Origin of the sequence: Pseudomonas sp. H9, from assembly GCF_004353925.1 — a bacterium.
Lineage (GTDB): Bacteria > Pseudomonadota > Gammaproteobacteria > Pseudomonadales > Pseudomonadaceae > Aquipseudomonas.
Genome location: NZ_SMOK01000007.1, coordinates 115,343 through 230,685, shown reverse-complemented (window position 1 = coordinate 230,685; position 115,343 = coordinate 115,343). Strand labels below are relative to the sequence as shown.

Sequence of the window (115,343 nt, the reverse complement as noted above, 5' to 3'; positions counted from 1 at the left end):
TAGTCAGTCAAGGCGAAAAGCCAGTTCGGCCCCCATCAGCATGCCAATTGAATCCATCGTGCCAGATCAAACACCAAAAACACTCGATGCCTGGGTCAAACTTCTCGATAGCGTGCGACTGCCTGTCCCCCAGACCAGTTACGAACGGGTGAATGCTGCCATTGCCGACAGCCGCCGTTCGCTGCGCGATATCGCCGAGATCATGCAAAGCAGTCCTAGCCTGGTGCTGAGCGTGATGCGTGAGGCCAACCACCACACCAACTCCAGCATCGGCGAACCGGCCGAAAGCCTTGAAATAGCCTTGAATCGTTTAGGCCTGGCACGCACGGCGGCACTGCTGGAGCGCCTGCCTGCACTTCCCGAACGCGAGATTTCGCCAGCCTTGCGCCAATTGCAGTTGGTGAGTCAGCACGCCAGCCAGCAAGCCAACGGCTTGTTTGCCAGCCGTCTGGCGCGGCTCTGGCAGGAAATACACTGGGGCAGCCTGCTGTTCCTGTCACCGCTCTGGCCGCTGGCCCTGACCTTCCCCAAACACATGGAAGAGTGGGAGTTGCGGGTCGTACACAAGGGCGAGTCGGCGCCAAAAGTTGAAATGGAATTGTTCGGGGTGCGTGTGCTGAGCTTGTGCAAAGCCCTGGCTGAGCACTGGCGCCTGCCAGACTGGGTCACCCGCGGCTATCACCTGTTGCAGGATGAACGCCGCTTTCTCGCCCAGGCACTGCATATTGCCCGCGAGCAAAACAGCCTGCGCCAACAACAGCGCCTGGACGAACAGCCGAACCTGCGCCGCTGGTTCAATCAACCGGCCAACACCGTACTGCTGGCCAACGGCCTGGCGCTGGCGGCCCAAGTGGGCTGGACCAGCCCTCATGTGCGGCGCTGGCAATTACTCATCAGTCTGTACCTGCAGGTGGGCATAGACGATGTGCAACAGCTGACACACCAACAAGCAGCAAGCAGCGCCCGTCAGCATGCCTGCCATGATCTGTTTCACCCGGCTGAAGCTTTGCTCTGGCCCTGGTATCAAAGGCGTAGGCACCCAGGACAGATTGCCCCACCACCGCCCTCGCCCCAGGCCCTGAGCACCTGGCGCAAGCTTTGTGCCGAGCTGCTGATTGAGCCCAGCCCCTTCACCAATGCCATCCACCTGGCCACCCTGGCTCGTGACGCCTTGGTCGCCTGCGGCATGCAGCGGCTGTTACTGCTGATGACCGATAAATCCCTGACACAGTTGCGGGTTCAGCAACTGGCCGGAGTGCCGACTGAAGCCGCTAGCCTGGTACTGTCTATCGAGCAAAGCAAACTGCTCCAGCGCTTGATGAGCGCCTCGGCGCAACTGCGCCTGACGCCAGAAAACCAAGCACAGTTCTCTGCACTGCTGCCACCCCCGCTCCGCGCCCTGTTTCGCAGCGAGCATGTGTTGCTGCGGTCGCTGTCGAGCAATGGTCGGGTGGTGATGCTGCTGGTTGCCGATCAAGGTGCAAAACCGCTGACCGACATCAGCGTGCAAGCCTTCGGCAAAACCGCGCAATGTATCGAACGAGCCTTGACCGCCTTCAGCAACCGCAGCGCCTGACCCATGCGCTACAATCGCCCCCTCTGCTCTACTCTGGAGACTCTGGATGACTGACTTTTCTGGCTTGCCCCTGGTAATCGAGCCGGCTGATCTGCAAGCCCGGCTGGATGTACCCGAGTTGATCCTGGTAGACCTGACCAGTGCCAATCGCTATGGCAGCGGTCATGTTCCAGGGGCTCGCTTCGTTGATCCCAAGCGTACGCAACTGGGCCAGCCCCCGGCGCCGGGCCTGCTGCCGGCCAAAGCCGATCTGGAAAAGCTGTTTGCCGAGCTTGGCCACAACGCCAATGCGGTCTATGTGGTCTATGACGACGAAGGCGGTGGCTGGGCCGGGCGCTTTATCTGGCTGCTGGATGTGATTGGCCATAAACGCTACCACTACCTCAACGGCGGTGCTCAGGCCTGGCCTGCAAGCACCCTCAGCACTGAGGTGCCCGCGCCAGCCAACGCTACCGTGCACCTGACCTTGCACGAAGAGCCCACGGCCACCCGCGAATACCTGCAAAGCCGCCTCGGCGCTGCCGACCTGGCAATCTGGGATGCTCGCAGCCCGGCCGAGTACCGCGGCGAGAAAGTCCTGGCCGCCAAAGGCGGGCACATTCCCGGCGCAGTCAACTTTGAGTGGACTGCCGGCATGGACATGAACAACGCCCTGCGCATTCGCAAAGACATGCCCGAGATCCTCGAAAATCTGGGTATCAGCAAAGACAAGGAAGTGGTTACCCACTGCCAGACACACCACCGTTCCGGCTTTACCTACCTGGTAGCCAAGCATCTGGGCTACCCTCGGGTCAAAGCCTATGCCGGATCCTGGGGCGAATGGGGCAACCACCCCGATACCCCTGTTGAAGTTTAAGGAAACCTAATGAAATCCCGCTTGTTCATCATCAGTCAGTACCTGCTGCCTCATCACCTGCTGTCGCGCCTGGCCGGTTGCGTCGCCGAGTGCCGCGTGCGTTGGTTCAAGAATGCCTTCACCAGCTGGTTCGCCAAGCGTTTCCAGGTCGATATGTCTCAGGCCCTGGTTGAAGACCTGACCGCCTACGAGCACTTCAACGCCTTCTTCACCCGCGCCCTGAAGCCAGGTGCTCGTCCGCTCGACGAGACCCCGGGCGCCATCGTCTGCCCTGCAGACGGTGCTGTCAGCCAACTGGGAGCCATTGAACACGGCCGCATCTTCCAGGCCAAAGGCCACAGCTTCAGTGCCCTTGAACTGCTGGGTGGCGACCCTGCCAATGCGGCGCCGTTCATGGGTGGCGAATTTGCCACTATTTACCTGTCGCCCAAGGACTACCACCGTGTGCACATGCCACTGGCTGGTACCTTGCGTGAAATGATCTATGTGCCGGGCCGGTTGTTCTCGGTCAACAAGACCACCGCTGAAAACGTACCGGAACTGTTTGCCCGCAACGAGCGCGTGGTGTGCTTGTTCGATACCGAGCGCGGGCCAATGGCCGTAGTGCTGGTCGGTGCGATGATCGTGGCTTCGATTGAAACCGTCTGGGCCGGCCTGGTGACGCCACCGAAGCGCGAATTGAAGACATTCCGCTACGACGAAGCCAGCCGTGCGCCGATCCACCTGGAAAAAGGTGCAGAGCTTGGCCGCTTCAAGCTGGGCTCGACAGCGGTCGTACTGTTTGGCCCCGAGCAAGTCAAATGGGCTGAAGAACTCGGTGCTGGCTCGGTGGTGAGCATGGGCCAGCGCTTGGCATTGCCAGCCCAGGCTTGATGCTGCTGTAGAGCGGGCTTGCTGTGGGAGCGGGCTTGCCCCGCGATTGCGATCTGTCTGGCAACATCGCATCGCGGGGCAAGCCCGCTCCCACCATAAGCTCGCTTAGCTGCGGCCGTCGCGGTCTCGGAAGCCCAGCAAGTACAGCACACCGTCCAGGCCCAAGGTCGAAATCGCCTGCTTAGCCGATTGCTTGACCAACGGCTTGGCCCGGAACGCTACACCCAAACCAGCAATCGCCAGCATCGGCAGGTCGTTTGCACCGTCACCGACCGCAATGGTCTGCTCCATCTGCAAACCTTCCTTGCGCGCCAGTTCACCGAGCAGATCCGCTTTGCGCTGCGCATCAACGATCGGCTCTACGGCTACACCGGTAACCTTGCCGTCAACCACTTCCAGCTCGTTGGCAAACACGTAGTCGATGCCCAATTTGGCCTGCAATTGTTTGGCGAAATAGGTGAAGCCGCCCGACAGGATCGCGGTTTTGTAGCCCAGGCGCTTGAGCTCGGCAAACAGCGTTTCGGCACCTTCGGTCAGGCGCAGCGAAGCACCAATCTCGTCGAGGACTTTGACGTCCAGGCCTTTGAGCAATGCCAGGCGCTCTTTAAAGCTGGCGCGAAAATCCAGCTCGCCACGCATGGCCCGCTCGGTAATTTCCGATACTTGCTCGCCCACACCGGCAGCCTTGGCCAACTCGTCGATCACTTCAGCTTCGATCAGTGTCGAATCCATGTCGAACACCGCCAGGCGACGGTTACGGCGGAACAACGAGTCTTGCTGGAAGGCAATATCGACGTTCAGCTCTTGCGCCACGCTGAGGAACTCGGCACGCAATGCTTGCGGATCAGCCGGCTCGCCACGCACCGAGAACTCGATGCAGCCCTTGCCCTGCTCGACCGGGGTATCCAGCGCCACGCGTCCGGACAGGCGATCGATGTGATCAATGTTCAACCCGTACTTGGCGGTGATGGAACTGACCCGCTGCAGTTGTTCGGCGGTCACTTTACGGGTGAGCAAGGTCACGATGTGACGAGCCTTGCCCTGCCCTTCAACCCAGTTTTGATAGTCCGCTTCGGAAACCGGCGTGAACCGGACCTGTTGGTCGAGTTCGTAGCCCGCAAACAGAATATTCTTCAGAACCGATGAAGCCTTCTCGGTATCCGGAATTTCCACCAGGATGCCAAAGGACAGCGTGTCATGAATCACTGCCTGACCGATGTCGAGGATGTTCACACCACCCTGGGCCAGAACGCCAGTGATGGCCGCAGTAAGACCCGGACGGTCTTCACCAGTGATGTTAATCAGAACGATTTCGCGCAAAACGGGCTCCGACTCGTGGAAAAAAACCACATTCTACCGATTTTCAGTGACCATCGGGCGCAGCCGATACTTTGCCGGTCCTTGAGCGCTCGCTATACTGCGCAGCAACTTCTCCGACATAAAGAGCCGCGCTCTGTGAACCGGCCCACGCCCGTTAAAACCGATAACTTCTTCCTGCTGATTTTTCGTGCTCTGCGCCATCGCCGTGTGCCGCTTGCGCTGCGTATCGCCTGCCACAACGTGCTACTGGTGGCGCTGGCGCTGGTGATCTATGCCTGCGTGATGGGTTTGCAGTTCAAGCAGGCCATGCACGAACAAGCCGATGCCCTGGGGCAGAGCCTGACCACGCAAACCGCTACCTCGGCGACCGAGCTGCTGGTGTCCAACGACATTCTCAGCCTTAACGTACTGCTGGGGAATCTGGTGAAGAACCCCTTGGTGGCCCACGCTGCCATCTACAGCGTCGACAACCGCATTCTGGCCGAAGCCGGCCAGCGTCCGAAGAACGGCCTGCTGGGTGAGGCCGAAGGCCTGTACCAGACCAACATCACCTTTCAGGATGTCACTGCGGGCAAACTGCGCATCAGCCTGGACATGACCGAGTTCCAGCAGCCGCTGACCATCAGCCTGCAGAGCATGGGCATCCTTGCCGGTATCCTGCTGGCCCTGGCCTTGGCCATGAGCCTGCGTCTGGGGCGTTTCATCTCCACGCCACTGCTGCAATTGCGCGTCTGGCTACGCGACATCAACGAGTACACCCCGGCAACCGACCGTCAGGACGAGATCGGCGACCTCGCTCGTCAGTTGCACAACCGCTTTGCCCCGCCACCGCGTGAGGTCGAGCCAGAACCCGAAGAGCTGGATGAAGACGAGCCTGAGTTCGAAGTGCGCAACCTGCGCGACCCGAGCTTCGACGAAGCGCCTGCTGTGGCCAAAGCCAGTAAACCGGTTGCTGCCGATGACGACAGTGATGACGCGTTTGCCGACCTGATCGACGACGAAAACGACAATGCCCCGCGTCCTGTGGCTGCGCCTGTAAAGCGCGAGCCTCAAGCCAGCGCCGTGCTTGCAGTACAACTGGGCTCTCAGGAGCAACTGCGACGCCTGCCCCGCGCCCGTCTGACCGAGCTACTGGAGCGCTACCGCGATTGCCTCGACCAGGCAGCCTCGCTGTATGAAAGCGAAGTACATACCCTCAACGATGGCAGCACCTTGCTGCTGTTCCACAGCCAGGACAGCGGCGAGGACTACCTCACCAATGCCATTTGCTGTGGTGAACTGTTGCGTGCGCTAGGCCATGCCCTGCAGATCGAAGTGGCTGACAGTGGCATTACCTTGCAATTGCAGCTCGGCCTGGCACTGGGTGAAGACTTACAAGGCCTGAGCCAGATTGATCTGCTGTTGACCGAGAAGGCCCAGGACGCCCTGGCTCTGTCGCAACACAGCCGCAACCTGTTACTGGTTGAACGCAAAATCAGCGACGACGCCCTGATCCGCCAGCGCGCACGCATCCGCCCGATTGCCAGCCCCGAAGGCGCCTGCTGTGTCGAACGCCTGATGGAGCCCTACCCGTCGATGCTGGAACGCCAACTGGCACGTATGCACGAGCGCCGGATCAAGACCTGACCCCACCTCCTATGGGAGCGGGCTTGCCCCGCGACGCGGTATCACAGACAAACCGCAATCGCGGGGCAAGCCCGCTCCCACTGGGACAGTCGCCAAAAAAAGGTTCTTCACGAATTGTCGGGGAGTAATTGGCTTTGGCTTTGAGCGCTGTGGGCTTATCCGTTCGGTGTGGTGGCTCTTCAGGCCCCTTCCGCCTTTACGGCGTCTGACTTTTTTCTTGGAAAAAGTCAGCAAAACCGCTCGCTCCTGCATCCGGCCCTACGCTGCGCTTCGGGTCCCTTCGCTCCGGCGCCCTCCAGGCCCGCGCGGCCTACGACTTGCTACGCAAGTCTACATCTCGCGCCTTCGGCACAGCCGAAGGGTGCTTACGCACCTGGCCCTCCAGGCACCTCCACTCAGCCTCCTGAAGTCGCAAAATTACGGGCAGCGCCTGCGCTGGCGTTATCTTCGATAGCTGCGAGTTTTTAGCTCTTAGCTCTTAGCTCTTAGCTCTTAGCTTTAAGCTTTAAGCTTTTAGCTTTTAGCTTTTAGCTTTTAGCTCTTGTGTACACGATGGTTCAGACGCTGCGGTCTGCGACTTCAGGAGGCCGAGTGGAGGAATTGCGTAGTGAGGTGACGGGCAGGAGCCCGTCAAGCGCTTCGGGCCATGGATGGCCCGTTAGCGCGGTCCTCACGGGAGCAATACCGGAAGGAGGGAACCCGGAGCGCAGCGTAGGGCCGGATGCAGGAGCGAACGGTTTTGCTGACTTTTTCCAAGAAAAAAGTCAGACGCCGTAAAGGCGGAAGGGGCCAGTGGTGCCACCACGCCAAACGGATAAGCTCACAGCGCTCAAATCCAAATCCAAATCCAATACTCCCCGATAATCCGCCAAAAAAAAGCCCGCATTTGCGGGCTTTTTTGTTAGAAGCGGAACACTTCCAAATCAGTACGAATCGGTGTTGCCAATGGAATCTTTGGCTTCTCCGGCTCTTTGCGTACTTGCACCGGCGCTGCCTTCTTCGGCGTTTCTTCAACCAGCGGTGGCTGATTGGCCAGCGGCTTGAGGGCAATGCTCAACTGCTCAGCAAGCTTTTGCAGCAACTGACCCTGGGCCTGAACCTGAGCCGCCGCACTGCCTGCATGCTGCTGCTCCAGGTGAACAATACGGTTGTCCCGGACCTGACCGCGACGATCCAGCAAGCGCCATTGCGCATCGAGGATTGCCGGTTGGTTGTTGCCAGAGTCCAGACGGGTGATCGACAACAGCACCTGCACATCCGGAGTGAACCCGCTATTGCCCGGTGCCAGCACCACGCGCTGGCTGTCCAGACGCCAGGCCAATTGACGGACCAGCAATTGATCGATATCGGCCGAGAGACTTCCCGCCCAGCGGCCATCGGTCGATGCAGTCAGGCTGCCATCAGACTGGCGCTGCAACAGCGTCTCACGCTGCAAGTAATCAGCAACCGATACCGGGCCGAGCACAACAGCCATGCCCGCGCTTTGCTTGGGTTGGCCAGGCTCACCGCTGTCGAGCTGATACAGGGAAACCGGCTGATGCATGCTGCAGCCGGCCAGACCCAGCACGCCACACAGCAAAACCAACGGAAGACGCAGAAATTTCATCATCCCATCCAGGCGGTCGCCACAAGGCACACCGCAATGATACTCATGTAGATTCAGTCGGATACACAGCCACGCTGGTATCGCAAGGGGCCTATCATCCGCGAAATAACGGTGCGACTCCAGTGTTTAAACCCCGAACAGACACGAAAATACCTATTCGGGGTTTCTAGCTCGGGTTATCCGAGGTTTTCGACCAACAACGCGTCTACCCGCTGGAAGCCACGTGGGAGTTTGTTGCCTCGACGGCCACGCTCACCCTTGTAATGCTCCAGGTCGTCGGCCTTCAGTGATAGCGTACGCTTACCGGCCTGCAACACAAGCGTCGCGCCATCGGCAATCACCGCCAGGTCGGTGACGTACTCCTCACGACTGGCAACCCGATCGCCGGGAATACCGATGATCTTGTTGCCCTTGCCTTTGCCCAGCTGCGGCAGGTCGCTGACTTTGAAGATCAGCAAGCGGCCTTCGGTTGTAACCGCCGCCAACCAGTTCTGCTCACGGTCGGCCACAGGGCGTGGCGCCATGACTTTAGCGCCGTTGGGCAAGCTGAGCAGCGCCTTACCGGCCTTGTTCTTGGCTTGCAGGTCTTCACCCTTGACCACAAAACCGTAGCCCGCATCAGAAGCGATGACGTACAGCGCATCGTCTTCAGGCAACAACACGCACTCAAAGCCCGCGCCCGGTGGCGGCGTCAGGCGCCCGGTCAGGGGTTCGCCCTGGCCGCGGGCCGAAGGCAAGGTGTGCGCGGCAACCGAGTAGCTACGTCCGGTGGAGTCGATAAACACGGCAAACTGGTTGGAACGCCCGGCCGCGGCCGTTTTGAAACCATCACCCGCCTTGTACGACAGCCCGGTAGCGTCGATATCATGGCCCTTGGCGCAGCGCACCCAGCCTTTTTCCGAGAGCACGACCGTCACCGGCTCGGTCGGCATCAATTCGTTTTCCGACAGTGCCTTGGCTTCAGCGCGCTCGATGATTGGCGAACGACGGTCATCACCGTACGTCTCGGCATCTTTGATTAGCTCGGCACGCACCAACTTACGCAGCTTGGCTTCACTACCCAGCAAGGCGATCAGCTTGGCTTGTTCCTTGGCCAGCTCGTCCTGCTCATTGCGGATTTTCATCTCTTCCAGCCGCGCCAACTGGCGCAGTCGGGTTTCGAGGATGTAGTCGGCCTGGGTTTCGGTCAGATCGAAACGGGCAATCAGCGCAGCTTTGGGCTGGTCTTCGGTGCGGATGATGTGAATGACTTCATCCAGGTTGAGGAACGCTACCAGCAAGCCTTCGAGCAAGTGCAGGCGACGCTCTACCTTGTCGAGTCGGAATTTCAGGCGGCGGCGCACGGTTTGTACGCGGAATTCAAGCCATTCGACTAGCAGTGCGCGCAGGTTCTTCAACTGCGGGCGGCCATCCAGGCCAATGATGTTGACGTTGACCCGGTAACTGGACTCAAGGTCGGTGGTGGCGAACAGATGCTGCATCAGTTCGTCGAGATCGACCCGGTTAGAGCGCGCGATGATCACGATCCGGCATGGGTTTTCATGGTCCGACTCATCGCGCAGGTCAGCCACCATCGGCAGCTTCTTGGCCTGCATCTGGGCAGCGATCTGCTCCAGCACTTTGGCGCCGGACACCTGATGCGGTAGCGCGGTGACGACAATATCGCCATCCTCGATGCGGTACACCGCACGCATGCGCACCGAACCACGACCGCTTTCGTAGATTTTCAGCAGCTCGGAACGTGGCGTGATGATCTCGGCTTCGGTCGGATAATCCGGGCCCTGGATATGCTCACACAGTTGCTCAACGGTCGCCTTGGGCTCATCGAGCAGACGCACACAGGCGCTGGCCACTTCACGCAGGTTGTGCGGTGGCACATCAGTAGCCATACCCACGGCAATACCCGTGGTGCCGTTGAGCAGAATGTTCGGCAAACGCGCCGGCAGTACCGCAGGCTCTTCCAGGGTACCGTCGAAGTTCGGCACCCAGTCGGCCGTGCCCTGGCCCAGCTCGCTGAGCAGCACCTCGGAATAACGCGATAGACGTGCTTCGGTATAACGCATGGCCGCGAACGACTTCGGATCGTCCGGCGCACCCCAGTTGCCCTGGCCGTCGACCAAGGTGTAGCGATAGCTGAAGGGCTGGGCCATCAGCACCATGGCTTCGTAGCACGCCGAGTCGCCATGAGGGTGGAACTTACCGAGCACGTCACCGACGGTACGCGCCGACTTCTTGTGCTTGGAGTCGGCATCCAGGCCCAGTTCGCTCATGGCATACACGATACGGCGCTGCACCGGCTTCAGCCCGTCGCCGATATGTGGCAGGGCACGGTCCATGATCACGTACATGGAGTAGTTGAGGTAGGCCTGTTCGGTGAAGTCAGCCAGTGACCGGCGCTCTACGCCATCAAGGCTGAGATCAAGGGAGTCGCTCATGCGGGCCTCATCATTTCAGGTTCTGGCGCAGCAGCAAGGTGCCACTGCGCTGGGTAAATTCGAGTTGTTTCAAGGCACTCATGCCCAATAGCACCTGCTCACCATCGAGCCCTGGGACCACCAGAGCGCGAACCTCGCGCAGCAGGATGTCGCCCAGTTGCAGGGTATCCAACCGCGTGCGGTAGCCCTGGGTGCGACCATTGGCGGTGCTCAGCATCACTGGAGCACCGCGTTCCAAACCAAGACTCGCGGCCAACTGCTCGGGAATGGCCACATCGGTTGCGCCTGTATCGAGGAGAAAATGTACCGTTTGACCGTTGATCTGGCCATCGGCGACAAAGTGGCCCTGACCATTACCGGCCAGTTGCACCTCGATAAAGCCTTCACCGTGTTGCGAGCGGACTTGTGCATTAGGGTTGGCCTGTCGCTGCTCCCAGTCACCGAAAAACCGCGTGGCCAGGAACAGCCCGGCCGCCCAGGCCAGAACCAGCAGAACCCTGCCAGCACGCTTGCCTGGAGGCTGACTCACGACTTGCTGCTCCAGCCACCGGCCGGCGCGGCAAAGCGCCAGACAATCGGTCGCGATTCGCCATCTTTGCGGGTTGCACCGTTATTGTCCAAACCGATCCAGGCACCTTCGGCATCAATCACCAAGGCTTCGGCCAAACCGAATGGCTGGGCGTACTGGCGCGACTCGGCCAGGCCATCTTCAGCGTAAGACCAGCAACGCTCAACCTTGCCCTTGCTCACGTCGCGGCGGCAGATACGGTGGGCGTTACGCTCCAGGGTGAACAGCTTGTTGTTGAACAGTGCAAGGTCGGCAAAATCGCGCGGTAATGCGCGCGGCTCGGGCATTTGCGGCGGTTGCATTTCAACCCCGGCTTCGCTGAGCAGCACACAGCCATCCCCGCAATTCCAGACCGTCTGCTGGCGATTGATCAGCAGCAGGCCGCGCCGTTCGCGCTCGGCCGCCAACCAGATACGATCTCCAGCCGGGCTAACTGCCAGCCCTTCAAACAGCGCGTTGAAATGCAAAAGCATGCCACTGGCCCGAGCCTGGCGAACCATGCTCGGGTCGATTTTCAGCCAGTTGGGCTCACCCTCTACCGGCACTTGCAGCACGGCGGCATGGGCTTCACTGACCAGATAACGGTTACCGGCATCATCACAACTGATGCCTTCGAAATCCAGATCTCCACCACGCACCTGGCCTGCTGCCCAGTTACGTGAACGAATGCCCCAGGGCAAGCCGCTGTCCGGAACGGGCGGTGCCGCCAGGTGCACAGACTGCGCTTCCCATACCGGCGCTTTGGTATCGAGCCGATAAATCAGGTCGTCATCGCGATCGGAGATGGTCCACAACTCACCCTTGCACACGGCCAGGCCCGACAGGTTGCCACCGCGCATACCCTCGACCGGGTACTCAGCAACAAACTTCAGCTCCGGCCAGGGTGCGGCCTGCGATGTCAGGGCAAAAACGCCAAGCACTGCAGCCAGTAGTGAACGGATCAAGCCAGAACCTCAGCCAGGTTACCCTTGGACTCCAGCCAGTTCTTGCGGTCTGAGGCGCGTTTTTTGGCCAGCAGCATGTCCATGATTTCGCGGGTGCCGTCGAGGTCGTCAAGGGTCAACTGGACCAGGCGGCGGGTGTTCGGATCCATGGTGGTTTCACGCAACTGCGGCGGGTTCATTTCACCCAGGCCTTTAAAGCGTGTGACCTGTGGTTTACCGCGTTTCTTCTCGGCAACCAGGCGGTCGAGAATGCCATCCCGCTCGGCTTCATCCAGGGCGTAGTAGATCTCTTTGCCCAGGTCGATACGGTACAGCGGCGGCATGGCGACATAGACATGCCCGGCTTCGACCAACGGGCGGAAATGCTGAACAAACAGTGCGCAGAGCAAGGTAGCAATGTGCAGTCCGTCGGAGTCGGCGTCGGCGAGAATGCAGATTTTGCCGTAACGCAGCTGGCTCATATCGGCCGCGCCCGGATCGACGCCGATGGCCACGGCAATGTTATGCACTTCCTGGCTGGCCAGGACTTCTCCACCGTCGACTTCCCAGGTGTTAAGAATCTTGCCGCGTAGCGGCAGGATGGCCTGGAACTCCTTGTCACGCGCCTGCTTGGCCGAGCCACCGGCCGAGTCACCCTCAACCAGGAACAGTTCGGCACGCATCGGGTCTTGCCCGGCGCAGTCGGCCAGCTTGCCCGGCAATGCTGGGCCTTGGGTCACGCGCTTGCGCTCGACCTTTTTGCTGGCCTTCAAACGACGGCCGGCGTTGCTGATGGCCAGTTCCGCCAACTGCATACCCAGTTCAGGGTGGGCGTTGAGCCACAGACTGAACGCATCTTTGACCACGCCAGAAACAAAGGCCGCTGCCTCGCGGGACGACAGGCGTTCCTTGGTTTGCCCGGAGAATTGCGGCTCTTGCATTTTCATCGAAAGCACAAAGGTGATGCGCTCCCAGACGTCTTCCGGTGCCAGCTTGACCCCGCGTGGCAACAGGTTGCGAAACTCACAGAACTCGCGCATGGCATCGAGCAGGCCCTGGCGCAGACCGTTGACGTGGGTACCGCCTTGGGCCGTCGGAATCAGGTTGACGTAGCTTTCCTGAACGCTGTCACCGCCTTCCGGCAACCACAGCAGCGCCCAGTCGACGGCTTCTTTGTTACCAGCCAGGCTGCCGCAGAACGGTTCGTCTGGCAGGCGCTGGAATTCGCTGACCGAGTCCACCAGGTAGGAGCGCAGGCCGTCTTCGTAGTGCCATTCGACCTTCTCGCCGCTGGCTTTGTCTTCAAAGCTGACCAAAAGCCCCGGGCACAGTACTGCCTTGGCCTTGAGGACGTGCTTGAGGCGGCTGATGGAGAATTTCGGAGAGTCGAAGTACTTGGGATCCGGGGAAAAGTACACGCTGGTCCCGGTGTTGCGTTTGCCCACCGTACCAACCACTTCCAGCTCGCTGGCCTTGTAGCCGTCGGCAAAAGTCATTTGGTACTCGGTGCCATCGCGCTTGACCTTGACCCGCACTTGGCTGGACAAGGCGTTGACCACGGAGATACCGACCCCGTGCAGACCACCGGAGAACTGGTAGTTCTTGTTGGAGAACTTACCACCGGCGTGCAGTTTGGTAAGGATCAGCTCTACCCCGGAAACCCCCTCTTCAGGGTGGATATCCACAGGCATACCGCGACCGTCATCGGACACTTCCAGCGAGTGGTCAGCGTGCAGGATGACCTGTACCGATTTTGCGTGCCCGGCCAGGGCTTCGTCGACGCTGTTGTCGATAACTTCCTGGGCCAGGTGGTTGGGCCGACTGGTGTCGGTGTACATGCCCGGGCGTTTGCGCACCGGATCAAGGCCCGAGAGGACTTCGATGGCGTCTGCGTTATAGGCACTAGCGCTGGGAATGGCCATGGGTTCTCGTCGTCAGTCGTAGGTGAATATAAGTCATCAAAATACAGAAAAATCGAGCGTTTGATACTGCTGCGGGGCAATACCGGCAAAGCTCAGCAACGCTGGCAGGCGTTCGGCGAAACCCTGGAAGCTATGGTCGCCGCCGGCCTGGAGGCGCAATGCGCAGGCCCGGTAGAACTGCTCGGCTTCACGGTAGTCGAGGGTCTCGTCGGCAGTTTGCAGCCAGACCTGATAGCGCTCGCCATCTGTGGGCGGTGCAACTTCAAGCTCAGCCAGTGCCTCTACATGATCCAGGGTCAGCTCCCAGGACTCACCGGTGTAGTGGTTCTTCTGGATGCCCAGGTAACCGTCAAACCGGCGGTGCGGGTTGACCGCCGGGTTAACCAGCAATGCCTTGAGCCCATGGCGCTCAGCCAGATGGGTGGCATAGTAGCCGCCGAGGGAGCTGCCGACCAGTAATGGCGATTCAAGCTCGGCCAGCGCGGCTTCAAGCTGCGCCATGGCTTCACGCGGATGGTGGTGCAGTGCAGGCACCCGCAGGCGATCACCCAGGCCGATTGCCTGCATCACAGCGGTCAACTGGCAGGCTTTCTTTGATGTGGGCGCGCTGTTGAACCCGTGAATATAGAGAATCGAACCCGACATGCCGTCCTCACTGCACCTGTATGGCCTGGCAATGCCAGGCAGGAAAGCGCGCATTTTAGCCTGTTCGGCGGCAGTTGGAGCAGTTTCACCCATTCAGCAACATTTAATAGCCGTCGCCCGCGTAGTCGATGGTGAAAGCAAAGTCGGTCACCCGTGAAACGCCGGTCTCGATCGAGCCATCCACGTGCAGGCGCAGCCAGCGGTAACCGGGGGCCTGCTCACCCACTTTGAAGTCCTCGCTACCCGGCTCAAACTGAATGCAAGTGGAAGGCGAGGCCAGCAAACGTACGTCGCCGTGCCATTGATCCCATTCTTGATGAATGTGCCCCCACAGCAGTGCTCGCACCTGTGGATAACCTTTCAACAAGGCAAACAATGCTTCGGCATTACGCAGGCCAATTGGCGCCATCCAGGCACAATCGATGGGCACTGGCTGGTGGTGAAAACAAATCAGGTGATGGCGCTCGGGCGCATCCCGCAGCGATTGCTCAAGCAACGCCAATTGGCCGTCGTCGAGCACACCCGGCACCGCCCCCGGTACTGCCGAGTTGAGCGTGAGGATGCGCCAGTTGCCGATATCCAGCAGAGGCTCAAGCAGATCACTACCCTGGGCGACGCGCTCCATGGGCACAGGTTCGTCGTGGTTGCCCGCCAGCCAACGGGCTGGCGCCCCAAGTGCAGCTGTCAGGTCACGAAAACTGGCGTAGGAGGCTTCGGTGCCATCTTGAGACAAGTCGCCGGTGGCCAGCAGCAGGTCAATGCGCGGCTGTTCTTCACGCACCTTTTCGATTACCCGCTGCAGGCTGTCTCGGGTATTCATGCCCAGCAGCGTGCCGTGCGCATCGGCAAACAAATGGCTGTCAGTCAGTTGCACCACATGCACAGGGGCTGCACTGAGGGGAATAGAGGATTGCGGCAAGGGCCGGCTCCTTGAACGGATTCAGCACGATTATGGCGGCTAGCGCCTCTTGAGCAAATACTCGAAATCGACCAGCGTCACATTTCAGCGAACGACGGCCAGCTCATGGCCACAGGCCAGGCAGTGGCTCAGCCACTCACCAAGGAACAGGTTCAGTTGAGCCTTTTCGTCAGGTTGGTGCATCGCTGCATTCGGGTACGGGTAGATGCTGCGAAAGCGCCGGGCATGCTCAGCGCTGACCACTTCGGCCATACGCGCATCGTGGTAAACCTGCACCTCCAACTGCGGTACCGGCAACCACGGCAGGCTATGTTCCTGACGCACGCGCAAGGTGGTGGTGTAGGGGCACGCAAGCACAACGTCCAACACCAGCACACCAAGCATCTGGTCACCCTGGGTCATACCAATTCGGCGCGAACTCATGGTTGTGCGCATGTCAGGCAACAAGCGCATCAGACGCGCATAGTTGGCCTCGCAGGCAGCCTGCAACCCGACCAGATCGACCCGGTAGCGTTCGCGCAAAAGATTCACGACCATAGCCCCCTGACTTCATCTCGATTCAAGGCCAGCCACTGCAAGGCAATAATGCTTGCCGCATTGGCGATCTGCCCATCGCGCACGGCCTGCAAGGCATCTTCGAACGCCCAGACCTTCACGCGAATATCTTCACCCTCTTCTTCCAGCCCATGCAGGCCGCCCGCCCCAAGGCTGCTGCACTGGCCTAGATACAGGTGGACAAATTCATCGCTGCCGCCGGGTGACGGGAAGTACCGGGTCATCGGCCACAGCGCGCTGAACACAAGCCCAGCTTCCTCCTGCGCTTCACGGTGTGCAACTTCTTCCGGCTGTTCATCTTTGTCGATCAGACCAGCGACCAGTTCAATCAGCCAGGGGTTGCTTACCTTGCCCATCGCACCGACCCGGAACTGCTCGATCAGTACCACTTCATCACGCTGGGCGTCGTAAGGCAGTACACACACAGCGTCGTGGCGCACGAACAGCTCACGGCTGATTTCGCGGCCCATGCCACCGGCGAACAACTCGTGACGCAAGCGTACACGGTCAAGCTGGTAAAACCCCTTGAAGCAGTTCACCCGCTCGACGATCTCGACATCCTTGGGCACAGTGTTCGGTGTATCTGACATGGGAATCCTCATTACTTCTGTCACAGCATCGCGCAATCCTAACCTGCGTTCCGCTGTGTTTCACCCCTTTAAGTTTGTAGGCCGGGCTGCGAGGATAGGCAGCCTGCTGATATTCAGCTTAGTGGCGAACTGAAGGCCTTGCCGACGGTCCAAGCCCGATTACCTTTGCCTGAAAGGATCATCATGACGCTTGCGAAACTGACTACTGTGGCCGTGCTGGCCTTGGCCCTGGGGGCCTGTCAAAGCCTGTTCCAGCCCAACATGCGCACGCCACTGGAGGTCAAGCGCGACCGCTGGGAGCACATCAAGCCCGGTTGCACCACGGCCGATTGCCCATTGGTCAACATCGACACCATTCACTTCCCGGCCAACCCGAAACTGGATGCGATTGTCGAAAAACGCCTGCTGCAAATGACCCAGGACAACCAGCACAACGCCCTGCCCAGCTCGCTCAAAGCCTATGAAGAGCAGTTCATGGCCAGCGCCGAACCGCGCCACAGCAGCTACTTGCAGGCCAAGGTACGCGAGCAGCATGACGGACTGGTGATCATCGAGTTGTCCAGTTATCTGGACACCGGCGGCGCCCACGGTATGCCGGGGCGTGGCTTTATCAACTTCTCTCGCCAGCAGGACAAAGTCCTGACCCTGCAGGACATGCTGGTACCCGGCCAGGAAGAGACCTTCTGGAAGACCGCCGAAGAAGCCCACCGGGCCTGGCTGATCAGCACCGGTATGGACAAAGACGCCGAGTTCGTCAAAACCTGGCCCTTCAAGCAGACCCCGCACATTGCCCTGACCTACGGCGCGGTAGTGCTCAAGTACGAAGTGTATGCCATCGCCCCGTATTCCATGGGCCACATCGAACTGAAGATCCCCTACCCGCGCCTGAACGGTGTGATCAAGCCGCAGTTGTTTCCGGGCCGCGGATAACCGACGGCGCTGCCGCCCAGTACACACACCCTGCCAGCAGCAATGCGGGCAGGGTCGAGCCAACATCGGCGGCGTAGTGTGCCAGCACATGGTAGGTCGCGACGCCGCAAGCCCAGGCTACCAGCGCCCGCCAGTGCAGGCTGTGAATCGGGCTGGCATCATTGCGACGGCGACGGACGATGAAGTGATCCACCAGCACCACGCCGAACAGTGGCGCGAACACCGAACCGATCAGCAGCAAGAAGTTCTGGTACTGCGCCAGCGGCGCGAAGCACGCGATCAAGGTGCACAGCACACCAAGCGCCAGCGCCAGATGCTCGACCTTCAAGCGAATCAACAGGCCAGTGGAAACTGCGGCTGAATGGATGTCGGCAAACGCCTTCTCCGACTCATCGAGCAGGATCAGCAGCAACGGAATCCCAATGCCTGCGCCAGCCAGTGCCAACAGCAAGGTATTGACCTCGCCCGCCGGGGCAAAGGCCAGAGTGTAGGCCACGCCCAGGCTCATCATCCAGACGTTACCCAGCAGATAGCCCAGCGCCGTGCCGATAAATACGCGGCTGCCATGACGGGCGAATCGTGAGTAATCTGCAATCAGAGGCAACCACGACAACGGCATGGCAATCGCGATGTCGATACCCACTGCCAAGGACATCGAACCGTCACCGGCCCGCGCCCACAACGCAGCCAGGTCGGCCTTGGCGAACAGGTTCCAGGTCAGCCACAGGCAGGCACCGAGCAACAGCCAGATACCCCATTTGCGCAAGATTTTACGCACAAAGGTCAGCGGCCCGCTGACGGCCAGCAGAGTCGCCAGGGCGCCGAAAATCAGGGTCCACAACAACGGATTGGTCAGCGCGCTGCCTTCACCGAAGGCGCGGGCGCCCAGCAGGCTGGCGGCATCACGCATGACGATAATTTCGAACGAGCCCCAGCCAATCAGCTGCAGCAAGTTAAGTAAAGCGGGCAGTCGAGCGCCATCGCGACCCAGGCTGCGACGCAGGGCTGCCATCGACGAAAGGCCGGTATCACTACCAATAACGCCTACTGCTGCCAGCAATAGCACACCGACGGTGGTACCGAGGATGATCGCCAGCACCGCATTAGCCAGCCCCAGTCCCGGACCGAGCAAGGCGCCGGTCTGCAGGACCATCAGGCCGATGCCGAGGGAGAACCATAAGGAGCAGAGGTCACGGCCGCTGAGGACGCGCTGCTGGTTAGTAACCGGGTGATCGGGGGAGAACTGGCTGGGTGTGCTCACAAAGGGGGTCTCGACAGGGAGAGAGTTGTTGTTTTGGTTATGTATCGCGGGGCAAGCCCGCTCCCACAAGGGCTGTAGGAGCGGGCTTGCCCCGCGATCTGGTTACACCTTCTTGTACAACTGGCTGCCTTCCTGGCGGAACCGCTCGGCCTGCTCACGCATGCCGTCCTCGACCGCGACGTCCACCGCATCAATGCGCTGGTTGGCGGCGTACTCACGCACTTCCTGGGTAATTTTCATCGAGCAGAACTTCGGCCCACACATGGAGCAGAAGTGGGCGACCTTGGCCGAGTCCTTGGGCAGGGTCTCATCATGGAACGAACGCGCGGTGTCCGGATCCAGGCCGAGGTTGAACTGGTCTTCCCAGCGGAACTCGAAACGCGCTTTGGACAAGGCGTTGTCACGAATTTGTGCACCCGGATGCCCCTTGGCAAGGTCGGCCGCATGGGCGGCGATCTTGTAAGTGATGATCCCAGTCTTGACGTCGTCCTTGTTCGGCAGCCCCAGGTGCTCCTTAGGTGTTACGTAGCAGAGCATGGCGCAGCCGAACCAACCGATCATCGCCGCACCGATACCGGAGGTGATGTGGTCGTAGCCCGGAGCAATGTCGGTGGTCAGTGGGCCCAGGGTGTAGAACGGCGCCTCATCGCAGCACTCCAGCTGCTTGTCCATGTTCTCCTTGATCAACTGCATCGGCACGTGGCCGGGGCCTTCGATCATGCACTGGACATCGTGCTTCCAGGCGATTTTGGTCAGCTCGCCGAGGGTTTCCAGCTCACCGAACTGTGCGGCGTCGTTGGCATCGGCAATCGAGCCAGGACGCAGGCCATCGCCGAGCGAGAAGCTGACGTCGTAGGCCTTCATGATTTCGCAGATTTCGTCGAAATGGGTGTAGAGGAAGTTCTCTTTGTGATGCGCCAGGCACCACTTGGCCATGATCGAACCACCACGGCTGACAATACCGGTTACACGCTTGGCAGTCAGCGGGACATAGCGCAGCAGTACACCGGCGTGGATGGTGAAGTAGTCCACGCCTTGCTCGGCCTGCTCGATCAGGGTGTCGCGGAACAGCTCCCAAGTCAGGTCTTCGGCAATGCCATTGACCTTTTCCAGCGCCTGGTAGATCGGTACGGTACCGATCGGCACTGGCGAGTTGCGAATGATCCACTCACGGGTTTCGTGAATGTGTTTACCGGTGGACAGGTCCATGACCGTGTCCGAACCCCAGCGAATACCCCAGGTCAGCTTGGCCACTTCTTCTTCGATGGAAGAGCCCAGGGCACTGTTACCGATGTTGCCGTTGATCTTCACCAGGAAGTTTCGGCCAATGATCATCGGTTCCAGCTCAACATGGTTGATGTTGGCGGGAATGATGGCGCGGCCGCGAGCGATTTCTTCACGCACGAACTCTGGCGTGATTTCCTTGGGAATGCTGGCACCAAAGCTGTGCCCGGCATGCTGCTGATCGAGCAGCCCTGCGGCGCGGGCTTCCTGCAGTTTCATATTCTCGCGGATGGCAACGTATTCCATCTCGGCGGTGATGATGCCTTGGCGCGCGTAGTGCATCTGGCTGACGTTGGCACCGGCCTTGGCCCGGCGCGGATTGCGCACATGGGCGAAGCGCAGCTTGGTCAGCTCGGCATCTGCCAGGCGCTGCTGACCGAAGTCAGACGATAGACCGGCCAGGCGCTCGGTGTCGCCACGGGCATCGATCCAGGCCGAGCGCACATCGCCCAGGCCTTTACGCACGTCAATGGTGACATTGGGATCGGTGTAGGGGCCGGAGGTGTCATAGACCAGCACCGGGGCGTTGGCTTCACCGCCGAAGTCGGTCGGGGTGTCGTCCAGGCTGATTTCACGCATCGGCACACGGATGTCCGAGCGCGAGCCTTCGACATAGATTTTGCGAGAACGGGCGAACGGCTGTACCGACTGTTGATCGACCTGGGCCGACTCACTCAGATTGGTAATATATTTTTCTTGTTTACTCATCACAGGCTCTCCAAACGGCTTCCTAGCGGTGGAATGTCGGGGAGAACCTGAAAGGCACGGACGCACCAAGAGCGGTGCTGTGCCAGATGTGCGGGTGATGCCTGCAGCGCTTACGGCTGGCTCGACATTCCCGGACCTGACACAAGAGACTCGCCGGGAAAGCGAGAAATCTTGTTCCCTACGCAGGCGTTAACCTGATCAGGTTCAACGGGATCCGGATTATCCGATCTCAGCCTCAACGCAAGGCACCCCGACAAGAACGCGTCCAGTCTAGACTGGACTTGCCTGCAAAGCCAACACTACAAACACAGGCACGATAAATGGCGCAAATGGCAGATTGTTGCAAAGTGTCTGCGCATCTACACTCACCGCTTCAGAAAGACTCATTTGTTCAAGGATCGCCCTATGCTGCGCAAACTTTCACTGGCCCTCGCCGTGTCTTGTGCTACCAACGGAATGGCCTGGGCAGCAGACGTGCCCTTGTCAGCGAAAAACGACCTGGTCAGCGTGTATCAGGAAGCTGTGGACAATAACGCTGACCTGGCAGCGGCCCGCGCCAACTACGGCGCCCAGAAAGAAGTGGTGCCCCAGGCGCGTGCGGGCTTGCTGCCTAATCTGTCGGCCGGCGCCGAAATGCAGAACACCCGGACCAAGATCGACAGCCCGTCGGTCACCTCCAACCGCAGTGGCAATTCCTGGTCCGCGACCTTGGCTCAGCCGGTGTTCCGTGCCGATCGCTGGTTCCAGCTGCAAGCTGCCGAAGCGGTCAACGAGCAATCGGCACTGGAGCTGTCGGCCACTGAACAGAATCTGATTCTGCAAACCGCCGAAAACTATTTCGCGGTGTTGCGTGCCCAGGACAACCTGGCTTCGACCAAGGCTGAAGAGGCGGCGTTCAAGCGGCAACTGGACCAGTCCAACGAGCGCTTCGACGTCGGCCTTTCTGACAAGACCGACGTGCTGCAATCCCAGGCCAGTTACGACACCGCCCGCGCCAACCGGATCGTGGCACAACGCCAAGTCGATGACGCATTCGAAGCGTTGATCACCCTGACCAACAACTACTACAACTCGATCCAGGGCATCCGCCATACCCTGCCCGTGCAGGTACCGGTGCCTAACGATGCCAAGATCTGGGTCGAAACTGCGGGCAAACAGAACCTCAACCTGCAGGCGACCAACTATGCCGTCACGGCTGCCGAAGAGACCCTGCGTCAGCGCAAGGCCGGGCACGCGCCGACTCTGGATGCCGTTGCGCAGTACCAGAAAGGTGACAACGACAACCTCGGGTTCACCAACCCTAACCTCACCGGCCAGAACTACAGCGGTGACGTTGAGCAGACCTCCATTGGCCTGCAACTGAACATCCCGATCTACAGTGGTGGCCTGATCAGCTCGCAAGTACGCGAGGCTTACCAGCGCCTCAGCCAGAGCGAACAGCAACGTGAAAGCCTGCGTCGCCAGGTGGTGGAAAACACCCGCAACCTGCACCGTGCGGTCAACACCGACGTCGAACAGGTACAGGCACGCAAGCAGTCGATCATCTCCAACCAGAGTGCATTGGAAGCCACCGAAATCGGTTATCAGGTCGGTACCCGTAACATCGTCGATGTGCTCGACGCCCAGCGTCAGCTGTACACCTCGGTGCGTGACTACAACAACACGCGCTACGACTACATCCTCGATAACCTGCGCCTCAAGCAAGCGGCGGGCACTTTGAGCCCACAGGATCTGACAGATCTGAGCCGTTACCTGAAGCCCGACTACAACCCAGACAAAGACTTCCTGCCGCCGGATCTGGCAGCCTTGGCAAAGGCCAATTTTGACGCCCGCCCCCCGGAAAACTGATCCTGGCCACCGCCTGATACAGGGGCATCGCACGATGCCCCGCTACACCCTATCCCCCGCGCTTACAACTGACATTTCTATCAGTTTCGCCCTCTCTGGCTAGCCCGTAGGCTGAACCCGGCAATCCTCACTTCACTTGCACGGGACGCTATCAGCATGAGCACACTCAACCCAGCCTGGATCACCAAAACTGAATTCAGCGAGATCAATGGCACGCTTTGCCCCGCCGAAGGCAACAAAATCCTGGTATTCAGTGAACCCAACCCCAACTCCAACACCTTCACCCTCGCCCGCTTGAACAGTGATGGAACGCTAGACCCAACCTTTAACGGCACGGGCTACATCGAGCACTCGTTTGCCTACAACGGGAACCCGATGTTTTTTCCGATCAGCGCCCACCAGCAAAGTGATGGAAAGATTTTCATGGTCGGGGCTACGGGTACGATCTTCGACCTCTATCCCGTCGCGGCACGGTTCCTGAGCAACGGCGCAGCAGACGAAAGCTTCGGCGATAAAGGCTTTGTTGAGTTCAAGAGCCTGCGCTGGACAAACGCAACAGACACGCTGAGCAGCGCCGAACTCCGCTCCATTCCCAGACAGGGCAGCAGCGTCAAAGCCCTCAGCGCATCAAGTCTTGCCCTCGGCGGTTACCTGATTGTTTCTACGGAAAAAGGTTACCTGCTTCGCATCAAGGATGATGGCTCGATCTACACCGGGTTCGGCGATAAAGGCTACCTGCGCCCCAAGCTGGCGAACGGTGACGACATTGTTACGCCAACTGCCATCGTGCTCGGCGAACGCATTTTTGTGGCGGGTTCTGCGGGAACCAGCGGCGCCGTCGCGTGCTTTACCCTGACAGGCGCACCAGACACAAGCTTCGGCAACGAGGGTGCACGAATCATCTCGCTCGCCGATGATAGGAAAGTCGGCCTATATGCGCTGTCCAGCACTGACACAACCTTGCTGAACCTTGCTGGAGAAACCTCCATCGGCACTGACGTTGCTGCTCTGCTCACCCGGGTGACCGTCGAAGGCAATATGGACAAGCGTTTCAACAACGGAACGCCCTTGGTGCTTCGCCCTGATGGCAGGCTAGCAGATTGCAGGCAAGTCGCTTCACCGCAAAGTGACAAAAATGAAACCTTTTACATCGTTGGTCAGACCAATCGTCAAGACTTGAGTGATGCGCGCTTTTACGCTGCGGCCTTCCGACCCGATGGTACCCTCGATAACCGCTTTACACCCGACGGCTGGGGACTGGGGCCTGAGCACTCACTGGCCGTGAGTATGTACGTGGACACGCAGGGCAACATGTTGATCTGTGGTAGCGTCCTCGATGCCGGCAATAAGCGCCAGGGCATTGTGGCCTGTTACAAGCTAAACGCATCCTGACCTGAAGGCCAACGTCGACGCCCGGCATGAAAACTGAGACCAGCACGTCCTGATACAGGGGCATCGCACGATGCCCCGTTACACCCTACCCCCCGCACTTACAACTGACATTTCTACCAGTTTCGCCCTCTCTGACTGGCCCGTAGGCTGAACCCGGCAATCCTCACTTCACTTGCACGGGACGCTATCAGTATGGGCACACTCAACAATGCACTCAGCCCGATCTGGCTGACCAAAACCGCCTTCAGCACCAGCATCGGCACACTTTGCCCAACCAAAGACAACAAGATTCTGGTGTTCGGCGAATCAGACCATGAAAGAGGCGATTTCAATATCGGTCGTTTGACCAGCAGTGGAGCAATCGACCTCACATTCAACGGCAAGGGCTTCATCGAACATGAGTTTCCAAAAGCTGAGGGTTCGCTGTTTTTAAATCCGAAAGCCTTTGTGCAAGACGACGGAAAGATTTTTCTGGTCGGCACTCTGGTAGAGGCCGAGATGTACCCTGCCGCTGCCCGATTTGACAGCACAGGTGCTGCTGACACCGACTTCGGTGAAAAAGGTTTTGCGGTGTTCAAGGATCAGTCAGGAACAAACCAGGAAGCGTTGGCCGCAGCCAAGTCCAAGTCAAAACGCGCGAAAAGTACCGGCGCGAACAACCTCAACGCATTTCGCCTGCCTGACGAGGGCTACCTGATCGCCTCTGCGGAAACCGGGTACCTGCTCAAGCTGGATGAAAGCGGCGCACTCAACAGCGACTTCGGGGACGGCGGCTATCTACTCCCGCGACTTAATGACAAACGGGTCATTGAACTGCAAAGTGCCATGGTGCTCGGCGAGCACATTCTCGTCGTGGGTTATGTAGGTGCGTCTGGCTATGTAGCGCGCTTTCACCTTTCCGGAGCGCTGGACACCGATTTCGGCAAAGAGGGTTCGAAACCGATCTCACGCACCGATGCCAATTTTGTCCGGCTCACCGGACTCTCCAGCCGGCCGAATATTTCACTGAGCATCGCTGGATTCGCCCACACGACGGAGAATAAAAATGGCGCCCTGCTGACCCGACTGAACACAGCAGGCGCGATAGACGAAGGCTTCAACAAAGGCAAGCCGGTGCTGTTGAATCCCGCAGGCAGGCAAGCTGACGCCAGGCATGTCACGACACGCCGTGATGATCATGTTTACATCGTCGGCCAGACGACCTTTCAGGACGGCAGCGATCCACGCTTTTACGCAGCGGCCTACCGGGCCGATGGCACACTGGATAACGACTTCACATCCGGCGGCTGGGGGCTGGGACCGGAGCGCTCAACGGGCATGGGCATGTACCTGGACGCGCAAAACAACCTGTTGATCTGCGGTACCGCCCGCGATGCCAGCAACAACTACGAGGGCATCGTAGCCTGTTACAAGCCGAACGCTTCCTGACGTGAACAATGGATCAAAGCAACCGCCCAAGGCCGGCCAGTAAGCGCTGCAAAGCGCCCTGGTTGGCTTGCATGATCGCCAGCCCCGCAGCGCCCATGCGTTGCGCGTCACGCGGCAATTCGATCAGTCGCCGCACGGCAGCGGCCAACCCTTGGGCATCATCCACTTCCTGCAACGCCCCAGCTTCGCGCAACATCGCGGCAATTTCCAAAAAGTTGAACAAGTGCGGGCCACTCAATACCGGCAACGACAGCGCCGCCGGCTCCAGCACGTTGTGCCCACCATTGGGCACCAGGCTGCCGCCGACAAAGGCGATGTCGGCCAGTGCGTAGAGAAACAGCAGCTCGCCCATGGTGTCGCCGAGTAGCACCGCCGTCTCTGGCTTCACCAGCTCGGCACTGGAGCGGCGAATGGTCGGGAACTGCGCCGAACACAAGGCAGCCACCGCGTTGAAACGCTCAGGATGACGCGGTACCAGAATCAGCAAGGCATCGGCATGATGCGCAAGCAACTGGCGATGCGCGTCGAGAATTACTTCGTCCTCGCCTTCGTGGGTGCTGGCGGCAATCCATACCGGACGCTGGCTGGCCTGCCACTGCTCACGCAGCGCTCGGGCACGCGGCAGCAACTGTTCGTCGATGCGCAAGTCGAACTTGATCGAGCCGGTTACCTCAACACACTCCGGTCGCGCGCCCAACTGGCGAAAACGCGTGGCCTCGGCCTCGGTCTGTACCGCTATCAGGCTCATCTGCGCCAGCATGGGTCGGGTCAGCCCGGCGAAGCGCGCATAACCACGGGCCGAACGTTCAGACAACCGCGCATTGGCCAAGGCCACTGGAATGCCGCGCTTGGCACATTGGTGAATATGATTAGGCCACAGCTCGGTTTCCATGATCACCGCCAGCTTTGGCTGGATGTGATCGAGAAAGCGCCCTGCTGCCCACGGCAAGTCGTAGGGCAGGTAGCAATGCTGAATGCGCGGCTCATCGGCAAACATCGCCCGCACCCGCTCCGAACCGGTCGGGGTCATGCAGGTGATGGTGATCGGCAGTTGTGGATAAGCCTGCAACAAGGCACGAATCATCGGCGCCGCCGCAATGCTTTCACCCACCGACACGGCATGCACCCAGATCCCGCCTTTGCGCATCGCGGGCAGGTTCATGGCAAAGCGTTCGCCGATCCGCTGACCGTACGCAGGTGCCTTGCGCGAGCGCAGAAACAGGCGCAGCGCAACCAGTGGCAGGCCCAGGTGAAACAGCAAGGTATAGAGAGTTCTGTTCATGGCGCCGAAGTGTACTAGCCAATGGCGCGCAAGTGCACTGCGAAGCGTTCGGCCAGGCACTGCGCCGCAGGCCCGAGGGGTTCATCACGCCGCCAGACCAGCTCCACCACTAGCGCAGGCGGCGTCCACTCACTGCTCAGCTCGACCATCTGTGCCTGATACGTCGGGTACTGCACCACATGCCGAGGCAACCAGGCCCAACCCAGGCCACGCATCAACAATTCCGCCATGGCATAGAAGCTATCGGCCCGCCAAACTTGCGGGCTGATGGGGTCGCCACCGGAGTAGCCGCTTTCTCGCGGCGCGATCAGTAGCTGGCGATGGCGCGCGAGCTGTTGACGATTGACACGCCCGACCTGCGCCAAGGGGTGATTGACCGCACACACCGTTACCATCTCGACCTTGCCCAAGGCACGCCGCTCCAACGCGTGCGGCATGTTCTCGTGACGGAACAGCAAGCCCAGGTCCGCGCGGCGCTCAACCAGCCGACGCGCCACATCGCCCTGGGCACCGCTGGCCAGTTGCACTTCAAGCAGGGGGAACTGCCGGGCCAGCTCATCAAGGCTATCGATGACAGGTTGATACGGCATGGCTTCGTCCTGGGCCACACGCAATTGCGCCTCTTGCCCACGCATGAGCGCCAACGCCCGACCGTCGAGGCGCTCGCATTGACGCAACAGTTCACGCGCTTCTTCCAGCAAGGCCGCTCCGGCTTCAGTCAGACGCGGCTGGCGACCGCTGCTGCGCTCAAACAAAGTCACGCCCAAGTCAGCCTCAAGCAGGGCAATGGCATTGCTCACCGCCGACTGCGCCTTACGTTGCGCACGGGCCACCGCTGAAAACGAGCGCTGCTCGGCCACGCCGACAAACAGTCTCAGTTGCTCCAGATTCCATTGTTGCGCCATGCAACCTATCTCCATAAAAGATAGGTAATGACTTTACCCCATCCGGGCTTGCTCTAAAATGCCCAGCCAGAACAGAGGAACACCGACATGAACGCCTACACCTACCTGGCTATCGCTATCTGCGCCGAAGTCATCGCCACCGCCTCAATGAAGGCCGTCAAAGGCCTGAGTACCCCTCTGCCCCTGTTATTGATGATCTGCGGCTATGGCGTAGCATTCTGGATGCTGACCCTTGTGGTACGCAGCATTCCGGTGGGGATCGCCTACGCCATCTGGTCGGGCCTGGGCATTGTCTTGATCAGTATCGTGGCGTTGGTGATCTACGGGCAGAAGCTGGACACCCCGGCCATGCTCGGCATGGCCATGATTGTTGGCGGCGTGGTGGTGATCCAGCTGTTCTCGAAAACCGTCGGGCATTGATTGCGCTCACAGGCTGTATACTGGGCTTCTGTCCAAGCTTGTGAGGTGCATGCATGCCATCCGTTATTTCCACCGACGTACTGATCGTCGGCGCAGGGGTCGCAGGCCTCTGGCTCAACGCTCGCCTACGCCGCCTGGGGTATTCGACGGTCGTGGTGGAACGCGCCAGCCTTGGTGGCGAGCAAACCCTCAAGTCCCAAGGGATCATTCATGGCGGCGCCAAATATGCCCTGCATGGCGCACTGACTGGCGCCTCGGAAGCCATTGCCGATATGCCACGGCGCTGGAGCGAAGCCATCGCGGGCAGCGGCGAGATTGACCTGTCGAGCGTACGCCTGCTGTCCGATGCACATTACCTGTGGTCACCCGGCACCATCGCTGGCAACTTGACCAGCTTCTTCGCCAGTAAGGCCGTGCGTGGCCGTGTTGATCAGGTCAAAGGCGATCAACTGCCTCTCGCCCTGCAAGACCGCGCTTTCAAAGGCAAAGTCTATCGCCTGGCCGAGCTGGTGATCGATGTCCCCAGCCTGCTGACCCGGCTGGCTGAGCTGGCCGGCGACAGCCTGCTGGCGGGCCAGCAAATCGAACCTGTGCAAGAAGCCGGCGATCTGGTCGGCCTGCGCGTCGATGGCCACGAAATCCGTGCTCAACGCATCGTCCTCAGCGCCGGTGCTGGTAACGCTGCGCTACTGGAAGCCATTGGCCTGAGCCAACCTGCCATGCAGCGCCGCCCACTGCACATGGTGATTGCCAAGGGCGCCAGCCTCAAACCCCTGTATGCCCATTGCCTGGGCGGCGGCCCCAAGCCGCGCATCACTGTCACCAGCCACCCTGCTGCCGACGGCCAGTGGGTGTGGTACATGGGCGGCGACCTGGCTGAAGCCGATGGCGTGGCCCGCGAGCCCGACGCGCAAATTGCCGCGGCGAAAAAAGAAGTCTCCCACCTGCTGCCCTGGATCGACCTGAGCCAGGTACGCTGGGCAACCGTTCGCGTCGATCGTGCAGAACCTGCGCAATCGGGTCTGGTACGCCCAGACAATGCCTTCCTTGCCGAGCACGATCGTTTGTTGGTTGGCTGGCCGACCAAGCTGGCACTGGCGCCCGACTTTGCCGACCGCGTGTTGAGCCACCTTGAACGCGACGGCATCAAGCCTACCGCTCAAGCCCCGCTGTCTGACTTGCCCAAGCCACCGCTGGCTGTGCCAGTCTGGGAGCAACTGCTGCCATGAGCCTGCCTAGCCTGCACACGCTGCACCGCCCGCTGGGCAGCACCGGCCTGCGCGTTTCCCCATTAGGCTTGGGCACCGTCAAACTGGGGCGCGATCAAGGGGTCAAGTACCCCAATGGCTTCACCATTCCGGATGACGATCAGGCTCGCCTGTTGTTGGCGCAGGCCCGCGAGCTGGGTATCAATCTGATCGATACCGCGCCGGCCTATGGCCATAGCGAAGAACGCCTTGGCCCCTTGCTGCGTGGCCAGCGCGAACAGTGGGTGATCGTCAGTAAAGTGGGTGAAGAATTCGACAACGGCCAGTCACGCTTCGACTTCAGCGCTACGCACACGCGCTTTTCCGTCGAGCGTAGCCTGAAGCGCCTGGAAACCGAGCACATTGATCTGGTGCTGGTACATTCCGATGGCAATGACCTGCACATCCTTGAACACGAAGAGGTCTACCAAACCCTCGAAGCCTTGAAACAAGAAGGCAAGATTGGCGCATTCGGCTTGTCCGGCAAAACTGCAGCAGGTGGATTGAAAGCACTTGAGCGCGGCGATTGCGCGATGGTCACCTACAATCTGAACGAACAGGCAGAACGCCCGGTACTCGACTACGCCGCCGAGCATGGCAAAGCCATTCTGGTGAAAAAAGCCCTGGCCAGCGGACACGCCTGCCTCAGCCCGGGTGTCGACCCAGTGCGCGCCAGCTTTGAGCTACTGTTTAGTCATCCGGGTGTAAGCAGTGCTATCGTCGGCACCATCAATCCCGTACATCTGGCGCATAACGTAGCCACCGTTGCCGATCTGTTGAATTGCTGACGCCAACGCCGCCGTCGCGGCCGACCCCAACGCAAGAAGGAGCCGACATGCCGCGAACGCTGATCCGCAAGAACCCGAGCAACTTCAAAACCCTGCCCTTGCACGTCGAAGCCAGCCCCGAGGGGCTGTGCTACCAAAGCATCGGCAAGCCACAGAACTTCTCTCAGACCCAACAACGGCGCAAGCAAATACAGTTGCCCGACACCCAGCGTTTCGCCGTTGAACTGGCCAACCTCGGTGTTTCCGTGCGCCTGACCCTGCACTGGCAGAACCGTGATTACTGGGTGCTGGTGCGTCAGCGCCGTCAAGACCGTGGCGACGTGGTGCTGAAATTGATATCCGGCTATGTGCCCGCCCAGGAGTTGAACCTGCCGCTGCACACCGCTGTCCAGGAAGTGGCTGAAGAGTGCTTGCTGGAAACCCCGGAGGGTTGGCTGGGCGGCCGCTTCAATGACACTTGGCTGCCGGCGCCTTATGCCGATGCCCTGCACTACCGCGAAGCACTGCCTTTTGTGCTAACTCCGCAGTCGGGTGCTGCAAGGCCGGTGCGCTGTGCCAACCTGCAACTGCTGGAACGACCCAGGGCTTACGTACACCTGCCGACAGCCTCATTGCAGCTGATCTATGACCTGCGACTGCAGGTGCCACGCGAAGCAAAACCGCTGAGCCTGTTTCATGTCGATGAGCGGCTTGAAGGCGACCAACTGGTGGCCCGTCTCAACCGTACGCGCCCCGACTTGTACTTGATGCCGCTGGAGGATGGGCACCCGCGCGCCGAGTTGTACACCCTGAAGAAAGATCGCCTGCTACCGGCGAGCACACGCGGTGTTTACCTGGCCGAAAGCTTTGCCCGGCAAGAGGGCTGGGTGGTCAGAGATGAACGCATTCGCTGGAAAGACTGGATCAGCCAGCAAGGGCTGACGACTCCGAAAGCAGATACCGGTCTGCAACGGCTGACGGGCAAGGCGAGGGAGTTGTTGCAGATGGCGCGCGGTGGGTTACGCAAATAAATTCGCGGGGCAAGCCGCCCCCACAGATGCCAACTGTGGGAGCGGGCTTGCCCCGCGATAGCGTGATCAGTTCTTGCGAATCTTCTCGACGATGGCAGTGGTCGAGCTGTTCTCAACCAACCCCAGCACCTTCACGGTACCGCCATAAGCCTTGACGATGTCGGCACCAACCACTTGGTCGATCCCGTAATCCCCGCCCTTTACCAACACATCAGGCTTGACCTGGGTGAGTAGGTTTTCCGGCGTACCTTCAGGGAAGCTGATAACCCAGTCCACCGCGCCAAGACCAGCCAGTACTGCCATCCGGCGGTCTACGCTGTTGATCGGGCGACCCGGCCCCTTCAGACGGCTGACCGACGCATCATCGTTGACTGCAACGATCAGGCGATCACCTTGGGCGCGCGCCTGTTCAAGGTAGGTCACGTGGCCGGCATGAAGGATGTCGAAACAGCCGTTGGTGAACACAATTTTTTCTTTATGGGCACGCGCATCGTCGATAGCCAGCAACAACTGTTCGAGACTCAGCACACCACGTTCAGAACCTTCTTCACGCTGAATGGCACGACGCAGTTCCGGCGCACTGATGGCAGCGGTACCCAGCTTGCCCACCACGATACCGGCGGCCAGATTGGCCAGACCCACGGCATGCGGCAGCTCTTCGCCGGCAGCAATGGCAGCGGCCAGGGTCGAGATCACCGTATCACCGGCACCGGTGACGTCAAAAACTTCACGGGCACGGGCTGGCAAGTGCAAGGCCGGATGATCCGGACGCAACAAGGTCATACCATGTTCGCCGCGCGTCACCAGCAAGGCTCCCAGCTCCAGCTCACGCATCAACTGGCCGCCCTTGGCCACCAGTTCCGCTTCATCAGCGCAGCGCCCGACAATGGTCTCGAACTCGCTGAGGTTCGGCGTGATCAGACTGGCACCCCGGTAAATCGAAAAATCTTTGCCCTTAGGGTCGGCCAGCACCGGGATGCCTTTGGCACGCGCGGCCTGGATGAGACTCTGATGATTCTTCAAGGCACCTTTGCCGTAGTCCGACAACACCAGGACCTTGACCCCTTCGAGCAGGGTGTCAACTTCTGCGCTCAATGACAGCGGATCGGTGGCGAAGGGTTCTTCGAAGTCGATTCGCAGCAATTGCTGGTGGCGGCTCATGACCCGCAGCTTGACGATGGTTGGCTGGTGCGCAATACGCTGGAAAACCGAACGCACACCGGCTGCCTGCAGGCTGTTGGCCAGGCTTTCGGCGGCCTCGTCCTGACCGGTAACCCCGATCAGTGCTGCTGGCGCACCCAGGGCAGCGATGTTCAAGGCAACGTTGGCCGCACCACCAGGGCGGTCCTCGATCTGCTCGACCTTGACCACCGGCACCGGTGCTTCAGGCGAAATGCGCGAGGTACCGCCATGCCAGTAGCGGTCGAGCATGACATCGCCCACCACCAGCACCGGGGCTTGATCGAAACGCGGCATGGACAACTTCATGGGCAACCCATATATACAAAATTAACAGGGGCAGGATATTAGCACAGGCAAGGCTAAGGCTTGATTGCTGCCTTTCCGACAAGCTATTGCAAGAAAACAACCGGAGCCCAGGACGGGCTCCGGCATCTGGCTTACGTAATGTCAGCCTTGGTCGGTTCATCCAGGCCCATGGCGTGAAGCCTGGCGTAGTAACCGTTGGCGGCCAGCAATTCGTCATGTGTGCCACGTTCGACCAACTTGCCCTGATCCATGACCAGGATCATGTCAGCCTTCTCGATGGTCGACAGACGATGAGCGATAACCAGTGTAGTACGGCCTTTCATGACATGGTCGAGTGCCGCCTGAATGTGCCGTTCCGACTCGGTATCCAGTGCGGAGGTGGCCTCATCGAGGATCAGTAGCGGTGCATTTTTCAGCAACGCCCGGGCGATTGCCAGGCGTTGGCGCTGACCACCAGAGAGCAACACGCCGTTCTCGCCAACCTGGGTATCGAAGCCCTGCGGCAACTGGTCGACAAATTCCTTGGCATACGCATCAGCCGCCGCAGCTTCGATCTCCGCACGAGGCGCCCCCGCAAGATCGCCGTAGGCAATGTTGTTGGCCACGGTGTCGTTGAACAGGGTCACATGCTGGGTTACCTGAGAAACATGGCGACGCAGGTTGCGCAGCTTGTACTCCTCGATCTCCACACCATCGAGGAGGATCTGCCCCTGATCATGGTGATAGAACCGGGGAATCAGCCCCGCCAATGTCGACTTGCCACTGCCCGAGCGCCCCACCAGGGCAATCATCTGGCCAGGCTCAGCGGTAAAGGAAATATCAGACAACACCTGACGCTCGGTACCGGGATACGTGAAGCTCAAGTTGCGTACTTCAAGTCGCCCCTCAACCCGGTCCAGCTCTACAGTGCCGTTATCGACTTCCGGCTTTTCATCCAGTTGCTCGAAGATGCTTTCGGCACCAGCCAGGCCCTTCTGGATCGTCGAGCTGACTTCCGACAGCTGGCGAATCGGCTTGGGCAGCAGGCCAGCGGCGGTGATGTAAGCAACCAGGTCGCCTGCGGTGGCCTCCCCACGCAAGAACAGCACCAGGAACATCAGCGCAGCCATTGCGCTGTAAATCACCAGTTGCAGCATGGGGGTGTACACCGCTCCGGTCTTGGTCATGCGCAGCTGTTTGTCGGTATTGCTCTGGCTGGCATTGGCAAAGCGCTGCTGTTCGTAGCTCTCACCGCCGAAGCTGCGCACCACGCGATAGCCCTGAATGGTTTCCGAGGCCACGTGGGTCACATCGCCCATTGCCACCTGAATTTTCTTGCTCTGCTTGCGAAACTTCTTGCTCGCACTGCCGACCATAAGCGCAATAACTGGCAGGATTGCCAGCATGACCAGGGTCAGTTTCCAGTTCATCCACAAAAGGTAAATGAACAGGAACACCACCGTCAGACCTTCACGGATCACCACCTTGATGGCATCGGTGGCCGCACCGGTGACCATGGTCACGTTGAAGGTAATACGGGAAATCAAGTGGCCAGAGTTGTGGTTATCGAAGTAGCGGTTAGGGAGCACCAACAACTTGTTGAACAACTCGACCCGCAGGTCATGAACCAGCCCGAGCGACACCTTGGCCAGGAAGTAATTACCCAGGAACGACCCCAGACCCTGCCAGGCGGCAATCAATACGATCAGCAGCGGCACTGCCTGCAACAGTTGCAGATCCCGCAAATAAGGCACATTGGGGAACAGCACCGCCTGCGGGTTACTCAAGCCATCGACGAAATACTTGAGAATGCCTGCCAGCATCGGCTGGGTGGAGGCAAAGATCACAAAACCGAGAATACTCAGCATGAAAATGCCGATATACGGTTTCACATAGCTCAGTAGCCGGAAGTAGATTTTCAGGCTGGAGCTGCTCTGCTGCTCCGCCTTTAGCGGTGTTTCGGCCATCGTCGAGCTCGCTGTTCAGATTGAACCGGCAATTTTATCACAGCCCGGGCGACGGGCATGCACCCAGACCAACGCCATCGCCAACCCCACCGGCAACCAACTGATAAACCATTCGGCCCGCGGCGTATCGGCCAGGCTCGCTGCATCGAACTGCATGGCCAGGGTAGAGAACAACCACAGCCCCATCAGGCCGCGACCGAATACCGTTGTGCGAACCCGCCAGATCTCCCGCAGTACGCAGAGCCAGACAGCCAACCACAGCAGCATGCCGGGAATACCCAGTTCGATGGCAATGTGGGTGAACATGTTGTGGGTGTGATCGAAGGGCCGCCCCAAGGCTGTAACCTTATAGAAGCTACCTAGACCAATCCCTGTCCAGGGGTGCTCTGAAATTATCTGCAAGCTGGACTGAAAAATCTCTGGCCTGTAGGACGTGCCCCGCCCCGTGATTTGCGCATACATAAATACAAAGCCAGCTATAGCAACAGCGATTGCGCCCCCTGCGATTAAGTAGCTCCAGCGATCGCGGCGCCACAACGGCGTCGCCACCAAGGTAATCAATAGTCCCAATGCCGCGCCCCGGCTTTGGCACAACACCATAAATGCACCTAGCACCAGCAGTGACACCACCCACAGCCCCTGAAACCACCGCTGTTGTGGCGGCCAATGCAACATCCAGACAATAGCCGCGCCGATTACGTACGCGCCTAGAATCGGATGGGAGATTTCGCCAATACCGGCAAGCCTGTGGAGCCACGGCCGCGCTTGCACACCATAGAACTGAACGATGGAGATCACCGCCGCAATTGCCAGCCCTACCCCGGCCCATTGCATCAGCTTAATCAACCGTGCGTAGTCCGCATTGGCCAGCAGGGGGAAGAACAGCAAGAAGAATGCAATGTACAGAAGTCGCTTGATCTCGCGGGTCGCGTCCTCTTCTGTTGCCCAGGAAAGGCTCAACGCCGACCACAGCAGCAACAAGACAACTGACAGGCACAAGCTGCGCTGTGTTTGCCAGAGATCAGCCAGAACGCTACGTGCCGACCACAGCAATGCCAGCGTAGGCAGCCAAAGGAACAACACCAGCCCCTGTTGATAAATCTTGTTGCTTGGTGCCAGGGCAATCGCCATCAGAAACCAAAGAAACCCTATCGCCAGCCAGGTCTGCGCCCAGCGCCTTGCGTACATCATCCGTATCCCCGTCAAATCAACCACACCGGCATGGTGCATCTTTATACTTTTCGGCATTATGGCCGGTCATTTTGCTTGCCAGTAGACAAGGCCCCTATTCATGCAATGTTTCCGGCTACCCCAGGTCGACTTCAACCAGCTCATCCTTGGCGCCCAGGTGCTAGAGGCTGACAGCTATGGTGCCAAAGTTTACCTGCTAAATGATGGCAATATCCTCAAGCTCTTCAGGCGCAAGCGGCTAATTTCATCTGCCTTGCTGCGACCTTACTCCCAACGCTTCATCGACAATGTGCTGCAGTTGGAAAAAAAGGGAATTCCGACACTGAAGGTACTGAAGCACTACAAGCTGGAGGCACCAGGGATGACGGCGGTCTTGTATCAGCCGTTGCCAGGAGAGACCCTCAGCCAACTGTCTCGCAAAGCAGGTTTCAGCTGGCAGGAGCGCCTGCCGGATCTGGTGGCACTGGTCCGCAGGCTGCACGCTTCAGGGGTTTACTTTCGCTCCCTGCACCTTGGCAACATTGTCGTGACGCCGGGCCAGGAAATGGGCCTGATTGACGTGGCCGACATGCGCTTCATGCGAGGGCCGCTGTCCAAGCGCATGGTCAAGCGGAACGTGCAGCACTTCGCCCGCTACATCGCCCGGGAGCGGTTACAAGAAAAGTTTCCGCTCGCCGAGCTGGAGCGCGCCTTGCTGGGCTAAGCCTCAAGGCTTACCCAGCAACTCACCTGCGGTCTGACTGAAGCGTTGCCAAGCCTGCTCGGGCGCCAGGGCCTGGCATTGCGCCTGGGCCACCTGGCTACCGTCAAGGGCGACGCTCTCGACGATTGCCTGCCCCCACGCGGCAACATCTCCCACGCGAACATAGCGCCCGGCATCCGCCAATTGCTCACGAAAGACTGACAGCTCACTGCACAAGACCGGCACATCAGCCATCACCGCCTCTTGCAGAACCAGCCCCAGGCCCTCGGACCGAGAGGGAATAAGCACCCAGTCAAACGCCCGGTACAACATGGACATCTCACTGCAATGGCCTTGAAGCGTAACCGCGGCCTCCAGCCCCAATGCCTTGATGCGTGATTCAAGCATCGAGCGTTCGTTGCCTTCGCCCAGAATCACCAACCGCATATCAGGTCGCTGTTCAAGTGCCAGCGCAAAGGCATCCAGCAAGTGGTCGAACCCCTTGCTGTCGACCAGGCGGCCCACCGCCCCGAGAACCGGGCCACCCTCCAGCGGTAACCCGAGTCGCTGACGCGCAGCGTCCCGCGGCAACAACGCCTGACGGAACCCTTGGGGCTCAAGCGCCGAACGCAGCACGTGCACCGGCACGCCAAGGTCCTGTTGCAAGTGGGTCGCCAATGTCTGCGAAACTGCGACGAGCTTGACCCGTTGCGCGTCGAAACTGCGCAACAAGGCAATATCACCGCGATGCAGACGGGTCTTGCCGTGAAAAACCACCGTCGCCCGCACGCCAGGCAGGCGCCGCAATTCCGGCAGCACCAAGCGTGAGACACCCAGACCATCGAGCAGCAGCACTTGAGTACCGGCCTGCTTCAGCGCATTGCGAAAGCGGCTACGCATCCAAGGCTGTAACAACTTCCACAGATGCCGCCCTTTGAGCAGGCGCTGCGAGAGTTGCCATTCACGCGTTGCCCCGTCATTGCAGCAGGAGCCCTGCCCTTGCAATAGCCAACTGCTGACCGAAGCCCCCGGTTGTGCATGAGACAGGATTTGCTGGTGAACTTTGTGCACAGAGACGTACGGCGCACCGCCCGCCCACATGATATTGACAATGTTCACGGGGTATTACCCCTTACTTTGGATCGGACGATGAGCAGATGAACCAAGTCAGTGTGCAAAGAAACCCACTCCCGCCCCCAAAACCACACCGACTACCAAGATCAACAGCAATTTGACGCGATCTCGCTTGCGGCGCCGCGCTTTGCGCCGACGCTCGCCCGGCAGCGTCACATGCGCGCCGAACCCCGTGTGCAACACCGCATCGCCCTCAAGGCTCACGGCGGTGAGATTCAGCTCGGCATAACGCTTTGACAGTGCCTTCTCACCAGCATAGGCGGCAAATGGCGCACAGCGCTGGTAATCGCTCAACCGACGCAGGCCTGGATTCAACGAGAAGCTTTGCCACTCCTCCTTGTCCGAAAGCACCGGATAACAGGCAACCCCGCCAATGACCTGACGCTCGCCCATGTGCAGGTAAGGGCTATGGATTTTCAGATCATGGGCATAGCTGCGCAGCCACACCTGAAGCAGCTGCGGGCTGACGTCCAGAATGCTCCGGGAGTCCTCGATAAAGCCTGGCCGATAGAACTCCCAGTCATCCTCACAGTGAAAGATGTAAGGCGTTTTTACATGACTGTAGGCAAGGTCGATCGACGGCAACTGCCCGAGCTTTGGGCGATTGACGAACACCGTGCAATGGGGCTTCCAGTGCTCCGGCACAGCCTGATGGACAGCGTCATCACCCGAGTCTTCGGTAATGAACACTTCGCGAATCGGTGCAGTGTTGTAACGATCGAAACTCTCGAGTGTAATCTTGAGCAGGTCGAAACGCCCGCAACTGGTAACCACCAGGGTTACATCACTGTCTTCACTGAATCGCACCGGATTCTCTCCCCATCATCTGTATTCGGTTGCTCAAGACCACGCCCCTTTCACGGGACAGTCGGCTCATATGCCCAGTCTCAAACGCAAACGCTGCCAGCCGGTCAAGGCTGGACGGGAACGCAGAGGTGGCTGCATTTTTTCTACGATGCTTCGGCCCACTTGGGCGAAGCTGAACTGCGAAACAGCCAGGTCGCGACCATTCCTGCCAATGCGTTCGACCAAGGCTGGATCGGCACGCAACACTTTCAGTTTTTCCTGCAGCCGGGCAATGCTGTCATAGAGCACTACGTTGTGCATGTCTTCGAGGCCCAGGGCGCGATTCTCCGCCTCCCCCTGATCAAAAGCCAGCAGAACGCAACCGCAGGCCATCGCCTCGAAGTTCTTGATCATGTATTCGCCCATGCCGACATCGGCACTGACGAAGAAACGAATGCGGTTGAGCGTGTCGCAATACTCTTCGCCAGACTTGGTCCGCGTTACCAGCAGGTTTTCAACTTGGGCAAGCTCATCCAGCAGCGCCTTGCGCCCGCTGTAGGCAACACTGTTGGTACTGCCGACAAACGCCAGCTCGATATCGCGCTCACGGCCCTGATCGGCCAGCAGTTGCTGGTCGTATCCTTTGGGCACAAACTCGGCATCAAAGCCCTCTTGGCGCAACCGCTCACTGACCATATACCCAGAGCTGATCACACGCGCCCAAGGCAACTGACGGTAGTGAGCGCTGAACTTTCCGGTGTACTTGCACGGGATGTAATTCTGATAGGCATCGTGCTCAAGAATGACCAGGTTCGGCACCGTACGGATAAAGCCGACCTGACGGATCTCTTGCTTGAAGCGCAGGAAGAACACGATCCGGTCATACTTTTCGACGTCGACTTCACGACGGAAATAGCTGCGCAGGTTGCGCTGATCGGCACTGCTGAGCCAGCGCAGATCACACTCGCAATGGGCGGCAACACCGTCGTAGAGACGGTCGAGGATGGCCCGTTGTTCTTTCTGCACCAGAAATAGAACTTTCATTGTCTTCCTTGCGGCCATTGCCCGGCCGCTCACAGTCATGCGCCGGGATCAGAGATCGCGGCGCCAGAACAATTCATGACGGCGCACGGCCTTGCGGAAAAATTCGTTCTCGCCATAGGGCGAAGGCTTCCGGCCTGCCAACCAACGCTGAAGCAAGCGACGGACACGGCGCTTGAAGGGGGCAGGCGGTTGCAAGTCATGCATCATGCCCAGTGCCATGGCCTTGTCACGCTGGGTCGCAAGGTCCAGCACCAGGCTGTAAGGGGCCCACACCTGTGCACTCTCCAGCTGTGGCGGCAACGCAACGCCCGCACCGCTATCGCCCATCGGCCAGCGGTCGTTGTCATGCAAGTGATTGGCGTAGCCCAATACGGTTTCCGGCTGCCACTCCAGCCCCTGCAGGGCCTCAAGCACTGCGGCTTGAGCGCAGATGTGGTCAGGATGCGGATCAAGGCTAGGATGAGGCATCACCAGCACCTGCGGGCGCGCCTGGAGCAGCAGCGCGCGCAGGTCGGCCAGCAGATTGGCCCAGGTGGGCACGCCATCATCCCCCGGCAAGGTCATAGGGTTGAACTGTCGGAACAGACGGGTATCTGCAAGATCCGCCTCGCGAGAGGCAACGGGCTGATCCGGTGCCATCTGCATGGCCGGTAACTGCAGACAAAAATAACCAAGCTGAACACAGTGCGACTCAGGAACACCTGCCCAACGTGGCACAGCAATACTGTCCCAGGCGCGCAACCGCCCCTTCAACCGGGCCGACTCAGACTTGCTCATGCCCATGTGCTGATAGTGCTCAGCTTCAATCTCGCCAGCGGTCAGAGTGACTACCCAAGCCTCTTTTGCCTGGCTGTAGAGGCCATAGGCGGCCAGCTCGGCATCGTCGGCGTGAGGCGCGATCACCATCACCCGCTTGTCACGCAGATCGCTACCGGGCACCACCCACAACCGCCCTTCCACAGGCAGCCGGCAGTGCCGCCCACGCAAGCGCAGTTGCCCGGCGGCAAGCGCTTCAGCGAGCCCGCTCAGGTTCAAGTAGCGCAAACCGGCGACACCCCGTTCGAAAGTTTGCCGGTCTGCATCGGCCAGCACTACCGACGGATCAAGAAAGCGGCCCAGCCAGTGGCTCTTGAGGCGCAGTTCCAGCACCAGAGTTTCGTCACCTTGCAGCTGCAGCGGCGATTGCACCTGCACGATGCCATTGATCAACTTGACCGGTTGCGCCACGCACTCGGGTGGAAACTGATACAGATAGTCTTCACCGGGCGAATAGAACAGGTGGTCAGCAAACCAGGCTTCATGCGCGACCCACAGCAGTGGCAGCAGTAACAGCAGCAACCACCAATGAACAAAAACGCCCAACCCCAGCAGCACCACCAGGCCGATCAGCAGCCCCAGGCGCTTGTTGCGCCGGTGCTGTTTGAGCAACTGCTGCTTGCGGCTCACACTTGAAATACCGGCACGGGGTTGCACCAGCGATCCTTGTACTCACGATCGGCGCGACCAAAGGAAAAGCGCAGTGGCTTGTTACGCGCCCGGGCATCTTCCCAGGCCGCCTGAGTATTGAGGAAACTCAATACGCTGCCGGGACTGAACGCCTTGGTTTGCGGGTCAACGCCACCGTTGATGTACTCGACACTGATCCACTCAGGCGCTTCCACCCGGTAAACCAACTGGATGGCAATCGGCGCATCATCGAGAAACAGCACTGAGCCAATCAGCAGCTCACGCAAGCGCTCGATCACCTCAGCCATGCGCTCAGCACCGGTAGCCGGGAACCCCCAACGACGCTGGAACAGATCGCAGTAGATCGACGCCAGTTCAACACTGGTGAATGAAGATACCGGACGAATCTGGCCACCCGCTTCTTCCAGCAGACGCAGTTCGCGACGCTGGTTGTAGCGAAATTTCTTCGACAGCTCTTCAGGCGTGCGCGCCATCGCCAGCGACTCGGCTTGCGCCTTGAGGTTGGTGAAACGCCCTTGATTGAGCGCTGACAGGTAGCGACCGGCATGGCGCAGCGGTGCCTGGGCGTCCGCAGCAGCCGGCAATATCAATTCGGCGTTACCCAAGTCGTACAAGCCCTTCTTGCCTTGACGCTTGAGCACATCTTTGGACAGCGCCAAGTGACGCCCCCAGGTCGGAATCGCGGCCTTGAGCTCACCGTCACGTTCCCACCCCAGGTAGCGCACCGGAATCTGCGCCAGCTCCGCCAGTTGCTCGACCACCAGCGGGTGCGTGGCGACACTACCACCAAAGCGCTGCCAGGCCTGCGCATAAGCAGGCCCGTCAATCACGTGCCAACCACGCTCGCGCCAGCCTTGAATATGATTGAGCATCAAACCTCCGCAGTCAGCGCGCGCACGTGTGGCAACTGCCAGAAGGTGTCGCGCACAGCACTATCGGAAAAACGCTCACGCAGACGCACAAGCATGCGCTCAGCACACTCCTGGCGCTGCCCCTCATCAAGTACGGCCAGATGCTGCAGGCCTTGGGCCAGGCGATTGGCATCAGCCAACGGGAACAGAATGCCGACGCCCTCAACCACTTCCACAGCACCGCCACAGGCCGTCGCGAGCACCGGCACTCCAGCGACCATCGCTTCAAGCAGCACCATGCCAAATGGCTCGTGGTCGGAGCTTAAGGCAAAAGCATCGAACGCCGTGAAGTAGCGTCGAGCATCGGGCACCTGGCCAAGAAAATTCACTTGCCCAGCAATACCCAACTCGGCAGCCAACGACTTCAGCGACTGCTCCAGGCGCCCTTTGCCGAGAATTGCCAGGCGAGCCCCCGTAGGCAAGCCCGGCAAGGCCTGGGCGAAGCCACGCAGCAAGGTTGCTTGGTCCTTGTCCGGATGCAGACGCCCCACATTACCGACAATCCAGGCCTGCGGATCCAGCCCCAGCGCCTGGCGCGCCTCGGCCGTCGGCACAAGCGCGGCCTGCAGCGCCTCAATGTCGATACGGTTGTAGAGGGTTTGAATGCGCTCGGCCGACCACTTGGGCAGGCATTTGCGCATGTCGTCACGCACCGCATCAGAAACGCCGAGCAGACTCAGGCGCTTGCTGAACAGATTGGCGAACAACTGACGGCTGCTGCGCTGATAGTCGCCAAAAGCGTGGTGCACACCGATTACCGGCAGGCGACTGCCCAGCAACGCAATGTAGATCGGCTTGAAGCGGTGCGCGATGCAAAAACTGAAGTTACGGCTGGCGACGATCCGCCGCAATGCGCGGATCGCCCCCAGCTTGAGGCCACGGATGGCCTTGGAGCTGAACTCCAGGAAAATCACCTCATCCGAGGCGCAACCGGCTGCCACTTGTGGATCGGCAGCGCCAGTCAGGAACACCGTGGTGACCTTGTACTCGCTGCCGCTGAACAGGCTGGCGTACTGCCGCGCACAGTCCAGAAACGGACCGTCATAGCCGTGGCAGAACTGCAGGACGCGCTTTTCAGCCTTGGACGTCATAACTGTTCGCGCCGTCCTTGACTACCAGAATGTCTTCCATGATCAGGTACTGAAGGTCCGAACCAAAGAACATGTTCAGCGCGTCAGTTGGCGAGCAGATCATCGGCTCGCCACGGCGGTTGAGCGACGTATTGAGCGACACACCGTTGCCGGTCAGGTCTTCCAGCGCTTTCATCATGTCGTAGTAGCGCGGGTTGTATTCGCGCTTGAGCACTTGGGCACGCGAGGTGCCGTCTTCGTGAACGACTTCCGGCACACGGGTTTTCCACTCTTCAGCCACTTCGAAGGTGAAGGTCATGAACGGCGCCGGGTGATCGATCTTGATCATCTGCGGAGCGACAGTGTCGAGCATCGACGGGCAGAAAGGCCTCCAGCGCTCGCGGAACTTGATCTGGTGGTTGATGCGGTCGGCTACGCCGGCCACGCTTGGGCAACCAATGATCGAACGACCACCCAGGGCACGCGGACCGAACTCCATGCGGCCTTGGAACCAGGCCACCGGGTTGCCATCGACCATGATCTTGGCGATCTGCTCAGGCATGTTCTCAAGCTTGCGCCATTTCGGCTGGCTCGGGTGACGGGCACAGGCGGCGATCACGTCCTCGTTGGAGTACGCAGGGCCGAGGTAGACGTGCTCCATCTTCTCGACCGGCACACCGCGGGCGTGGGAAACATAGGCTGCCGCACCGACCGCAGTACCGGCGTCGCCGGAGGCCGGCTGAACGAACAGCTCTTTCAGATCAGGACGAGCGATGATCTTCTGGTTGAGTTTGACGTTCAGTGCGCAGCCGCCCGCGAAGGCCAGCTTGCCGGTTTCCTTGAGGATGTCGCCCAGGTAGTGGTCGATCATCTGCAAGGCGATCTTCTCGAACAGCGCCTGCATGCTGGCCGCATAGTGAATGTACGGCTCATCGGCGATGTCGCCTTCGCGCTTGGGGCCCAGCCATTCGATCAGCTTCGGCGAAAAGTAGAAGCCTTTGCCTTTCTCTTTGTAGCGGCGCAGGCCGATAACGTTTGCATAGTCGGTGTTGATGACCAGCTCACCGTTCTCAAAGCTGGCCAGACGCGAGAAGTCATATTTGCTGGCGTCGCCGTACGGCGCCATGCCCATGACCTTGAACTCGCCATCGAGCATTTCGAAGCCAAGGAACTCGGTGATCGCACCATACAGACCGCCCAGCGAGTCTGGATCGAAGAATTCCTTGATCTTGTGGATCTTGCCGTTTTCGCCGTAGCCGAAGAAGGTTGTGGCGTACTCGCCTTTACCATCGATGCCGAGAATCGCGGTTTTTTCCTTGAAGCCCGAGCAGTGATAGGCACTGGAGGCGTGCGCCAGGTGATGCTCAACCGGCTCGATCTTCACTTTTTTCGGATCGAAACCCAGTTGCTCCAGGCACCAGACGATTTTCTTGCGGTAGCGCTTATAGCGACGGTTGCCCATCAGGATCGCGTCCAGCGCGCGGTCCGGGGCGTACCAGTAACGCTTGGCGTAGTGCCAGCGCGCCTTGCCAAACAGGCTGATCGGGGCAAACGGAATGGCCACCACGTCTACGTCAGACGGCTTGATACCCGCCTGTTCCAGGCAGAACTTCGCCGATTCGTAGGGCATGCGGTTCTTTGCATGTTTGTCGCGCACGAAGCGCTCTTCTTCAGCGGCGGCAATCAGCTTGCCGTCGATGTACAGGGCCGCGGAAGGATCATGGCTAAGGGCGCCGGACAGGCCAAGAATCGTCAATGCCAAGGGTCTAGCCTCTTCAAACTGTAAATATGCGCCCTGGCCCCTTGGGGCGAGCGGCAACGAAAGAGCGGGATTATAACGTAAAGTGTGGGAGCGGGCTTGCCCCGCGATTGTTGCGACGCAGTTACATTCTGTCGCGGGGCAAGCCCGCTCCCACCGATGCGTTATTCAGCGATCAGCCAGTCCATACGCCAGCTGCCCTGAGTCTGGGCCAGCACCTGGGACAGCCATGGCAACAGCTCGCGCAGCTCATCTTCCAGCCCCCATGGTGGGTTAGCGATGGCCAGCCCCGAACCATTAAGGCCTTGCGGGCTGTCCTGAGGATGTACATACAGCTCGACCCGCAGCAGCTTCGGCGCGCCGGTGCTGGTCAGATCCTGATAAAAACGCACCAACTGGCGCTGATCTTTGATCGGATACCAGATAGCTGCGACCGTCTGGCGCATACGGCCGATGGCTTCTTTCATCGCCACCGTGCAGCGCTTGAGCTCATCTGCTTTTTCGAACGGCGGGTCAATCAGCATCACGGCGCGCTTTTCCTGTACAGGCAGCAGCGCCCGCGGCACGTGCCAGCCTTCGCCCAGGTGCACAGTGACCCGCGGATCCTTCTTCATATTTTCTTTGAGCATGCGCCCGTCTTCAGGGTGCTTCTCGTTCAGCAGCACGCGATCTTGCTGGCGCGCGAGACGCCGGGCCAGCTCAGGGGACCCTGGGTAATAACGCAACTCACCGTCAGGGTTCAGCTTACGCAGGATGCGCAGATAGTCAGCCGTAACCTCCGGAAGATCATCACGCCCCCAAAGCCGCCCGATACCTTCGATCCACTCGCCGGTGCGCGTTGCCTGATCACCCTGCAAGTCATACAGGCCAAGGCCAGCATGCGTATCGAGGTAGGCGAACGGCTGCTCTTTGCGCGACATCAGCGCGATCAGTCGGGTCAAAACGAGGTGTTTGAAGACGTCGGCGTGGTTGCCGGCGTGAAAGGCGTGACGATAGTTCATGGCAACTCCTGCAAGACGGTGCAGTTTACCTTGTCGCGTAGCGCTATGGGAGCAACCGGCTTGCTCAGCAACCCTGAATCTGTGCAGATCCATGTGGGAGCGGGCTTGCCCCGCGATGCGATATGACTGACGGCCCGCAATCGCGGGGCAAGCCCGCTCCCACACAAAAAAATGGCCCGACCTTCAGAGAAGGCCGGGCCGTTTTCAGGCGAAGCTCAGCAGTCGATTAGTGACCGACCTTGAACGCCTGGTCTGCAGCTTCGAAACGCGAAACCATCGCCGCCGACGGGCTACCCGCCTTACTGACGAAGTAAATAGCCAGGGCGCCAAGGATGAAGCCCGGGATAATTTCGTACAGACCCCAGATGGCGAAGTGTTTCCACACCACGACAGTGATTGCACCAACCAGGATACCGGCCAGCGCACCGTTACGAGTCATGCCCTTCCACAGTACCGAGATCAGTACAACCGGACCGAAGGCAGCACCGAAACCTGCCCAGGCATAGCTGACCAGACCCAGAACACGGTTCTCAGGGTTGGAGGCAATCAGGATCGCAACCACAGCAACCAGCAGCACCATGGCGCGGCCGACCCAGACCAGCTCTACCTGCGAAGCAGTTTTGCGCAGGAAGGTCTTGTAGAAGTCTTCGGTCAGGGCGCTGGAGCACACCAGCAGCTGGCAGCTCAAGGTACTCATGACCGCCGCCAGAATGGCCGACAGCAGCACACCAGCGATCCATGGGTTGAACAGGATCTTGGCCAGTTCGATGAACACACGCTCATGGTTCTCGTTAACCGGGCCAGCAACTTCAGGATGCGCCGAGAAGTAAGCGATACCGAAGAAGCCTACCGCACAGGTACCGACCAGGCAGAGGATCATCCAGGTCATGGAGATACGGCGAGCGTTGGCGATCGATTTAACCGAGTCGGCAGCCATGAAACGCGCCAGGATGTGCGGCTGACCGAAGTAGCCCAGACCCCAACCCATGAGCGAGATGATGCCGATGAAGGTGGTGCCTTTGAGCATGTCGAAGTTGCCCGCATCCTTCAGCTCGATCGCAGCGAAGGTGGTATCGAAGCCGCCGGTAGCGATCAGTACGATCACCGGGGTCAGGATCAGGGCAAAGATCATTAGGGTGGCCTGGACGGTATCGGTCCAGCTCACCGCCAGGAAGCCACCTACGAAGGTGTAGGCGATGGTCGCCGCAGCACCCGCCCACAGCGCAGTCTCATAGGACATGCCGAAGGTGCTTTCGAACAGGCGGGCACCGGCAACGATGCCGGAAGCGCAATAGATGGTGAAGAACACCAGGATCACCACCGCGGAGATGATCCGCAGCAGCCCGCTCTTGTCTTCAAAACGGCTGGAGAAGTAGTCCGGCAGGGTCAAGGCATCGCCGTTGTGCTCAGTCTGCACACGCAGACGGCCAGCAACGAACAGCCAGTTCAGATAGGCGCCGACGATCAGACCGATGGCGATCCAGCTTTCCGACAGACCCGACATATAGATGGCGCCCGGCAGGCCCATCAGCAACCAGCCGCTCATGTCCGAGGCACCGGCCGAGAGTGCAGTTACAACGCTGCCCAGGCTACGACCACCAAGGATGTAGTCAGAAAGGTTGTTGGTGGAGCGATAGGCCATGAAGCCGATCAGCACCATTGCCGCGATATAGATCACGAAAGTGATCAAGGTTGGATTGCTTACACTCATTGTTGCGCCCTGGCGTTTGTTTTTATGTAGCGACAGCCTCCGAGGAGGTTGCACCCAGGCCGCGAATCCTATGCAACAACGCAAAGTAGGTGCAACCAGTTTTTACAATACAGTTGCACCTCGTCGGATTTTTTGCGCATCAGCGGTTTTTTGCTCCTTTTTGGAGCAAAAAGCGCCACCAACAGAAGAAAGTGCACCATAAGCAACCATTCATCCGGCAAGGTTTTACCCTCCGGACGAGCTGCACTTTTTTCCTACACAATTTGGGTTGCACTAGGTTGCACCCAAATACGCGCGCGGCTAATCTTGACGCTAGCTTACGCCACAGCCTGTGGCAATAATGAGGATAAGAAATGGCGACGACCACCCTTGGGGTCAAACTTGACGACCCTACCCGTGAGCGACTCAAGGCAGCAGCGCAGTCCATCGACCGCACGCCGCACTGGTTGATCAAGCAAGCGATCTTCAATTACCTGGAGAAGCTCGAGGGTGGTGCCACCCTGACCGAACTCAACGGTCAGTCCGCCAGCAATGGTGATGAAGTCGGCGAAGTTCCAGGCGATCACGCTCACCAGTGCTTCCTCGAGTTCGCCGAAAGCATCCTGCCGCAGTCGGTACTGCGTTCGGCCATCACTGCCGCCTACCGCCGCCCAGAGCCAGAAGTGGTTCCTATGCTGCTGGAGCAGGCACGCTTGCCTGCCGCCATGGCCGAAGCCACCAACAAACTGGCCGCTGGCATTGCTGAAAAACTGCGTAACCAGAAGAGCGCTGGCGGCCGTGCCGGTATCGTTCAGGGGCTGCTGCAAGAGTTCTCTCTGTCGTCCCAGGAAGGCGTAGCCCTGATGTGCCTGGCCGAAGCCCTGCTGCGGATCCCGGACAAAGGCACCCGCGACGCCCTGATCCGCGACAAGATCAGCACCGGCAACTGGCAGCCGCACCTGGGCAACAGCCCGTCGTTGTTCGTCAACGCTGCCACCTGGGGCCTGCTGCTGACCGGCAAGCTGGTCTCGACTCACAACGAATCCGGCCTGACCTCCTCGCTCAGCCGCATCATCGGCAAGAGTGGCGAGCCGATGATCCGCAAGGGCGTCGACATGGCCATGCGCCTGATGGGCGAGCAGTTCGTTACCGGTGAAACCATTGCCGAAGCCCTGGCCAACGCCAGCAAATTCGAAGCCAAAGGCTTCCGCTACTCCTACGACATGCTCGGTGAAGCGGCACTGACTGAGCACGACGCACAGAAATACCTGGCCTCTTACGAGCAAGCGATCCACTCGATCGGCAAAGCCTCGCACGGCCGCGGCATTTATGAAGGTCCGGGCATCTCGATCAAACTGTCGGCTTTGCACCCGCGCTACAGCCGTGCCCAGTATGAGCGCGTGATGGAAGAGCTGTACCCACGCCTGCTGTCGCTGACTCTGTTGGCCAAGCAATACGACATCGGCCTGAACATCGACGCCGAAGAAGCCGACCGCCTGGAGCTGTCGCTGGACCTGCTCGAGCGCCTGTGCTTCGAACCACAGCTGACCGGCTGGAACGGTATTGGCTTCGTCATCCAGGCCTACCAGAAGCGTTGCCCGTACGTGATCGATTACGTCATCGACCTCGCCCGCCGCAGCCGCCACCGCCTGATGATCCGCCTGGTAAAAGGCGCCTACTGGGACAGCGAGATCAAGCGGGCCCAGGTCGAAGGCCTGGAAGGCTACCCGGTCTACACCCGCAAGGTGTACACCGACGTGTCCTACATTGCCTGCGCGCGCAAACTGCTGTCGGTACCGGAAGTCATCTACCCGCAGTTCGCCACGCACAACGCCCACACCCTGTCGGCCATCTACCATATCGCTGGCCAGAACTACTATCCGGGCCAGTACGAGTTCCAGTGCCTGCACGGCATGGGTGAGCCACTGTACGAGCAGGTGGTCGGTAAAGTCGCCGATGGCAAGCTGAACCGTCCGTGCCGTGTCTACGCACCAGTCGGTACCCACGAGACGCTACTGGCTTACCTGGTTCGCCGCCTGCTGGAAAACGGCGCCAACACCTCGTTCGTCAACCGTATTGCCGACCAGTCGATCTCGATCCAGGAGCTGGTTGCCGATCCGGTTGCCACCATCGAGCAAATGGCCACTCAAGAAGGCAACTTCGGTCTGCCGCATCCGCGCATTCCGCTGCCGCGTGACCTGTACGGTGCTGAGCGCGCTAACTCCGCCGGTATCGACATGGCCAACGAACACCGCCTGGCGTCGCTGTCCTGTGCACTGCTGGCTTCGGCCCACAACGACTGGAAAGCTGCACCGATGCTCGGCTGCGACTCCAGCAACGAACCAGCGGCAGCAGTCTTGAACCCGTCCGATCACCGTGACGTGGTCGGCCATGTGCAGGAAGCCACCGTTGCCGACGTCGACAACGCCATCCAGTGCGCCCTGAAGGCCGCGCCGATCTGGCAGGCCACCCCGCCCGCCGAACGCGCCGCGATTCTGGAGCGTGCCGCTGACTTGATGGAAGCCGACATTCAGCCGCTGATGGGCCTGCTCGCCCGTGAAGCTGGCAAGACCTTCGCCAACGCTATCGCCGAAGTGCGTGAGGCGGTCGACTTCCTGCGTTACTACGCCGTCCAGGCCCGTAACGATTTCAGCAACGACGCCCACCGCCCACTGGGCCCGGTGGTCTGCATCAGCCCATGGAACTTCCCGCTGGCCATCTTCAGCGGCCAGGTTGCCGCCGCGCTGGCTGCAGGTAACCCGGTACTGGCCAAGCCTGCCGAGCAAACCCCGCTGGTGGCCGCTCAGGCCGTGCGCCTGCTGCTCGAAGCCGGTATCCCTGAAGGCGTGGTGCAACTGCTGCCAGGTCGCGGTGAAACCGTTGGTGCCCGTCTGGTCGGTGACGACCGGGTCAAAGGTGTGATGTTCACCGGCTCCACTGAAGTGGCTCGCCTGCTGCAACGCAACATCGCCGGCCGTCTCGACGCCCAGGGCCGCCCGATCCCGCTGATCGCCGAAACCGGTGGCCAGAACGCAATGATCGTCGACTCCTCGGCACTCACTGAACAAGTGGTTATCGACGTAGTGTCCTCGGCGTTCGACAGCGCCGGTCAGCGCTGCTCGGCACTGCGCGTGCTGTGCCTGCAGGAAGATTCGGCCGACCGCGTCATCGAAATGCTCAAAGGTGCCATGGCCGAAAGCCGCCTGGGCAACCCTGAGCGCCTGAACGTGGACATTGGCCCGGTAATCGACGCTGAAGCCAAAGCTGGCATCGAGAAGCACATCCAGGGCATGCGCGACAAAGGTCGCTCGGTGTACCAGATTGCTATCGCCGACGGCGAAGAAATCAAACGCGGCACCTTCGTTATGCCGACCCTCATCGAGCTGGAAAGCTTCGACGAACTGCAACGCGAGATCTTCGGCCCGGTACTGCACGTCGTGCGCTACAACCGCAAAAACCTCGACCAACTGATCGAGCAGATCAACGCTTCCGGTTACGGCCTGACCCTGGGTGTTCACACTCGGATCGACGAAACCATTGCCAAGGTCATCGACAACGTCAACGCCGGTAACGTCTACGTTAACCGCAACATCGTTGGTGCCGTGGTCGGTGTTCAGCCGTTCGGTGGTGAAGGCCTGTCGGGCACCGGTCCGAAAGCTGGCGGCCCGCTGTACCTGTACCGCCTGCTGTCGACCCGTCCAGCCGATGCGATCGAGCAATCGTTCCAGCGCACCGATGGCGACAACACCCCGGACACCCGCCTGCGCGACGAACTGAGCAAGCCACTGCAAGCGCTGAAAACCTGGGCCGCCAGCAACCAGCTGAACGAACTGGGTAGCCTGTGCGAGCAGTTCGCCAAGCAATCGCAAAGCGGTATCAGCCGCCTGTTGGCAGGCCCGACCGGTGAGCGCAACAGCTACACCATCCTGCCGCGCGAGCACGTCCTGTGCCTGGCCGAGGTTGAAGCTGACTTGCTGACGCAACTGGCTGCGGTACTGGCGGTTGGCAGCTCGGCCGTGTGGCCAGAGGGCGAACTGACCAAGACCCTGCGCAACCGACTGCCGAAAGAAGTTCAGACACGCATCAAGCTGGTGGGCGACTGGACCAAAGACGAAGTGGTGTTCGATGCTGTTCTGCATCACGGCCACTCCGACCAACTGCGCGCCGTCTGCGAGCAAGTAGCCAAGCGCGCCGGTGCCATCGTCGGCGTTCACGGCCTGTCGTCGGGCGAAACCTCGATTGCTCTGGAGCGCCTGGTGATCGAGCGTGCGTTGAGCGTCAACACTGCGGCAGCAGGTGGTAACGCGAGCCTGATGACCATCGGCTGATCGACCTAAGCAACAAATCGCGGGGCAAGCCCGCTCCCACAGGTTGGTGTATCACCTGTGGGAGCGGGCTTGCCCCGCGATGCTTTTCGCTTAATGCTGGCTGATAGTCCACGACAGTATCAGCCAGATAATGATAGACCCCACCGTTAATAACCAATAAAGAATCCCGATAGCCATCCAAGCCCAGTTCAACAGGGTGAACGATGAGTTTTGCGCCCCCAAGCGATCACCTTCAGCAAAATTGATCGCCCGCTGTATTGTGCTTGCCAGCCACAGTTGAACTGCAATCAGTAACAAGGCAACTATCATCACGGTCAGCGTATCGTCGAATACCACAACCAGATCGACTATAACCTGCCCTAGAAGCTCTTCAGTCCACTCGTACTGCCCCAGGTCCAATGAAAACGACAGCAGAGTAATTAACACAAACCCCATCACCAGCATTACCGGCGACCATTCATAGCGTTGTCCCTGAGCTTTGATCTGTCGGTCTACCCTAGCTAGCAACGGGTAAAGAAACAGCACAGGAAACACTGCGCGCAATAAAGGGTTCACCTTTTCTCCACTTGACTGCCTATAAGCGACCCAGTTTCGATAGCTCCAGTAATTCAAATAAAGCCCAAGCGTGAAGAAATGCATAACAATTAGCTTCTTCACCGACACCACGAAGAACATGGGCTCACGTTTAGTTTCAGACGGCTTGTAGCCGATTTCGGAAGCGATGGCGCTCATTGCAGATGGTTAAATCCGTAAAGTGAAAACCCCGCTATCAGACAGACTGCGTCGCGGCCACGTCTGCAGTCCATTTCCTCAAATCATGTACGATCCATCTCCCACCCATATGCATCGGCGGTGAAGCCTTCGCGGGTAAACCCGCTCCCACAGAGGATCACACAAACCCTGTAGGAGCGGTGGTGCGGCGGCCCGATTCACCCGCAAAGAGGCCCCTGCCATATCCAGAAACCATCAACTGCCCCACGCTTTGCCCCAAACACTACCTTTGAAAGAAACCCACTTTCAAAGCGTACACATATGACCAAAGCGCAATCCCACCTGCTTCGCCGTGGTCGGTGCTCGGAACCTGGCAGGCTTTACCTGCTCACCACTGTCACCTGCCAACGCAAACCGTTGTTCCAAAACTTCCACCATGCTCGTCTGGTGGTTCGACAACTTCGCCAGTCTGAGCAGGAGCAGGCTTGCCGGTCCTTGGCCTGGGTATTAATGCCGGATCATCTGCATTGGTTGATCGAGCTGAACGCGGTAACGCTGGACACGCTGATGCGCAGGTTCAAGTCACGGAGCAGTTTCGCCTTGCATAAAGCGGGTGTTGAGCATGACCCGGTCTGGCAAAGCGGGTATCAGGACCGCGCGTTGCGGCGAGAGGAAAGTGTGGTGCATGTCGCCCGGTACATCGTTGCCAATCCCCTGCGGGCTGGGTTGGTCAGCAATGTCAGGGACTATCCACATTGGGATGCGGTCTGGCTATGAATTGGCGGTGAAGCCTTCGCGGGTGAACCCGCTCCCACAGAGTTGGCGTGATCCCCTGTGGGAGCGGGTTCACCCGCGAAGAGGCCGCTGAAGTCAGCTAGCAATAGCTGAACAGCCTCGGTACCCCAGCCCCATCAATCACCCCTTCAATCAAGGCACGCGCAGCTTCGATAGGCTGGCCAATACCTGCGACCAGAGCACGGTCCGCCAGCTCCAGGTTATCAGTCGCCGCCTTCACGGTGGCCTCGGCGTTTTGCAGCAAGTGGCAGGCGTAAAGCAACGCTTCTTCGCCTGAGATACCCGCACGAACATTGAACATCCGGCTTTCGCCGAAGTCTCTGCTAGCGGTGGTGAGTGTGGAAAGGTCGAGGCTCGGGGGATCGGGTACGTGTTTCTTCATGACTGACTCCACAGGGGGCAGCCACTATTCGCTGCTAAACGAAGGGTGGCAGCTGTACGCGGGTTAGCAGACCGGGCAGAGTCAGTCAAAACCCCGGCGCACCCGAAGGTGCCCCGCGCACACCTGCCATAACAGCAGTGTTGCGTAGAGACTGAATCTAAGTTCGGACTGCTAAATCCGGCCATTGGACTATCCAACGACGACAGCAGCCTAGGTTCATAGAGCATCAGGCGCAACGGCCGGCAGTATGAATCAGAAGGAACTGACAGAACACTCTTACAGCGCTGTGGATTTTCAGCGCTTGGTGTGGGACCGGCTTGCCCCGCGATGCTTTTTGAGTTTTACCCGCCTATCACCCTCATCTATTTCCCTGTGCATCACCCGCGCCCCTGCCTAGACTCGGCCCATCCCCGCTCAGGAATGCCACCATGTCCGAGACTCTGCTCTGCGCCCGCAATCTGGCCTTCGAACTCTACGAAGTGCTAGACGCCGAAGCGCTCACCCAACGCCCACGCTTTGCCGAACATTCCCGCGAAACCTTCGACGCCGCCCTGAACACAGCGCGAACCATCGCTGAAAAATATTTCGCTCCGCACAACCGTAAGGGCGACGAGCAGGAACCGCGCTTTGAAAACGGTGAAGCGGTGCTGATCCCGGAAGTGAAACCGGCAGTCGATGCTTTCCTTGAGGCGGGCTTTCTGAATGCCACCCGCGATTTCGAAGCAGGCGGCATGCAGTTGCCCACCCTGCTCTCGCAGGCTTGCTTCGCTCATTTTCAGGCAGCCAACGCTGGTACAACGGCCTACCCGTTCTTGACCATGGGCGCTGCCAACCTGATCGAAAGTTTCGGCAGCGATGAGCAGAAACGCCTGTTCCTGCAGCCGATGATTGAAGGCCGTTTCTACGGCACTATGGCGCTCACCGAGCCGCATGCGGGCTCGTCTCTGGCGGATATCCGTACCCGTGCAGAGCCCGCCGAAGATGGCAGTTACCGGCTACGCGGCAACAAGATTTTCATCTCAGGCGGCGACCATCCGCTGTCCGAAAACATTGTTCACATGGTCCTGGCCAAACTGCCGGACGCGCCGCCCGGTGTGAAAGGCATCTCACTGTTCATCGTGCCCAAATTCCTGGTCAATGCCGACGGCAGCCTCGGCCCGCGCAACGATGTGCAACTGGCCGGTTTGTTCCACAAGATGGGCTGGCGAGGCACCACGTCGACGGCACTGAACTTCGGCGACAACGGCCAGTGCGTCGGCTACCTGGTAGGCAAGCCGCACCAAGGCCTGGCCTGCATGTTCCAGATGATGAACGAGGCGCGTATCGGCGTCGGCATGGGTGCGGTAATGCTCGGCTATGCCGGTTACCTGTATTCGCTCGACTACGCTCGCCAACGCCCGCAAGGGCGTCTGCCAGATAACAAAGACCCTGCCACCGCAGCCGTGCCGATCATCAGCCATAGCGATGTTAAGCGCATGCTGCTGACCCAGAAAGCCTATGTCGAAGGCGCTTTCGATCTGGGCTTGTACGCGGCACGATTGTTCGACGAAACCCAAAGCGGTGAGACCGAAGCACAGCGCCAGCAGGCCCACGAGCTGCTCGACCTGCTGACCCCTATCGTCAAATCCTGGCCTTCGCAGTTCTGCCTCAAGGCCAACGAACTGGCAATTCAAATCCTTGGTGGCCACGGTTACACCCGCGAGTACCCGGTCGAACAGTACTACCGCGACAATCGCCTGAATCCGATTCACGAAGGCACCCACGGCATTCAGTCCTTGGATTTGCTGGGGCGCAAGCTCGCGCAGAACGGCGGTGCCGGGCTCAAGCAACTGGTACGCCTGATCGCGGGAACCTGCGAACGCGCCAAAGGGTACGTGGGCCTGGATCACCTGCGCACGCCACTGGAGCAATTGCAGGTGCGTCTGCAAAGCGTGACTCTGGGGCTGCTCGGCGACTTGGCCCAAGGCCAGGTCAACACGGCCCTGGCCAACTCTGCGCTGTACCTGAAAGCCTTCGGGCACTGCGTAATCGGCTGGCGTTGGCTGGAGCAGGCGATTCATGCCGAACAAGGACTGGCACACGGCAATCCGGTTGACCACGACTTCTACCAGGGCAAACTGCAAGCCGCGCGTTATTTCCTGACCTGGGAAGTACCGGGCTGCCATAATGAGCTGGCATTGCTCGAGGCCCGCGACGACACTTGCCTGAGCATGCGCGACGAGTGGTTCTGAGGGGGAACCACCGTACCCACGGAGGTTCTTGCATGTTCGAGATGACTGCATTGCTGCGCCAGCGTTTTACCGCGCTGCGCAGCGGTGCCGAATTTTTTTCCCTGCGCTATGTGCAGCAGTCCCAGCAACAACTCTCAGTGCGCAAAAACGTCGCCGAGCCGCCGTTTTTCTCACGCGATGAAGGGGCCATGCTGACCGTCAGGCTGAACGGGGTGGAAGCCTACGCTGCCACTGCCGACCTGTCGCAGTCAGGCTTGCAACGCGCCCTGGAGCAGGCAGAACACCTTGCCGCACAGATTGCCACGCGCACATTGCTTGATCTGCGTGAGCAACCGGTGGCCACTGAACGTAACGACTATTGCTCGCCCAACCTTGACCAGCACTTTCCATCACTAGCCGACTGCTACGACCTGCTCGCCCGCGAATCCAGCAGCGTGCCCTTCGATAGCCGTCTGGTTAACTGGCAGGCAAGCCTTGGCCTCAGCACTGTCGAACAGATTTACCTGAATACCGCCGGTGCCGAACTGCGCCAGGCACAGCGCTTTGTCTACCCAGGCTTCAGTGCTACCGCCTTTGACGGCCTGGACAGCCAGAGCCGCACCTTGGGCCGGGAAAACTTCGGCCAGCAGGGCGGCATGGATGTCATTGAACGCTGCGGCCTTGTCGGCGCCGGGGCCAAAGTAGCCGATCAGGCCTTGCAGTTGCTGCTGGCCCCGAACACCCCAAGCGGGGTACGCGACCTGTTGCTGATGCCCGACCAGATGATCCTGCAGATCCATGAATCCATCGGCCATCCCCTGGAGATGGACCGGGTCCTCGGGGACGAGCGCAACTACGCCGGTACCAGCTTCGTCAAAGCCAGCGATTTCGGCACGTTGCAGTACGGCTCGAAACTGCTCAACGTGACCTTCGACCCCACCATCGGCGAACAGCTGGCCAGCTACAGCCATGACGATGACGGAACTGCCGCTGCCAAGCAGTTCCTGATCCGCGATGGCCTGCTGGTACGTCCGCTGGGCGGCGCCTTGTCACAGTTCCGCTCGGGCCTGGACGGCGTTGCCAACAGCCGCGCCTGTGGTTGGAACCGCGCACCGATTGATCGCATGGCCAACCTCAACATCGAGCCGGGCGACCAGAGCCTTGAGCAGATGATTGCCAACATCGAGCACGGCATCCTGATGCGCACCAACCGCTCCTGGTCAATCGACGACGCGCGCAACAAGTTCCAGTTCGGTTGCGAGTGGGGCCAGCTGATCGAAAACGGCGAGCTGAAAGGCGTGGTCAAAAATCCCAACTACCGAGGCATTTCCGCGCAGTTCTGGGGCAACCTGAGTGCCGTGGGCGATGCCAGCACCTTTGAGGTCCTGGGCACGCCCAATTGCGGCAAAGGCGAGCCGAACCAGGTGATACGGGTCGGGCACGCGTCGCCTGCCTGTGTGTTCAGCCAGATCGACGTATTCGGAGGAGACGCCTGATGGCTGCCACCCCACTGAACAGCTTCCAGCGCCTGGTGAGCAACCTGCAAGAACAGGTCAGCGCCCCCGAGCACTTCACCCTGAGTTACAGTGCCGAGCACTCGCAGTTCATCCGCTTCAACCACGCAAAAGTACGCCAGGCCGGTGATGTGCTGCAGGCCAGTTGCGTCCTCAAACTGGTCAAAGACGGCCGCCAGGCTGAACTGCAATTCACCTTGAGCAATGACCCCGACGTCGACCAGCAGCGCCTGGCCGAGGCCATTGAGCAACTGCGCCAGACTCTGCCGTTGCTTGAAGCCGACCCTTACCTGCAACTCAACGACAGCGCCTGGCAGAGCCATAGCGTGCAGGATCAACCCCTGCCGGACATTGAGCAGGTGCTGGCCCAGATCGAGCACGGCGCCGGTGAACTGGATCTGGTTGGTATCTACGCCGCTGGCCCGATCTGTCGCGGCTTTGCCAGTTCGTTCGGAGCCTTTGGCTGGCATCAGGCCAACAGTTTCAACTTCGATTGGAGCCTGTTCCACCGTAACGGCCAAGCAGTCAAAGCCAATTATGCCGGGCAGCACTGGGACAGCGAGGCTTTCGCCCAACGACTGCGTCAGGCGCGCGAACAACTGGAATACCTCGGTCGCCCGCTCAAGCACCTTGCGCCCGGCGAGTACCGCGCCTACCTGGCACCTGCAGCAGTCGATGAAATCATGGGCATGCTGTGTTGGGGCGGTTTCTCCGCTCAGTCACTGGCCACCAAGAACAGTCCACTGCAACGCCTGTACGCCGGTGATGCGCGCTTGAGTCAGCAGGTCAGCATTGCTGAGCAAGTCAGCGGTTCACTGAGCCCGGCGTTTTCCGATGAGGGCTCGCCGCGCAGCGACTTGCGTTTGGTCGAGCAGGGCAAAGGCCTGGACCGGTTGATCTGCGCGCGCAGTGCTGCCGAGTTTGAATTGGCGGCCAACGGTGCCGATGGCCATGAATCACCTTGCGCCTTGAGCATGGCAGCTGGTGATCTGGAACAGCGCGACATCCTCAGCCGCCTCGACACAGGCCTGTACATCAGCAACCTGTGGTACCTGAACTTCTCCGACTTGCCTGCCGCACGCATGACCGGCCTGACTCGCTTTGCCACGTTCTGGATCGAGAACGGGCAAATTCAGGCGCCGGTCAGCACCATGCGCTTTGATGACAGTGTCTACAGTTTGTTGGGTTCACAACTTGAGGCCCTGACTCGGGAACGCGAGCTGATTCTTTCGACTAGCACCTATGGGCAGCGCCAGACCAGCTCGAGCCATTTGCCGGGAGCTCTGGTTAAACGCCTGACATTGACGTTGTGATAAACCTGATCGCGGGGCAAGCCCGCTCCCACCGGTGGAAGCGGGCTTGCCCCGCGATAGGTCCTTGAAGGAATAAAGATCATGCCCGACCGCGCCCCGCTCGACCCAGCCATCGCCCGTGGGATCCCGTGGGTCGTCGCCATCGCCTTCTTCATGCAGTCGCTGGACGGCACGATTCTCAACACCGCCCTACCCGCCATGGCCCGCGACCTGGCCGAAGATCCACTGCGCATGCAGTCGGTGATTATCGCCTACATGCTCACCGTGGCCTTGCTGATCCCCGCCTCCGGCTGGATCGCCGACCGCTTCGGCACCAAGCGGATTTTCTTCGGCGCTATTTTGCTGTTCAGCCTCGGCTCGTTGTTCTGTGCCCTGGCCGAAAGCCTGAGCATGCTGGTGGTGGCCCGGGTAATTCAAGGCCTGGGCGGTGCCTTGATGCTGCCGGTTGGGCGGCTGGTGGTGCTGCGTGCCTACCCGCGCACAGAGCTGGTACGGATCATGAGTTTCATCACTATCCCCGGCCTGCTTGGCCCGTTGCTTGGGCCGACCATGGGCGGCTGGCTGGTGGAGATCCTCAGCTGGCACTGGATCTTCCTGCTCAACCTGCCGGTGGGTGTGCTCGGATGTTGGGCGGTGTGGCGCTTCATTCCCGATCTGCGCGGCACGGAACGCACGCGTTTCGATACCTTGGGCTTTGTGTTGTTTGGCGCGGCCATGGTGCTGATCACCATCGCTATGGAAGGCCTGGGTGAGTTGCACCTACCGCACTTGCGGGTCATGTTGCTGCTGTTTGCCGGTATGGCCTGCCTGGCCGCCTATTGGCTACGCGCTGGCAGCGTCGAGAACCCATTGTTTTCCCCCAGCCTGTTCCGTACCCGGACCTTTTCCGTCGGCATCCTCGGCAACCTGTTCGCCCGCCTGGGTAGCGGTGCCTTGCCCTTTTTGGTGCCGTTACTGCTGCAGGTTGCCTTGGGCTACTCGCCTGCTCAGGCCGGCATGAGCATGATTCCGCTGGCCGCAGCGGCGATGGTGGCCAAATCCATCGCGCGGCCGCTGATCGAGCGCTTCGGCTATCGCACTATTCTCACCGGTAATACGCTGTTGCTCGGCCTGTTGCTGGCCAGCCTGGGCCTGGTGGACGAACAAACGCCTTATGCATTGCTGTTGTGCCAGCTGGCTTTGCTCGGCGCAGTGAACTCCATGCAATTCACCGCCATGAATACTGTCACCCTGATCGACCTCGACGATGCCAGCGCCAGCAGCGGCAACAGCTTGTTGTCGGTAGTGGCGCAGCTGTCGCTGAGCCTCGGGGTTGCCTGTGCCGGCGCCCTGCTCGGCGGGTTCAGTGCAGCGGGCAGTGCCGAAGGTGTAGAAAGCACGCTGGGGGCCTTCCAACTCACCTTTCTGACGATCGGCCTGATGGCCATGCTGGCAGCGGCGATCTTCATGCAGCTTTCAAGGACTGACGGAAGGCGTGCCCGTCGTCCGGAACCGGAGATCGAGCCTTAGGGCTAATGGCGTCGAGACTGGTACACTGCGCGACATTTTGTTTTGCAGGCCCGTCTCGTGACCACCATTGCCACCGCCTTCGCCACTTTGCCGCTGTCCGCCGCCATGCTGGCCAACCTGGACGCCCTCGGCTACGCCCAGATGACCCCGATTCAGGCCCAGAGCCTGCCGGTAATCCTCAAGGGCCTGGACCTGATCGCCCAGGCCAAGACCGGTAGCGGCAAAACCGCTGCGTTCGGCATCGGCCTGCTCAACTCGATCAACCCGCGTTACTTCGGTTGCCAAGCTCTGGTGCTGTGCCCGACCCGCGAGCTGGCCGATCAGGTTGCCAAAGAGCTGCGCCGTCTGGCTCGTGCCGAAGACAACATCAAGATCCTGACCCTGTGCGGCGGTGTAGCCCTGGGGCCACAAATCGCTTCGCTGGAGCATGGCGCGCACATCATTGTCGGCACCCCTGGCCGTGTTCAGCAGCACTTGAGCAAAGGCACCTTGGTGCTCGACGGCCTGAACAAGCTGATTCTCGACGAAGCCGACCGCATGCTCGACATGGGTTTCTACGACGCCATCGCCGACATCATCGGGCAAACCCCAAGCCGCCGTCAGACCCTGCTGTTCTCGGCCACCTACCCCGCCGGGATCAAGCAACTGGCCTCGACGTTCATGCGCGATCCGCAGACGGTGAAAGTTGAAACCCTGCATGCCGACAGCCAGATTGAGCAGCACTTCTACGAAATCTCGCCAGAACAGCGCATGGAAGCCGTCACCAAAGTGCTCGGGCACTTCCGTCCACAATCCTGCGTCGCCTTCTGCTTCACCAAGCAGCAATGCCAGGAACTGGTCGAGCACCTGCAGGCCAAGGGCATCTCCGCCCAGGCCCTGCATGGCGATCTGGAGCAACGCGACCGTGACCAGGTGCTGACCCTGTTCGCCAACCGCAGCCTCTCGGTGCTGGTAGCGACCGACGTTGCCGCCCGCGGCCTGGACATCGATGCCCTGGAAATGGTCATCAACGTCGAACTGGCCCGCGATGCCGAGATTCACGTGCACCGCGTAGGCCGTACTGGCCGTGCCGGTGAGAAAGGCCTGGCAGTGAGCCTGGTGGCGCCTGCCGAAGGTCATCGTGCCCAGGCTATCGAGACCTTGCAGAAATCGGCACTGCGCTGGGAGCAGCTGGACAGCCTCAAGTCTCATAACGGCGCCCCGCTGCTGCCGACCATGAGCACTTTGTGCATCGCCGCCGGGCGCAAAGACAAACTGCGCCCGGGCGATATTCTGGGTGCGCTGACCGGCGAAGCCGGGTTGCCGGGCACTCAGGTGGGCAAGATTGCGATTTTCGACTTCCAGGCGTTTGTTGCTGTGGAGCGTGCGGTGGCCAAACAGGCCTTGCAGCGGCTCAACAGCGGCAAGATCAAAGGGCGCTCGTTGCGGGTGCGGATCGTCTGAGTAGTTTGAAATTTGTCGCGGGGCAAGCCCGCTCCCACAGGGATGGTATGTACCTGTGGGAACGGGCTTGCCCCGCGATGACTTCACCACCACCGTAATAGAGGAGTTTGCAGTGCGTTCCACCGAAGTAATCATCATTGGCGCAGGCGCCGCAGGCCTGATGTGTGCCCTGACCGCCGCCGGTCGCGGCCGCCAGGTGCTGCTGCTCGACCACGCCAACAAACCGGGCAAGAAGATCCTGATGTCCGGTGGTGGCCGCTGCAACTTCACCAACATGTACACCGAGCCCGCCAATTTCCTTTCGCAGAACCCGCACTTCTGCAAGTCGGCCCTGGCCCGCTATACCCAGTGGGACTTCATCGAGATGGTCGGCAAGCACGCGGTGCCGTATCACGAGAAAAAACTCGGCCAGCTGTTCTGCGATAACAAGTCCAGCGACATCCTCGAAATGCTCCTGCGCGAGTGCGACCAGGCCGGTGCCGAGCTGCGCATGGACACACGCATCGAACAGATCGAGAAAACCGAAGGCGGTTACTTGCTGGAAACCAGCGCCGGCCAGTTCCGCTGCCAATCGCTGGTGATCGCGACCGGTGGTTTGTCGATCCCGACGTTGGGCGCAACCGGTTTTGGCTATCAGGTCGCTCGTCAGTTCGGCCACAACTTGTTGCCGACGCGCGCCGCGCTGGTACCGTTCACCATCACCGAACCGGTACTCAAGGGCATCTGCACCGAGTTGTCCGGCAGCTCCGTGGATTGTATCGCCAGCTGCAACGGCACCAGCTTCCGCGAAAACCTGTTGTTCACCCACCGCGGCCTGAGCGGCCCGGCGATCCTGCAGATCTCCTCGTTTTGGGAGGCCGGTGACACGGTTGAAATCAACCTGCTCCCCGACCATGACGCCTTGACCTGGCTGCAACAGCAGCAGGCCGAGCGCCCGAACAGCGAATTGAAGACGCTACTCGCCGAGGTCTTCACCAAAAAGATGGCCAACCTGCTCAGCGAACACTGGTTCGTCTCCAAACCGATGAAGCAGTACACGCCCGCAGAATTGCTACAAGTCAGTAACAAGCTCGGCGCCTGGCAAGTGGTGCCGGCCGGTACCGAAGGCTATCGCACCGCTGAGGTGACCCTGGGTGGTGTCGACACCCGTGAGGTGTCGTCGAAAACCATGGAGTCGCTGAAAAGCCCCGGCCTGTACTTCATCGGCGAAGTTCTCGACGTCAGCGGCCACCTGGGCGGCTTCAACTTCCAGTGGGCCTGGGCCTCGGCTTACGCGGCCGCGCAGTTCGTCTAACCTTCGCGGTAGAATCAGCGCATCAAGGAATAAATTTTGCTGGTCAGAAGGCAGCGGTAACACGCTTGCCATCTGATTGGCTCAATTTCGATCATCGCCTAAGGCCTGCCTACCCGACATGTCATCCCCCTCGCTCAGCCAATCGTTGCGCCGCCTCTGGGCTCTGGACAAATTCAGCTATGCCATCCGCGTACTCATTGCCCTGACCGGCAGCATGTTGCTGTGCTGGTACCTGGATGAAATGAGCCTGCTGATCCCGCTGTTCCTTGGCATTATCGCCAGCGCCCTGGCCGAAACCGACGACAGCTGGCAAGGGCGGCTGAATGCCCTGGCCGTTACGCTGGTGTGCTTTACCGTTGCGGCGTTGTCGGTGGAATTGCTGTTCCCCTACCCGCTGGTGTTTGTCTGCGCCCTGGCCCTGGCCAGCTTTGGCCTGACCATGCTCGGGGCTCTGGGAGAGCGCTACGGCGCGATTGCTTCGGCCACACTGATCCTGTCGGTCTACACCATGATTGGCGTCGACCAGCGAGGCGGTGAGGTCACCGACTTCTGGCACGAACCGCTGCTGTTGGTGGCTGGCGCCGCCTGGTACGGGCTGCTCTCGGTGTTATGGCAAGCGATGTTTTCCAACCAGCCGGTGCAACAAAGCCTGGCGCGGTTGTTCCGTGAATTGGGCCGATACCTGAAGCTCAAGTCCACCCTGTTCGAGCCGATCCGCCAACTCGATGTAGAAGCCCGACGCCTGGAACTGGCGCAGCAGAATGGCCGCGTGGTGGCTGCGCTCAATGCCGCCAAGGAAATCATCCTGCACCGGGTGGGCAATGGCCGACCAGGCTCGAAAGTCAGCCGATACCTGAAGCTGTACTTTCTCGCTCAGGATATTCACGAGCGCGCCAGCTCCTCACACTACCCCTACAACGCCCTCGCCGATGCCTTCTTCCACAGTGACGTGCTGTTCCGCTGCCAGCGCCTGCTGCGCCAGCAGGGTGTGGCCTGCCAGCAATTGTCCGAATCGATCCAACTGCGCCAGCCGTTCACTTACGACGCTGGTACAGCCCAGGCATTGGAAGACCTGAATGCCTCTCTCGAACACCTGCGCATCCAAAGCAACCCCGCCTGGCGTGGGTTGCTGCGCTCCCTGCGTGCCTTGGCAGCCAACCTGGCAACGCTGGACCGGCTGCTCAGCGATGCCAGCAATCCCGATAATCTGGCTGATGCCAGCGACAGCAGCCTGCTTGACCGATCGCCACATAGCCTGGCCGATGTATGGAACCGCCTGCGCCAACAACTGACGCCGACCTCGCTGCTGTTCCGCCACGCCCTGCGCCTGCCCCTGGCCTTGTCGGTTGGCTACGGCATGGTGCACTTGATTCACCCTACCCAGGGCTACTGGATCATCCTCACCACGCTGTTCGTCTGCCAGCCCAACTACGGTGCGACACGGCGCAAGCTGGTGCAACGGATCATGGGCACCGGCATCGGGTTGACCGTGGGCTGGGCATTGTTCGATCTGTTTCCGAGCCCAATCATTCAGTCGCTGTTCGCCGTTGCAGCCGGTGTGGTGTTCTTCGTCAACCGCACCACCCGCTACACCTTGGCTACGGCAGCGATCACCTTGATGGTGCTGTTCTGCTTCAATCAGGTCGGCGACGGCTACGGCCTGTTCCTGCCGCGTCTGTTCGATACCCTGGTCGGAAGCCTGATTGCCATTCTCGCGGTCTTTTTGTTCCTCCCGGACTGGCAAGGGCGGCGCCTGAACAAAGTGCTGGCCAACACCCTGACCTGCAACAGCGTCTACCTGCGCCAGATCATGCAGCAGTACGCCCAGGGCAAACGCGACGACCTGGCCTACCGCCTGGCCCGACGCAACGCCCACAACGCCGACGCAGCACTGTCGACGACCTTGGCCAACATGCTCATGGAGCCAGGGCATTTTCGTAAAGAAGCCGATGTCGGCTTTCGCTTCCTGGTGCTTTCGCACACCTTGCTCAGTTACCTCTCAGGGCTGGGCGCGCACCGTGAAACCACCCTGCCTGCCGATGTGCATGAACAGTTGATCGACGGTGCAGGCGCGAGCCTGGCCAACAGCCTGGACGAAATTGCCGAAGGCCTGGCCAGCAAATCACCGGTGGCCATTCACAGCGATGCGGAAGAAGCGCTGGCCAGCGAGCTTGAGCAAATGCCCGAAGAAATTGAAGAAAACCAGCGTCTGGTGCAAACCCAACTGGCACTGATCTGCCGTCAGTTGGGCCCACTGCGCACCTTGGCCGCTCACCTGATCAAAGATGCCCCGGCCTGATCAGAAGCCATAGTGCTTGAGCAAACGCTCGTAACTGCCATCGGCTTTCATCTCGCTGATCGCCTGATTGAAGCCCGCTACAACCTTCTGATGCTCGGGGGTCTTGAGGCTCACCAGAATATGCAGCGTGTTTTCACCCAGCGGCTGTTCGACGAATTCGACACTGTCGCGAATCGAATGGGACTCACGCTGCAGGAAGTAACGTGCAACGTATTCGTCTTCAAGGGTTAATCCCACTCGCCCGGCTGCCAGCATGCGCACCGCCACGGAAAAATTGCGCACCGGTATTTTCTGCAAGCGAACATCGGCGTCGAACGCGGGTGAATAGGCATAGTCCCTGACTACCGCAATCGGATAGGGATACAAGTCGCTCAGCGCTTTGAACCTCAGCGGATCGCCCTTGCGCTTGAGCAGGTGAATACGATTGCTCAGGTAGGCGGTCGAGAACGCGCCAATGTGGGTGCGGCTTTCATTGAACCAGGCGTTGATCAGAACGTCGTAGCGCCCTTCCTCAACACCCAGCAATGCCCGCGCCCACGGCACCTGCTCGAACTCACTGGTGAAACCGGCGCGGTGCAAAGCGGTGGTCACAATCGTCGTCGCCAAGCCACCACCGGGCATGCTGGCATCTGTAAAGGGTGGCCAACTGTCAGCGACCAAACGTAGCTTTTCAGCCTGTGCGGTGTTGTACGCCAACAGCAATCCCAGCAAAACCAAGGCTCGAAGCAGTGCGGCCATGCTCAAATCCTTTAGTACACACGCCATTACACATTGTTGATATCAACTGTTCGAGCGCTACTGCTGTCAGCTCGGTTTCGCAGGTTACACAAATACGACACCGCAAGTCAGTGCCAATGATATCAAATCGCCTTCACTTTGAATGACATCACATTCTGTGTTGACTTGTGGCAATTTCACCCTCGTCCTGACCTTAGGTATCTGCCATGATCAGGTCATTAACTGCTTGAGAGGCCCCATGAGCATCGACTGGATCTGCAAACATCACAGCGACCTTGGCAAAGAACAACTCTATGCCATTCTGCGGCTGCGCACCGAAGTCTTCGTTGTTGAACAGAAGTGCGCCTATCAGGACGTCGATGGCCAGGACCTGGCCGGCGATACCTGTCACCTGATGGCCTGGCGTGATGACGAACTGCAAGCCTACCTGCGCTTGCTCGACCCGGAGTCCCAAGGGGGTGATGTGGTGATTGGCCGCGTGGTCACCGCACCGGCGGCACGGGGTCAGGGCTTGGGTCATGAGCTTATGGAGCAAGCCCTGGAACAGGCCGAGAAAAATTGGCCAGGCGTACCTGTGTACCTCTCGGCGCAGGCGCATCTGCAGGGGTACTACGGGCGTTATGGCTTTGTGGTGGTGGGTGAGGAATATCTTGAGGACGATATCCCGCATATTGGTATGCGTCGCGGCTGACAGCTTCGCGGGGCAAGCCCGCTCCTACAGTGGGAGCGGGCTTGCCCCGCGATCAGGCTCTCAAGGGTACTCCAGCACCTCACGAATCCCGCGCAGGTGCTGAATAATCCACTGCTTGTCGATTGCCCCCCAATCGCGAATCCGATAGTGCCCAGCATGGTTACGCGCCCCCACCTGTTGCTCGAACTCACAGATGATGTCCAGGTCGGACAACGCTGCAATGGTGTCTTGGGCGGTGCGCCGCGGCATACCAGTGGCATCCATCAAGGCCGGTACGGTGGTGGCGGTCTGGCTGTCGATCAACCAGGCAACATAGAGTCGGCGGTAAAAACTGGTCTTGGTCTTGCTCACATCCATTGGCAGGTCCTCACAGCTCACCCGTTGCCAGGCAGCTCGCGATAGGTCAGGTAAACACGCAAGTCGAACTCCAATTGATGGTAGCCCGGCTGCATGTGTTCACAGAGTTGGTAAAAGGCCTTGTTGTGCTCACTTTCTTTCAAGTGGGCCAACTCATGCACAACAATCATTTTCAAGAATTGCGGCGCCGCTTCCTTGAACAACGAGGCAATGCGGATTTCCTTCTTCGCCTTCAACTTGCCGCCCTGCACCCGCGACACTGCGGTATGCAACCCCAACGCACGATGGGTCAGGTCGAGGCGGTTATCGAACAGCACTTTGTCGAGGTTGGGCGCGTTTCGCAGATACTCCTGCTTCAAGCCCTGGGCGTAGCTGTAGAGCGCTTTGTCACTCTGTACACCATGACGCTCCGGGTAGCGCTGCTGCAAGTAATCGCCCAGGCGATTGCTGGCAATCAACTGGCGGACCTGGTCTTGCAGGGCAGGCGGATAGGCTTGTAGGTACTTGAGCGGCGTCATGGTCAACAAGAAAGCGAGTAAAAGCGCAGTTTACCCAACTACTCCTGGTGCCAGTCAAAAAAGCGCGGGAACCTGCCAGCGTCGCTGGCGGTCATCGGATGAGCCAACAGAAAACCCTGCACAAACTCACAGCCATTGGCCTTGAGCCACTGCACCTGCTCGTGGGTTTCGACCCCTTCGGCGATAACGCTGATGCCATACGCTCGGCAAAGCTCGATCACACAACGAACCATCGCCGCATCGGCAGAAGAGTCCGGCAATCGCGCCACCAGGTGTCGATCCAACTTGAGGGTGTCGATGGGCAAATCGCGAATCATGCTCAGCGAACAATCACCGGCGCCAAAATCGTCCAGTGCGATGCGTACGCCAAGTTCATGCAACCTGTGCAACTGCTTGGTCGCATCGTCGAGGTTGTAGCGAACCGACGCCTCGGTAATCTCTACTTCCAACTGTGCAGGCTGAAGCTCCTGACAGAAAATCACCCGCGCCAGTTCTTCGACCAGATTGGGCATACTGAATTGCGCCTGGCTCAAGCTGATGCCCAGCACCAGATCAGCGTCGTAGGCCTCGTACCAGGCCCGGCGCTGCGCTGCGCCTTGCTGATAAATCCAGCTGGCTAGGTGGGTAATCAGCCGCGCCTCTTCCAGCAACGGAATGAACAACCCTGGCGGAACGTCACCCACACTGGGATGACGCCAACGCAACAGTGCCTCAAACCCCCGCAACCTACCGCCAGCCAGGCTCACTTGCGGCTGGTAGACCAAACAAAAGTCCTTGTGCTCGATCGCCTCACGCACGCTGTCTTCGAGCATCAGCCGCGAGCGTGCGCGACCGTTCAGGTCTTGATCGTAATACCGATACTGTTGGCGGCCCGCCTGCTTGGCGGCATACATCGCTGCATCCGCAGCCCGTAGCAAACCATCAAGGCTGGTGCCGCACTCCGGATAAGTAGCAATACCGATGCTGACGCCAAGGGTAACTTCCAGCCCGCCAATCTCCTGATAAATCGACATGCGCTCAATCAGCTTTTCCGCACATCGGGCCGCCTGCTCCGGGTATTCGAGCGAATCGAGCAGCGCGGTGAACTCATCACCACCCATGCGCGCCAGGATCGCGCAATGCCCCAGGCAATCCTTAAGCTGTTCGGCCACCCAGTGAAGCACCCGGTCGCCGGCTTCATGACCCAGTGAGTCGTTGATACGCTTGAATCCGTCCAGGTCGAGGAACAACAACGCGTGCGGCCGGTCTGCACGTTCGTTGCGCAGCAATGCACTTTCCGCCGCCTGGTAGAAACCGCGGCGGTTGAGCAGGCCGGTCAGCGGGTCGGTGATTGCCTGGTACTCCAACTGCTGGTGCAGATTGCGTACCACTGACATGTCCAGCACGGTCACCACTAACGCCCGCTGCTCACTGGGCAGCGCCGCGCACGACAGCGCAACCGGTATCGGATGCCCGCCCAGCGTAATCAAAACGGCATCGTGAATGCGGAAGGTGTCGCGTGACAGATAGGCCTCGTGGAATGCCGAGTCACGCCATGTCGTCGATCCCGGTGATTGCACGAACTCCAGCAGGTTCATACCTTGCAGGTGTTCGAATGGCGCATCGAGCAGCCTGGAAATGGCCGGGTTGGCAAAGCGGATCATCCCGTCGTCGGAAACCACCAGAATGCCTTCGGCGGCATTTTCAAGCACCGACGCATTGAAAGCACGGGCAGCCTCCAGGTCATTGCTCAGACGCTGCAAGGCACGACGGCTGCGCTGCTGCTCCAGCAGGGCCTGAACCTTGGGTTTGAGGATCTGAGGGTCAAACGGTTTGAACAGGTAATCCACCGCGCCGCTGGCATAGCCTTTGAGCACTGCGGCTTCGGACTGTTCGTTGGCGGTCAGGAAGATAATCGGTGTCAGCCGCGTCCGTTGGCTGCCGCGCATCAGGCGGGCTACTTCGAAGCCATCCATGCCTGGCATCTGCACATCCAGCAAAACCAGATCGACTTCATGTTCCAGCAGCGCGCTCAGGGCTTCCGTTCCGGAGCTTGCGGTGAGTACTTGCCAGTCCTGTCGGGCCAGCAAGGCGCGCATGCTGATCAGATTCTCAGGGTAATCATCGACGACCAGTAATACCGAGCGGCCTTCGTTTATGTGAGGTTGAGCGCAATCCATGCTGCTTCTCTTGTGAAACTGACATCGAATTTCGGTTGAAATCCGAAAGTAACTCTAGACCCGGCTGTAAAAATTCTGAAGTGATCAGATTGCCATCACCCCGGTAAAGTTCCGTAAGCCGACTAACGGACTGTCCAATGAGGCCAATCCAACCTCACCCGTGGCGCGAAAGGCGAAAAAAAACCCGCATCGCTGCGGGTTTTTTCGACGCGTGACTTAGTTGACCTTAGCGGCCAGCTCGCCTTTGAGGTAACGCTGGAACATGCCTTCCAGGGAGATCGGCTTGATCTTGGAGGCATTGCCAGCAGTACCGAACGCTTCATAACGGGCGATGCAGACATCACGCATGGCCGTTACGGTGGCGCCGAAGAATTTACGCGGGTCGAATTCGCTCGGATTCTGCGCCATCAGACGACGCATTGCACCGGTCGAGGCCAGACGCAGGTCGGTGTCGATGTTGACCTTGCGCACACCGTACTTGATGCCTTCAACGATTTCTTCAACCGGCACACCGTAGGTTTCTTTGATGTCGCCGCCGTACTGGTTGATGATCGCCAGCCACTCTTGTGGAACCGACGAGGAACCGTGCATTACCAGGTGGGTATTAGGGATGCGCTTGTGGATTTCCTTGATACGGTCGATCGCCAGCACGTCACCGGTAGGTGGCTTGGTGAACTTGTAGGCACCGTGGCTGGTACCGATGGCGATTGCCAGGGCATCAACCTGAGTTTTCTTGACGAAGTCAGCAGCTTCTTCCGGGTCGGTCAGCATTTGGCTGTGATCCAGAACGCCTTCGGCGCCGATGCCGTCTTCTTCGCCGGCCATACCGGTTTCCAGCGAACCCAGGCAGCCCAGCTCACCTTCAACCGAAACGCCACAGGCGTGAGCCATGGCTACGGTCTGCTGAGTAACACGGACGTTGTACTCGTAGTCGGTTGGGGTCTTGCCGTCTTCACCGAGGGAGCCGTCCATCATCACCGAGCTGAAGCCCAGCTGGATCGAACGCTGGCAGACGTCAGGGCTGGTGCCGTGGTCCTGGTGCATGCACACCGGGATGTGCGGGAATTCTTCGATCGCAGCCAGGATCAGGTGGCGCAGGAAAGGTGCACCGGCGTATTTGCGAGCACCGGCCGACGCCTGGACAATCACCGGGGAGTCGGTCTTGTCGGCAGCTTCCATGATGGCGCGCATCTGCTCGAGGTTGTTAACGTTGAAAGCCGGTACGCCGTAACCGAACTCGGCGGCGTGGTCCAGCATCTGGCGCATGCTAATGAGTGCCATTGTGTATCTCTCTCCCGACAAGCGTCGTTTATCGTGCAAGCCTGCCGCAGTGGCGGTTGCTATTCAAGTAGTGTGGGCCGCCATTACACGGCCCGGCCAGTCACGGCGCCTTGCAGCCCCGCCCTATCAAATCGTCGGTGGCAGCCCAGTACACCAGGCCTTCGTCACCTTTGCTGTGAAACGCCAGCACGCCATCGCTGTAAAGGCTGCCGGAAGCGCTGGGTTCAGCCTTGAGCCGGTAAACCTGGTCACCGCCGCCCAGACGCACGTCCATCTGTTGCAGACTGCTATCGGCAAAGCGCCAGAGCACTTCGGCCTGACTGTCGCATACCCAGCGGGTCCAGTTGTCCGAGGGTGGTGCGGAGGGCGTCATGCTTGCACATCCGCCCAGCACTGCCAGGGCCATCAAGGCCATGACTCCTTTCATTTAATATCCTCTAGCAGACCACAAACAGGCCGGTAGGTTGCCATCAACCGATCAAGGGCAACCTGGTGCCCGGCGCTGGTGTTCGTCGTCGTATTTTTCCAGGCCATCCGGGCCGAGTCGCTTGTTGATCACCGGCACGGTTTCCGCCTGCCATTCAGACTGATAGCAGCCGCCTTTCGGCGCGCCAGGCTTATCAGTCTGCGACTCCGGGGTGCTGGAGCAAGCGCCCAGCAGTGCGACCAGGACAAACACAGGCAATCGCTTGACCATCAGGTCACTCCCTTTGCCAGGCGCTGAGCGAATCAGGCCTTGGCCCGTTGTTCCAGTACTTCTACCGCTGGCAACACTTTGCCCTCGACGAACTCGAGGAACGCACCGCCACCGGTAGAAATGTAGGAGATTTGCTCGGCAACGCCATATTTATCGATGGCGGCCAAGGTGTCACCACCACCGGCGATGGAGAATGCAGCGCTTTCGGCAATGGCCTGGGCCAGGACCTTGGTGCCGTTACCGAACTGGTCGAACTCGAACACGCCAACCGGACCGTTCCACAGAATGGTTTGCGACGACTTCAGCAGCTCGGCGAAGTTGGCTGCAGTCTGCGGGCCGATGTCGAGGATCATGTCGTCTTCGGCAACGTCGGCTACCAGCTTGACGGTAGCAGCAGCGCTTTCAGCGAATTCCTTGGCGACGACCACGTCCACTGGCAGCGGTACATTGACCTTGGCAGCAATAGCTTTGGCGGTGTCGATCAGGTCAGCTTCGTACAGCGATTTGCCGACCGGGTGACCGGCAGCAGCCAGGAAGGTGTTGGCGATGCCGCCGCCGACGATCAGCAGGTCGCAGACCTGGCTCAGGCTGTTCAGCACGTCCAGCTTGGTCGACACCTTGGAGCCGGCGACGATAGCAGCCATCGGCTTGGCAGGGGCTTTGAGCGCCTTGCCCAGGGCATCAAGCTCAGCCGCCAGCAGCGGGCCGGCAGCAGCGACTTTGGCGAGCTTGGCGACGCCGTGGGTCGAGCCCTCAGCGCGGTGGGCGGTACCGAAGGCATCCATGACAAACACGTCGCACAGGGCAGCGTACTTCTGCGCCAGCTCGTCAGCGTTCTTCTTCTCGCCCTTGTTGAAACGTACGTTCTCGAACAGCACGAGATCGCCAGCCTTGACCTCGACACCGTCCAGGTAGTCGGCAACCAGCGGCACGTCGCGGCCCAGGGCCTTGCTCAGGTAATCGGCAACCGGCTTGAGGCTGTTCTCGGCAGAGAATTCACCTTCGGTCGGGCGGCCCAGGTGCGAGCAGACCATCACGGCCGCGCCTTTTTCCAGCGCCAGCTTGATGGTCGGCAGCGAAGCAAGGATGCGCGCATCGCTGGCAACCACACCGTCCTTCACAGGAACGTTGAGGTCTTCGCGAATCAGCACGCGCTTACCTTGCAGGTCGAGGTCGGTCATCTTCAACACGGTCATGAATGCAGTCCTTCAGGGCTGTTTACAAGTAGAGCGGGTTTGATTGACGACGTGCAGATAGTGTTCGGCAACGTCGAGCATACGGTTGGCAAAACCCCATTCGTTATCGAACCAAGCCAGCAGGTTGACCAGCCGAGGGCCGGAAACGCGGGTCTGACTGGCATCGACAATCGCCGAATGTGGGTCATGGTTAAAATCACAACTGGCGTGCGGCAGTTCAGTGTAGGCCAGCAAGCCTTTGAGCGGCCCGCTCAGGGCCGCTTCACGCAACACCCGGTTGACCTCGGCCGCGCTGGTATCGCGGGCGGTCTGCAGGGTGATGTCCAGGCACGAGACATTGACTGTCGGCACGCGTACGGCTTTGGCCTGAATTCGCCCGGCAAGTTCCGGCAGCAGGCGTTCAATACCACGTGCCAGCCCGGTGGACACCGGTATCACTGACTGAAACGCCGAGCGGGTCCGGCGCAGGTCTTCATGGTGATAGGCATCGATGACCGGCTGATCGTTCATGGCCGAGTGGATCGTGGTGATCGACACATACTCAAGGCCAAAGGCCTGATCCAGCACACGCAGCAGCGGCACACCGCAGTTGGTGGTGCAGGAAGCGTTGGACACCAGCAGCTCGCTGCCATCCAGGCAATCCTGGTTGATGCCGTAAACCACCGTGGCATCAACATCCGATTCACTGGCCATCGGCTGGGAGAACAGCACACGCGGCGCACCGGCGTCGAGGAAACGCTGGGCGTCGGCACGGGTGTTGTAGGCGCCGGAACACTCCAGCACCAGATCGACGCCAAGCGCCGCCCAGTCAATGCCTTCCGGGGTGGCACTGCGCAAGACTTTCACGCAGTCGCCATTAATATGCAGACAGTCGCCATCGACCTTCACCTCACCGGGAAAACGCCCGTGGGTGGAGTCGAAGCGTGTCAGGTATTCGATACTGGCCTGATCGGCCAGGTCATTCAGTGCAACGATCTCGAAGCCCGCCTTCGCCCCCCGTTCAAAGAGTGCGCGTAAAACACAACGACCGATACGGCCGTAGCCGTTGAGTGCAACTTTGTAAGGACGCGGTTGGGGCATGGGATGCTCACGGAACAGAACGTTTTCTCGGGTAAGGCTATCGCGGGGCAAGCCCGCTCCCACAGGAATAATCATAAAACCTGTGGGAGCGGGCTTGCCCCGCGATCAGTCCAACACCGCCAGGATCAGTCTTCCAGCAGCTCTTCAGCAGTACCCAGGATGTTTTCCAGGGTGAAGCCGAACTCTTCGAACAAGGCGGCTGCAGGAGCCGACTCGCCGTAGGTGGTCATACCGATCACACGGCCTTCGAGGCCGACGTACTTGTACCAGAAGTCGGCATGGGCCGCTTCGATAGCAATACGCGCACCGACCTGAACCGGCAGTACCGACTGCTTGTAGGCCGCGTCCTGGGCATCGAACACGCTGGTGCATGGCATCGAAACGACGCGGACCTTGCGGCCTTGCTCGCTCAGCTTGTCGAACGCCTGAACGGCCAGGCCCACTTCGGAACCGGTAGCGATCAGGATCAGCTCAGGCTCGCCTGCGCAGTCTTTCAGCACGTAGCCACCACGGCTGATGTCGGCGATCTGGCCAGCATCACGGGTTTGGTGCTGCAGGTTCTGACGCGAGAAGATCAGCGCCGAAGGGCCGTTCTTGCGCTCCAGCGCGCACTTCCAGGAAACCGCCGATTCAACGGCGTCGGCTGGGCGCCAGGTGTCCAGGTTCGGGGTGCTGCGCAGGCTGGTCAGTTGCTCGATCGGCTGGTGAGTCGGGCCGTCTTCGCCCAGACCGATGGAGTCGTGGGTGTAGACATGGATAACACGCTGCTTCATCAGCGCCGACATGCGCACAGCATTACGGGCGTATTCCATGAACATCAGGAAGGTGGCGCCGTAAGGCACCAGGCCGCCGTGCAGGGCAACGCCGTTCATGATGGCGGTCATGCCGAATTCGCGCACGCCGTAGTACATGTAGTTGCCGCTGGCGTCTTCAGCGCTGACGCCCTTGCAACCTTTCCACAGGGTCAGGTTGGAACCGGCCAGGTCAGCCGAACCACCGAGGAACTCTGGCAGCAGAGGGCCGAAAGCATTCAGGGTGTTCTGGCTGGCTTTACGGCTGGCGATGGTTTCGCCTTTGGCCGCCACTTCAGCAATGTAGGCTGCTGCTTTCTCCGAGAAGTCTGCAGGCAGCTCGCCGCTCAGGCGACGCTTCAGCTCGCTGGCCAGCTCAGGGAAGGCTGCAGCGTAGGCTGCGAAACGCTTGTCCCACTCGGCTTCTGCTGCTTTACCGGCTTCCTTGGCGTCCCACTCGGCGTAAATGTTTGCCGGGATTTCGAACGGACCGTGGTTCCAGTTCAGCTCTTTGCGGGCCAGGGCGATTTCGTCGTTGCCCAGCGGAGCACCGTGGCAATCTTCCTTGCCCTGCTTGTTCGGCGAACCAAAACCGATGATGGTCTTGCAGCAGATCAGGGTTGGCTGCTCGCTCTTGCGTGCAGTGTCGATGGCGGTGCGGATCTCGTCGGCGTCATGGCCGTCGACATTGCGGATCACCTGCCAGTTGTACGACTCAAAGCGCTTTGGCGTGTCATCAGTGAACCAGCCTTCGACTTCGCCGTCGATGGAGATGCCGTTGTCATCGTAGAACGCGATCAGCTTGCCCAGGCCCAGGGTGCCAGCCAGAGAGGCGACTTCATGGGAAATACCTTCCATCATGCAACCATCACCCAGGAACACATAGGTGTGGTGGTCGACGATGTTGTGGTCCTTGCGGTTGAACTGCGCGCCCAGGACTTTTTCGGCAATGGCGAAACCAACGGCATTGGCCAGACCCTGGCCGAGCGGACCGGTGGTGGTCTCGACGCCTGGGGTGTAACCGAATTCCGGGTGGCCCGGGGTACGGCTGTGCAGCTGACGGAATGCCTTGAGGTCGTCAATGGTGACGTCGTAGCCGGTCAGGTGCAGCAGCGAATAGATCAACATCGAGCCGTGACCGTTGGACAGTACGAAGCGGTCACGGTCAGCGAAGCTCGGGTTGCTCGGGTTGTGTTTCAGATAGTCGCGCCAAAGAACCTCGGCGATATCCGCCATGCCCATTGGGGCACCGGGATGGCCGCTGTTGGCCTTTTGCACGGCATCCATGCTGAGGGCACGAATGGCGTTGGCACGCTCACGACGGCTGGGCATCGCTTATCTCCTGGGGCTTGAATTGATTACGGAACGAAAAAAGGCGGCCATTTTCGCCCAGGCACGTGCCCGGGGGCAATGACGTATGGTCGATGCAGCATGATTTTCCTGTGATTGGGAGCAGATTCAGGCTTTAGCCCGGGCAAATGGCAGGATCAGCCGACTCACCTGCGACGATTTGCCCCGCTCATCGTCCAATATCAAAACTTTTTGATATTGCTCTTGCGGCAACCGGGTGCCGTGTCTAGACTGCCGCCCCATGAACCTACCCTTGTCCGCAATCCGTCCGGAGCAAAGCGAAGACCTGGCTGCCCTGTGCAAAGCCAGCGGCGACCCGCTACGCCTGAATGTCTTGCGGGCATTGGCCAGCGACTCGTTCGGCGTGCTCGAGCTGGCGCAGATCTTCGCCGTTGGCCAATCGGGCATGAGCCATCACCTCAAAGTACTGGCCCAGGCCGGGCTGGTGGCCACCCGCCGCGAAGGCAATGCGATTTTCTATCGCCGCGCCCTGCCGGATGGTTTGCGCTTAGGTGGCAAGCTACACGCCGCACTGCTCGAAGAAGTCGATGGCCTGAATCTGGCTGATGACGTACAAGCACGCATCGGCCAGGTCCAGCAACGTCGGGCTGCGACCAGCCAGGACTTCTTTCTGCGCGTCGAAGAGAAGTTTCGCGCCCAGCAAGACCTGATTGCCGGGTTGGCGCAGTACCGCGAAAGCCTCCTGGCCTTGCTCGACAAACTCAGCTTTAGCGCCGACGCCTGCGCCCTTGAAGTGGGCCCTGGCGATGGCGAGTTTCTTCCCGAGCTGGCCCGACGTTTTGTTCGGGTCACTGCACTGGACAACAGCCCGACCATGCTCGAGCTGGCACGCCAGGTCTGTCAGCGCGAAGCCCTGGTTAACGTGAACCTGCAGTTGGCCGATGCACTCAGTGCAACGGATGTGGAAGCCGACTGCGTAGTGCTGAACATGGTCCTGCACCATTTCAGCGCCCCGGCCGAAGCCCTGCGGCAGCTGGCCAACCGCGTGAAAGCAGGCGGCAGCCTGTTGGTAACAGAGTTGTGCAGCCACGATCAGAGCTGGGCCAGAGAGGCCTGCGGCGATATCTGGCTGGGCTTTGACCAGGACGACCTGGCCCGCTGGGCCAGCGCTGCGGGACTGACGCCCGGGGACAGCCTGTATGTAGGCTTACGTAATGGTTTCCAGATCCAGGTCCGCCATTTTCAGCGGCCGGCTGGCGACACTCAACATCGGTAAATTTTAGGAACCCGTCGAGATGAGCGAATACTCCCTTTTCACCTCCGAGTCCGTGTCTGAAGGGCATCCGGACAAAATCGCCGACCAGATTTCGGACGCCGTGCTGGACGCCATCATCACCCAGGACAAATACGCACGCGTTGCTTGCGAAACCCTGGTGAAAACCGGCGTAGCGATCATCGCAGGTGAAGTCACTACCTCGGCCTGGGTCGACCTGGAAGAAATCGTACGTAAAGTCATCGTCGACATCGGCTACAACAGCTCCGACGTCGGTTTCGACGGCGCCACCTGCGCAGTCATGAACATCATCGGCAAGCAGTCGGTAGACATCGCCCAGGGCGTTGACCGCAGCAAGCCGGAAGATCAGGGCGCTGGTGACCAGGGCCTGATGTTCGGTTATGCCAGCAACGAAACCGACGTGCTGATGCCAGCACCGATCTGCTTCTCGCACCGTCTGGTCGAGCGCCAGGCTGAAGCGCGCAAGTCCGGCCTGCTGCCGTGGCTGCGCCCAGACGCCAAGTCGCAGGTGACTTGCCGTTACGAAGGCGGCAAAGTCGTCGGCATCGACGCTGTAGTTCTGTCGACCCAGCACAACCCTGAAGTGTCGCAAAAAGACCTGCAGGAAGCGGTCATGGAGCTGATCGTCAAGCACACCCTGCCTGCCGAACTGCTGCACAAAGACACCCAGTTCCACATCAACCCGACTGGCCAGTTCATCATCGGCGGCCCGGTGGGTGACTGCGGTCTGACCGGTCGCAAGATCATCGTCGACAGCTATGGCGGCATGGCCCGTCACGGTGGTGGCGCGTTCTCCGGTAAAGACCCATCCAAGGTTGACCGTTCCGCCGCCTATGCCGGTCGTTACGTTGCCAAGAACATCGTTGCCGCTGGCCTTGCCGAGCGCTGCGAGATCCAGGTGTCCTACGCCATCGGTGTTGCCCAGCCAACCTCGATCTCGCTGAACACTTTCGGCACTGGCAAGATCTCTGACGACAAGATCGTTCAGCTGGTACGTGAATGCTTCGACCTGCGCCCGTACGCAATCACCACCATGCTCGACCTGCTGCACCCGATGTACCAGGAAACTGCAGCCTACGGTCACTTCGGCCGCATCCCGCAGCAGAAGACTGTCGGCGACGACACCTTCACCACATTCACCTGGGAACGCACTGACCGCGTAGACGCACTGCGCGCTGCTGCCGGCTTGTAAGCGTTGAAAGAAGCCCCGGCCAAGTGATTGGCCGGGGCTTTTTTGTGCCTTCCGGTAGGAGCGGGCTTGCCCCGCGATGCTACTTCACTGACACACCGCTATCGCGGGGCAAGCCCGCTCCCACCGGATGATGACACATGGGCTGACAACTGAAAGCCATGCGCCGGACAGCCATTGCCTAGGCTAGGGATTCCCTATCGCCAAGCAAGGATGCTGGCCATGTTGCACAAGCTGCTGGTTGTTCTTTCAGTTGTTTTCTACGCCTCCACACCCCTTTCCCAAGAGTGCCCGACCTGGCCCAGCGAGCGTGCGCGTGACGAGGTCACTCGGCTGCAAGAGGCCGTAAACCGATGGGATGATCACTATCACCGCCTGGGCGTTTCGCTGGTAGCAGACGATATTTACGACCAGAGCCGCCAGCGCTTGAAGCACCTTCAGAGCTGCTTCGACCTGGCTGAAGTCGCCAGGCCACTGGCCAGCGCCCGCGGGCCGATAAGCCATCCCGTCGTGCATACCGGCGTGGAAAAACTGGTCGATGATCAGGCCGTCACACGCTGGATGCAGGGCAAGCAGCACATCTGGATTCAGCCGAAAGTAGATGGCGTAGCCGTGTCGCTGGTCTTCCGACAGGGCCGGTTGGTACAACTGCTCAGCCGCGGTGATGGTGTGCAGGGTCACGACTGGAGCCACCACATCACCGCACTTGGCAACATCACCCGCCAACTGCCCGAGCCTATGGACCTTACCCTGCAAGGCGAACTGTACTGGCGCCTCGATGGACATGTGCAATCGATTGCAGGCGGGCTGGGCGCACGCGGTAAAGTCGCCGGGCTGATGGCACGTAAGCAATTGAGCGCTGCGCAGGGCGCGGGTATCGGGCTATTCGTCTGGGACTGGCCGCAAGGCCCCCACACACAAGCCGAGCGCCTGGCCCGGCTGGCATCACTAGGTTTTGCTGACAGTCAACGCTTCAGTGCGGCTATCACCACTCAGGCCGAAGCGGCGCATTGGCGCCAGCACTGGTATGACAACGCCCTGCCCTTTGCTACCGACGGTGTGATTCTGCGTCAGGACAGTCGTCCACCGGCTGAACGCTGGCGGGCAAATTCACCGTACTGGATCGCCGCGTGGAAATACCCCTTCAGCCAAGCCCTGGCCGAGGTGCGCGAGGTGCACTTCAGGGTCGGGCGCACCGGCAAAGTCACGCCCGTTGTGCAACTACAGCCCGTCATCCTCGACGATCGACGCATCACTCAAGTCAGCCTGGGTTCTCTGGCGCGCTGGCAAGCGCTGGATATCCGCCCGGGCGACCAAGTGGCAATCAGCCTGGCCGGGCTGACCATCCCACGCCTGGAGCAGGTGGTACACCGCAGTGCTCAGCGCCCTGAAGTGCACCCACCGGCAGACGGTCAGTTTCATGCGCTCAGTTGTTGGCAAGCCAGCGCCGGCTGCGAAGAACAGTTCATCGCACGGCTCACCTGGCTAAGCAGCAAGCAAGGATTGCATATGCCGCGTGTGGGCGCAGCGACCTGGCTTGATCTGGTGCAGGCGGGTCACGTGAATACTCTGGCAGACTGGTTGGCATTGAGCCGCGAACAGTTAAGCCAGCTCCCCGGCATCAGCACCGCCCGTGCCGAAGCGCTGATGCAAAGTTTCGACAGCGCTCGCGAGCGCCCTTTTGAGCAGTGGTTGCGCGCCTTGGGAATTCCCGCGCCGCGTCATGTAGAGCTGGGCTTTGACTGGTCTGCGCTAGCGCCCAGAACGACCGGACAGTGGCTCAACGTAAGCGGTGTCGGTACAACCCGCGCTGGGCAGTTGCAGGCCTTTTTTACCCATCCTCACGTGCAAGCACTGGCTGAACAACTACAGGCCCACAACATTCAAGGATTTCAGCGCATTCATTAAACACCGCCGCCTACGAGCGTAGGCTTTTTCCTGCTTTACAACTGAAAAGCCTGCTCAGGGTTCCTTAATTGATCAAATCAGGGCAGGATTTCCCCCAACTTTTGATGCCCCGCCCCGAACAAGGAGGCTCCCGTGAAGTTTTTTTCTCATCTCGTACTGCTTAGCGTAATTGGCCTTGGCGCAACCTCACTGCAGGCAGCCCAGCCCGATGCAGGCCTTACCGGATGTGCCGCCAAGCGCAGCGCCATCGAAAATCAGCTCAAAGAAGCCCGTGAGCACAACAACAGCGACCAGGTTGCCGGCCTGGAAAAGGCCCTGAGCGAAGTCACGGCCAATTGCACTGACGCCAGCCTGCGCAAAGAGCGTGAGCAGAAAGTGCTCGACGCGCGCCACGAAGTTTCCCAGCGCACCAAGGACCTGGACAAGGCCATGAAAAAAGGTGATGCCGAGAAGATCAACAAGCGTAAAGACAAGCTCGCTGAATCGAAGAAAGAGCTGCAGGAAGCGCTGGATCAGCTAGAAAAGTAAGCGCTGAGTTTTTTATCGCGGGGCAAGCCAGCTCCCACAGTGTGGGGGCTGGCTTGCCCCGCGATCATGTCTTCAATGGTTACGAAATTCGGTATGACAAGCCTTGCACGCTGCTTCAACCTTGTCGGTCGGCGCGGCCAGGTCTGCGGCTTTCAGCGGTTGGGTACGGGTGACGGCCACCAGCTCACCAGTAGCTACTTCAAGTTGCCGGGCCAGGTCTTGAAAGCGGGCCTGCTTCTCCCAAACCTCGGGGCGCGCACTGGTTTCATCGTCTTCGCGAACCTGCGGAAAATGCTTCCACGGCTCACGGGACAAAGCGTCGAGCTTGACGGCGCCATCGGCAAATTTCTGTCCGTCGAAGGCCAGGCGCCCACGCAGCATGCCGCCCAGGTCTTCACTGGTTTTGAGCATCTGCTTGAAGATGGTCTTGCGCTGGCCCAACGGCGAGTTGGGATCGACACCGCCACAGGCAGTCAGGGTCAGGCAGGCCAGCACAACAACAGAGAGTCGCTTGAGCATCATGGTAATTTCGGCTCACGGAAAAAAGGCGGCCAGTATCCTCGTCTCGCCGCCAAAGACCAATACCCTTATTAACTCTACGGATTGCCCGGGCAGCTCAACCCCAGGCAAACCACCAAGGAAACCCTGTTCATGAAATTTTCGCTGCGCCACCTGGGATGGTCGCTTTCGGTACTGGCACTGCTTGCTGGCTGCAACGGCGGCGGCCCGGAAAAGCCCAAACCTCACGCGCTCGCCACCTATGTCAGTAGCACCTGGAAAGACTTGCCACAGGTCAGCGACAGCGACCTGCTGGCCGGCTTCGAAGCCTGGCGCAGTGCCTGTGAACGTCTCAAACGTGACGCCATCTGGGCTAACACCTGCGCGGCGGCAGCCTCGGTGCCAAGCGACAGCGCTCAAGTGCGCAGCTTTCTGCAGGCTCAGTTGGACGTCTACAGCATGCGCTCGGGAGACAACAGCGCCAACGGCCTGATCACCGGTTACTACGAGCCGGTCTATCCCGGCAGCCTGACACAGACCAACAACGCGCATGTTCCCGTCTATGGCGTACCCGACGACATGATCGTGGTGGCCCTGGACAGCATCTACCCGGAACTCAAGGGCAAACGCCTGCGCGGCCGCCTTGAAGGCCGCACCCTCAAACCTTACGACACCGCCGAAGTGATCAACCAGAACGGGGTACCTGCACCCGTACTGGCCTGGTTGACCGACCCGATGGACCTGCAGTTCCTGCAGATTCAGGGCTCTGGCCGGATCCAGCTGGATGATGGCCGCCAACTGCGCGTTGGCTATGCCGACCAGAACGGCCACCCCTATCGCCCGATAGGGCGCTGGTTGATCGAACAGGGCCAGCTGAAAAAAGAAGATGTCAGCATGGGGGCTATCCATGCCTGGGCGCAGGCCAACCCGACTCGCGTGCCTGAGCTGCTGGCGAGCAACCCCAGCTATGTCTTCTTCAGCACCCGACCAGACAGCAATGAAGGCCCACGCGGTTCGCTCAACGTGCCACTGACTGCAGGTTACAGCGTGGCCATTGACCGCAAGGTGATTCCATTGGGCAGTCTGCTGTGGCTGTCGACTACCCGTCCTGATGGCGCACCCGTGATACGCCCGGTTGCTGCTCAAGACACTGGGGGTGCGATTACTGGCGAAGTGCGTGCCGACCTGTTCTGGGGCACAGGTGCCGAGGCGGGCGAACTGGCGGGCAACATGAAACAGCAGGGACAGATCTGGTTGCTGTGGCCCAAGGGTGCGGCGTTGCCTGAAGTACCGAAAGTGCTTTGATTTTTTCGCGGGGCAAGCCCGCTCCTACAGGTTAGCTGCCGGTAGGAGCGGGCTTGCCCCGCGATCAAATCACATTGACACAAAGAAGAACGACACCACCAACCCCAACCCTGCAAACCACACCAGCGACCGCAGCGCCGCCCAGTCCGCCAAATAGCAGATGATGTAGAGCAAGCGACTGGTGATGTACAACACGGCCAGCACGTCCTGGGTCACTTGCTCGGCGTTGCCGACGATATCAGCAATGATTACCGCCGCAGCAAACGCCGGGAACGCTTCAAAACTATTCAACTGCGCCGCATGAGCACGCCGCGGCAAGCCTTCGAGGCTGTCGAGAAAAGCCCGTGGATCATGGTTCTGACGCAAGCCGAAACGCCCGCTGCTGAGCTTGGCGATGCTGGTACAGAGAATCGGCAGGAACAACGCAATCAACACACACCACAGAGCAACGGTCATGGCTAAATCCTTGTCAGGGGGAAGTCAGAGTTTCATGATCAGCATGCCCATCAGCACCAGGGCACAAGCTAAGAGCCTGGGGCCGCCAAAAGGTTCTTTGAGATAACGCATACCAAACAGCACCACCAGAATCACACTCACCTCACGCAGCGCAGCCGCCTCGGCCACCGACCCCAGCTGCATGGCCCAGAGCACCAGGGCATAGCTCAACAGCACGCACAATCCGACTGCCAGCCCAAGCCGCCATTGCAAGCGCCAGAACAGCACAAACGGTGCGCGGCGAGCGACACTGGCCAGCAACGGGAAGGGCCAGGCACTGAGCAGCGTCAACCAGACAAGATAGTCCAATGGCTGCGACCAGAGCCGAATCGCCTGGCCATCGAACCAGGTGTAGCAACCGATACACAGCCCGATCAACGCTACCACCGGCAGCATCGACCATGGCAGACGATCACCTCCACCGCCCTGCCAGAGCAGGCACGCCATGCCGCAGGGAATCAACAGGATGCCAATGATCTGCTGGCTGCTTAACGTTTCCCCGGCAAAGGTCAGCGTCAGCGCCAGCACCACCAGCGGTGAGAGTCCACGCATTAGCGGATACACCAACCCGAGATCACCGACGCGGTACGCCTGAATCAACAGAAAGCGATAGAACTGCTCGAACAATGCAGAGGCCAACAACCACGGCCATACCTCGGCGGGCGGGAACTGCACGAACGCCACCATCACCAGGGCGAACAACAACGCCACGGTATCCATGCTGGCGATTACCAGCAGGCGTTCGCCGCTGAATTTGATCAGGGTGTTCCAGGTTGCATGCAATAGTGCGGCAATCAGAACCAGGGAAGTGGCTAACACGCGAAGGTCCTTGGTTGTGCTGGGCGGGTCATCAATGGCCAGCCGCTATCTAAGCATTTCCCTCAAGGCCACGTCGCGCACAATCGGGTGCGACGGAAACGAATTCGACAATGCGCGGTCAACGCCTGCAGCAAAAAACTGTGCCCCCACACCTCTGGCAGACCATCCAACGGCTGCCTGATTGAATCGGGAGCCACATTGAAAGCCAATACAGGACCCGGAATGCTTGAGCTTGTTGCTGCGTTTATCTGTTTGACCACCCTCCTCACCTACCTGAATTACCGCTTCATCGGCCTGCCGCCCACCATCGGCGTCATGGTCACTGCCCTGCTGTTTTCCCTGTTGCTCCAAGGTCTGAGCGTCATCGGCTACCCCGGCCTGGAAGAACGCGTGCAAGGCCTGATGAGCCAAATCGATTTCAACGACTTGCTGATGCACTGGATGCTGTCGTTCCTGCTGTTTGCCGGGGCCTTACACGTTAACCTCGCTGATCTTCGCAGCTACCGCTGGCCGATTGGTTTGCTCGCCACCTTCGGCGTGTTGATCGCCACCGTGGTCATCGGCTTCCTCGCGCACTGGATATTCGCCCTGTTCGGCTGGCACGTCAGCCTGCTCTACTGCTTGCTGTTCGGGGCACTGATTTCGCCGACCGACCCGATTGCGGTGTTGGGCGCCCTGCGTACCGCCAATGCCTCAAAACCCCTGAAAACCACGATTGTCGGCGAGTCATTGTTCAATGACGGCACTGCCGTGGTGGTGTTCACCGTCTTGCTGGGCATTGCCCAACTGGGCGAAACCCCGAGCGTCAGCGACACCCTGATCTTGTTCGCCCGCGAAGCAATTGGTGGCGCGCTGTTTGGTGGCCTGATCGGCTATGTCACCTACCGTATGATCAAAAGCATCGAGCAGTACCAGGTTGAGGTCATGCTGACGCTGGCACTGGTGATCGGTGGCTCGGCCATGGCTTACGAGCTGCATGTTTCGGCACCGATCGCGATGGTGGTGGCGGGCCTGATCATCGGTAACCTGGGGCGTAACCTGGCGATGAACGAGATGACCCGACGTTACCTCGACGGCTTCTGGGAGCTGATCGACGACATGCTCAACGCCCTGTTGTTCGCCCTGATCGGCCTGGAGCTGCTGCTTCTACCGTTCTCGTGGATGCACCTGGCAGCGGCTGGCGTGCTGGCTGTGGCGATCCTGCTGTCGCGCCTGCTGACTGTAGCCCCGGCCATCGTCATGCTGCGCCGCTGGCGCACAGTGCCCCGCGGTACCGTGCGGGTACTGACCTGGGGTGGTTTGCGTGGGGGTGTATCGGTAGCGCTGGCGTTGTCGCTGCCGGTGGGTACCGAGCGTGATCTGTTGCTGAGCATCACCTACATCGTGGTGCTGTCTTCGATCCTGTTGCAGGGACTGACGATCGGGCGCGTGGTACGTGGGGTTACCGAACAGCCTTAACGCCCTTCGCGGGGCAAGCCCGCTCCCACAGAGTTTGTGTAATATCTGGTGGGAGCAGGCTTGCCCCGCTATGTTTTCTTACTCTACCGGCGTATCGAACTGATCTTTGATGTACTTGATCTCGGTCCGCCCGTGGGCCGCTGGCAAGCCATCTTCACCGAGGTTGACGAAAACCATCTTGTCTACAGTCAGAATGCTCTTGCGGGTAATCTTGTTGCGCACTTCGCACTTGAGGGTGATCGACGTACGGCCGAATTCGGTAGCGGTGATACCCAGCTCGATGATGTCGCCCTGGCGCGAAGCACTGACGAAGTTGATCTCCGAGATGTACTTGGTCACCACACGCTGATTGCCCAGCTGGACGATGGCATAAATCGCCGCTTCTTCGTCGATCCAGCGCAGCAGGCTGCCGCCGAACAGGGTGCCATTGGGGTTGAGGTCTTCGGGCTTGACCCATTTGCGGGTGTGAAAATTCATATCTACTCCTGACCATCTTGCCAATCGATGAAGGTAATGATGGCAGAGCCTGCTGCCCTGCTCCATTTAACATCGACTATGGTCTCGATTAATCGACAGAAAACCTTGGGCTGATGCGCAGGCACAGCTATAATCGCGGTCGCTTTAAAACGGTCATCTGCACTTGATACCGTTCCCGCCACCTGTCCGAGGGGCGCTGCAGCAGGTTCAACCTGTCAGGCTCGGATGGGGCGTTGTCTGTACAGGCTTGCCTGCAGGCACTAAACGCACAACGGCGCCCATTCGCACCTTACGAATGGAGGCTCTTCATGAGCGCTGTAAACACGCCTGCCGGTTTTACCGATTACAAAGTCGCTGACATTTCCCTGGCTGCCTGGGGTCGTCGCGAAACCATCATCGCTGAATCGGAAATGCCTGCACTGATGGGCCTGCGCCGCAAGTACCTGCAAGAGCAACCGCTCAAAGGTGCCAAGATCCTCGGCTGCATCCACATGACCATTCAGACCGCCGTGCTGATCGAAACCCTGGTAGCCCTGGGTGCCGAAGTGCGCTGGTCGTCCTGCAACATCTTCTCCACTCAAGACCAGGCCGCAGCGTCCATCGCCGCCGCTGGCATCCCTGTGTTCGCCTGGAAAGGTGAAACCGAGCAAGAGTACGAGTGGTGCCTGGAGCAAACCATCCTCAAGGACGGCGCCCCATGGGACGCCAACATGATCCTCGACGACGGTGGCGACCTGACCGAACTGCTGCACAAGAAATACCCGGCTGTACTGGAGCGCGTTCACGGCGTAACCGAAGAAACCACTACTGGCGTTCACCGCCTGCTGGACATGCTGGCCAAGGGCGAACTGAAAATCCCGGCCATCAACGTCAACGACTCGGTCACCAAGAGCAAGAACGACAACAAGTACGGCTGCCGTCACAGCCTGAACGACGCCATCAAGCGTGGTACCGACCACCTGCTGTCGGGCAAGCAAGCCCTGGTTATCGGCTACGGTGACGTGGGCAAGGGCTCGGCCCAGTCGCTGCGTCAGGAAGGCATGATCGTCAAGGTCACCGAAGTCGATCCGATCTGCGCCATGCAAGCCTGCATGGACGGTTTCGAACTGGTTTCGCCGTTCATCGACGGTATCAACAACGGCACCGAAGCAAGCATCGACAAAGCGCTGCTGGGCAAGATCGACCTGATCGTGACCACCACCGGCAACGTCAATGTCTGCGATGCCAACATGCTCAAAGCCCTGAAGAAGCGCGCCGTGGTCTGCAACATCGGCCACTTCGACAATGAAATCGACACCGCTTTCATGCGCAAGAACTGGGCCTGGGAAGAAGTCAAACCGCAGGTACACAAGATCCACCGTACCGGCGCTGGCGAATTCGACCCACAAAACGACGACTACCTGATCCTGCTGGCTGAAGGCCGCCTGGTAAACCTGGGTAACGCCACCGGCCACCCAAGCCGCATCATGGATGGTTCCTTCGCCAACCAGGTACTGGCGCAGATCTTCCTGTTCGGCCAGAAGTACGCCGACCTGTCGCCAGCCCAGAAAGCTGAGCGCCTGACCGTTGAAGTACTGCCGAAGAAGCTCGACGAAGAAGTGGCCCTGGAAATGGTCCGCGGCTTCGGCGGCGTGGTGACTCAGCTGACTCAACAGCAAGCCGACTACATCGGCGTGACTGTTGAAGGGCCGTTCAAGCCACACGCCTATCGGTACTGATTGAGTTGGTAGCTGCAAGCTTCAAGCTACAAGCAAGAGCGGTTCGCGCCGCTCCTGCTTTTGTCTTGTAACTTGCAGCTTGTAGCTTGCCGCTGAAGAGAACCTTCTATGTCTCAGGAACGTCGTTACAGCTTCGAGTTCTTCCCGACCAAGACCGATGCTGGACATGAAAAACTGCTCGCCACTGCCCGCCATCTGGCCAGCTACAACCCCGATTTCTTCTCCTGCACCTATGGTGCCGGTGGCTCGACCCGCGACCGCACGCTGAACACCGTGCTGCAGCTGGAAAGCGAAGTGAAGATACCTGCCGCACCGCACCTGTCGTGCGTTGGCGACAGCAAGGAAGACCTGCGCAGCCTGCTGACCCAGTACAAGGCCGCCGGTATCCAGCGTATCGTTGCCCTGCGCGGCGACCTGCCTTCGGGTATGGGTATGGCCAGCGGCGAACTGCGCTATGCCAACGAACTGGTCGAGTTTATCCGCCAGGAAAGCGCTGATCACTTCCACATCGAAATTGCTGCCTACCCGGAGATGCACCCGCAGGCGCGCAACTTCGAAGATGACCTGAACAATTTCGTGCGCAAGGCCAACGCTGGTGCCAACAGCGCTATCACTCAGTACTTCTTCAACGCCGACAGCTACTTCTACTTCGTCGAGCGCGTGCAGAAACTGGGCGTGAACATCCCTGTGGTTCCGGGGATTATGCCGATCACCAACTACAGCAAACTGGCTCGTTTCTCCGACGCCTGCGGCGCCGAGATTCCTCGCTGGATCCGCAAGCAACTGGAAGCGTACGGCGATGACGTCGCCAGCATTCAGAAGTTCGGTGAAGAGGTGATTACCCGCATGTGCGAACAGCTGCTGCAAGGCGGCGCACCAGGTCTGCACTTCTACACCCTGAACCAGGCCGATCCGAGCCTGGCGATCTGGAACAACCTCAAGTTGCCCCGTTGATCGAAGTGCTACAACGCTCGTAACAATTGTGGCGAGATACTGGAAAGGCCTTGGCTTACGCTAAGGCCTTTTTGCTTTACAAGACAACGGATGCTCGTGCTTTCATGCCCCAAGGACAAACCCCGCCTCGCCCGCAACTCGTTTACCTGGTTTTCGGCCCTGAGACCTACCATCAGGAAGCCCAGTTCAGCATCGTCAGCGCCCTGGCCAATCTGGCCAAAACGCCCGGGGAAGCATTGGACATCCAGGTCTATAGCGACAATCCCGAGCCTTACCAGCACCTGCCAGTAACGGTTCACCTGCTGGACGCCGCTACCCGCGAAACCTGGAACCAACCTTATGGCTATCACTTTCGCAGTAAACACGTGGTGTTGCGCAAAGTACTGGCCGACGCACCAATAGCCGCGCTGATCGACACCGACACCTTCTTCCATCAATCGCCGATGGAACTGTTTCGGCGTATCAAGCCTGGCACCCTGTTGTGCAACGCGATCGGCGCAACCTTTGGTAATGACAAGCACTGCCCGCTGTATGTAAGCCTCGGCCGCCTGCTTGAAGCGCGCGGCCTTGCAGACTCACAGATGCACTTGCTCAACTCTGGTGTCATCGGCCTGGTGCAAGAAGATGCGCCTCTACTCGACCACTCGATTGCGCTGATGGACGAGTACTACCCTCACGCCAAGGGCGCCTACACCCTTGAAGAGTTCTGCCTGGCCGTCGCAGCTTATCGTCGCATGCAGGTCAACCAATGCACCGACCTGCTTCACCATTACTGGAGCCGCAAACAGCTGTTCCGGGCCAAAGTCCAGGCCTGGCTGGCCAAACACCAACACGCACCGTTGAGCTGCCAGGCACTCAAGGATGTGACCTTGGTAAACGCAGAGCTGCCCAAACCGCCTGCCTTGCACCGTCTGGGCTATAAGGCACTGAGCCTGACCCTGCCCAGCGAGCAGCGTCAGTTTCTGCGTGAGTTAATGTATGGCTGCTATGAATACCCCAACGAATTCGACCGCGCCTGCGCCACCACATGGTGGGTCAAAGCACTGGAAAACGCCAAAGCCCGCCATTCGCAGCCATTGTGCGAGCAAAAGCTGCGTCAATGGTTCAAGCGCCCCGGCATGCGGTTGAGCTTGGGCAGCAAACACAAAACCGTGCGCGATACGCTGCTAAAGCACTCCCACCCCTGAAATCCTGACATGCACAACATGCACGCCTACTAGCCATAGGCGTGCACACGTCGTACTCTCCAGTCATGCCAGATTTCACCCGCCTGATCGCCGCCCTGTTGCTCACTTGCCTGAGTGCGTTAGCCCATGGCGAGAAATTGCGCATCGTCACCGAACCCTGGGCACCCTACGTGTACGTGGAAGAGGGTCAGGCCAAAGGCTTCGACTACGAGGTCACGGTCGAGGTGTTCAAACGCCTGGGTGTCGAGCTGGACTGGCAGTTCCTGCCCTGGAAGCGCTGCCTGGCAATGGTTGATCAAGGTCTGGCAGACGGCATTCTGGACATATTTCAGACCGAAGAGCGTCGCAAACAGCTCTTCTACCCCAATGAGCCGCTCTCCGACGTGGAGTTTGTGCTGTTCTACGCCAACGCCCGCCCACACAGCGTCAATAGCCTGGCTGACCTGCGCGGCCTGACCGTCGGCACCTCACCGGGTTATGCCTACGCCTCTGCCTTCAGCGAGTCGCCGTTGTTCACCCGCGAACCTGCGCCCACCCATGAAGCCAACTTCGGCAAACTGCAACGCGGCAGAATCGATTTGCTGATAACCGACCGCCGTGTTGGGCGCTACCTCAGCAAAAACCTGGGCTTGGAGCAGCAAGTCAGCGAACTGCCACTGGTGGTCAGCCGCCAGAGTCAGTACCTGGCTGTGCGCCGCAGTACCGGCATGGAAGTGCTGATGCAACGCTTCGCCGCAGAGCTGCGGCGCTTCAAGAGTGAGCCGGCGTACGCAGCATTGAACGCCCGCTATGCCGGTGTCGGTGACAACTTTCGAAGCACCGTTGAGCAGCAGGAACGCAGCACGCCCTGATTGCTCTGTTATACTCGGGCCTTCCCGCCAGGCTTACGCCCGGACGCTCGGCCTTGCAAAAGGCATCCCGACCGGCAGGACAGCGCGGCCAAGAGCCCGCCCGCCACGCTCCGGATGCGCATTGAAGTCCCTGCAGGACCGGTCGCGATAGCATCACCCGATGCCTGTCGCGCCAGGCAAGATTATCCCATCGGGCTTAGCCCCCACTAAGAACAGGATTACTCATGTCCTTTGCTTCCCTCGGTCTCTCCGAGGCTCTAGTCAGCGCCATCGAGGCAGCTGGCTATACCCAGCCCACTCCGGTGCAACAGCGGGCCATTCCCGCCGTGTTGCAAGGTCGCGACTTGATGGTTGCCGCCCAGACAGGTACTGGTAAAACCGGTGGTTTCGCCCTGCCGATCCTCGAACGCCTGTTCCCAGGCGGTCACCCAGACAAATCCCAGCGTCATGGCCCACGCCAGCCGCGGGTCCTGGTGCTGACCCCTACGCGTGAACTGGCCGCCCAGGTGCACGACAGCTTCAAGGTTTACGCGCAAAACCTCAAATTCGTCAGCGCCTGTATCTTCGGCGGCGTCGGCATGAACCCGCAGGTTCAGGCCATGTCCCGTGGTGTCGATGTGCTGGTGGCCTGCCCGGGTCGTTTGCTCGATCTGGCCGGTCAAGGCAGCGTCGACCTCGCCCACGTCGAAACCCTGGTATTGGACGAAGCCGACCGCATGCTCGACATGGGCTTCATCCACGATGTGAAGAAAGTTCTGGCAAAACTGCCGGCCAAGCGTCAGAACCTGTTGTTCTCGGCGACCTTCTCCAAAGACATCACCGAGCTTGCCGACAAGTTGCTGCATAACCCCGAGCGTATTGAGGTGACCCCGCCCAATACCACGGTCGAGCGCATCGAACAGCGTGTCTATCGCCTGCCGGCCAGCCACAAGCGCGCCTTGCTGGCCCACCTGATCACCACCGGTGCCTGGGAACAGGTGCTGGTCTTCACCCGCACCAAGCACGGCGCCAACCGCCTGGCCGAGTACCTGGAAAAGCACGGCCTTACTGCTGCTGCGATCCACGGCAACAAGAGCCAGAACGCTCGCACCAAAGCCCTGGCCGACTTCAAGTCCGGCGCTGTGCGCATCATGGTTGCCACCGACATCGCCGCGCGTGGCCTGGACATCGACCAGTTGCCACATGTGGTCAACTTCGAGCTGCCTAACGTCGAAGAAGACTACGTTCACCGCATCGGTCGTACCGGCCGCGCCGGGCGCTCGGGCGAGGCCATCTCGCTGGTTGCCCCGGATGAAGAAAAACTGCTCAAGAGCATCGAGCGCGTGACGCGCCAGAAAATCCCGGATGGCGACCTGATGGGCTTTGATATCACCAAGGTCGAAGCCGAGAAGCCTGAAACCCGTGAGCGTCCGCAAAACAACCCACGCGGTGGCCGCAGCCAGCGCGCCGACGGTACCAACAGCGGTAACGGCGGACGCAAGGACAAAGGCAAGGATCAAGGTAAAGAGAAAGGTCGCGACAAAGACAAGGAAAAAACCGCAGAAAAATCTGCCGGTGGCCGCCAGGAACGCAAACCACGCGACAACAAAAAGCCACGTCAGCAGCAGTCGGCACAGTCGAGCATTCCTGCTGTTCCAGCTGATCGCGATCCAGAAGAGTTTTTGGATGACGACGTGGATAACTTCGGTAACCGTGCCGACTACGTCAGCCCTTACCAGAACAAGGGTAATCAGGGCCGCAACCGTCGCCCTGGCGCGCCAGCTCAGAGCGGCGCAGGTGCTGGCAGTGGCCAGCAGCGCAGCAACAACGGTGGTGGCCAAGGTCGCAACAATGGCCCACGCAATGGTTCTGGTGGTTCAGCTAGCGGCGAAAAACGTGGTGGCTCGCGCAATGGTGGCGGTGGTCAGCAGCGTCGTGATGGTGGTGGCCGCAATCGCCGCCCGAACAATGACTCGGGTGAACCAGCCGTACGCAACCCGCGTGAAGGCCAGCCACAACCGCGCATCATGCACAAAGAGTCGAAGATCGACCGTTTCCCCACTGCCGAACAGCTGGAGCAACTGCCTAGCCGTCCGCGTGGCGAGAAGCCTGCACTGCTGACTCGCAATCGCTGATCAGTAAGGCACACACAAAAACGCCGCCCCAAGGGGCGGCGTTTTTGTTTTGGTAGGAGCGGGCTTGCCCCGCGACGCGATTTGACAGTCAGATCGCAATCGCGGGGCAAGCCCGCTCCTACAGCGTTACTGCTTGATGCCTTCGATGCTGATGTCCAGGTCCAGGGTCTGAGAAGTAGCGCCCGGGCCTTTGATGCCGAAGTCATTCAGGTTCAGGGTGGTAGTAGCGTTGAAACCAGCACGCTCGCCGCCCCATGGATCTTTACCTTCGCCGTTGAAGGTAGCTTTGAAGGTGACCGGCTTGGTCACGCCGTGCATGGTCAGGTCACCGGTTACGTCTGCAGTCTTCTCACCGGTCGACTTGACGCTGGTGGAAACGAACTTGGCGTCTGGGTACTTCTTCACATCGAGGAAGTCTTTGCTGGCGATGTGCTTGTCACGCTCAGCATGGTTCGACCACAGGCTGGCGGTTTTCAGGTCTACCGCAATTTTGCTGGCCTCTGGCTTGGCAGCATCCCAGCTGAACGAACCATCGAAGTCCTTGAAGGTACCGTGAATGAAGCTGTAGCCCAGGTGGCTGATTTTCCAGTCAACGAAAGCGTGCTGGCCTTCCTTGTCGATCTTGTAGTCTGCAGCCATGGCTTGGCCGGCCGAGAGCAGTGCGGTACCGAGCGCCAGAGCGGCAAAAGTCTTCTTCAACATGCGTCTATATCCCTTTGGAGTGGAGGTTGAACATCAAGCTTTGCGGCCCAACATACGTTTGAGGGTCGCGTCACGGTCGATAAAGTGGTGCTTCAGGGCAGCCAGGCCATGCAAACCGGCAAAAATCACCAGGCCCCAGGCCAGATAGAAATGGATCTCTCCGGCAACATCCGCCTGATCGGGCAAGTTACTCACCAGCGCTGGCACTTCGAACAGTCCGAATACCGGAATACCTACGCCATCGGCGGTGGAAATCAGGTAACCGGCGATCATTACCGCAAACAGACCGAAGTAAAGCAGACTGTGGCCTGCCTTGGAGGCGGCGCGGGTCAGTTTGCCGTGATTAGGCAGTGCCGGTGGTGGCGGGCTAATAAAGCGCCAGGCCACTCGGGCCAGCATGACCGCCAACAGCACCAGACCGATACTCTTGTGCAGCTCGGGCGCCTCTTTACGCCAAGGGCTGTAGTAGTCGAGACCCATCATCCACAGGCCGAGCGCGAACAGTCCGAAAACAGCCAGTGCCACACCCCAGTGCATCACGATGCTGACCAAGCCGTAGCGAGAAGATGAATTGCGCAGTTGCATAGCCGTGTTTCCCTGTAAGAACTGTGCTCAAGACTAACGACTTATCTATCGAATTAAAGCGGAAAATTTCGCTTTGAACGATCGAGAAAGACGATTGTTAGTGTTTTACAACGCTATTAAGGAAACATTAACTGCAGGGGAAGGTATAGACAGATCGCGGGGCAAGCCCACCCCCACCGACCCGGTAGGAGCGGGCTCGCCCCGCGATAGAATCAACGCATTTACTGCGCCGTGGCAGGCTTATCGTTACTGCCGAACAGCCGCGAGAAGAAGCTTTCCTTGCTCTCGTCTTTCTTCACAGGTGCCGCCGTGGGTGCCGCTTTGACAACCTCAAACGACTTGCCCGCCGCCAGGTCCTGAACCTGACTTGCCGCACGCTGGCCACTGCGCAGAGCGCCTTCCAGGGTGCCTGGGTACAGGGCATCTGTGTGCTCACCGGCAAAGGCGATGCGCTGCACCGGACGTTCCCACAGGCGCCAGAACTTGCTGATCTGCCCCGGACCATAGGCCAGATAGGCGCCGCCCATGTTGGAGTCGGTGCTGTAACGGCGCACTTCGTAGCCGGTGAACGCGCCACGGGCCTGCGGGTAGAACGCATGCATGCGAATCAGCACCTGATCGACCATCTGCTTGTCGCCGAAAGCCTGCAGCAGGCGCGCATTGTCACCCGACAGGTTGATCACCACGTTGGCGCCGCCCTTAAGTGCAGGTTCAACCCAAAGCATGCCAAGGCCGGCGTTGCTGTAGATTTCACCCGACATACGCGCACGGCTCTCCCACACAGGGTGTTTGAACTTCAGCAACAGCTGGTCGCGCCAGCCGTAGTTGGTGCCCTTCAGGGCTGCCAGATGCTTGGTGTCCAGGCCCGGTGTCATCTGAATCTTGGCCAGGGCGCGCAGTGGCACAGCCAGCACCACATAGTCAGCCTGATAACCGACGCTGCCGACTTTGACGGTAACGCCGTCCTTGTCCTGAACAATGGCGTTGACCGGCGAGCTGGTCTTGATGGTCTTCAGCTGTTTAACAAAGGCCTGAGCCAGCACCGGGCTACCGCCCGGCAGACGTGCAGCACGCAGGTCTCGGTCGCTGACGCCACGGTAGACGCGGGTCTGCTGGGCGAAATAGAGAAGCGACAGGCGCGATGGCTCGTCGTAGCGCGTGCGGATCTGCTGATTGATCAACTGACGCGCCGTGGTCGGCAGCTGCAGTTTGTCCAGCCAGGTGGAAACGTTCAGTTGATCCAGCGCGAACAGGGTGCTGTTGGCAGCCGGATTTTGCGGGTCGTCAATCGAGCGCGCCAGGTCGTCGAGGGTCTTTTCGTAGCGTTTCAGCGCCTCGGCGGTGGTCGGCTGCTTGGTCGCCAGGTCCGTTGAGCTGAAATACTCACCATCGATCAAGTACCCCGGCGTACGCACGAACTCCGGCGCTGGCAGGGTACTGATCTTGAAGGTGTCGAGGTACTGATTGAGGATCGGCTGAGCCTTGCTGTTGCCGATCCATTCACTGGTGGCCAGGCCTGAACGCCCGCCCATCCCCGACTTGGCTTCAAGCAGGGTCACCTGCCAGCCTTTGCCTTGCAATTCATAAGCAGCCGTCAGGCCAGCCAGACCGCCGCCGACGACGATGGCCGTCGGGGTTTTGTCCTTGGCCAGCGCAGCGCCGCTGAACAGTCCTATCATTACCAGCGCACAGGCGCGTAGCCACCCAGCAGACATGTTGGCGAACTCCGGTTCTAAGCAGAAAGATAGGGGGGATTCCCCCTGAAAAGAGTAGCCGAAGAATACGCGAGGCAAAGTCCTCCGACCAGCGACACCCACGTCTGATTGCATGCCACGGGTTGTTCTCGGCCGACGCATTGCATAGGCTTGCGCCGCATGTCTGCGCTGATGTCGCCAGGAGAAGTGAAATGGGCCTTAACCAACAGTGGATGCAACGTGACCTGAAGGTCCTGTGGCACCCCTGCACCCAGATGAAAGACCACGAGCAACTGCCGCTGATTCCGATCAAACGTGGCGAAGGCGTGTGGCTGGAAGATTTCGAAGGCAAGCGTTACCTCGACGCTGTCAGCTCCTGGTGGGTGAACGTCTTCGGCCATGCCAACCCACGTATCAATCAGCGCATCAAAAACCAGGTCGACCAGTTGGAGCATGTGATCCTCGCCGGCTTCAGCCACCAACCGGTGATCGAGTTGTCCGAGCGCCTGGTGCAGATTACACCCGAAGGGCTGACCCGCTGCTTCTACGCCGATAACGGTTCGTCCTGCATCGAAGTCGCGCTGAAAATGAGCTTTCATTACTGGCTCAACAAAGGCCAGCCAGCGAAAAAACGTTTCGTCACCCTGAGCAACAGCTACCACGGTGAAACCATTGCTGCGATGTCGGTGGGTGATGTGCCGTTGTTCACCGAAACCTACAAGGCGCTGCTGCTAGACACCATCAAGGTACCGAGCCCGGACTGCTATCTGCGTCCGGAGGGCGTGAGCTGGGAAGAGCATTCGCGCACGATGTTCGCGGCCATGGAACAGACCCTCGCCGAGCACCATGAAACCCTTGCGGCAGTGATCGTTGAACCGCTGATCCAGGGCGCCGGCGGCATGCGCATGTACCACCCGGTGTACCTCAAGCTACTGCGCGAAGCCTGTGACCGTTACGGCGTGCACCTGATCCACGATGAAATCGCGGTCGGCTTTGGCCGCACCGGTACGATGTTCGCCTGTGAACAGGCCGGTATCCGCCCTGATTTCCTCTGCCTGTCCAAGGCTCTGACCGGCGGCTACCTGCCACTGGCGGCGTGCATGACCACCGACGAGGTGTACAACGCCTTCTACGACGACTACTCGACTCTGCGCGCCTTCCTGCATTCACACAGCTACACCGGCAACCCACTGGCCTGTGCAGCGGCACTGGCGACCCTGGACATCTTCGAGCAAGACAACGTCATCGCCAACAACCAAGCCCTGGCCCAACGTATGGCCAGTGCCACGGCGCACCTGGCCGACCACCCGCACGTTGCGGAAGTGCGCCAGACCGGCATGGCCCTGGCCATCGAGATGGTGCAGGACAAAGCCAGCAAGGCCGCCTACCCCTGGCAGGAACGGCGTGGCCTGAAAGTCTTCGAACACGCCCTGACCCGTGGGGCGTTGCTGCGTCCGTTGGGAAGCGTGGTGTACTTCCTGCCACCGTATGTGATTACCCCGGAGCAGATCGACTTCCTCGCCGAGGTCGCCAGTGAAGGTATCGATATTGCGACTCGCGACAGCATCAGCGTGGCGGTACCGGGTAATTTCCATCCTGATTTTCGCGATCCGGGTTAGTAACAGCATCGCGGGGCAAGCCCGCTCCTACAGTGGGAGCGGGCTTGCCCCGCGATGACAGCCAACACATTTACCGAGTTTTGAAATGAGACTGTCCCGTTTTTTCATTGACGCCCCACTGAGCCTCGGCGAGCACGACCTGCCCGAAGCCCAGGCCCACTACATCGGCCGAGTGCTGCGCATGGCCGTTGGCGATGCAGTACAACTGTTCGACGGCAGCGGCCAGGAGTTCCTCGGCCAGTTGCTTGAGGTCGGCAAGAAGACCGTACGGGTTCAGTTGACCGAAGCCTTCGCCGGGCAAGCCGAGTCCAGCCTCAATATTCACCTGGGCCAGGGTTTGTCACGCGGTGAACGCATGGACTGGGCGATCCAGAAAGCCACCGAACTGGGCGCTACCATCATCACCCCAATCGTCAGCGAGCGTTGTGAAGTGCGCCTCAAAGACGAACGTGCCGACAAGCGCCTGGCACACTGGCGCCAGGTAGCAATCAGTGCCTGCGAGCAATGCGGCCGCTCCAGCGTGCCGCAAATCAACCCGCCGATGCTGCTGGATGACTGGCTCAAGGCTTGTGACGAACAACTCAAGCTGGTCTTGCATCCGGTGGCCGAGCCTCTGACCAGCCATCAGACACCACAAAGCCTGGCGTTCCTGATCGGCCCGGAAGGTGGTTTGAGCGACGCCGAAGTCGAGCACGCCAAAGCCGCAGGCTTCCACGCTGCCCGCCTCGGCCCACGGGTGCTGCGCACCGAAACCGCGCCGGTAGTGGCACTGGCCGTTGCTCAGCAGCTTTGGGGTGACTTCTAAAGCACGTAGAAAAATACGGCAATGAAGTGCAGCAGGCTGCCGGCAATCACGAACAAGTGCCAGATGCCATGCCAGTGGCGAAAGCGGCTGTCGTAGGCGAAGAAGATGATGCCGATGGTGTAGAACGCGCCACCGGCAGCCAGCCATGAAAAGCCCGCAGCGCCCAGGCTGGCCAGCAACGGCTTGACCGCGACCAGCACGATCCAGCCCATTACCGCGTAGATGATGATCGACAGCACTCGGGCTTCGCTGCGCGGTTTGATCTCTTGCAGCATGCCGATCACCGCCAGCCCCCACACTATCCCGAATAGGCTCCAGCCCCAGGGCCCACGCAGGCTGACCAGGCAGAACGGCGTGTAACTACCGGCAATCAGTAAATAGATCGACAAGTGATCCAGCTTGCGCATCACCACTTTGGCCTTGCCGCGCACGCTGTGATAGAGGGTCGAGATGCTGTAGAGCAACAGCAGGGTAAAGCCGTAAATCGCCAGGCTGACGATTTTCCAGGGGTCGCCTTGCAGGCTGGCGACCACCAACAGCCAAATGGCACCGATACAGGCGAGTACGGCGCCGACCAAGTGGGTCCAGGCGTTGAAACGTTCACCGTGATACATACAGCAGGGTCCTCCGAACGACGGACAGGCTTCCCATCCTACACAGGCAAATGTTTCAAACCAGCCCGGTCTCCTCAAGCAACTGCTCCAAAGCGGCAAGGTCGGGTACTCGGGCCACCTGCTCGCCCACCTGAACTGCAGCCAGCTCCAACGCCGCCAGCGGCACATCAACATAATTGAGTTGGCTATCGAGTTTGCAAGACCGCGGGATCCCCTGAACCAGCATGGCGATGAAGCGCAAACGGCTACCGCCCAAGGCATTGAGCACTACAATCCGCGCCCGGTCCCCCACCCGTACCTGGCCACCGCACGCGGCCTCGAAACTGAGCAGCGGTAGACGCTGGTTGCGCCAGTCGATCCAGCCCAACATCCACTGGGGCTGCTCAGGGGCCGGGGAGCCGCGCTGATAGCCGATCAACTCGGCGACCGCGACGTTGGGCAGTACCAAGCAACGATCATCCAGGGCCAGCAACAGCCCGGTGAGGCTGCTGCGTCGACCGTTGCGAGCAGGCTGTTCAAGCATTTCGGGCACTCCAAAGCGCAATACTCTGCAGCAGTACCGACTCTTGATAGGGTTTGCCCAGATAGTCGTTGACGCCAATGGACATGGCTCTGTCGCGATGTTTCTGCCCGGTTCGTGAGGTAATCATGATGATCGGCAAGTCCTTGAGGTTCGGGTCGTGACGTACCTGGGTGGCAACCTCGAAGCCGTCCATACGCGGCATTTCGATATCCAGCAGCAACACGTCCGGTTTGTGCTCCTGCAACAGCGCCATGGCATCGACACCATCCTTGGCGGTCAGTACGTTCATGCCATGGCGCTCCAGCAGACGGCCAGTCACTTTGCGGACAGTCACTGAGTCATCAACCACCATCACCAACAGCGGCCGTTTCGGCGCACGCTCGATCTGCTGTTGCCGCACATGGCTGGCACTGCCCGCTTGCTGCTGCATTTGCCGCTGTTGCAAGCCGCGCAGTTGCCCGGGCAAGTCAAGAATCAGTACAACCCGGCCATCTCCCAGCAAGGTCGCCCCGGACAAACCCTGAACGCTGGCAAACTGCGGCCCGAGGCTTTTCACCACGATCTCGCGGCTCGCCGCCAGGCTGTCGACCTGGATCGCGAATTGGTGCTCGTGAGAGTGCACCAGCAACACCGGCAACGGCAGGCTCTGGCCGAGCAGGCGCGGTTGTGTCGCCCCCTGCAGCAACTCGCCCAGGTAGCGCAGCTCATAGCGATGCCCGGCATACTCGTAATGCGGTGGCTCTAGTTGATAGCAGGCTTCCAACTCGGCAGGCGGCACCCGTACGATGCCCTCGATGGTATTGAGCGGCACGGCATACTGCTCTTCGCCGTACTGCACCATCAGGGCACGGTTGACCGATACGGTGAACGGCAGCCGGATCAAAAAGCGCGCACCTTTGCCAGCGCTGGACTCAATCACCATCGAGCCGCCCAACTGTTTGACCTCTTCATGGACCACGTCCATGCCCAGGCCGCGCCCGGAAATCTGGGTAATTTTCTCTGCCGTGGAGAAGCCCGGCTGAAGGATGAACTGCATCACCTCGTGGTCGCTGAGCACTGCTGTCGGGTCGAGCAGCCCGCGCTTGATCGCCTTGCGCCGTACTGCGTCCAGCGGCACACCCGCACCGTCGTCAGTCATCTCAATGACGATGTCGGCGCCTTCGTGCAACAGGGTCAGAGAAATCAGGCCCTGCTCAGGCTTGCCCGCAGCCAGGCGTACTTCACGCGCCTCCAGGCCATGGTCAACGGCGTTGCGTAGCATGTGCTCCAGCGGCGCCACCATGCGTTCAAGCACACTGCGGTCCATCTCGCCTTCGGCATTGCCGACGACCAGCTCAACCTGCTTGCCCAACTCGCTGGCCACCTGCCGCACCACCCGTTGCAACCGCGGTACCAGGCGCTCGAAAGGCACCATGCGTGTGCGCATCAGGCCTTCCTGCAGCTCGCTGTTTACCCGGCCCTGCTGCTGCAGCAGGCTTTGCGCATCCTGGGCACGTACGCTCAGGGTTTCCTTCAAATCAAGCAGGTCGGATGCCGATTCGAACAACGCCCTGGAAAGCTGTTGCAGCTGCGAATGGCGGTCCATTTCCAGCGGGTCGAAATCGTCGTAGACCTGACCATCGCCATCACCCAGTTGGCGGCTGAGGATCCGCCCCTGTGTTTCGGTATCCAGCCGGCGCAACTGATCGCGCATACGCTCCAGCGTGGTCTCCATCTCGTTCAACGCCACCTGGGCGTCATTGACCTGCTGCTCGATACGCCCGCGGATGATCGAATGCTCGCTGGCCAGGTTGCCCAGGTCATCGAGCAGTTCCGAAGTCACCTTGACCATGTCCACCGGCCCGCGCTCAGGCACTGCCACGGGTGCTTCCAATGGCGCCGCATCGGCCTGGGACTGGTGCGCAGCAGTGTCGGCCAGCGCCGCACTGCTGAAGTTGCGAATGTAGTCGATCAGCGCCGTCGCCGCGTGCAGCGGTTGTTGCAGGCGCACGGCGTCAAGCATGTGCGCCAGGCGGTCATGGCAGTTCTGCAGCAAACTGAACAGCGCGGCGCTGGGCTGAAGTTGCCCGGCCGCCAGCAGCTCGTAAAGGAATTCCAGCTCATGGGCCAGATCGCCAATCGGCGTGATCTCGACCATGCGCGCGCCACCCTTGAGGGTGTGCAGGTCGCGCAGCAGGTTTTCGACTTCGACGCTATTACGCGGCTCCGCTTGCCAACGCAGTAAGGCAGCCCCGGAGCTTTCGACAATATCGAAGCTTTCTTCGAGGAAGATCTCCAGCAACTCTTTGTCCCCGGCTTCTTGCACCGGGTCAGCCACTTTGTCGGCAGCCACCGCAGGTGGCGCACTATGACGGTACTCCCGCAGCGCCGCCAGCAACTCCACGACCGTGCCCGGTGCATCACCAGCCTGCAATTGCACCAGCATCTGCGCCAATTGCGCGTGACTGCGTTTGAGCAAGGTAAACAGCTCAGGCGTCGGGGCGTAGCGACGGTCAACCAGGCCTTCGTAGACCAGCTCAAGCTCTTGGGCGAGCACTTCGACCATGCCAACAGCAGCCATCTGCGCACCGCCCTTGAGCGTCTGCAGGTCGCGTTGCAGCGACGACAAGGCCGAGGCATTGTCTGGGTCGTTCAGCCAGCGCTCCAACGCCTGATTGGCGCTTTGCAGCAGATCGTTGGCTTCTTCAAGAAACAGCTCAACCACTGCAGGGTCTGCCGCAAGGGCTGCAGTTGCAGCACTCAGGTCAGCGATCTGCGCCTGGCCATCCTGATGGCGAATCAGCCCTGTTGCATCGGGTGCCAACGCCTCGTCCAGCAATTCGCGCAAGGCTTCCAGGCGCTCTGGCCGAGGGTCCACCTCTTGCCCGGCGGCAAGTTGGTCGAGCATATCGATCAACGCTTCATGGGCATGCTGGGCCTCAGCAAAGAAGCGTGCACTGACCGTCAGGCTGCTTTCTTCAACGGCACCGTATAAATCCAGCAACGCCTCACAAAGTTCATCCACCTGCCACAGGTCTGCCAGGTGGGCACTCTGGCCCAACGTAGTCAGTTCATCGAGCAGCGCGCTGAGTTCCTGACGTTCGCCGGGGTGCTCTTGCCAGCGCAACAGCAATGTTTCGGCATCCAGCAAAATGTCCATGCCTTGCGCGAGGAAACTGGCGATCAACTGCGGGTCACGCTTGATACGCCCGCCTTGGCGGGGCAGTTGAAGCAAGGCATGCAGGCGCGCCTGAACTACTTGCTGGATTTCGTCGATCAGCGTCGAGGCGCCTTTGATCGCAGCCAAGGGCGTACTGGATAATTGCTCCAGCCCACGATGCAGTAAGGGCTGGGCGCATTCCAACAGATAGATTTCTTCCAGGTCGAAGGCCAACTGGTGCGCCTTGAACTCCCGCGCCAACAGGTCGAGGGCAGCAGCCAGCTCGGCAATCGGGGTAACCCCGGCCATGGCCGCACTCCCCTTGAGCGTGTGAAACGCACGCTGCAAACTGTCGCTGACTGGCAGCGGCAATTGCTGGTCTGCGGTTTGCAAAAAGCGTTCAAGGGTGTCCAGATGACCGACCGCTTCATTGCGGAAAATTTCCAGCAATTGCGGGTCGATGGCTTCGCTGGTATCGGCCTCATGGGGCGCGTCATTCATCGCCAGCGCATGCAGGCGCAACGACAGTTGTTCGACATCCTTGGACGCCTGCGCTTGCCCATTGGCAAAGGCCACCAACAGTCCGGGAATCAAGTCCAGCGCCTGCTGCAGGCTCGCCAATGGCGCAGCCGCCAGTTCTACACGGCCTTCGAGTACCCGGTTAAGCAGGTGTTCTGCGGCCCAGGCCAGCTCTGCCAAGCCTTGCGCCCACACCATCCTGCCACTGCCCTTAAGGGTGTGCAGGCCCCGCCGCACATCGACCAGTGCCTCACGGTCGGTCGTATCGGCCTGCCAACGCGCCCATTGCTCATTCAACTGCGGCAGCAGCTCATCGGCCTCCTCGAGAAAGACCTCACGCAGCTCGTCATCAACCACAGGAACTTCAGTCTCCGCCTCCTTGGTGTCAGCCTTTTCAGGTTCCGGCTCAGGTTCAGGCTCCGGCGCATAGCCCAGCGCCTCCAGGCTGGCCTGAGCGGCATCGAGAAATGGCGAGGGGTTGGCCTGGGCGTCGGCGGCCAGCCATTGCAGGTAGCATTCACAGGCACTCAAGGCATCGGCCATGTGTGCGAGGGTCGTGTCATCCGGTGGTGCAGCGCCTAACATGCGCTGCTGCACAAATTCAGCACAACGGCCCATCAAGGCCGCCGCACGGGGCAGCATCAGCATGGCCAGCGCGCCACGGATCTGATGCAGCAAGTTCGGTAACACCAGCAAACGCTGAGGTTGCCAGCCGGCCTCAAGGCAGTCACCAATCTGGTCTTTAACCTGTTGCAACACTGCATGCGCTTCTTCGAGTACCAACTGCCGGATTTCCGCCAGGTCAGTACCGGGCAGCGAGCTCTGGTTCGGGTGCTGCTCCAACGGGCCGACCATACCTGCCAGTGTCGCCTCGACATACAGCAGCGCCCCGGCAACATCCATCAGTACCGCATCGTCGGCCACGCGCTGGCCCTGGGCCAGGCTCTGCAGCACCAGCACCTGATCGATGATCACCCGCCGCGGCTGGCTGAAGCCGAGCACCGCCAAGGTATCGGCAATCTGCCGCAGTGGCGACAACAGCGGCTGCAGGTCGTCCAGGCGCTGACGGTCGCTGCGCACAAACAGGTCCAGCCGCTCCTTGACCCGCATCAGGTCTTCGCACAGCGCCGCCACAACCGAGCGTAAGGCATCCCGGTCGGAGCCCGCTTGCAGCCGTTCACGCAACGAACTCAGCGACAGGTCAAGGTTGGCCATCTCTTCAGCCGCCACGGGCGCTGCATCCGACAGACTACCCGGCGCCAACGGCTCGGCACCGCGTTCGGCACGCAGTTGATTGAGCACCGGCAAGACCACCAGTGGCAGGTCACTGCGGGCGCTGCGCAAACGTTCCAAGTACAGCGGTAACTGTTCGAGGCCACGAAACAGCGCGCCCAAGGCTTCTCCGCGCTGGGCGACGCGCTTCTCTTTGAGTGCCACGCCCAACTGCTCCAGCTCGTCGGCCAAAAATGCGGCGCCACTGAGTTCAAGCATGACCAGACACCCGTGCACCTGGTGCAGGTTGTCGATAAATCCGCCCAACTCGTCTTCATCACCTGGTTCGGCACAATAATGCTCAAGCGCCAGCCGCGCTTGTGCCAGGCAGTCTTCGATGGTGCCTTTGACCCAGGCCAGGGCTACTGTGTCGCGCCGCTCAGCCATATGTGCTCCCGTTGCCATGCTCACCTGTGCGCGCTCAACGTGGGGGCGACGGTGGCAGGGTGAAGCCGGACACCGAACGGCGCATTTCACTGGCCATGCGCGCCAGATTGCCAATACTTTCAGCGGTCGCGTTCGAACCGGCCGAGGTCTGAGAAGTAATCTGCTGGATTATCGCCATGGTATGCGAGATCTGCCCGGCCGAAGAGGTCTGGAGCTGGGCGGCATCGGAGATGCTGTGGATAAGTTCGGCGAGGGTCTGCGATACCCCTTCGATTTCCTCCAGCGCAACACCAGCATCCTGCGCCAGCCGCGCGCCGCGCACCACTTCAGCAGTGGTTTGCTCCATGGAGATCACAGCCTCGTTGGTGTCAGTCTGAATGGTACGGACCAACGCCTCGATCTGCCGGGTGGCTGAAGACGAGCGTTCGGCCAGGCGCTGTACTTCGTCAGCAACCACGGCGAAACCGCGTCCGGCCTCACCGGCCAACGACGCCTGAATCGCGGCGTTGAGGGCGAGAATGTTGGTCTGATCGGCAATGTCATCGATCAAGTTGACAATATCGCCAATTTCCTGGGAAGACTCACCCAGGCGCTTGATGCGCTTGGCGGTATCCTGGATCTGCTCGCGAATGTTGTCCATGCCGTGAATGGTGTTATGCACCACTTCGTTGCCCTTGTTGGCAATGGCCACCGAACGCTCGGCAACCTTTGCCGACTCATAGGCGTGGGTGGAAACCCGATCAATGGATTCGGCCATGTCCCCGACCGCCACCGAGGCTTCAGTGATTTGCTCAGCCTGATGCTCCGAAGCCTTGGCTAGTTGGTGAGCGGTGTTCTGCGTGTCTTGAACGGCGCTGGCCACTTCTTCGGCGCTGAGGTTGATGGTGGCCACCAGTTCACGCAGTTGGTCGATGGAGTAATTGATCGAGTCAGCAATCGCTCCGGTGAAGTCTTCGGTGACCGAGACCATGACGGTCAGGTCGCCGTCGGCCAGGTCTTCAATCTCATCCAGCAAACGCATGATCGCTTGCTGGTTGCGCTCGTTCATCTGTGCGGTTTCCCGCAACTGTCGATGGGTCTCACGCACCATCACCAGGCCAATCAGGATGATCGAGGCCAGTGCCAGCAGGCCCAGAACATAGCCACCGACAGTATCGAGGGTACGTCCGCCCGCAAGGTTTTCGAAGCCGTTGGCAAGGCGCGAGGCCTCATCAAGCAAGGTCTGCGACTGGTTGAAGATATTCCCGGCGGCCTCCCGCACCCGGAACAGTTCCGGTGATGTTTCGAGAATTTCATCCACAGAACCGGCCACGAACTGGAACAGCTCGGCAATCTCGGCCAGGCGCGCGCGGGCATCCGGGTCCTGAACGCGGGTGACCTGAATGCTCGGGTTGCCGCTGAGCATGCCTTCGAGCACCTGACCGAAGCGGCTGGCATCGCGACCAAAGGCGTCTGCCGCTTGTACTGAAGTTTCATCACCGGCCAGCACCGTGTTCACCGAACCGAGGATGCGCTCGGCAAGCAGCGACTGACGCTGAGCCACCACCACCTGGTTGGTCGGTGCCCCGCTCTGCAGCAGGATCTCGACGACCTTTTCGTATTCCACCTGCAGTTGCGGCACCGTCTCGGCCAGGGTCGCCGCGACTTGATGCAGCGACAGTACGGTCTGCTCGCTGGCCAGAATGGTGTCTGTGTTCTTGCGCAGACCTTCCCAGTCGCGCAGTACGGCATCCATCTCATTGCGCACCGCCGGGGGTGCGGCAGGCAAGCCCGTGGCGGCATCACCTTTTTTCAGGTAGCCCCAGCGTTGCTCAAAATCATTACGCGCCTCGCTGAGCAGGCGAAACGCTCGCGCCTTGCCCGCTGCGGCTTCGGTGGCGTTCTTGGCAATGCGCTGGGACAGCACCCGCAGTTCACCGGCGTGGCCGATGTACTGCTTGTCGTAGGTGGCCTGGGTGTTGAGGTAAGCGAAATTGGCAAACAGCAGAATGATCGACAGGATCAGCACGACGAACAACGCCGCGATACGTGCGCTGCTGCGCGAGCCTGGGGTCGAAGTAGCCGTAGTGGTCTTGGTCACGAATCTGGCATTCCTTTACAGCGCCACGTCGAGAAAGCCCGGCGCCTGGGCCAAGGCTAACGGACTGAAAATGGCCCAGCAGCGTTGTTGCTGGAAATGACCCTGAACATAGGGTTCCGCCCCGTTCAACAGCGGTGTGGGCGGCGATAGCTCAAGGCTGTGCAGGGGGAAGTGTTGCAACCCCAACACTTCATCGACCAGCAACCCGGCAAACAGCTCTTCCTGGTCGAGCACCAGCACCCGGCGCTGCTTGCGGGGTGCCGACAGACCCAAGCCGAAAAAACCGCACAAGTCCATGACCGGTAGCAGTCGTCCACGCAGGTTGGCCACACCGCTGACCCAGGGTTTGACCCCGGGAATCCGACTCAGGCGTGGCTCGTGCAGCACCTCGGCAACTTCGCCCATCGGCGCGACAAACCACTGCTCACCGATACGAAAGCCGATGCCGCTCCAGCTCTGCAGGCGGGTTTCCTGTAACGGCAGGTCTGCCGCCAGCAGCCGGCAACGCCGGTCGATGTCCAGCAGCAGCTCGAACGCCGTCAGCGACTCGCCCATCGGCCTGGTGGTCAAGCTTTTTGAGAGCCAAGGACGCGATTGAGCACCTTGATCAAGGTCTCTTCATCCACTGGCTTGGTCAGGTAATCGCTAGCGCCCTGGCGCTTGCCCCAGACCTTGTCGGTTTCCTGATCTTTGGTGGTCACGATGATCACCGGGATATTGGCAGTTTCCGGATCCTTGCTGAGCTGTCGGGTAGCCTGGAAGCCGTTGACACCGGGCATGACGATGTCCATCAACACAGCATCGGGCTTTTCATGACGCGCCAACGCCACACCATCAGCGCCGTTTTCGGCCTTGAGCACCTGATGCCCGTGTTTCTCGAGCATTCCGGTCAGTTTGTACATTTCAGTCGGCGAATCGTCGACGATCAGAACTCGGGCCATGCTGTTCCCCATCAAAAGACTGGACGTCGCTGCCGCGGCGCGGCGTCAAGGTGCGTGTTGTTCTTCTGCGGCGAACCCGGGCACATGCGCCCTGATTGCATCCAGCAGTTCTTCCTTGCTGAAAGGCTTGGTTAAAAATTGATCAGAGCCAACCACGCGACCTCTGGCCTTGTCGAACAGACCATCGCGGGACGACAGGAGAATCACTGGAGTGTCCTTGAAGACGCTGTTGTGCTTGATCAGGGCGCACGTCTGGTAACCGTCCAGGCGTGGCATCAGGACGTCGACGAAAATGATCTGCGGATGCTGGTCGACGATCTTGGCCAGGGCATCAAAGCCGTCGGTGGCCGTAATGACTTCGCAGCCGGCTTCACTGAGCAACATTTGTGCGGTGCGACGGATCGTTTTCGAATCATCGATGACCATCACCTTCAGTGCCGCGCCGGGCTGTTCCATAATTGCTCTACCATCGCAAGCTATAAGGTTCAAGCTACAAGCTGCAAGAAGAAGCGGATTGGTGCACGGCGTGCTTTTTCTTGCCGCTCAAGGCTCGTGGCTTGCAGCTGAAGCCCCCGTGCCAGGCCTTTTTAGCACACTCTGGGGGTGCATTCCATCGGCCTGCACCGCAGCCCGGTGAGTCAGCGCCCAGGATGCGTTTTTCCCTTGACCGCCAGCGTTGCGAGCGCCACCCTGACGCCACTTTTCATTTGAGCCAACGCGGCACATTGCCGCCAGAGGATATAGCCCATGAGCGTTCGCCTCGGGATTGTCATGGACCCCATTGCGCGCATCTCCTACAAAAAGGATAGCTCGCTGGCCATGCTGCTCGCCGCCCAGGAGCGCGGCTGGTCGTTGTTCTACATGGAACAGCAGGACCTCTACCAAGGCAAAGGCCAGGCCCGCGCGCGGATGCGTCCGCTGAAAGTGTTTGCCGACCCGGAGCATTGGTTCGAGCTGGAAGCCGAGCAAGACTGCGCCCTGAGCGATCTGGACGTGATCCTGATGCGCAAGGATCCGCCGTTCGACATGGAATTTGTCTACAGCACTTACCTGCTGGAACAGGCTGAAGCGGCAGGCGTGCTGGTGGTCAACCGCCCACAGAGCCTGCGTGACTGCAACGAGAAGCTGTTCGCTACCCTGTTCCCACAGTGCACGCCGCCGACCCTGGTCAGCCGTCGCCCGGACATCATCCGCGAATTTGCCGCCGAACACGGCGATGTCATCCTCAAGCCGTTGGACGGCATGGGCGGCACCTCGATTTTCCGTCATCGCGTCGGCGACCCGAACCTCTCGGTGATTCTGGAAACCCTGACCGCATTGGGCGCCCAGCAGATCATGGCGCAAGCCTACCTGCCGGCGATCAAAGACGGCGACAAGCGCATCCTGATGATCGACGGTGAGCCCGTGCCTTACTGCCTGGCGCGCATTCCGGCCAGCGGCGAGACCCGTGGCAACCTGGCTGCCGGTGGCCGCGGCGAAGCGCGCCCGCTGACCGACCGCGACCGCTGGATCGCCGAACAAGTCGGCCCGACCCTACGTGAAAAAGGCCTGCTGTTCGTCGGCCTCGACGTCATCGGTGAGCACCTCACCGAAATCAACGTCACCAGCCCGACCTGCATCCGTGAAATCGACAACGCCTTTGGCACCCGCATTGGCGTGCAGTTGATGGATGCCATTGATCGCAAGCTCAAGGCACGCTGACAGCCGACGCGGAGCAACTGAGCAGAGTGGGGTATCATGCCGGTCGATTTTTTGACCTGCGCACCCGCTCTGCCGGTTTTCCCCCGGCCTCGTGGTTGCTGGATACCTGATGACGCTGCCTGCTGACATCCCTGCCGACTTCAACCCGCCCCGCGTTCGCCCGGCGGACCGGCTCGGCTTTACCCTGTTCATGGCAGCCCTGGTGCACCTGGCGCTGATTCTCGGCGTGGGCTTTACCATGACCAAACCGGAAGAAATCCGCCGGACCATGGAAATCACCCTGGCGACCTTCAAAAGCGAGAAAGCGCCGCAGAAAGCAGACTTTCTGGCTCAGGACAACCAACAGGGCAGCGGCACCCTGGATAAGAAAGCGGTGCCGAAAACTACCGAAGTTGCACCGTTCCAGGACAGCAAGATCAATAAGGTGACACCGCCACCAGCCGCCAAGCCGCAAGTGCAGCCACAACCTGCGCCGCCCAAAGCGGTGGTCGCTACCCAGACGCCTAAACCGCAAAAAGTCGAAACCCGACCCAAGGAAACCAAACCGCAGCCTAAACCCAAGGCCGCAACCCCGGATTTTGACAGCTCGCAGCTGAGCAGCCAGATAGCCAGCCTTGAAGCCGAGCTGTCCCATGAGCAACAGCTGTACGCCAAGCGCCCGCGCATCCATCGTTTGAATGCCGCCTCGACCATGCGCGACAAAGGCGCTTGGTACAAAGACGAATGGCGCAAGAAGGTCGAGCGCATCGGCAACCTCAACTACCCCGACGAGGCCCGCCGCCAGCAGATCTACGGCAGCCTGCGGCTAATGGTCTCGATCAACCGCGATGGCTCGCTCTACGAGGTGCTGGTACTGGAATCTTCCGGGCAACCGCTGCTCGACCAGGCCGCCCAGCGCATCGTCCGCCTGGCGGCGCCGTTTGCCCCCTTTACCGGCGATCTGGCTGATATCGACAGGTTGGAAATCATCCGTACCTGGCGCTTCGCCCGCGGCGACCGTCTGTCCAGCAACTGATTAACCGGTAGGAGCGGGCTTGCCCCGCGATGGCGATCTAACAGACAGACCGCATCGCGGGGCAAGCCCGCTCCTACAGTGAGCCTATAAAACTAACGTGCTTCAGGCTTGTCAGTCCGGCGCCCCGACGCCACACTAATAGCCATGAAAAACCTCAGCCCGAGTTACCTCAAGCATCAGTTCCTGATTGCCATGCCGCACATGGCCGATCCGAACTTCGCGCATACCTTGACCTACATCGTCGAGCACAACGCCAATGGCGCGATGGGGCTGGTGGTCAATCGGCCCCAAGAGCTGAACCTGGCCGATATCCTCGAGCAACTGCGCCCGGACGTCGAGCCGCCAGCCAGTTGTATTCAAATGCCGATTTACATGGGTGGCCCGGTGCAAACCGACCGCGGCTTTGTCCTGCACACCAGTGACAAAAGCTTTCAGGCCACTGTCGAGCTCGATGGCCTTTCGCTGACGACCTCTCAAGACGTGCTGTTTGCCATCGCCGACGGAGCCGGGCCCGCTCAAAGCCTGATTACCTTGGGTTATGCCGGCTGGGAGGCCGGTCAGTTGGAGGCTGAACTGGCCGACAATGCCTGGCTCAACTGCCCGTTCGACCCCGAAATCATTTTCGGCATGACCTGTGAGCAGCGCCTTGCAGCGGCAGCAGCAAGCCTGGGGATCAACTTGAGCCTCCTCACCAGCCAGGCGGGGCACGCTTGATGGCTGAACTGCGACTGCTGCTGGGCTTCGACTACGGCACTAAACAGATCGGTGTTGCGGTTGGCCAGGTGGTCACCGGCCAGGCCCGCGAGCTGTGTACCCTCAAGGCTCAAAACGGTGTTCCGGACTGGGCCCAAGTGGAAAAACTGATAAAGGAATGGCAGCCCGATGCCATCGTCGTTGGCCTGCCGCTCAACATGGACGGCACCCCCAGCGAAATGAGTGCCCGCGCCGAGAAGTTCGCCCGGCGCCTCAACGGCCGTTTCAATTTGCCCGTGCATACTCACGACGAACGCCTGACCACCTTCGAAGCCAAGGGCGAGCGTATGGCCCGCGGCGGCCAACGTGGCAGTTACCGCGACAACCCGGTTGACGCTATCGCCGCCGCCCTGCTGTTGCAAGGCTGGCTGGAGGCCAACACCGGGCAATCCTGATCATCGGATTCAAGCCGGGGTAGCGCTATGCCCCCGGCCTCTTGAGGAGCAAGCATGAGCCTACCCAATCCCGCCGAACTGATCCGGCAGATGGCTGTCGACCTTCGTGCCCACCTGGCCCGGCGCAACATCAGCGAACCCCGTTTTATCGGCATTCGAACCGGAGGCATCTGGGTTGCCCAGGCCCTGCTCGAAGAGCTGGGCAATGACCAGCCATTGGGCACCCTGGATGTTTCCTTTTATCGCGATGACTTCAGTCAAAACGGCCTGCACCCGCAAGTGCGACCCTCAGACCTGCCGTTCGAGATCGAAGGCCAGCACCTTGTGCTGGTGGATGACGTTCTGATGAGTGGTCGCACCATCCGCGCAGCACTCAATGAACTGTTCGATTATGGCCGTCCTGCCAGCGTGACACTGGTGTGCCTGCTCGATCTGGATGCCGGCGAGCTGCCAATCCGCCCGAATGTGGTCGGCGCAACGCTGTCGCTGGCGCCCCATGAACGGGTAAAATTGACCGGACCCGCACCGCTCGCCCTCGAGCGCCAGGACCTCGCCTCCGCTTCCGCACTTTAAGAGTCCCTCGCGATGACGCCAATCGACGCCAAGCGCCCGCTGCAGCTCAATGATCAGGGCCAGCTGCGCCACTTTCTCTCGCTCGACGGTTTGCCCCGCGAACTGCTGACCGAAATCCTCGACACCGCTGACTCCTTCCTGGAAGTCGGTGCCCGGGCCGTCAAGAAGGTCCCGCTGTTGCGCGGCAAGACCGTGTGCAACGTGTTCTTCGAGAACTCCACCCGCACCCGTACTACCTTCGAACTGGCCGCCCAACGGCTGTCGGCCGACGTGATCACCCTGAATGTGTCGACCTCGTCGACCAGCAAGGGTGAAACCCTGTTCGACACCCTGCGCAACCTTGAAGCCATGGCGGCGGACATGTTCGTTGTGCGCCACGCCGACTCCGGCGCCGCGCACTTCATTGCCGAGCATGTTTGCCCTGAAGTCGCCATCATCAACGGTGGCGACGGCCGCCATGCCCACCCGACCCAGGGCATGCTCGACATGCTCACCATTCGTCGGCACAAAGGCGGCTTCGAAAACCTTTCGGTCGCCATCGTCGGCGACATCCTGCACTCGCGGGTAGCCCGCTCCAACATGCTTGCCCTGAAAACCCTGGGTTGCCCGGATATCCGTGTGATCGGCCCGAAAACCCTGCTGCCGATCGGTATCGAGCAGTACGGCGTAAAGGTCTACACCGACCTGGAACAGGGCCTGAAGGACGTTGACGTGGTGATCATGCTGCGCCTGCAGCGTGAACGCATGGCCGGTGGCCTGCTGCCGAGCGAAGGCGAATTCTACCGCCTGTTCGGCCTGACCACCGCACGCCTGGCCGGGGCCAAGCCTGACGCTATCGTCATGCACCCGGGGCCGATCAACCGTGGTGTGGAAATCGAATCGGCGGTAGCCGATGGTGCCCACTCGGTGATCCTCAACCAGGTCACCTACGGTATCGCCGTGCGCATGGCGGTGCTGTCCATGGCCATGAGCGGGCAAACCGCCCAACGTCAATTCGAGCAGGAGAACGCCCAGTGACCCTCAGTATTCTCGGCGCCCGGGTCATTGACCCCCTGAGCGGCCTGGACCATACCACTGACCTGCACATTGATGCTGGCAAGATCAAAGCCATCGGCGCCGCTCCGGCAGGTTTCCAACCTGCGCGTAGTATCGATGCCAAGGGGCTGATCGCCGCGCCTGGCCTGGTTGACCTCAACGTCGCCCTGCGCGAACCGGGTTACAGCCGCAAGGGCAGCATCGCCAGCGAAACCCGCGCTGCTGCTGCTGGCGGCGTCACCAGCCTGTGCTGCCCACCGCAAACCAAGCCGGTGCTGGACACCTCGGCGGTCGCCGAGTTGATCCTCGACCGCGCCCGCGAAGCCGGGCACAGCAAAGTGTTCCCGATTGGCGCCCTGAGCAAAGGTCTGGAAGGCGAGCAACTGGCCGAACTTATTGCCCTGCGCGACGCAGGCTGCGTGGCCTTCGGCAATGGCCTGAACGCCTTTGGCAACAACCGCACCCTGGCCCGTGCCCTGGAGTACGCCGCCACCTTCGACCTGACCGTGGTGTTCCATTCGCAAGACCGCGACCTGGCTCAGGGCGGCCTGGCCCATGAAGGTGCAATGGCCAGCTTCCTTGGCTTGCCTGGCATCCCGGAAACCGCCGAGACCGTGGCTCTGGCACGCAACCTGTTGCTGGTCGAGCAGACCGGCGTGCGTGCGCACTTCAGCCAACTGACCAGTGCTCGCGGTGCGCGCCTGATTGCCCAGGCTCAGGAAATCGGCCTGCCGGTCACCGCCGATGTCGCCCTGTATCAATTGATCCTCACCGACGAAGCGCTGCGCGACTTCTCCAGCCTGTACCACGTACAGCCGCCACTGCGTACCCGCGCCGACCGTGACGGCCTGCGCGAAGCGGTGAAATCGGGGGTGATTCAGGCGATCTCCAGCCATCACCAACCGCATGAGCGTGATGCCAAACTCGCGCCGTTTGGTGCCACCGAGCCGGGTATCAGCAGCGTTGAACTGTTGCTGCCATTGGCCATGACCCTGGTGGAAGACGGCCTGCTCGACCTGCCGACATTGTTGCAGCGTTTGTCTGCCGGCCCTGCCGACGCTCTGCGTTTGCCTGCTGGCCAACTCAAGGTAGGCGGTGCTGCCGACCTGGTGCTGTTCGATGCCAAGGCCTCGACGGTCGCTGGCGAGCAATGGCGCTCCAAGGGCGATAACTGCCCGTTTATCGGCCACTGCCTGCCGGGTGCGGTGCGTTATACCTTGGTCGATGGCCACATCAGTCACGAAGCCTGATCATCGCGGGGCAAGCCCGCTCCCACCGACCTGGTAGGAGCGGGCTTGCCCCGCGATACATTCAACCGCTCATCCCTCAAGGTTGAAATCCTTCCCTGCACCCCCATATGAGTCTGCATCGGCATTTTCGCCCCGCTGCGTGGAGACTCTCCCTTGACCACTATCGTTTCAGTTCGCCGCCACGGCAAAGTCGTCATGGGCGGCGACGGCCAGGTTTCTCTCGGCAACACCGTGATGAAAGGCAACGCCAAAAAGGTCCGCCGCCTGTACCACGGCCAGGTCATTGCCGGTTTCGCTGGCGCCACCGCCGACGCATTCACCCTGTTCGAACGTTTTGAAGGCCAACTGGAAAAGCACCAGGGCCACCTGATCCGTGCCGCCGTCGAGCTGGCCAAGGAGTGGCGAACCGACCGTTCCCTGAGCCGTCTGGAAGCCATGCTGGCCGTGGCCAACAAGGACGCTTCGCTGATCATCACCGGCAACGGTGACGTGGTCGAGCCTGAAGACGGCCTGATTGCCATGGGCTCCGGCGGTGCCTACGCCCAGGCCGCAGCCCGCGCCCTGCTGCAGAAAACCGACCTCTCGGCCCGTGAAATCGCCGAAACCGCCCTGAACATCGCCGGTGACATCTGTGTGTTCACCAACCACAACCTGACTATCGAGGAGCAGGACCTGGCCGAGTAACTCAGCTGTTCTGGCGCCTGGCCCCTGTGGCCAGGCTTTTCCACGCTGACTTATCGAGCCCAAGGACCATCACAACCATGTCCATGACCCCCCGCGAGATCGTCCACGAACTCAACCGCCATATCATCGGCCAGGATGACGCAAAGCGCGCCGTCGCCATTGCCCTGCGTAACCGCTGGCGGCGTATGCAGCTCCCTGCCGAGCTGCGCGTTGAAGTCACCCCCAAGAACATTCTGATGATCGGCCCAACCGGCGTTGGTAAAACCGAAATCGCCCGTCGCCTGGCCAAGCTGGCCAATGCACCGTTCATCAAGGTCGAAGCGACCAAGTTCACCGAAGTCGGCTATGTTGGCCGTGACGTCGAATCGATCATTCGTGATCTGGCTGACGCCGCCATCAAGATGCTGCGCGAGCAAGAAATCATCCGCGTCGGCCATCGCGCCGAAGACGCTGCCGAAGAGCGCATCCTCGATGCCCTGCTTCCGCAAGCGCGAGTCAGCAGCTTTGCTGAAGAAGCCGCACAAACCAGCACCGACTCCAACACCCGTCAGCTGTTCCG

Annotated in this window: 96 protein-coding genes, 1 pseudogene and 2 riboswitches (1 of these 99 cut by a window edge); of the genes and pseudogenes, 45 read left to right on the top strand and 52 right to left on the bottom strand. The window is 60.0% G+C overall.

The genetic code is table 11. The annotated features are described in order from the left end of the window. Positions 1-40: 40 nt before the first annotated feature. The 3 genes from E1573_RS05805 to asd are packed head-to-tail and all read left to right on the top strand — an operon-like array spanning position 41 to position 3,305. Positions 41-1,576, top strand: coding sequence for an HDOD domain-containing protein (locus tag E1573_RS05805; protein WP_133211528.1), 1,536 nt, complete (start codon positions 41-43; stop codon positions 1,574-1,576). 46 nt (positions 1,577-1,622) lie between these two features. Next, complete coding sequence (locus tag E1573_RS05800) at positions 1,623-2,432, top strand: rhodanese-like domain-containing protein (RefSeq protein ID WP_133211526.1); 810 nt, start codon at positions 1,623-1,625, stop codon at positions 2,430-2,432. A 9-nt stretch (positions 2,433-2,441) separates the two neighbouring features. Next, positions 2,442-3,305 carry an archaetidylserine decarboxylase gene (gene asd, locus E1573_RS05795; protein WP_133211524.1) on the top strand — a complete coding sequence of 288 codons (864 nt, stop codon included), beginning with the start codon at positions 2,442-2,444 and terminating at the stop codon, positions 3,303-3,305. A gap of 105 nt (positions 3,306-3,410) precedes the next feature. Here the strand turns inward: asd and serB are convergent, their stop codons facing one another. Beyond that, a complete protein-coding gene (serB, locus tag E1573_RS05790) occupies positions 3,411-4,625 on the bottom strand; it encodes a phosphoserine phosphatase SerB (RefSeq protein ID WP_133211522.1) in 1,215 nt (404 codons plus the stop codon). A gap of 135 nt (positions 4,626-4,760) precedes the next feature. Between serB and E1573_RS05785 the strand changes: the two genes are divergently transcribed. Next, positions 4,761-6,251, top strand: a complete 1,491-nt coding sequence (locus E1573_RS05785; protein WP_133211520.1) for a HAMP domain-containing protein — start codon at positions 4,761-4,763, stop codon at positions 6,249-6,251. A gap of 901 nt (positions 6,252-7,152) precedes the next feature. Here E1573_RS05785 and E1573_RS05775 read toward each other — a convergent pair. The 9 genes from E1573_RS05775 to E1573_RS05735 all read right to left on the bottom strand — a co-directional run bounded on the left by E1573_RS05775 (position 7,153) and on the right by E1573_RS05735 (position 16,414). Further along, a complete protein-coding gene (locus E1573_RS05775; RefSeq protein WP_133211516.1) occupies positions 7,153-7,857 on the bottom strand; it encodes a membrane integrity-associated transporter subunit PqiC in 705 nt (234 codons plus the stop codon). A 176-nt stretch (positions 7,858-8,033) separates the two neighbouring features. Continuing rightward, the gene (gene parC / locus E1573_RS05770) at positions 8,034-10,292 is read right to left on the bottom strand and encodes a DNA topoisomerase IV subunit A (RefSeq protein ID WP_133211514.1); all 2,259 of its coding nucleotides are present in this window, start codon (positions 10,290-10,292) and stop codon (positions 8,034-8,036) included. Positions 10,293-10,302: 10 nt separating this feature from the next. Continuing rightward, positions 10,303-10,821 (bottom strand): TIGR02281 family clan AA aspartic protease, encoded by a 519-nt coding sequence (locus E1573_RS05765; protein ID WP_133211512.1) that lies wholly within the window; start codon positions 10,819-10,821, stop codon positions 10,303-10,305. Beyond that, positions 10,818-11,804 carry an esterase-like activity of phytase family protein gene (locus E1573_RS05760; protein WP_133211510.1) on the bottom strand — a complete coding sequence of 329 codons (987 nt, stop codon included), beginning with the start codon at positions 11,802-11,804 and terminating at the stop codon, positions 10,818-10,820. Before E1573_RS05760 ends, E1573_RS05765 begins: the two co-directional genes overlap by 4 nt. Continuing rightward, the gene (gene parE, locus E1573_RS05755; protein WP_133211508.1) at positions 11,801-13,705 is read right to left on the bottom strand and encodes a DNA topoisomerase IV subunit B; all 1,905 of its coding nucleotides are present in this window, start codon (positions 13,703-13,705) and stop codon (positions 11,801-11,803) included. The genes E1573_RS05760 and parE overlap by 4 nt, the downstream gene beginning before the upstream one ends. A 36-nt stretch (positions 13,706-13,741) precedes the next feature. Beyond that, complete coding sequence (locus E1573_RS05750; protein WP_133211506.1) at positions 13,742-14,350, bottom strand: YqiA/YcfP family alpha/beta fold hydrolase; 609 nt, start codon at positions 14,348-14,350, stop codon at positions 13,742-13,744. 103 nt (positions 14,351-14,453) lie between these two features. Next, positions 14,454-15,269 carry a 3',5'-cyclic-AMP phosphodiesterase gene (cpdA, locus tag E1573_RS05745; protein ID WP_133211504.1) on the bottom strand — a complete coding sequence of 272 codons (816 nt, stop codon included), beginning with the start codon at positions 15,267-15,269 and terminating at the stop codon, positions 14,454-14,456. An 84-nt stretch (positions 15,270-15,353) separates the two neighbouring features. Further along, positions 15,354-15,806: a DUF1249 domain-containing protein gene (locus tag E1573_RS05740; RefSeq protein WP_133211502.1), complete on the bottom strand. Its 453-nt coding sequence runs from the start codon at positions 15,804-15,806 to the stop codon at positions 15,354-15,356. Beyond that, positions 15,797-16,414: an NUDIX domain-containing protein gene (locus tag E1573_RS05735; RefSeq protein ID WP_133211500.1), complete on the bottom strand. Its 618-nt coding sequence runs from the start codon at positions 16,412-16,414 to the stop codon at positions 15,797-15,799. Before E1573_RS05735 ends, E1573_RS05740 begins: the two co-directional genes overlap by 10 nt. Positions 16,415-16,597: 183 nt before the next feature. On the opposite strand from E1573_RS05735, the gene E1573_RS05730 reads away from it, so the two are divergent. After that, positions 16,598-17,344: an RsiV family protein gene (locus E1573_RS05730; RefSeq protein WP_133211498.1), complete on the top strand. Its 747-nt coding sequence runs from the start codon at positions 16,598-16,600 to the stop codon at positions 17,342-17,344. Here E1573_RS05730 and cytX read toward each other — a convergent pair. Both cytX and thiC read right to left on the bottom strand, forming a co-directional pair. Then, positions 17,313-18,605, bottom strand: coding sequence for a putative hydroxymethylpyrimidine transporter CytX (cytX, locus tag E1573_RS05725; RefSeq protein WP_133211496.1), 1,293 nt, complete (start codon positions 18,603-18,605; stop codon positions 17,313-17,315). The genes E1573_RS05730 and cytX overlap by 32 nt on opposite strands. A gap of 102 nt (positions 18,606-18,707) precedes the next feature. Next, complete coding sequence (gene thiC, locus E1573_RS05720) at positions 18,708-20,597, bottom strand: phosphomethylpyrimidine synthase ThiC (protein ID WP_133211494.1); 1,890 nt, start codon at positions 20,595-20,597, stop codon at positions 18,708-18,710. Positions 20,598-20,755: 158 nt separating this feature from the next. Further along, positions 20,756-20,860: riboswitch (TPP riboswitch) on the bottom strand. 142 nt (positions 20,861-21,002) lie between these two features. Here thiC and E1573_RS05715 point away from each other — a divergent pair. From E1573_RS05715 to E1573_RS05705, 3 genes are all read left to right on the top strand, one after another. Beyond that, on the top strand, positions 21,003-22,445 hold the full coding sequence (locus E1573_RS05715) for a TolC family outer membrane protein (protein ID WP_133211492.1): 1,443 nt from the start codon (positions 21,003-21,005) through the stop codon (positions 22,443-22,445). 156 nt (positions 22,446-22,601) lie between these two features. Next, the gene (locus tag E1573_RS05710) at positions 22,602-23,837 is read left to right on the top strand and encodes a hypothetical protein (protein WP_133211490.1); all 1,236 of its coding nucleotides are present in this window, start codon (positions 22,602-22,604) and stop codon (positions 23,835-23,837) included. A 192-nt stretch (positions 23,838-24,029) separates the two neighbouring features. Next, positions 24,030-25,265: a delta-60 repeat domain-containing protein gene (locus E1573_RS05705; RefSeq protein ID WP_133211488.1), complete on the top strand. Its 1,236-nt coding sequence runs from the start codon at positions 24,030-24,032 to the stop codon at positions 25,263-25,265. Between the two features lie 13 nt (positions 25,266-25,278). Here the strand turns inward: E1573_RS05705 and waaA are convergent, their stop codons facing one another. Together waaA and E1573_RS05695 are read right to left on the bottom strand one after the other, a co-directional pair. Further along, entirely contained in the window at positions 25,279-26,547 is a 1,269-nt protein-coding gene (waaA, locus tag E1573_RS05700; protein WP_133211486.1) for a lipid IV(A) 3-deoxy-D-manno-octulosonic acid transferase, read from the bottom strand. Between the two features lie 14 nt (positions 26,548-26,561). After that, entirely contained in the window at positions 26,562-27,452 is an 891-nt protein-coding gene (locus E1573_RS05695; RefSeq protein WP_133211484.1) for a LysR family transcriptional regulator, read from the bottom strand. Positions 27,453-27,539: 87 nt separating this feature from the next. Between E1573_RS05695 and E1573_RS05690 the strand changes: the two genes are divergently transcribed. The 4 genes from E1573_RS05690 to E1573_RS05675 are packed head-to-tail and all read left to right on the top strand — an operon-like array spanning position 27,540 to position 30,917. After that, on the top strand, positions 27,540-27,872 hold the full coding sequence (locus E1573_RS05690; protein WP_133211482.1) for a multidrug efflux SMR transporter: 333 nt from the start codon (positions 27,540-27,542) through the stop codon (positions 27,870-27,872). 53 nt (positions 27,873-27,925) lie between these two features. Next, a complete protein-coding gene (locus E1573_RS05685) occupies positions 27,926-29,101 on the top strand; it encodes an FAD-binding oxidoreductase (protein WP_133211480.1) in 1,176 nt (391 codons plus the stop codon). Further along, the gene (locus tag E1573_RS05680; RefSeq protein ID WP_133211478.1) at positions 29,098-29,907 is read left to right on the top strand and encodes an aldo/keto reductase; all 810 of its coding nucleotides are present in this window, start codon (positions 29,098-29,100) and stop codon (positions 29,905-29,907) included. The genes E1573_RS05685 and E1573_RS05680 overlap by 4 nt, the downstream gene beginning before the upstream one ends. A 47-nt stretch (positions 29,908-29,954) precedes the next feature. After that, positions 29,955-30,917, top strand: a complete 963-nt coding sequence (locus E1573_RS05675; RefSeq protein WP_133211476.1) for a metal ABC transporter ATPase — start codon at positions 29,955-29,957, stop codon at positions 30,915-30,917. A gap of 66 nt (positions 30,918-30,983) precedes the next feature. Here E1573_RS05675 and hldE read toward each other — a convergent pair whose 3' ends face one another. The 3 genes from hldE to E1573_RS05660 all read right to left on the bottom strand — a co-directional run bounded on the left by hldE (position 30,984) and on the right by E1573_RS05660 (position 35,542). Beyond that, positions 30,984-32,405, bottom strand: a complete 1,422-nt coding sequence (gene hldE / locus E1573_RS05670) for a bifunctional D-glycero-beta-D-manno-heptose-7-phosphate kinase/D-glycero-beta-D-manno-heptose 1-phosphate adenylyltransferase HldE (protein WP_133211474.1) — start codon at positions 32,403-32,405, stop codon at positions 30,984-30,986. A 131-nt stretch (positions 32,406-32,536) separates the two neighbouring features. Then, complete coding sequence (gene msbA / locus E1573_RS05665) at positions 32,537-34,351, bottom strand: lipid A export permease/ATP-binding protein MsbA (protein WP_133211472.1); 1,815 nt, start codon at positions 34,349-34,351, stop codon at positions 32,537-32,539. A gap of 15 nt (positions 34,352-34,366) precedes the next feature. Beyond that, entirely contained in the window at positions 34,367-35,542 is a 1,176-nt protein-coding gene (locus E1573_RS05660; protein ID WP_133211687.1) for an O-antigen ligase, read from the bottom strand. 100 nt (positions 35,543-35,642) lie between these two features. Between E1573_RS05660 and E1573_RS05655 the strand changes: the two genes are divergently transcribed. Then, positions 35,643-36,245 (top strand): toluene tolerance protein, encoded by a 603-nt coding sequence (locus E1573_RS05655; RefSeq protein ID WP_133211470.1) that lies wholly within the window; start codon positions 35,643-35,645, stop codon positions 36,243-36,245. A gap of 3 nt (positions 36,246-36,248) precedes the next feature. On the opposite strand, the gene E1573_RS05650 is transcribed toward E1573_RS05655, so the two are convergent. The 9 genes from E1573_RS05650 to putP all read right to left on the bottom strand — a co-directional run bounded on the left by E1573_RS05650 (position 36,249) and on the right by putP (position 47,107). After that, positions 36,249-37,343, bottom strand: a complete 1,095-nt coding sequence (locus E1573_RS05650; protein ID WP_133211468.1) for a glycosyltransferase family 4 protein — start codon at positions 37,341-37,343, stop codon at positions 36,249-36,251. A gap of 48 nt (positions 37,344-37,391) precedes the next feature. Then, positions 37,392-38,165 (bottom strand): glycosyltransferase family 2 protein, encoded by a 774-nt coding sequence (locus E1573_RS05645; protein ID WP_133211466.1) that lies wholly within the window; start codon positions 38,163-38,165, stop codon positions 37,392-37,394. Between the two features lie 66 nt (positions 38,166-38,231). Then, a complete protein-coding gene (locus E1573_RS05640; RefSeq protein ID WP_133211464.1) occupies positions 38,232-39,188 on the bottom strand; it encodes a glycosyltransferase in 957 nt (318 codons plus the stop codon). Positions 39,189-39,236: 48 nt separating this feature from the next. Then, positions 39,237-40,634: a PIG-L deacetylase family protein gene (locus tag E1573_RS05635; protein WP_133211685.1), complete on the bottom strand. Its 1,398-nt coding sequence runs from the start codon at positions 40,632-40,634 to the stop codon at positions 39,237-39,239. Continuing rightward, positions 40,631-41,527 (bottom strand): antimicrobial resistance protein Mig-14, encoded by an 897-nt coding sequence (locus E1573_RS05630; RefSeq protein WP_133211462.1) that lies wholly within the window; start codon positions 41,525-41,527, stop codon positions 40,631-40,633. Before E1573_RS05630 ends, E1573_RS05635 begins: the two co-directional genes overlap by 4 nt. Further along, positions 41,527-42,657: a glycosyltransferase gene (locus tag E1573_RS05625; RefSeq protein WP_133211460.1), complete on the bottom strand. Its 1,131-nt coding sequence runs from the start codon at positions 42,655-42,657 to the stop codon at positions 41,527-41,529. Before E1573_RS05625 ends, E1573_RS05630 begins: the two co-directional genes overlap by 1 nt. Beyond that, positions 42,641-44,398 carry a carbamoyltransferase gene (locus E1573_RS05620; RefSeq protein ID WP_133211458.1) on the bottom strand — a complete coding sequence of 586 codons (1,758 nt, stop codon included), beginning with the start codon at positions 44,396-44,398 and terminating at the stop codon, positions 42,641-42,643. The genes E1573_RS05625 and E1573_RS05620 overlap by 17 nt, the downstream gene beginning before the upstream one ends. A gap of 161 nt (positions 44,399-44,559) precedes the next feature. Further along, on the bottom strand, positions 44,560-45,396 hold the full coding sequence (locus E1573_RS05615) for a 23S rRNA (adenine(2030)-N(6))-methyltransferase RlmJ (protein WP_133211456.1): 837 nt from the start codon (positions 45,394-45,396) through the stop codon (positions 44,560-44,562). A gap of 226 nt (positions 45,397-45,622) precedes the next feature. After that, positions 45,623-47,107 carry a sodium/proline symporter PutP gene (gene putP / locus E1573_RS05610; RefSeq protein ID WP_133211454.1) on the bottom strand — a complete coding sequence of 495 codons (1,485 nt, stop codon included), beginning with the start codon at positions 47,105-47,107 and terminating at the stop codon, positions 45,623-45,625. A gap of 353 nt (positions 47,108-47,460) precedes the next feature. On the opposite strand from putP, the gene putA reads away from it, so the two are divergent. After that, complete coding sequence (gene putA, locus E1573_RS05605; RefSeq protein WP_133211452.1) at positions 47,461-51,414, top strand: trifunctional transcriptional regulator/proline dehydrogenase/L-glutamate gamma-semialdehyde dehydrogenase; 3,954 nt, start codon at positions 47,461-47,463, stop codon at positions 51,412-51,414. A gap of 90 nt (positions 51,415-51,504) precedes the next feature. Here the strand turns inward: putA and E1573_RS05600 are convergent, their stop codons facing one another. Then, the gene (locus E1573_RS05600; protein WP_133211450.1) at positions 51,505-52,146 is read right to left on the bottom strand and encodes a hypothetical protein; all 642 of its coding nucleotides are present in this window, start codon (positions 52,144-52,146) and stop codon (positions 51,505-51,507) included. Between the two features lie 300 nt (positions 52,147-52,446). Here E1573_RS05600 and E1573_RS05595 point away from each other — a divergent pair, with 300 nt between their 5' ends. Continuing rightward, positions 52,447-52,902: a transposase gene (locus E1573_RS05595; protein ID WP_133211448.1), complete on the top strand. Its 456-nt coding sequence runs from the start codon at positions 52,447-52,449 to the stop codon at positions 52,900-52,902. 97 nt (positions 52,903-52,999) lie between these two features. Here the strand turns inward: E1573_RS05595 and E1573_RS05590 are convergent, their stop codons facing one another. Further along, a complete protein-coding gene (locus tag E1573_RS05590) occupies positions 53,000-53,302 on the bottom strand; it encodes a DUF6124 family protein (RefSeq protein WP_133211446.1) in 303 nt (100 codons plus the stop codon). 428 nt (positions 53,303-53,730) lie between these two features. Between E1573_RS05590 and E1573_RS05580 the strand changes: the two genes are divergently transcribed. From E1573_RS05580 to yccS, 7 genes are all read left to right on the top strand, one after another. Beyond that, the gene (locus E1573_RS05580; RefSeq protein ID WP_133211442.1) at positions 53,731-55,533 is read left to right on the top strand and encodes an acyl-CoA dehydrogenase; all 1,803 of its coding nucleotides are present in this window, start codon (positions 53,731-53,733) and stop codon (positions 55,531-55,533) included. Positions 55,534-55,565: 32 nt separating this feature from the next. Further along, complete coding sequence (locus E1573_RS05575) at positions 55,566-57,008, top strand: TldD/PmbA family protein (RefSeq protein ID WP_133211440.1); 1,443 nt, start codon at positions 55,566-55,568, stop codon at positions 57,006-57,008. Further along, on the top strand, positions 57,008-58,339 hold the full coding sequence (locus tag E1573_RS05570) for a TldD/PmbA family protein (RefSeq protein WP_133211438.1): 1,332 nt from the start codon (positions 57,008-57,010) through the stop codon (positions 58,337-58,339). The genes E1573_RS05575 and E1573_RS05570 overlap by 1 nt, the downstream gene beginning before the upstream one ends. Positions 58,340-58,420: 81 nt before the next feature. Further along, positions 58,421-59,848, top strand: coding sequence for a multidrug transporter subunit MdtD (gene mdtD / locus E1573_RS05565; RefSeq protein ID WP_133211436.1), 1,428 nt, complete (start codon positions 58,421-58,423; stop codon positions 59,846-59,848). 105 nt (positions 59,849-59,953) lie between these two features. Beyond that, positions 59,954-61,291 (top strand): ATP-dependent RNA helicase DbpA, encoded by a 1,338-nt coding sequence (gene dbpA / locus E1573_RS05560; RefSeq protein WP_256659480.1) that lies wholly within the window; start codon positions 59,954-59,956, stop codon positions 61,289-61,291. Between the two features lie 112 nt (positions 61,292-61,403). After that, entirely contained in the window at positions 61,404-62,585 is a 1,182-nt protein-coding gene (locus E1573_RS05555) for an NAD(P)/FAD-dependent oxidoreductase (protein ID WP_133211432.1), read from the top strand. Between the two features lie 118 nt (positions 62,586-62,703). Further along, positions 62,704-64,884 (top strand): YccS family putative transporter, encoded by a 2,181-nt coding sequence (gene yccS / locus E1573_RS05550; protein WP_133211430.1) that lies wholly within the window; start codon positions 62,704-62,706, stop codon positions 64,882-64,884. Here the strand turns inward: yccS and E1573_RS05545 are convergent, their stop codons facing one another. After that, the gene (locus E1573_RS05545; RefSeq protein WP_133211428.1) at positions 64,885-65,622 is read right to left on the bottom strand and encodes an ABC transporter substrate-binding protein; all 738 of its coding nucleotides are present in this window, start codon (positions 65,620-65,622) and stop codon (positions 64,885-64,887) included. Between the two features lie 238 nt (positions 65,623-65,860). Between E1573_RS05545 and E1573_RS05540 the strand changes: the two genes are divergently transcribed. Beyond that, a complete protein-coding gene (locus E1573_RS05540; RefSeq protein WP_133211426.1) occupies positions 65,861-66,313 on the top strand; it encodes a GNAT family N-acetyltransferase in 453 nt (150 codons plus the stop codon). 60 nt (positions 66,314-66,373) lie between these two features. Here E1573_RS05540 and E1573_RS05535 read toward each other — a convergent pair whose 3' ends face one another. From E1573_RS05535 to tkt, 9 genes are all read right to left on the bottom strand, one after another. After that, positions 66,374-66,670, bottom strand: coding sequence for a helix-turn-helix domain-containing protein (locus E1573_RS05535; RefSeq protein WP_133211424.1), 297 nt, complete (start codon positions 66,668-66,670; stop codon positions 66,374-66,376). Positions 66,671-66,687: 17 nt separating this feature from the next. Then, entirely contained in the window at positions 66,688-67,188 is a 501-nt protein-coding gene (locus tag E1573_RS05530) for a YgjP-like metallopeptidase domain-containing protein (protein WP_133211422.1), read from the bottom strand. Between the two features lie 38 nt (positions 67,189-67,226). After that, positions 67,227-69,347 (bottom strand): bifunctional diguanylate cyclase/phosphodiesterase, encoded by a 2,121-nt coding sequence (locus E1573_RS05525; protein ID WP_133211420.1) that lies wholly within the window; start codon positions 69,345-69,347, stop codon positions 67,227-67,229. A 216-nt stretch (positions 69,348-69,563) separates the two neighbouring features. After that, positions 69,564-70,628, bottom strand: a complete 1,065-nt coding sequence (fba, locus tag E1573_RS05520; RefSeq protein WP_128321610.1) for a class II fructose-bisphosphate aldolase — start codon at positions 70,626-70,628, stop codon at positions 69,564-69,566. A 100-nt stretch (positions 70,629-70,728) separates the two neighbouring features. Further along, positions 70,729-71,055, bottom strand: coding sequence for an MliC family protein (locus E1573_RS05515; protein ID WP_133211418.1), 327 nt, complete (start codon positions 71,053-71,055; stop codon positions 70,729-70,731). Between the two features lie 51 nt (positions 71,056-71,106). After that, on the bottom strand, positions 71,107-71,358 hold the full coding sequence (locus tag E1573_RS05510; RefSeq protein WP_177494566.1) for a hypothetical protein: 252 nt from the start codon (positions 71,356-71,358) through the stop codon (positions 71,107-71,109). Continuing rightward, the gene (locus E1573_RS05505; protein WP_133211414.1) at positions 71,358-72,521 is read right to left on the bottom strand and encodes a phosphoglycerate kinase; all 1,164 of its coding nucleotides are present in this window, start codon (positions 72,519-72,521) and stop codon (positions 71,358-71,360) included. Before E1573_RS05505 ends, E1573_RS05510 begins: the two co-directional genes overlap by 1 nt. A 12-nt stretch (positions 72,522-72,533) precedes the next feature. Beyond that, a complete protein-coding gene (gene epd, locus E1573_RS05500; protein WP_133211412.1) occupies positions 72,534-73,601 on the bottom strand; it encodes an erythrose-4-phosphate dehydrogenase in 1,068 nt (355 codons plus the stop codon). A 125-nt stretch (positions 73,602-73,726) separates the two neighbouring features. Further along, on the bottom strand, positions 73,727-75,724 hold the full coding sequence (tkt, locus tag E1573_RS05495; RefSeq protein ID WP_133211410.1) for a transketolase: 1,998 nt from the start codon (positions 75,722-75,724) through the stop codon (positions 73,727-73,729). Positions 75,725-75,983: 259 nt separating this feature from the next. Between tkt and E1573_RS05490 the strand changes: the two genes are divergently transcribed. The 4 genes from E1573_RS05490 to E1573_RS05475 all read left to right on the top strand — a co-directional run bounded on the left by E1573_RS05490 (position 75,984) and on the right by E1573_RS05475 (position 80,622). Beyond that, positions 75,984-76,979 (top strand): metalloregulator ArsR/SmtB family transcription factor, encoded by a 996-nt coding sequence (locus E1573_RS05490; protein WP_133211408.1) that lies wholly within the window; start codon positions 75,984-75,986, stop codon positions 76,977-76,979. A gap of 19 nt (positions 76,980-76,998) precedes the next feature. Beyond that, positions 76,999-78,189, top strand: a complete 1,191-nt coding sequence (gene metK, locus E1573_RS05485) for a methionine adenosyltransferase (RefSeq protein WP_045182013.1) — start codon at positions 76,999-77,001, stop codon at positions 78,187-78,189. A 219-nt stretch (positions 78,190-78,408) separates the two neighbouring features. Continuing rightward, entirely contained in the window at positions 78,409-80,094 is a 1,686-nt protein-coding gene (gene ligB, locus E1573_RS05480) for an NAD-dependent DNA ligase LigB (protein ID WP_133211406.1), read from the top strand. A 132-nt stretch (positions 80,095-80,226) separates the two neighbouring features. Further along, a complete protein-coding gene (locus tag E1573_RS05475; RefSeq protein WP_133211404.1) occupies positions 80,227-80,622 on the top strand; it encodes a DUF1090 domain-containing protein in 396 nt (131 codons plus the stop codon). 72 nt (positions 80,623-80,694) lie between these two features. Here E1573_RS05475 and E1573_RS05470 read toward each other — a convergent pair whose 3' ends face one another. After that, positions 80,695-81,144, bottom strand: a complete 450-nt coding sequence (locus E1573_RS05470) for a cytochrome c (protein WP_133211402.1) — start codon at positions 81,142-81,144, stop codon at positions 80,695-80,697. A gap of 129 nt (positions 81,145-81,273) precedes the next feature. On the opposite strand from E1573_RS05470, the gene E1573_RS05465 reads away from it, so the two are divergent. Next, positions 81,274-82,425: a murein transglycosylase A gene (locus E1573_RS05465; RefSeq protein ID WP_133211400.1), complete on the top strand. Its 1,152-nt coding sequence runs from the start codon at positions 81,274-81,276 to the stop codon at positions 82,423-82,425. A gap of 69 nt (positions 82,426-82,494) precedes the next feature. On the opposite strand, the gene E1573_RS05460 is transcribed toward E1573_RS05465, so the two are convergent. Then, complete coding sequence (locus E1573_RS05460) at positions 82,495-82,881, bottom strand: MAPEG family protein (RefSeq protein ID WP_133211398.1); 387 nt, start codon at positions 82,879-82,881, stop codon at positions 82,495-82,497. Positions 82,882-82,905: 24 nt separating this feature from the next. Next, positions 82,906-83,739, bottom strand: coding sequence for an EamA family transporter (locus E1573_RS05455; RefSeq protein ID WP_133211396.1), 834 nt, complete (start codon positions 83,737-83,739; stop codon positions 82,906-82,908). A 222-nt stretch (positions 83,740-83,961) separates the two neighbouring features. On the opposite strand from E1573_RS05455, the gene E1573_RS05450 reads away from it, so the two are divergent. Further along, the gene (locus E1573_RS05450; protein ID WP_133211394.1) at positions 83,962-85,197 is read left to right on the top strand and encodes a sodium:proton antiporter; all 1,236 of its coding nucleotides are present in this window, start codon (positions 83,962-83,964) and stop codon (positions 85,195-85,197) included. A gap of 78 nt (positions 85,198-85,275) precedes the next feature. On the opposite strand, the gene E1573_RS05445 is transcribed toward E1573_RS05450, so the two are convergent. After that, on the bottom strand, positions 85,276-85,674 hold the full coding sequence (locus tag E1573_RS05445; protein ID WP_128321624.1) for an acyl-CoA thioesterase: 399 nt from the start codon (positions 85,672-85,674) through the stop codon (positions 85,276-85,278). A gap of 182 nt (positions 85,675-85,856) precedes the next feature. After that, positions 85,857-85,961, top strand: a riboswitch (S-adenosyl-L-homocysteine riboswitch). Between the two features lie 21 nt (positions 85,962-85,982). Here E1573_RS05445 and ahcY point away from each other — a divergent pair. The 5 genes from ahcY (at position 85,983) to E1573_RS05420 (ending at position 92,498) form a co-directional block, all read left to right on the top strand. Next, the gene (ahcY, locus tag E1573_RS05440; protein ID WP_133211392.1) at positions 85,983-87,392 is read left to right on the top strand and encodes an adenosylhomocysteinase; all 1,410 of its coding nucleotides are present in this window, start codon (positions 85,983-85,985) and stop codon (positions 87,390-87,392) included. A gap of 108 nt (positions 87,393-87,500) precedes the next feature. Further along, the gene (metF, locus tag E1573_RS05435; RefSeq protein ID WP_133211390.1) at positions 87,501-88,346 is read left to right on the top strand and encodes a methylenetetrahydrofolate reductase [NAD(P)H]; all 846 of its coding nucleotides are present in this window, start codon (positions 87,501-87,503) and stop codon (positions 88,344-88,346) included. A gap of 104 nt (positions 88,347-88,450) precedes the next feature. Continuing rightward, entirely contained in the window at positions 88,451-89,533 is a 1,083-nt protein-coding gene (locus E1573_RS05430; RefSeq protein WP_133211388.1) for a hypothetical protein, read from the top strand. 65 nt (positions 89,534-89,598) lie between these two features. Continuing rightward, complete coding sequence (locus E1573_RS05425; RefSeq protein WP_133211386.1) at positions 89,599-90,384, top strand: ABC transporter substrate-binding protein; 786 nt, start codon at positions 89,599-89,601, stop codon at positions 90,382-90,384. Positions 90,385-90,608: 224 nt separating this feature from the next. Then, positions 90,609-92,498 (top strand): DEAD/DEAH box helicase, encoded by a 1,890-nt coding sequence (locus E1573_RS05420; protein WP_133211384.1) that lies wholly within the window; start codon positions 90,609-90,611, stop codon positions 92,496-92,498. A 126-nt stretch (positions 92,499-92,624) separates the two neighbouring features. On the opposite strand, the gene E1573_RS05415 is transcribed toward E1573_RS05420, so the two are convergent. The 3 genes and pseudogenes from E1573_RS05415 to E1573_RS05405 all read right to left on the bottom strand — a co-directional run. After that, the gene (locus tag E1573_RS05415) at positions 92,625-93,200 is read right to left on the bottom strand and encodes a YceI family protein (protein WP_133211382.1); all 576 of its coding nucleotides are present in this window, start codon (positions 93,198-93,200) and stop codon (positions 92,625-92,627) included. 33 nt (positions 93,201-93,233) lie between these two features. Next, positions 93,234-93,785 carry a cytochrome b gene (locus tag E1573_RS05410; RefSeq protein ID WP_133211380.1) on the bottom strand — a complete coding sequence of 184 codons (552 nt, stop codon included), beginning with the start codon at positions 93,783-93,785 and terminating at the stop codon, positions 93,234-93,236. A gap of 239 nt (positions 93,786-94,024) precedes the next feature. Next, positions 94,025-95,500: pseudogene (locus tag E1573_RS05405) on the bottom strand (flavin monoamine oxidase family protein); the annotation flags it as partial. A 191-nt stretch (positions 95,501-95,691) separates the two neighbouring features. On the opposite strand from E1573_RS05405, the gene E1573_RS05400 reads away from it, so the two are divergent. Beyond that, positions 95,692-97,098 carry an adenosylmethionine--8-amino-7-oxononanoate transaminase gene (locus E1573_RS05400; RefSeq protein ID WP_133211378.1) on the top strand — a complete coding sequence of 469 codons (1,407 nt, stop codon included), beginning with the start codon at positions 95,692-95,694 and terminating at the stop codon, positions 97,096-97,098. An 85-nt stretch (positions 97,099-97,183) separates the two neighbouring features. Continuing rightward, on the top strand, positions 97,184-97,903 hold the full coding sequence (locus E1573_RS05395; protein ID WP_133211376.1) for a 16S rRNA (uracil(1498)-N(3))-methyltransferase: 720 nt from the start codon (positions 97,184-97,186) through the stop codon (positions 97,901-97,903). Here E1573_RS05395 and E1573_RS05390 read toward each other — a convergent pair. The 7 genes from E1573_RS05390 to pilG are packed head-to-tail and all read right to left on the bottom strand — an operon-like array spanning position 97,900 to position 107,834. Then, a complete protein-coding gene (locus E1573_RS05390) occupies positions 97,900-98,517 on the bottom strand; it encodes a hemolysin III family protein (protein ID WP_133211374.1) in 618 nt (205 codons plus the stop codon). The genes E1573_RS05395 and E1573_RS05390 overlap by 4 nt on opposite strands. Positions 98,518-98,572: 55 nt before the next feature. After that, positions 98,573-99,040, bottom strand: a complete 468-nt coding sequence (locus tag E1573_RS05385) for a chemotaxis protein CheW (RefSeq protein ID WP_133211372.1) — start codon at positions 99,038-99,040, stop codon at positions 98,573-98,575. Beyond that, complete coding sequence (locus E1573_RS05380) at positions 99,033-104,357, bottom strand: Hpt domain-containing protein (protein WP_133211370.1); 5,325 nt, start codon at positions 104,355-104,357, stop codon at positions 99,033-99,035. The genes E1573_RS05385 and E1573_RS05380 overlap by 8 nt, the downstream gene beginning before the upstream one ends. Before the next feature lie 34 nt (positions 104,358-104,391). Beyond that, complete coding sequence (locus tag E1573_RS05375) at positions 104,392-106,437, bottom strand: methyl-accepting chemotaxis protein (protein ID WP_133211368.1); 2,046 nt, start codon at positions 106,435-106,437, stop codon at positions 104,392-104,394. A 15-nt stretch (positions 106,438-106,452) separates the two neighbouring features. Continuing rightward, positions 106,453-107,007 (bottom strand): chemotaxis protein CheW, encoded by a 555-nt coding sequence (locus E1573_RS05370; RefSeq protein ID WP_133211366.1) that lies wholly within the window; start codon positions 107,005-107,007, stop codon positions 106,453-106,455. Next, the gene (pilH, locus tag E1573_RS05365; protein ID WP_133211364.1) at positions 107,004-107,378 is read right to left on the bottom strand and encodes a twitching motility response regulator PilH; all 375 of its coding nucleotides are present in this window, start codon (positions 107,376-107,378) and stop codon (positions 107,004-107,006) included. The genes E1573_RS05370 and pilH overlap by 4 nt, the downstream gene beginning before the upstream one ends. A 45-nt stretch (positions 107,379-107,423) precedes the next feature. Beyond that, complete coding sequence (pilG, locus tag E1573_RS05360) at positions 107,424-107,834, bottom strand: twitching motility response regulator PilG (RefSeq protein WP_133211362.1); 411 nt, start codon at positions 107,832-107,834, stop codon at positions 107,424-107,426. Between the two features lie 291 nt (positions 107,835-108,125). Here pilG and gshB point away from each other — a divergent pair, with 291 nt between their 5' ends. The 9 genes from gshB to hslU form a co-directional block, all read left to right on the top strand. Then, on the top strand, positions 108,126-109,079 hold the full coding sequence (gene gshB, locus E1573_RS05355) for a glutathione synthase (RefSeq protein WP_133211360.1): 954 nt from the start codon (positions 108,126-108,128) through the stop codon (positions 109,077-109,079). 109 nt (positions 109,080-109,188) lie between these two features. Next, positions 109,189-110,094 (top strand): energy transducer TonB, encoded by a 906-nt coding sequence (locus tag E1573_RS05350; RefSeq protein ID WP_133211358.1) that lies wholly within the window; start codon positions 109,189-109,191, stop codon positions 110,092-110,094. A gap of 144 nt (positions 110,095-110,238) precedes the next feature. Next, positions 110,239-110,808 carry a YqgE/AlgH family protein gene (locus tag E1573_RS05345; protein ID WP_133211356.1) on the top strand — a complete coding sequence of 190 codons (570 nt, stop codon included), beginning with the start codon at positions 110,239-110,241 and terminating at the stop codon, positions 110,806-110,808. Then, the gene (gene ruvX / locus E1573_RS05340) at positions 110,808-111,242 is read left to right on the top strand and encodes a Holliday junction resolvase RuvX (protein ID WP_133211354.1); all 435 of its coding nucleotides are present in this window, start codon (positions 110,808-110,810) and stop codon (positions 111,240-111,242) included. Before E1573_RS05345 ends, ruvX begins: the two co-directional genes overlap by 1 nt. Before the next feature lie 54 nt (positions 111,243-111,296). Then, the gene (pyrR, locus tag E1573_RS05335; protein WP_133211352.1) at positions 111,297-111,815 is read left to right on the top strand and encodes a bifunctional pyr operon transcriptional regulator/uracil phosphoribosyltransferase PyrR; all 519 of its coding nucleotides are present in this window, start codon (positions 111,297-111,299) and stop codon (positions 111,813-111,815) included. Positions 111,816-111,827: 12 nt separating this feature from the next. After that, positions 111,828-112,832 carry an aspartate carbamoyltransferase catalytic subunit gene (locus E1573_RS05330; RefSeq protein WP_010221491.1) on the top strand — a complete coding sequence of 335 codons (1,005 nt, stop codon included), beginning with the start codon at positions 111,828-111,830 and terminating at the stop codon, positions 112,830-112,832. Continuing rightward, positions 112,829-114,100: a dihydroorotase gene (locus E1573_RS05325; protein WP_133211350.1), complete on the top strand. Its 1,272-nt coding sequence runs from the start codon at positions 112,829-112,831 to the stop codon at positions 114,098-114,100. The genes E1573_RS05330 and E1573_RS05325 overlap by 4 nt, the downstream gene beginning before the upstream one ends. Before the next feature lie 153 nt (positions 114,101-114,253). Then, the gene (gene hslV, locus E1573_RS05320; RefSeq protein ID WP_028945572.1) at positions 114,254-114,784 is read left to right on the top strand and encodes an ATP-dependent protease subunit HslV; all 531 of its coding nucleotides are present in this window, start codon (positions 114,254-114,256) and stop codon (positions 114,782-114,784) included. Between the two features lie 77 nt (positions 114,785-114,861). Continuing rightward, positions 114,862-115,343: the 5' portion of an ATP-dependent protease ATPase subunit HslU gene (gene hslU / locus E1573_RS05315; protein WP_133211348.1), read on the top strand. The gene runs 862 nt beyond the window's last position; the window shows 482 of its 1,344 coding nt (coding positions 1-482); the start codon lies at positions 114,862-114,864; its stop codon lies off the right edge, out of view.

What these genes read in the sequence shown, in the direction of transcription:
- parE (WP_133211508.1), bottom strand. Translation starts at nt 13,705, where the DNA reads ATGGCCATTCCCAGCGCTAGTGCCTATAACGCAGACGCCATCGAAGTC.
- E1573_RS05330 (WP_010221491.1), top strand. Translation starts at nt 111,828, where the DNA reads ATGACGCCAATCGACGCCAAGCGCCCGCTGCAGCTCAATGATCAGGGC.
- E1573_RS05420 (WP_133211384.1), top strand. Translation starts at nt 90,609, where the DNA reads ATGTCCTTTGCTTCCCTCGGTCTCTCCGAGGCTCTAGTCAGCGCCATC.
- E1573_RS05345 (WP_133211356.1), top strand. Translation starts at nt 110,239, where the DNA reads ATGAAAAACCTCAGCCCGAGTTACCTCAAGCATCAGTTCCTGATTGCC.
- E1573_RS05450 (WP_133211394.1), top strand. Translation starts at nt 83,962, where the DNA reads ATGCTTGAGCTTGTTGCTGCGTTTATCTGTTTGACCACCCTCCTCACC.
- E1573_RS05800 (WP_133211526.1), top strand. Translation starts at nt 1,623, where the DNA reads ATGACTGACTTTTCTGGCTTGCCCCTGGTAATCGAGCCGGCTGATCTG.
- fba (WP_128321610.1), bottom strand. Translation starts at nt 70,628, where the DNA reads ATGGCACTCATTAGCATGCGCCAGATGCTGGACCACGCCGCCGAGTTC.
- E1573_RS05545 (WP_133211428.1), bottom strand. Translation starts at nt 65,622, where the DNA reads ATGGCCGCACTGCTTCGAGCCTTGGTTTTGCTGGGATTGCTGTTGGCG.
- E1573_RS05685 (WP_133211480.1), top strand. Translation starts at nt 27,926, where the DNA reads ATGCCATCCGTTATTTCCACCGACGTACTGATCGTCGGCGCAGGGGTC.
- E1573_RS05490 (WP_133211408.1), top strand. Translation starts at nt 75,984, where the DNA reads ATGAACCTACCCTTGTCCGCAATCCGTCCGGAGCAAAGCGAAGACCTG.
- E1573_RS05430 (WP_133211388.1), top strand. Translation starts at nt 88,451, where the DNA reads ATGCCCCAAGGACAAACCCCGCCTCGCCCGCAACTCGTTTACCTGGTT.
- E1573_RS05535 (WP_133211424.1), bottom strand. Translation starts at nt 66,670, where the DNA reads ATGGATGTGAGCAAGACCAAGACCAGTTTTTACCGCCGACTCTATGTT.
- E1573_RS05655 (WP_133211470.1), top strand. Translation starts at nt 35,643, where the DNA reads ATGCAATGTTTCCGGCTACCCCAGGTCGACTTCAACCAGCTCATCCTT.
- E1573_RS05350 (WP_133211358.1), top strand. Translation starts at nt 109,189, where the DNA reads ATGACGCTGCCTGCTGACATCCCTGCCGACTTCAACCCGCCCCGCGTT.
- E1573_RS05530 (WP_133211422.1), bottom strand. Translation starts at nt 67,188, where the DNA reads ATGACGCCGCTCAAGTACCTACAAGCCTATCCGCCTGCCCTGCAAGAC.
- epd (WP_133211412.1), bottom strand. Translation starts at nt 73,601, where the DNA reads ATGCCCCAACCGCGTCCTTACAAAGTTGCACTCAACGGCTACGGCCGT.
- yccS (WP_133211430.1), top strand. Translation starts at nt 62,704, where the DNA reads ATGTCATCCCCCTCGCTCAGCCAATCGTTGCGCCGCCTCTGGGCTCTG.
- E1573_RS05395 (WP_133211376.1), top strand. Translation starts at nt 97,184, where the DNA reads ATGAGACTGTCCCGTTTTTTCATTGACGCCCCACTGAGCCTCGGCGAG.
- waaA (WP_133211486.1), bottom strand. Translation starts at nt 26,547, where the DNA reads ATGAACAGAACTCTCTATACCTTGCTGTTTCACCTGGGCCTGCCACTG.
- E1573_RS05580 (WP_133211442.1), top strand. Translation starts at nt 53,731, where the DNA reads ATGTCCGAGACTCTGCTCTGCGCCCGCAATCTGGCCTTCGAACTCTAC.
- E1573_RS05695 (WP_133211484.1), bottom strand. Translation starts at nt 27,452, where the DNA reads ATGGCGCAACAATGGAATCTGGAGCAACTGAGACTGTTTGTCGGCGTG.
- ruvX (WP_133211354.1), top strand. Translation starts at nt 110,808, where the DNA reads ATGGCTGAACTGCGACTGCTGCTGGGCTTCGACTACGGCACTAAACAG.
- mdtD (WP_133211436.1), top strand. Translation starts at nt 58,421, where the DNA reads ATGCCCGACCGCGCCCCGCTCGACCCAGCCATCGCCCGTGGGATCCCG.
- E1573_RS05640 (WP_133211464.1), bottom strand. Translation starts at nt 39,188, where the DNA reads ATGAAAGTTCTATTTCTGGTGCAGAAAGAACAACGGGCCATCCTCGAC.
- parC (WP_133211514.1), bottom strand. Translation starts at nt 10,292, where the DNA reads ATGAGCGACTCCCTTGATCTCAGCCTTGATGGCGTAGAGCGCCGGTCA.
- tkt (WP_133211410.1), bottom strand. Translation starts at nt 75,724, where the DNA reads ATGCCCAGCCGTCGTGAGCGTGCCAACGCCATTCGTGCCCTCAGCATG.
- E1573_RS05680 (WP_133211478.1), top strand. Translation starts at nt 29,098, where the DNA reads ATGAGCCTGCCTAGCCTGCACACGCTGCACCGCCCGCTGGGCAGCACC.
- E1573_RS05775 (WP_133211516.1), bottom strand. Translation starts at nt 7,857, where the DNA reads ATGAAATTTCTGCGTCTTCCGTTGGTTTTGCTGTGTGGCGTGCTGGGT.
- gshB (WP_133211360.1), top strand. Translation starts at nt 108,126, where the DNA reads ATGAGCGTTCGCCTCGGGATTGTCATGGACCCCATTGCGCGCATCTCC.
- E1573_RS05445 (WP_128321624.1), bottom strand. Translation starts at nt 85,674, where the DNA reads ATGAATTTTCACACCCGCAAATGGGTCAAGCCCGAAGACCTCAACCCC.
- E1573_RS05750 (WP_133211506.1), bottom strand. Translation starts at nt 14,350, where the DNA reads ATGTCGGGTTCGATTCTCTATATTCACGGGTTCAACAGCGCGCCCACA.
- E1573_RS05575 (WP_133211440.1), top strand. Translation starts at nt 55,566, where the DNA reads ATGTTCGAGATGACTGCATTGCTGCGCCAGCGTTTTACCGCGCTGCGC.
- E1573_RS05410 (WP_133211380.1), bottom strand. Translation starts at nt 93,785, where the DNA reads ATGCAACTGCGCAATTCATCTTCTCGCTACGGCTTGGTCAGCATCGTG.
- E1573_RS05460 (WP_133211398.1), bottom strand. Translation starts at nt 82,881, where the DNA reads ATGACCGTTGCTCTGTGGTGTGTGTTGATTGCGTTGTTCCTGCCGATT.
- E1573_RS05630 (WP_133211462.1), bottom strand. Translation starts at nt 41,527, where the DNA reads ATGCTCAATCATATTCAAGGCTGGCGCGAGCGTGGTTGGCACGTGATT.
- E1573_RS05380 (WP_133211370.1), bottom strand. Translation starts at nt 104,357, where the DNA reads ATGGCTGAGCGGCGCGACACAGTAGCCCTGGCCTGGGTCAAAGGCACC.
- E1573_RS05735 (WP_133211500.1), bottom strand. Translation starts at nt 16,414, where the DNA reads ATGTCAGATACACCGAACACTGTGCCCAAGGATGTCGAGATCGTCGAG.
- E1573_RS05400 (WP_133211378.1), top strand. Translation starts at nt 95,692, where the DNA reads ATGGGCCTTAACCAACAGTGGATGCAACGTGACCTGAAGGTCCTGTGG.
- E1573_RS05505 (WP_133211414.1), bottom strand. Translation starts at nt 72,521, where the DNA reads ATGACCGTGTTGAAGATGACCGACCTCGACCTGCAAGGTAAGCGCGTG.
- E1573_RS05590 (WP_133211446.1), bottom strand. Translation starts at nt 53,302, where the DNA reads ATGAAGAAACACGTACCCGATCCCCCGAGCCTCGACCTTTCCACACTC.
- pyrR (WP_133211352.1), top strand. Translation starts at nt 111,297, where the DNA reads ATGAGCCTACCCAATCCCGCCGAACTGATCCGGCAGATGGCTGTCGAC.
- E1573_RS05805 (WP_133211528.1), top strand. Translation starts at nt 41, where the DNA reads ATGCCAATTGAATCCATCGTGCCAGATCAAACACCAAAAACACTCGAT.
- E1573_RS05540 (WP_133211426.1), top strand. Translation starts at nt 65,861, where the DNA reads ATGAGCATCGACTGGATCTGCAAACATCACAGCGACCTTGGCAAAGAA.
- E1573_RS05525 (WP_133211420.1), bottom strand. Translation starts at nt 69,347, where the DNA reads ATGGATTGCGCTCAACCTCACATAAACGAAGGCCGCTCGGTATTACTG.
- E1573_RS05470 (WP_133211402.1), bottom strand. Translation starts at nt 81,144, where the DNA reads ATGATGCTCAAGCGACTCTCTGTTGTTGTGCTGGCCTGCCTGACCCTG.
- metK (WP_045182013.1), top strand. Translation starts at nt 76,999, where the DNA reads ATGAGCGAATACTCCCTTTTCACCTCCGAGTCCGTGTCTGAAGGGCAT.
- ligB (WP_133211406.1), top strand. Translation starts at nt 78,409, where the DNA reads ATGTTGCACAAGCTGCTGGTTGTTCTTTCAGTTGTTTTCTACGCCTCC.
- E1573_RS05740 (WP_133211502.1), bottom strand. Translation starts at nt 15,806, where the DNA reads ATGGTCGTGAATCTTTTGCGCGAACGCTACCGGGTCGATCTGGTCGGG.
- E1573_RS05625 (WP_133211460.1), bottom strand. Translation starts at nt 42,657, where the DNA reads ATGACGTCCAAGGCTGAAAAGCGCGTCCTGCAGTTCTGCCACGGCTAT.
- E1573_RS05600 (WP_133211450.1), bottom strand. Translation starts at nt 52,146, where the DNA reads ATGAGCGCCATCGCTTCCGAAATCGGCTACAAGCCGTCTGAAACTAAA.
- msbA (WP_133211472.1), bottom strand. Translation starts at nt 34,351, where the DNA reads ATGGCCGAAACACCGCTAAAGGCGGAGCAGCAGAGCAGCTCCAGCCTG.
- E1573_RS05705 (WP_133211488.1), top strand. Translation starts at nt 24,030, where the DNA reads ATGGGCACACTCAACAATGCACTCAGCCCGATCTGGCTGACCAAAACC.
- E1573_RS05660 (WP_133211687.1), bottom strand. Translation starts at nt 35,542, where the DNA reads ATGATGTACGCAAGGCGCTGGGCGCAGACCTGGCTGGCGATAGGGTTT.
- E1573_RS05465 (WP_133211400.1), top strand. Translation starts at nt 81,274, where the DNA reads ATGAAATTTTCGCTGCGCCACCTGGGATGGTCGCTTTCGGTACTGGCA.
- metF (WP_133211390.1), top strand. Translation starts at nt 87,501, where the DNA reads ATGTCTCAGGAACGTCGTTACAGCTTCGAGTTCTTCCCGACCAAGACC.
- E1573_RS05415 (WP_133211382.1), bottom strand. Translation starts at nt 93,200, where the DNA reads ATGTTGAAGAAGACTTTTGCCGCTCTGGCGCTCGGTACCGCACTGCTC.
- E1573_RS05570 (WP_133211438.1), top strand. Translation starts at nt 57,008, where the DNA reads ATGGCTGCCACCCCACTGAACAGCTTCCAGCGCCTGGTGAGCAACCTG.
- E1573_RS05515 (WP_133211418.1), bottom strand. Translation starts at nt 71,055, where the DNA reads ATGAAAGGAGTCATGGCCTTGATGGCCCTGGCAGTGCTGGGCGGATGT.
- pilH (WP_133211364.1), bottom strand. Translation starts at nt 107,378, where the DNA reads ATGGCCCGAGTTCTGATCGTCGACGATTCGCCGACTGAAATGTACAAA.
- dbpA (WP_256659480.1), top strand. Translation starts at nt 59,954, where the DNA reads ATGCTGGCCAACCTGGACGCCCTCGGCTACGCCCAGATGACCCCGATT.
- E1573_RS05710 (WP_133211490.1), top strand. Translation starts at nt 22,602, where the DNA reads ATGAGCACACTCAACCCAGCCTGGATCACCAAAACTGAATTCAGCGAG.
- asd (WP_133211524.1), top strand. Translation starts at nt 2,442, where the DNA reads ATGAAATCCCGCTTGTTCATCATCAGTCAGTACCTGCTGCCTCATCAC.
- E1573_RS05385 (WP_133211372.1), bottom strand. Translation starts at nt 99,040, where the DNA reads ATGCTTGAACAGCCTGCTCGCAACGGTCGACGCAGCAGCCTCACCGGG.
- E1573_RS05425 (WP_133211386.1), top strand. Translation starts at nt 89,599, where the DNA reads ATGCCAGATTTCACCCGCCTGATCGCCGCCCTGTTGCTCACTTGCCTG.
- E1573_RS05390 (WP_133211374.1), bottom strand. Translation starts at nt 98,517, where the DNA reads ATGTATCACGGTGAACGTTTCAACGCCTGGACCCACTTGGTCGGCGCC.
- putA (WP_133211452.1), top strand. Translation starts at nt 47,461, where the DNA reads ATGGCGACGACCACCCTTGGGGTCAAACTTGACGACCCTACCCGTGAG.
- E1573_RS05615 (WP_133211456.1), bottom strand. Translation starts at nt 45,396, where the DNA reads ATGAACTATCGTCACGCCTTTCACGCCGGCAACCACGCCGACGTCTTC.
- thiC (WP_133211494.1), bottom strand. Translation starts at nt 20,597, where the DNA reads ATGAGTAAACAAGAAAAATATATTACCAATCTGAGTGAGTCGGCCCAG.
- E1573_RS05690 (WP_133211482.1), top strand. Translation starts at nt 27,540, where the DNA reads ATGAACGCCTACACCTACCTGGCTATCGCTATCTGCGCCGAAGTCATC.
- ahcY (WP_133211392.1), top strand. Translation starts at nt 85,983, where the DNA reads ATGAGCGCTGTAAACACGCCTGCCGGTTTTACCGATTACAAAGTCGCT.
- pilG (WP_133211362.1), bottom strand. Translation starts at nt 107,834, where the DNA reads ATGGAACAGCCCGGCGCGGCACTGAAGGTGATGGTCATCGATGATTCG.
- E1573_RS05595 (WP_133211448.1), top strand. Translation starts at nt 52,447, where the DNA reads ATGACCAAAGCGCAATCCCACCTGCTTCGCCGTGGTCGGTGCTCGGAA.
- E1573_RS05675 (WP_133211476.1), top strand. Translation starts at nt 29,955, where the DNA reads ATGCCGCGAACGCTGATCCGCAAGAACCCGAGCAACTTCAAAACCCTG.
- E1573_RS05715 (WP_133211492.1), top strand. Translation starts at nt 21,003, where the DNA reads ATGCTGCGCAAACTTTCACTGGCCCTCGCCGTGTCTTGTGCTACCAAC.
- E1573_RS05730 (WP_133211498.1), top strand. Translation starts at nt 16,598, where the DNA reads ATGACGCTTGCGAAACTGACTACTGTGGCCGTGCTGGCCTTGGCCCTG.
- putP (WP_133211454.1), bottom strand. Translation starts at nt 47,107, where the DNA reads ATGAGTGTAAGCAATCCAACCTTGATCACTTTCGTGATCTATATCGCG.
- hldE (WP_133211474.1), bottom strand. Translation starts at nt 32,405, where the DNA reads ATGAAGTTGTCCATGCCGCGTTTCGATCAAGCCCCGGTGCTGGTGGTG.